Source organism: Mycobacterium sp. 360MFTsu5.1 (assembly GCF_000383495.1).
Lineage (GTDB): Bacteria > Actinomycetota > Actinomycetes > Mycobacteriales > Mycobacteriaceae > Mycobacterium > Mycobacterium mucogenicum_B.
Map to the genome: position 1 here is coordinate 453,660 of NZ_KB911464.1, position 115,343 is coordinate 569,002.

The 115,343-nt window shown below is 67.7% G+C and carries 91 protein-coding genes and 1 riboswitch (2 of these 92 cut by a window edge); of the genes, 34 read left to right on the forward strand and 57 right to left on the reverse strand.

What is annotated here, in order from left to right; all coding sequences use genetic code 11:
- The 8 genes from lipA to H289_RS0109085 form a co-directional block, all read right to left on the reverse strand.
- On the reverse strand, nucleotides 1-40 hold the beginning of the coding sequence (lipA, locus tag H289_RS0109050) for a lipoyl synthase (protein ID WP_020100458.1). Its footprint begins 902 nt before the window's first position; 40 of the gene's 942 nt are visible here — the first part of the coding sequence; it begins with the start codon at nucleotides 38-40; the stop codon falls past the left edge of the window.
- Between the two features lie 6 nt (nucleotides 41-46).
- Nucleotides 47-1,423 carry an L-serine ammonia-lyase gene (locus H289_RS0109055; RefSeq protein WP_020100459.1) on the reverse strand — a complete coding sequence of 459 codons (1,377 nt, stop codon included), beginning with the start codon at nucleotides 1,421-1,423 and terminating at the stop codon, nucleotides 47-49.
- On the reverse strand, nucleotides 1,423-2,691 hold the full coding sequence (glyA, locus tag H289_RS0109060) for a serine hydroxymethyltransferase (RefSeq protein WP_020100460.1): 1,269 nt from the start codon (nucleotides 2,689-2,691) through the stop codon (nucleotides 1,423-1,425). Before glyA ends, H289_RS0109055 begins: the two co-directional genes overlap by 1 nt.
- A gap of 2 nt (nucleotides 2,692-2,693) precedes the next feature.
- Entirely contained in the window at nucleotides 2,694-3,092 is a 399-nt protein-coding gene (gcvH, locus tag H289_RS0109065) for a glycine cleavage system protein GcvH (RefSeq protein ID WP_020100461.1), read from the reverse strand.
- Nucleotides 3,093-3,138: 46 nt separating this feature from the next.
- Nucleotides 3,139-4,239: a glycine cleavage system aminomethyltransferase GcvT gene (gene gcvT, locus H289_RS0109070; RefSeq protein ID WP_020100462.1), complete on the reverse strand. Its 1,101-nt coding sequence runs from the start codon at nucleotides 4,237-4,239 to the stop codon at nucleotides 3,139-3,141.
- Entirely contained in the window at nucleotides 4,236-7,112 is a 2,877-nt protein-coding gene (gene gcvP / locus H289_RS0109075; RefSeq protein WP_029104994.1) for an aminomethyl-transferring glycine dehydrogenase, read from the reverse strand. The genes gcvT and gcvP overlap by 4 nt, the downstream gene beginning before the upstream one ends.
- Before the next feature lie 156 nt (nucleotides 7,113-7,268).
- Nucleotides 7,269-7,361: riboswitch (glycine riboswitch) on the reverse strand.
- Between the two features lie 36 nt (nucleotides 7,362-7,397).
- On the reverse strand, nucleotides 7,398-8,399 hold the full coding sequence (speB, locus tag H289_RS0109080; protein ID WP_020100464.1) for an agmatinase: 1,002 nt from the start codon (nucleotides 8,397-8,399) through the stop codon (nucleotides 7,398-7,400).
- A gap of 128 nt (nucleotides 8,400-8,527) precedes the next feature.
- The gene (locus H289_RS0109085; protein WP_231387983.1) at nucleotides 8,528-9,982 is read right to left on the reverse strand and encodes an amino acid permease; all 1,455 of its coding nucleotides are present in this window, start codon (nucleotides 9,980-9,982) and stop codon (nucleotides 8,528-8,530) included.
- Between the two features lie 135 nt (nucleotides 9,983-10,117).
- Between H289_RS0109085 and H289_RS0109090 the strand changes: the two genes are divergently transcribed.
- Both H289_RS0109090 and H289_RS0109095 read left to right on the forward strand, forming a co-directional pair.
- Nucleotides 10,118-10,897 carry a DKNYY domain-containing protein gene (locus H289_RS0109090; protein WP_020100466.1) on the forward strand — a complete coding sequence of 260 codons (780 nt, stop codon included), beginning with the start codon at nucleotides 10,118-10,120 and terminating at the stop codon, nucleotides 10,895-10,897.
- Nucleotides 10,898-10,989: 92 nt separating this feature from the next.
- Complete coding sequence (locus tag H289_RS0109095) at nucleotides 10,990-11,349, forward strand: hypothetical protein (RefSeq protein WP_081633362.1); 360 nt, start codon at nucleotides 10,990-10,992, stop codon at nucleotides 11,347-11,349.
- Here H289_RS0109095 and H289_RS33855 read toward each other — a convergent pair.
- Nucleotides 11,346-13,220, reverse strand: coding sequence for a DUF222 domain-containing protein (locus tag H289_RS33855; RefSeq protein ID WP_020100468.1), 1,875 nt, complete (start codon nucleotides 13,218-13,220; stop codon nucleotides 11,346-11,348). The two genes, H289_RS0109095 and H289_RS33855, sit on opposite strands and share 4 nt — an antisense overlap.
- A gap of 70 nt (nucleotides 13,221-13,290) precedes the next feature.
- Here H289_RS33855 and H289_RS30175 point away from each other — a divergent pair, with 70 nt between their 5' ends.
- Both H289_RS30175 and H289_RS0109110 read left to right on the forward strand, forming a co-directional pair.
- Nucleotides 13,291-14,496 (forward strand): MFS transporter, encoded by a 1,206-nt coding sequence (locus H289_RS30175; protein WP_020100469.1) that lies wholly within the window; start codon nucleotides 13,291-13,293, stop codon nucleotides 14,494-14,496.
- 157 nt (nucleotides 14,497-14,653) lie between these two features.
- A complete protein-coding gene (locus tag H289_RS0109110; protein ID WP_029104996.1) occupies nucleotides 14,654-16,087 on the forward strand; it encodes a glyceraldehyde-3-phosphate dehydrogenase in 1,434 nt (477 codons plus the stop codon).
- Nucleotides 16,088-16,181: 94 nt separating this feature from the next.
- Here the strand turns inward: H289_RS0109110 and H289_RS0109115 are convergent, their stop codons facing one another.
- Nucleotides 16,182-16,859, reverse strand: a complete 678-nt coding sequence (locus H289_RS0109115) for a TetR/AcrR family transcriptional regulator C-terminal domain-containing protein (RefSeq protein ID WP_020100471.1) — start codon at nucleotides 16,857-16,859, stop codon at nucleotides 16,182-16,184.
- 102 nt (nucleotides 16,860-16,961) lie between these two features.
- On the opposite strand from H289_RS0109115, the gene H289_RS0109120 reads away from it, so the two are divergent.
- The 3 genes from H289_RS0109120 (at nucleotide 16,962) to H289_RS0109130 (ending at nucleotide 21,544) form a co-directional block, all read left to right on the forward strand.
- Nucleotides 16,962-17,975, forward strand: a complete 1,014-nt coding sequence (locus H289_RS0109120) for an NADP-dependent oxidoreductase (protein WP_020100472.1) — start codon at nucleotides 16,962-16,964, stop codon at nucleotides 17,973-17,975.
- Between the two features lie 7 nt (nucleotides 17,976-17,982).
- Nucleotides 17,983-19,101, forward strand: coding sequence for an Rv3169 family protein (locus tag H289_RS0109125; protein ID WP_020100473.1), 1,119 nt, complete (start codon nucleotides 17,983-17,985; stop codon nucleotides 19,099-19,101).
- A gap of 112 nt (nucleotides 19,102-19,213) precedes the next feature.
- Nucleotides 19,214-21,544 carry an arylsulfatase gene (locus H289_RS0109130; RefSeq protein ID WP_036420322.1) on the forward strand — a complete coding sequence of 777 codons (2,331 nt, stop codon included), beginning with the start codon at nucleotides 19,214-19,216 and terminating at the stop codon, nucleotides 21,542-21,544.
- Nucleotides 21,545-21,570: 26 nt separating this feature from the next.
- Here H289_RS0109130 and H289_RS0109135 read toward each other — a convergent pair whose 3' ends face one another.
- From H289_RS0109135 to H289_RS0109170, 8 genes are all read right to left on the reverse strand, one after another.
- Nucleotides 21,571-22,623, reverse strand: coding sequence for an LLM class flavin-dependent oxidoreductase (locus H289_RS0109135; RefSeq protein ID WP_020100475.1), 1,053 nt, complete (start codon nucleotides 22,621-22,623; stop codon nucleotides 21,571-21,573).
- The gene (locus H289_RS0109140) at nucleotides 22,623-23,129 is read right to left on the reverse strand and encodes an SRPBCC family protein (RefSeq protein ID WP_020100476.1); all 507 of its coding nucleotides are present in this window, start codon (nucleotides 23,127-23,129) and stop codon (nucleotides 22,623-22,625) included. The genes H289_RS0109135 and H289_RS0109140 overlap by 1 nt, the downstream gene beginning before the upstream one ends.
- A gap of 4 nt (nucleotides 23,130-23,133) precedes the next feature.
- Entirely contained in the window at nucleotides 23,134-23,730 is a 597-nt protein-coding gene (locus H289_RS0109145; RefSeq protein ID WP_020100477.1) for a TetR/AcrR family transcriptional regulator, read from the reverse strand.
- Between the two features lie 160 nt (nucleotides 23,731-23,890).
- A complete protein-coding gene (locus H289_RS0109150; RefSeq protein WP_020100478.1) occupies nucleotides 23,891-25,693 on the reverse strand; it encodes a fatty acyl-AMP ligase in 1,803 nt (600 codons plus the stop codon).
- Between the two features lie 61 nt (nucleotides 25,694-25,754).
- Complete coding sequence (locus H289_RS0109155; protein WP_029104997.1) at nucleotides 25,755-26,879, reverse strand: LLM class flavin-dependent oxidoreductase; 1,125 nt, start codon at nucleotides 26,877-26,879, stop codon at nucleotides 25,755-25,757.
- Nucleotides 26,880-26,882: 3 nt separating this feature from the next.
- The gene (locus tag H289_RS0109160; RefSeq protein WP_020100480.1) at nucleotides 26,883-28,271 is read right to left on the reverse strand and encodes an NtaA/DmoA family FMN-dependent monooxygenase; all 1,389 of its coding nucleotides are present in this window, start codon (nucleotides 28,269-28,271) and stop codon (nucleotides 26,883-26,885) included.
- Nucleotides 28,268-29,446: an LLM class flavin-dependent oxidoreductase gene (locus H289_RS0109165; RefSeq protein WP_029104998.1), complete on the reverse strand. Its 1,179-nt coding sequence runs from the start codon at nucleotides 29,444-29,446 to the stop codon at nucleotides 28,268-28,270. Before H289_RS0109165 ends, H289_RS0109160 begins: the two co-directional genes overlap by 4 nt.
- A gap of 438 nt (nucleotides 29,447-29,884) precedes the next feature.
- Nucleotides 29,885-31,645, reverse strand: coding sequence for an N-acyl-D-amino-acid deacylase family protein (locus tag H289_RS0109170; RefSeq protein ID WP_029104999.1), 1,761 nt, complete (start codon nucleotides 31,643-31,645; stop codon nucleotides 29,885-29,887).
- Nucleotides 31,646-31,784: 139 nt separating this feature from the next.
- On the opposite strand from H289_RS0109170, the gene H289_RS0109175 reads away from it, so the two are divergent.
- Nucleotides 31,785-32,420, forward strand: coding sequence for a TetR/AcrR family transcriptional regulator (locus H289_RS0109175; protein WP_051128443.1), 636 nt, complete (start codon nucleotides 31,785-31,787; stop codon nucleotides 32,418-32,420).
- 1 nt (nucleotide 32,421) lies between these two features.
- Here the strand turns inward: H289_RS0109175 and H289_RS0109180 are convergent, their stop codons facing one another.
- The 4 genes from H289_RS0109180 to H289_RS0109195 all read right to left on the reverse strand — a co-directional run bounded on the left by H289_RS0109180 (nucleotide 32,422) and on the right by H289_RS0109195 (nucleotide 35,442).
- A complete protein-coding gene (locus H289_RS0109180; protein WP_020100484.1) occupies nucleotides 32,422-33,279 on the reverse strand; it encodes an SDR family NAD(P)-dependent oxidoreductase in 858 nt (285 codons plus the stop codon).
- Between the two features lie 63 nt (nucleotides 33,280-33,342).
- The gene (locus H289_RS0109185) at nucleotides 33,343-33,768 is read right to left on the reverse strand and encodes a hypothetical protein (RefSeq protein WP_020100485.1); all 426 of its coding nucleotides are present in this window, start codon (nucleotides 33,766-33,768) and stop codon (nucleotides 33,343-33,345) included.
- Between the two features lie 57 nt (nucleotides 33,769-33,825).
- Complete coding sequence (locus tag H289_RS30180; protein ID WP_036420323.1) at nucleotides 33,826-34,176, reverse strand: hypothetical protein; 351 nt, start codon at nucleotides 34,174-34,176, stop codon at nucleotides 33,826-33,828.
- A 108-nt stretch (nucleotides 34,177-34,284) separates the two neighbouring features.
- Nucleotides 34,285-35,442 (reverse strand): acyl-CoA dehydrogenase family protein, encoded by a 1,158-nt coding sequence (locus tag H289_RS0109195; protein ID WP_020100487.1) that lies wholly within the window; start codon nucleotides 35,440-35,442, stop codon nucleotides 34,285-34,287.
- An 86-nt stretch (nucleotides 35,443-35,528) separates the two neighbouring features.
- On the opposite strand from H289_RS0109195, the gene H289_RS0109200 reads away from it, so the two are divergent.
- Nucleotides 35,529-36,158 carry a TetR/AcrR family transcriptional regulator gene (locus H289_RS0109200; RefSeq protein ID WP_020100488.1) on the forward strand — a complete coding sequence of 210 codons (630 nt, stop codon included), beginning with the start codon at nucleotides 35,529-35,531 and terminating at the stop codon, nucleotides 36,156-36,158.
- Between the two features lie 45 nt (nucleotides 36,159-36,203).
- Here H289_RS0109200 and H289_RS0109205 read toward each other — a convergent pair whose 3' ends face one another.
- The 5 genes from H289_RS0109205 to H289_RS0109225 form a co-directional block, all read right to left on the reverse strand.
- Nucleotides 36,204-36,593, reverse strand: coding sequence for a hypothetical protein (locus H289_RS0109205; RefSeq protein WP_020100489.1), 390 nt, complete (start codon nucleotides 36,591-36,593; stop codon nucleotides 36,204-36,206).
- 75 nt (nucleotides 36,594-36,668) lie between these two features.
- A complete protein-coding gene (locus H289_RS0109210; RefSeq protein WP_020100490.1) occupies nucleotides 36,669-37,715 on the reverse strand; it encodes an alcohol dehydrogenase catalytic domain-containing protein in 1,047 nt (348 codons plus the stop codon).
- On the reverse strand, nucleotides 37,712-38,956 hold the full coding sequence (locus tag H289_RS0109215) for an LLM class flavin-dependent oxidoreductase (protein WP_231387984.1): 1,245 nt from the start codon (nucleotides 38,954-38,956) through the stop codon (nucleotides 37,712-37,714). The genes H289_RS0109210 and H289_RS0109215 overlap by 4 nt, the downstream gene beginning before the upstream one ends.
- Nucleotides 38,957-39,148: 192 nt before the next feature.
- Nucleotides 39,149-39,778, reverse strand: coding sequence for a TetR/AcrR family transcriptional regulator (locus H289_RS0109220; protein ID WP_029105000.1), 630 nt, complete (start codon nucleotides 39,776-39,778; stop codon nucleotides 39,149-39,151).
- Nucleotides 39,779-39,791: 13 nt separating this feature from the next.
- On the reverse strand, nucleotides 39,792-41,417 hold the full coding sequence (locus H289_RS0109225; protein WP_020100493.1) for a PucR family transcriptional regulator: 1,626 nt from the start codon (nucleotides 41,415-41,417) through the stop codon (nucleotides 39,792-39,794).
- Nucleotides 41,418-41,531: 114 nt separating this feature from the next.
- Between H289_RS0109225 and H289_RS0109230 the strand changes: the two genes are divergently transcribed.
- From H289_RS0109230 to H289_RS0109255, 6 genes are read left to right on the forward strand one after another with little or no spacing between them, the layout of a single operon-like run.
- The gene (locus H289_RS0109230) at nucleotides 41,532-43,031 is read left to right on the forward strand and encodes a CoA-acylating methylmalonate-semialdehyde dehydrogenase (protein ID WP_020100494.1); all 1,500 of its coding nucleotides are present in this window, start codon (nucleotides 41,532-41,534) and stop codon (nucleotides 43,029-43,031) included.
- Between the two features lie 26 nt (nucleotides 43,032-43,057).
- Nucleotides 43,058-44,440 carry an aspartate aminotransferase family protein gene (locus H289_RS0109235; RefSeq protein WP_020100495.1) on the forward strand — a complete coding sequence of 461 codons (1,383 nt, stop codon included), beginning with the start codon at nucleotides 43,058-43,060 and terminating at the stop codon, nucleotides 44,438-44,440.
- Between the two features lie 15 nt (nucleotides 44,441-44,455).
- Nucleotides 44,456-45,184, forward strand: a complete 729-nt coding sequence (locus tag H289_RS0109240; RefSeq protein ID WP_029105001.1) for a (Fe-S)-binding protein — start codon at nucleotides 44,456-44,458, stop codon at nucleotides 45,182-45,184.
- Nucleotides 45,181-46,620 (forward strand): LutB/LldF family L-lactate oxidation iron-sulfur protein, encoded by a 1,440-nt coding sequence (locus H289_RS0109245; RefSeq protein ID WP_020100497.1) that lies wholly within the window; start codon nucleotides 45,181-45,183, stop codon nucleotides 46,618-46,620. Before H289_RS0109240 ends, H289_RS0109245 begins: the two co-directional genes overlap by 4 nt.
- On the forward strand, nucleotides 46,617-47,234 hold the full coding sequence (locus H289_RS0109250; protein ID WP_020100498.1) for a LutC/YkgG family protein: 618 nt from the start codon (nucleotides 46,617-46,619) through the stop codon (nucleotides 47,232-47,234). The genes H289_RS0109245 and H289_RS0109250 overlap by 4 nt, the downstream gene beginning before the upstream one ends.
- A gap of 21 nt (nucleotides 47,235-47,255) precedes the next feature.
- Complete coding sequence (locus tag H289_RS0109255; RefSeq protein ID WP_029105003.1) at nucleotides 47,256-48,380, forward strand: epoxide hydrolase family protein; 1,125 nt, start codon at nucleotides 47,256-47,258, stop codon at nucleotides 48,378-48,380.
- 1 nt (nucleotide 48,381) lies between these two features.
- On the opposite strand, the gene H289_RS0109260 is transcribed toward H289_RS0109255, so the two are convergent.
- From H289_RS0109260 to H289_RS0109270, 3 genes are all read right to left on the reverse strand, one after another.
- Nucleotides 48,382-49,758 carry a purine-cytosine permease family protein gene (locus H289_RS0109260; RefSeq protein ID WP_020100500.1) on the reverse strand — a complete coding sequence of 459 codons (1,377 nt, stop codon included), beginning with the start codon at nucleotides 49,756-49,758 and terminating at the stop codon, nucleotides 48,382-48,384.
- A 4-nt stretch (nucleotides 49,759-49,762) separates the two neighbouring features.
- Complete coding sequence (locus tag H289_RS0109265) at nucleotides 49,763-50,647, reverse strand: EamA family transporter (RefSeq protein ID WP_020100501.1); 885 nt, start codon at nucleotides 50,645-50,647, stop codon at nucleotides 49,763-49,765.
- Nucleotides 50,648-50,749: 102 nt separating this feature from the next.
- Entirely contained in the window at nucleotides 50,750-51,571 is an 822-nt protein-coding gene (locus tag H289_RS0109270; RefSeq protein WP_029105004.1) for an acyl-CoA thioesterase domain-containing protein, read from the reverse strand.
- Between the two features lie 85 nt (nucleotides 51,572-51,656).
- On the opposite strand from H289_RS0109270, the gene H289_RS0109275 reads away from it, so the two are divergent.
- From H289_RS0109275 to H289_RS0109285, 3 genes are read left to right on the forward strand one after another with little or no spacing between them, the layout of a single operon-like run.
- The gene (locus tag H289_RS0109275) at nucleotides 51,657-52,586 is read left to right on the forward strand and encodes a LysR family transcriptional regulator (protein WP_020100503.1); all 930 of its coding nucleotides are present in this window, start codon (nucleotides 51,657-51,659) and stop codon (nucleotides 52,584-52,586) included.
- A gap of 23 nt (nucleotides 52,587-52,609) precedes the next feature.
- Nucleotides 52,610-53,419, forward strand: a complete 810-nt coding sequence (locus H289_RS0109280) for a hypothetical protein (protein WP_020100504.1) — start codon at nucleotides 52,610-52,612, stop codon at nucleotides 53,417-53,419.
- A gap of 9 nt (nucleotides 53,420-53,428) precedes the next feature.
- On the forward strand, nucleotides 53,429-53,902 hold the full coding sequence (locus tag H289_RS0109285; protein ID WP_020100505.1) for an RDD family protein: 474 nt from the start codon (nucleotides 53,429-53,431) through the stop codon (nucleotides 53,900-53,902).
- Between the two features lie 4 nt (nucleotides 53,903-53,906).
- On the opposite strand, the gene H289_RS0109290 is transcribed toward H289_RS0109285, so the two are convergent.
- Nucleotides 53,907-55,418, reverse strand: a complete 1,512-nt coding sequence (locus tag H289_RS0109290; protein WP_020100506.1) for a carboxylesterase/lipase family protein — start codon at nucleotides 55,416-55,418, stop codon at nucleotides 53,907-53,909.
- 79 nt (nucleotides 55,419-55,497) lie between these two features.
- On the opposite strand from H289_RS0109290, the gene H289_RS0109295 reads away from it, so the two are divergent.
- Nucleotides 55,498-56,196: a hypothetical protein gene (locus H289_RS0109295; protein WP_020100507.1), complete on the forward strand. Its 699-nt coding sequence runs from the start codon at nucleotides 55,498-55,500 to the stop codon at nucleotides 56,194-56,196.
- A 3-nt stretch (nucleotides 56,197-56,199) separates the two neighbouring features.
- Here H289_RS0109295 and fadD11 read toward each other — a convergent pair whose 3' ends face one another.
- From fadD11 to H289_RS30185, 3 genes are all read right to left on the reverse strand, one after another.
- A complete protein-coding gene (fadD11, locus tag H289_RS0109300; RefSeq protein ID WP_029105005.1) occupies nucleotides 56,200-58,023 on the reverse strand; it encodes a fatty acid--CoA ligase FadD11 in 1,824 nt (607 codons plus the stop codon).
- Between the two features lie 63 nt (nucleotides 58,024-58,086).
- Nucleotides 58,087-61,620 (reverse strand): DNA polymerase III subunit alpha, encoded by a 3,534-nt coding sequence (dnaE, locus tag H289_RS0109305; protein WP_020100509.1) that lies wholly within the window; start codon nucleotides 61,618-61,620, stop codon nucleotides 58,087-58,089.
- A gap of 67 nt (nucleotides 61,621-61,687) precedes the next feature.
- Complete coding sequence (locus H289_RS30185; RefSeq protein WP_196810009.1) at nucleotides 61,688-62,362, reverse strand: TetR/AcrR family transcriptional regulator; 675 nt, start codon at nucleotides 62,360-62,362, stop codon at nucleotides 61,688-61,690.
- A gap of 391 nt (nucleotides 62,363-62,753) precedes the next feature.
- Between H289_RS30185 and H289_RS0109315 the strand changes: the two genes are divergently transcribed.
- From H289_RS0109315 to H289_RS0109325, 3 genes are read left to right on the forward strand one after another with little or no spacing between them, the layout of a single operon-like run.
- Nucleotides 62,754-63,686 carry a daunorubicin resistance protein DrrA family ABC transporter ATP-binding protein gene (locus H289_RS0109315; RefSeq protein ID WP_020100511.1) on the forward strand — a complete coding sequence of 311 codons (933 nt, stop codon included), beginning with the start codon at nucleotides 62,754-62,756 and terminating at the stop codon, nucleotides 63,684-63,686.
- Nucleotides 63,683-64,420 (forward strand): ABC transporter permease, encoded by a 738-nt coding sequence (locus tag H289_RS0109320; protein WP_029105006.1) that lies wholly within the window; start codon nucleotides 63,683-63,685, stop codon nucleotides 64,418-64,420. The genes H289_RS0109315 and H289_RS0109320 overlap by 4 nt, the downstream gene beginning before the upstream one ends.
- Nucleotides 64,417-65,211: an ABC transporter permease gene (locus H289_RS0109325; protein WP_029105007.1), complete on the forward strand. Its 795-nt coding sequence runs from the start codon at nucleotides 64,417-64,419 to the stop codon at nucleotides 65,209-65,211. Before H289_RS0109320 ends, H289_RS0109325 begins: the two co-directional genes overlap by 4 nt.
- A gap of 22 nt (nucleotides 65,212-65,233) precedes the next feature.
- Here H289_RS0109325 and H289_RS0109330 read toward each other — a convergent pair whose 3' ends face one another.
- A complete protein-coding gene (locus tag H289_RS0109330) occupies nucleotides 65,234-66,160 on the reverse strand; it encodes a glycosyltransferase family 2 protein (RefSeq protein WP_029105008.1) in 927 nt (308 codons plus the stop codon).
- A gap of 16 nt (nucleotides 66,161-66,176) precedes the next feature.
- Nucleotides 66,177-67,493 (reverse strand): UDP-glucose dehydrogenase family protein, encoded by a 1,317-nt coding sequence (locus tag H289_RS0109335; RefSeq protein WP_029105009.1) that lies wholly within the window; start codon nucleotides 67,491-67,493, stop codon nucleotides 66,177-66,179.
- 882 nt (nucleotides 67,494-68,375) lie between these two features.
- Between H289_RS0109335 and H289_RS0109340 the strand changes: the two genes are divergently transcribed.
- The 3 genes from H289_RS0109340 to H289_RS0109350 all read left to right on the forward strand — a co-directional run bounded on the left by H289_RS0109340 (nucleotide 68,376) and on the right by H289_RS0109350 (nucleotide 71,427).
- Nucleotides 68,376-69,230, forward strand: a complete 855-nt coding sequence (locus H289_RS0109340; protein WP_167542128.1) for a glycosyltransferase — start codon at nucleotides 68,376-68,378, stop codon at nucleotides 69,228-69,230.
- A 43-nt stretch (nucleotides 69,231-69,273) separates the two neighbouring features.
- Nucleotides 69,274-70,044 (forward strand): FkbM family methyltransferase, encoded by a 771-nt coding sequence (locus H289_RS0109345; RefSeq protein WP_020100514.1) that lies wholly within the window; start codon nucleotides 69,274-69,276, stop codon nucleotides 70,042-70,044.
- 225 nt (nucleotides 70,045-70,269) lie between these two features.
- The gene (locus tag H289_RS0109350; RefSeq protein WP_020100515.1) at nucleotides 70,270-71,427 is read left to right on the forward strand and encodes a polysaccharide pyruvyl transferase family protein; all 1,158 of its coding nucleotides are present in this window, start codon (nucleotides 70,270-70,272) and stop codon (nucleotides 71,425-71,427) included.
- A 6-nt stretch (nucleotides 71,428-71,433) separates the two neighbouring features.
- On the opposite strand, the gene rarD is transcribed toward H289_RS0109350, so the two are convergent.
- Genes rarD through lspA form a run of 3 tightly spaced genes read right to left on the reverse strand, consistent with a single transcriptional unit; the run spans nucleotide 71,434 to nucleotide 73,894 of the window.
- Complete coding sequence (rarD, locus tag H289_RS0109355; RefSeq protein WP_020100516.1) at nucleotides 71,434-72,366, reverse strand: EamA family transporter RarD; 933 nt, start codon at nucleotides 72,364-72,366, stop codon at nucleotides 71,434-71,436.
- Nucleotides 72,363-73,286 (reverse strand): RluA family pseudouridine synthase, encoded by a 924-nt coding sequence (locus H289_RS0109360; protein ID WP_029105011.1) that lies wholly within the window; start codon nucleotides 73,284-73,286, stop codon nucleotides 72,363-72,365. The genes rarD and H289_RS0109360 overlap by 4 nt, the downstream gene beginning before the upstream one ends.
- Entirely contained in the window at nucleotides 73,283-73,894 is a 612-nt protein-coding gene (gene lspA / locus H289_RS0109365; protein WP_231387989.1) for a signal peptidase II, read from the reverse strand. The genes H289_RS0109360 and lspA overlap by 4 nt, the downstream gene beginning before the upstream one ends.
- Nucleotides 73,895-74,011: 117 nt before the next feature.
- On the opposite strand from lspA, the gene H289_RS0109370 reads away from it, so the two are divergent.
- Nucleotides 74,012-74,935 (forward strand): asparaginase, encoded by a 924-nt coding sequence (locus H289_RS0109370; RefSeq protein WP_020100519.1) that lies wholly within the window; start codon nucleotides 74,012-74,014, stop codon nucleotides 74,933-74,935.
- Nucleotides 74,936-75,028: 93 nt separating this feature from the next.
- A complete protein-coding gene (locus tag H289_RS30190; protein ID WP_081633353.1) occupies nucleotides 75,029-77,092 on the forward strand; it encodes an acyltransferase family protein in 2,064 nt (687 codons plus the stop codon).
- A 2-nt stretch (nucleotides 77,093-77,094) separates the two neighbouring features.
- Here H289_RS30190 and H289_RS0109380 read toward each other — a convergent pair whose 3' ends face one another.
- A complete protein-coding gene (locus tag H289_RS0109380; RefSeq protein WP_051128446.1) occupies nucleotides 77,095-78,432 on the reverse strand; it encodes a DNA polymerase IV in 1,338 nt (445 codons plus the stop codon).
- A 60-nt stretch (nucleotides 78,433-78,492) separates the two neighbouring features.
- Between H289_RS0109380 and H289_RS0109385 the strand changes: the two genes are divergently transcribed.
- Nucleotides 78,493-78,702, forward strand: a complete 210-nt coding sequence (locus tag H289_RS0109385; protein ID WP_020100522.1) for an RNA-binding S4 domain-containing protein — start codon at nucleotides 78,493-78,495, stop codon at nucleotides 78,700-78,702.
- Between the two features lie 15 nt (nucleotides 78,703-78,717).
- On the opposite strand, the gene ileS is transcribed toward H289_RS0109385, so the two are convergent.
- Nucleotides 78,718-81,864: an isoleucine--tRNA ligase gene (gene ileS, locus H289_RS0109390; RefSeq protein WP_020100523.1), complete on the reverse strand. Its 3,147-nt coding sequence runs from the start codon at nucleotides 81,862-81,864 to the stop codon at nucleotides 78,718-78,720.
- A 266-nt stretch (nucleotides 81,865-82,130) separates the two neighbouring features.
- A complete protein-coding gene (locus H289_RS30195; protein WP_155944082.1) occupies nucleotides 82,131-82,775 on the reverse strand; it encodes a hypothetical protein in 645 nt (214 codons plus the stop codon).
- Nucleotides 82,776-82,909: 134 nt separating this feature from the next.
- Between H289_RS30195 and H289_RS0109400 the strand changes: the two genes are divergently transcribed.
- The 3 genes from H289_RS0109400 (at nucleotide 82,910) to H289_RS0109410 (ending at nucleotide 85,961) form a co-directional block, all read left to right on the forward strand.
- Complete coding sequence (locus H289_RS0109400; protein ID WP_020100525.1) at nucleotides 82,910-83,263, forward strand: hypothetical protein; 354 nt, start codon at nucleotides 82,910-82,912, stop codon at nucleotides 83,261-83,263.
- Between the two features lie 57 nt (nucleotides 83,264-83,320).
- Complete coding sequence (locus H289_RS0109405) at nucleotides 83,321-84,055, forward strand: hypothetical protein (protein WP_020100526.1); 735 nt, start codon at nucleotides 83,321-83,323, stop codon at nucleotides 84,053-84,055.
- A gap of 166 nt (nucleotides 84,056-84,221) precedes the next feature.
- Nucleotides 84,222-85,961 carry an AMP-binding protein gene (locus H289_RS0109410; RefSeq protein ID WP_020100527.1) on the forward strand — a complete coding sequence of 580 codons (1,740 nt, stop codon included), beginning with the start codon at nucleotides 84,222-84,224 and terminating at the stop codon, nucleotides 85,959-85,961.
- A gap of 28 nt (nucleotides 85,962-85,989) precedes the next feature.
- On the opposite strand, the gene H289_RS31770 is transcribed toward H289_RS0109410, so the two are convergent.
- The gene (locus tag H289_RS31770; protein ID WP_155944083.1) at nucleotides 85,990-86,931 is read right to left on the reverse strand and encodes an FkbM family methyltransferase; all 942 of its coding nucleotides are present in this window, start codon (nucleotides 86,929-86,931) and stop codon (nucleotides 85,990-85,992) included.
- Between the two features lie 49 nt (nucleotides 86,932-86,980).
- Nucleotides 86,981-90,178: an MMPL/RND family transporter gene (locus tag H289_RS0109420; RefSeq protein WP_177127398.1), complete on the reverse strand. Its 3,198-nt coding sequence runs from the start codon at nucleotides 90,176-90,178 to the stop codon at nucleotides 86,981-86,983.
- Between the two features lie 219 nt (nucleotides 90,179-90,397).
- On the opposite strand from H289_RS0109420, the gene H289_RS0109425 reads away from it, so the two are divergent.
- The gene (locus H289_RS0109425; protein WP_020100530.1) at nucleotides 90,398-91,636 is read left to right on the forward strand and encodes a glycosyltransferase; all 1,239 of its coding nucleotides are present in this window, start codon (nucleotides 90,398-90,400) and stop codon (nucleotides 91,634-91,636) included.
- A 21-nt stretch (nucleotides 91,637-91,657) separates the two neighbouring features.
- Here the strand turns inward: H289_RS0109425 and H289_RS0109430 are convergent, their stop codons facing one another.
- The 8 genes from H289_RS0109430 to mutA all read right to left on the reverse strand — a co-directional run bounded on the left by H289_RS0109430 (nucleotide 91,658) and on the right by mutA (nucleotide 109,734).
- The gene (locus H289_RS0109430) at nucleotides 91,658-93,070 is read right to left on the reverse strand and encodes a hypothetical protein (protein WP_020100531.1); all 1,413 of its coding nucleotides are present in this window, start codon (nucleotides 93,068-93,070) and stop codon (nucleotides 91,658-91,660) included.
- Between the two features lie 56 nt (nucleotides 93,071-93,126).
- On the reverse strand, nucleotides 93,127-94,539 hold the full coding sequence (locus H289_RS0109435; RefSeq protein ID WP_020100532.1) for a hypothetical protein: 1,413 nt from the start codon (nucleotides 94,537-94,539) through the stop codon (nucleotides 93,127-93,129).
- Nucleotides 94,540-94,542: 3 nt separating this feature from the next.
- The gene (locus H289_RS30205) at nucleotides 94,543-96,012 is read right to left on the reverse strand and encodes a condensation domain-containing protein (RefSeq protein WP_051128447.1); all 1,470 of its coding nucleotides are present in this window, start codon (nucleotides 96,010-96,012) and stop codon (nucleotides 94,543-94,545) included.
- 63 nt (nucleotides 96,013-96,075) lie between these two features.
- On the reverse strand, nucleotides 96,076-102,321 hold the full coding sequence (gene pks2, locus H289_RS0109445) for a sulfolipid-1 biosynthesis phthioceranic/hydroxyphthioceranic acid synthase (protein WP_051128448.1): 6,246 nt from the start codon (nucleotides 102,319-102,321) through the stop codon (nucleotides 96,076-96,078).
- Between the two features lie 662 nt (nucleotides 102,322-102,983).
- Complete coding sequence (gene lipL / locus H289_RS0109450) at nucleotides 102,984-104,276, reverse strand: esterase/beta-lactamase LipL (protein ID WP_029105012.1); 1,293 nt, start codon at nucleotides 104,274-104,276, stop codon at nucleotides 102,984-102,986.
- Between the two features lie 346 nt (nucleotides 104,277-104,622).
- Complete coding sequence (meaB, locus tag H289_RS0109455) at nucleotides 104,623-105,597, reverse strand: methylmalonyl Co-A mutase-associated GTPase MeaB (protein ID WP_029105013.1); 975 nt, start codon at nucleotides 105,595-105,597, stop codon at nucleotides 104,623-104,625.
- A 10-nt stretch (nucleotides 105,598-105,607) separates the two neighbouring features.
- Nucleotides 105,608-107,857 carry a methylmalonyl-CoA mutase gene (gene scpA / locus H289_RS0109460; RefSeq protein WP_020100537.1) on the reverse strand — a complete coding sequence of 750 codons (2,250 nt, stop codon included), beginning with the start codon at nucleotides 107,855-107,857 and terminating at the stop codon, nucleotides 105,608-105,610.
- A 2-nt stretch (nucleotides 107,858-107,859) separates the two neighbouring features.
- Nucleotides 107,860-109,734: a methylmalonyl-CoA mutase small subunit gene (mutA, locus tag H289_RS0109465; RefSeq protein WP_020100538.1), complete on the reverse strand. Its 1,875-nt coding sequence runs from the start codon at nucleotides 109,732-109,734 to the stop codon at nucleotides 107,860-107,862.
- A gap of 224 nt (nucleotides 109,735-109,958) precedes the next feature.
- On the opposite strand from mutA, the gene H289_RS0109470 reads away from it, so the two are divergent.
- The gene (locus H289_RS0109470) at nucleotides 109,959-110,681 is read left to right on the forward strand and encodes a TVP38/TMEM64 family protein (RefSeq protein WP_029105015.1); all 723 of its coding nucleotides are present in this window, start codon (nucleotides 109,959-109,961) and stop codon (nucleotides 110,679-110,681) included.
- On the opposite strand, the gene H289_RS0109475 is transcribed toward H289_RS0109470, so the two are convergent.
- The 3 genes from H289_RS0109475 to H289_RS0109485 are packed head-to-tail and all read right to left on the reverse strand — an operon-like array spanning nucleotide 110,682 to nucleotide 112,702.
- Nucleotides 110,682-111,044 (reverse strand): DoxX family protein, encoded by a 363-nt coding sequence (locus H289_RS0109475; RefSeq protein ID WP_029105016.1) that lies wholly within the window; start codon nucleotides 111,042-111,044, stop codon nucleotides 110,682-110,684.
- Between the two features lie 2 nt (nucleotides 111,045-111,046).
- Nucleotides 111,047-112,252, reverse strand: a complete 1,206-nt coding sequence (locus H289_RS0109480) for an SPFH domain-containing protein (RefSeq protein ID WP_036420325.1) — start codon at nucleotides 112,250-112,252, stop codon at nucleotides 111,047-111,049.
- 18 nt (nucleotides 112,253-112,270) lie between these two features.
- The gene (locus H289_RS0109485) at nucleotides 112,271-112,702 is read right to left on the reverse strand and encodes an NfeD family protein (protein ID WP_020100542.1); all 432 of its coding nucleotides are present in this window, start codon (nucleotides 112,700-112,702) and stop codon (nucleotides 112,271-112,273) included.
- Nucleotides 112,703-112,761: 59 nt separating this feature from the next.
- Between H289_RS0109485 and H289_RS0109490 the strand changes: the two genes are divergently transcribed.
- Nucleotides 112,762-113,598 carry an Rv1486c family protein gene (locus H289_RS0109490; RefSeq protein WP_029105017.1) on the forward strand — a complete coding sequence of 279 codons (837 nt, stop codon included), beginning with the start codon at nucleotides 112,762-112,764 and terminating at the stop codon, nucleotides 113,596-113,598.
- A gap of 6 nt (nucleotides 113,599-113,604) precedes the next feature.
- Here H289_RS0109490 and H289_RS0109495 read toward each other — a convergent pair whose 3' ends face one another.
- Both H289_RS0109495 and inhA read right to left on the reverse strand, forming a co-directional pair.
- The gene (locus H289_RS0109495) at nucleotides 113,605-114,618 is read right to left on the reverse strand and encodes a ferrochelatase (RefSeq protein WP_020100544.1); all 1,014 of its coding nucleotides are present in this window, start codon (nucleotides 114,616-114,618) and stop codon (nucleotides 113,605-113,607) included.
- 31 nt (nucleotides 114,619-114,649) lie between these two features.
- Nucleotides 114,650-115,343: the 3' portion of an NADH-dependent enoyl-ACP reductase InhA gene (gene inhA, locus H289_RS0109500; protein WP_020100545.1), read on the reverse strand. It continues 116 nt past the right edge of the window; 694 of the gene's 810 nt are visible here — the last part of the coding sequence; its start codon lies off the right edge, out of view; the stop codon is at nucleotides 114,650-114,652.

Consider the following 115,343-nt stretch of genomic DNA (forward strand, 5'->3'; position numbering starts at 1 on the left):
CGAGCCGCAGCAAGCGGCGCCCTTCTGGGGCGATGGTCATGTCAACTCAGCATTCGACGACGTTGACGGTGACGGCGAGGCCACCGGTCGAGGTTTCCTTGTACTTGGAGCTCATGTCCATGCCGGTGGCCCGCATGGTTTCGATGACCTGGTCGAGGCTCACCCGGTGGGTGCCGTCACCTCGCAGGGCCATGCGCGCGGCGTTGATGGCCTTGCCGGCGGAGATGGCGTTGCGCTCGATGCACGGAATCTGGACCAGGCCGCCGATCGGATCGCACGTCAGCCCCAGGCTGTGCTCCATCGCGATCTCGGCGGCATTCTCCACCTGTTGCGGTGTGCCGCCGAGGATTTCGGCGAGGCCGCCGGCCGCCATGGATGCCGCGGATCCGACCTCGCCCTGGCAGCCGACCTCAGCACCGGAGATCGATGCGCGTTCCTTGTAGAGCGATCCGATGGCGCCGGCGGTCAGCAGGAAGCGGACGGTGGCGTCGTCGGGATCGGCCTTGCCTGCCGCGGTGTAATGCAGCGCGTAGTACAGGACGGCCGGGATGATCCCGGCGGCACCATTGGTCGGTGCGGTGACGATGCGTCCGCCCGAGGCGTTCTCCTCGTTGACGGCGAGCGCGACCAGGTTCACCCAGTCCTCGGCGAACGCCGGATCGCGCTGGGGGTCTTCGGCATTGAGCCGCAGGAACCAGTCCTTGGCCCGGCGACGAACCATCAGGTTGCCGGGAAGGTAGCCGTCGCGGGACATCCCGTTGGTGGCACAGGCGAGCATCACGTCGCGGATGTGCAGCAAGCGCTCACGCACCTCGGTGTCGGTGCGAGTCGCGGACTCCTGGCCCATCATGGCCTGGCTGATGGAGATGCCGTTCCGCGCGGTGAGGTCCAGGAGCTCCGCCGCCGAGGTGAATGAGCCCACACCACTGGCACGTTGGGGCGGATGTGCCAGGTCTTCTTCGGTCACCACGAAACCGCCACCGACCGAGAAGTACGTCTCGCTGTAGAGCACGCCGCCGTGTACCGACATGGCCGTCACCGTCATTGCGTTCGGATGACGGTCGAGCTGCTGCGTGGGGTGCAGGGCGATGTCGGATTCGGTGAGGGCGAGCACGATTCGCCCGCCCAGCCGGATCTTGCCCTCGGCCCGGATGACCGACAGCCGCCGTTCCATCTCGTCGGTCTCGATGGTCTCGGGCCGGTAGCCCTCCAGGCCGAGCAGGATGGCCGGCATGGTGCCGTGGCCGCCGCCGGTGGCGGCCAGCGACCCGTACAGATCGACGCGGACATCGGTGACGTGGTCGAGCACGTTGCGCGCGGTGAGTTGGTCGACGAACATGCCGGCCGCCCGCATCGGGCCGACGGTGTGTGAACTCGACGGCCCGATCCCGATGGAAAACAGGTCGAACACGCTGATCGCCATTACAACTCCGGGTAGAGCGGGAACTGTTCGGCCAGCGTACGCACCTGCGCGGCAAGATGTTCGGTATCGGCGCCACTGTCGGCGATGAGTGCGGCGGCGATGACGTCGGCGACGCGGGCGAACTCTGCGTCCCCGAACCCGCGGGCGGCGAGCGCCGGCGTCCCGATCCGCAGTCCCGACGTCACCATGGGCGGCCGGGGATCGAACGGCACCGCATTCCGGTTGACGGTGATACCGACGGCGTCGAGCCGGTCCTCGGCCTGCTGGCCGTCGATGGCCGCGTTGCGCAGGTCCACGAGCACCAGGTGCACATCGGTGCCGCCGGTGAGAACGGTGATCCCCGCGGCCTTCACGTCCGGTTGGCTCAACCGGTCGGCCAGGATCTGTGCACCCCGCAGGACGCGCTGTTGACGCTCTGCGAACTCGGGCTGGGCAGCCATTTTGAAACCGACTGCCTTGGCCGCGATCACGTGCTCCAGCGGACCGCCCTGCTGGCCGGGGAACACCGCCGAGTTGATCTTCTTTGCGATGTCGGCCTCGTTGGTCAGGATGACACCGCCGCGGGGCCCGCCGAGAGTCTTGTGCGTCGTCGAGGTCACCACGTGTGCGTGCGGCACCGGGGACGGGTGCAAGCCCGCGGCGACGAGCCCGGCGAAGTGGGCCATGTCCACCATCAGGTAGGCCCCGACCTCGTCGGCGATCTCGCGGAAACGGGCGAAGTCCAACTGACGCGGATATGCCGACCAGCCGGCAATGATCAACTGCGGCTGATGTTCCCGGGCCGCGTCGGCGACCGCATCCATGTCGACCAGGTAGTCCTCTTTCGAGACCCCGTACGCGGCGACGTTGTAGAGCTTGCCAGAGAAGTTCAGCCGCATGCCGTGCGTGAGGTGGCCGCCGCAGTCCAGCGACAGGCCGAGAATGGTGTCGCCCGGTTTGATCAGCGCGTGCATCACCGCGGCGTTGGCCTGCGCACCCGAATGCGGTTGCACGTTGGCGAATTCGGCGCCGAACAGGTCCTTCACGCGGGCGATGGCGAGCCGTTCGATGACGTCGATGTGTTCGCAGCCGCCGTAGTAGCGGCGGCCCGGGTAGCCCTCGGCGTACTTGTTGGTCAGTACCGACCCCTGCGCCTGCATCACGGCCAGCGGCGCATGGTTCTCCGAGGCGATCATCTCGAGGCCCAGGCGCTGACGGTGCAGCTCGTCGCCGATCGCCGCGGCGATCTCGGGGTCGAAATCTGCGAGCCGTTCATCCAGGATGCTCATGGCTAGCCCTCGTTCCGTGCGGCGTATTCGGCTGCGGTCAGCAGGCTTCCGGCCTCGGTGGCCTGCACTTCGAACAGCCAGCCCGCGTCGTAGGGATCGGCGGTGATGATGCTGGGATCGTCCACGGCATCGGAGTTGACCGCCGTGACGGTGCCACTCACCGGTGGGTACAGCTCCGAGACGGTCTTGGTCGATTCCACCTCACCGCACGTTTCGCCGGCGGTGATGGTGGCCCCGACCTCGGGCAGGTCGACGTACACCAGGTCGCCCAGTGCCGCCGCGGCGACCGAGGTGATGCCGACGCGAACTGGAGTCCCGGGAAGTGCCGCACCGGGAGCGATGAGCACCCACTCATGTTCCTCGGTGTAGCTGCGGTCGTCGGGAATGGTGTTGGTGGCCATGGTGATCCTTGTCTGAAGTAGTGGGCTGAGCTCGGTTGGGCGCAGCTCAGGAGCGGCGATAGAACGGCGCGGGCGTGACTTCGAAGGGCTCCCGCCGCCCGCGGACATCGACCTGCACCTTGGTGCCCGGTTCCGCGAGCGCCGCGTCGAGGTAAGCCAGCGCGACGGGGTATCCCAGGGTCGGCGACAGCGTGCCCGACGTCACGGTGCCCACGACGGCGTCGTCGCCCTGGTGCACGGTGTACCCGGCACGTGCCGCCCGTCGGGTGTCACCCCTGAGTCCGACGAGGACCTGCGGGACGGCCTGCTGAGAAAGCTCTTGCAGCGCCTCACGTCCCACGAAATCCTTGCCGAGCCGTACGACCTTGCCGAGGCCCGCCTGGTAGGGGTTGGTGGTCAAGTTCAGCTCGTGCCCGTAGAGCGCCATCCCGGCCTCCAACCGGAGCGTGTCGCGGCACGCGAGGCCCGCGGGCACGCCACCCGCTTCCGTGGTTGCCGTGAGCAAGGCCTGCCACAGCGCGACGGCGTGGGCGTTGGGTACGTAGAGCTCGAAGCCGTCTTCACCGGTATAGCCGGTGCGCGCCAACAACACGTCGATGCCGCCGACCCGGGCTTCGGTCACCGCGTAGTACTTGAGATCCGCGACCGTGGCGCGCTGGTCTGCCGGCACGAGCGAGCTGACGATGGCCTCGGACGCCGGACCCTGTACGGCGATCAACGCGGTGGCGAGTGACTGGTCGTCGACCCGCGCGTCGAATTGCGCTGTGCGGCTGATCAGTTCACGTGCCACGGTCGGCGCGTTGGCGGCGTTGGCGACGACCAGGAAGTGCTCGTCGCCCAGCCGGTACACGACGAGATCGTCGATGACCCCGCCATCGGCATCGCACATCAGCGAGTACTTGGCCCTGCCGACGCCGATCTTGGAGGCTTCACCCGCCAGCGCGAAATCCAGGGCGGCGGCCGACTGCGGTCCGGTGACCGCGATCTCACCCATGTGCGACAAGTCGAACAGGCCCGCGACCGCGCGTACCGCGCGGTGCTCGGCGAGCTCGCTGCCGTACTTCAGCGGCATTTCCCAGCCGGCGAAGTCGGTGAAACTGGCTGCCAGGGCGCGATGTTCGTCCAGCAAGGGCGATGTGGGCTTCATACGAGGGCCTCCTCGAGGATGTCGGCGGATTCGATCTGGAACGCTTCAGGAGCGGGGCAGGAACAGGCCAGATTGCGGTCACCGTGGGCGCCGTCGATGCGGCGGACCGGTGGCCAGTACTTGTTGCGCCGCAGTGTGGCAACGGGATACGCGGCGTACTGCCGGCTGTACGGCAGCGTCCACTCGGCGTCGGTGACCTGCTCGGCGGTGTGTGGGGCCTGCCGCAGCGGGCTCTGCTCCAGCGTCCACTCCCCTGAGCCGACGCGGCTGATCTCGTCGTGGATGCCGACCATCGCGGTGATGAACCGGTCCAGTTCGGTCAGGTCTTCGGACTCGGTCGGTTCGACCATCAGGGTGCCGTTGACCGGGAAGGACAGCGTCGGGGCGTGGAAACCGTAGTCGATCAACCGTTTTGCGACGTCCTCCGCCGTCACGCCGGTGCGCTTGGTGATCTCGCGCAGATCCAGGATGCACTCGTGCGCGACGAGTCCGGTTTCGCCCTTGTAGAGCACCGGGTAGCGGTCGGTGAGGGATGCGGCCAGGTAGTTGGCGGCCAGCACCGCGTTCTTGGTGGCCGCCGTCAGCCCCTCGGGACCCATCAACGCGAGGTAGGCCCACGTGATCGGGAGGATGCCCGCCGATCCGTAATTGGCTGCCGACACCGGTCCGGGACCCTCGACCGCCAGCGGATCGCCCGGCAGGAACGGCGCGAGGTGTGCCCGCACCGCGACGGGCCCGACGCCCGGACCGCCACCGCCATGCGGGATGCAGAACGTCTTGTGCAGGTTCAGATGCGAGACGTCGCCACCGAACTCACCCGGTTTCGCCAGGCCGACAAGGGCATTCAAGTTGGCGCCGTCGACGTAGACCTGACCGCCGGCGTTGTGGACGAGCTCGCACACCGTGCGTACATCGGCTTCGTACACACCATGCGTGGATGGGTAGGTCAGCATGATCGCCGCGACCCGGCCGGCATGTTCGGCGAGCTTGGCCTGCAGATCGTCATGGTCGATGTTGCCGTTGGCGGCCGTGCCGACGACCACCACGCGCATGCCGGCGAGCACCGCGGAGGCCGCGTTGGTGCCGTGCGCCGACTGCGGGATCAGGCAGATGTCGCGGTCGGCGTCGCCGCGGGACCGGTGGTATGCGTTGATGGCCAGCAGACCCGCGAGCTCGCCCTGCGATCCGGCGTTGGGCTGCAAGGAAACCCGGTCGTAGCCGGTGATCTCGGCCAGCCAGTCCTCCAGGTTCCCGATCAGTTCCAGGTACCCGGCGGTCTGCCTGGCCGGGGCATACGGATGGATGCCGGCGAAGCCGGGCCAGCTGATCGGTTCCATCTCGGCGGCGGCGTTGAGCTTCATGGTGCACGAGCCCAGCGGAATCATGGTGCGGTCCAGCGCGAGGTCCTTGTCGGACAGTTCACGCAGGAAACGCAACATCGCTGTCTCGGACTGGTGGTCGTGGAACACGGGGTGCTGCAAATACTCCGAGGTGCGCAGCACGTCGAGCGGCAGTGCGCCGGCGCCGGCGGGTGCGACGGGCGTCGCACCGAACACGTCGAGCACCTGGCGGATGACGTCGTCGGTGGTGCACTCGTCGCACGCGATCGCAACGTGATCGGCGTCGACGTGGCGCAGGTTGATGCCCGCGTCGTCGGCCGCCGCCACGATCTGTGCCGCCGCACCGGGCACCCGCACCAGCACCGTGTCGAAGAAGTGCTCGTGGACGATCTCCCGGCCGGCGGCCCGCAAGCCGTCGGCCAACGCGGCGGCATGGCCGTGCACCGCAGATGCGATGGCACGCAACCCTTCCGGGCCGCGATAGGCAGCGTACATCGCGGCGACGTTGGCCAACAGCGCCTGTGCGGTGCAGATGTTGCTGGTGGCCTTGTCCCGGCGGATGTGCTGTTCGCGGGTCTGCAGTGCCAGGCGATAGGCGGGCTTGCCGTCCACGTCGACCGAGACACCCACGAGACGTCCGGGCAGCATGCGCTCCAGGCCAGAGCGCACCGCCATGTAGCCGGCGTGCGGGCCACCGAAGAACAACGGCACCCCGAACCGCTGGGCCGAACCGACGGCGATGTCGGCGCCCTGTTCACCGGGGGCGGTGAGCAACGTCAGGGACAGCAGGTCGGCCGCGACCGCGGTGAACATGCCGCGGTCCCGCGCGGCCGCGATCAGTGGGGCGAGGTTTCGGACGACACCGCTGGCACCCGGCGACTGGAAGACGACGCCGAAGGCGTCACCGTCGGGCAGGGCGTCGGTCAGGTCGGCCAGGACCACCTCGATGCCGACCGCCTCGGCCCGCCCGCGCACCACAGCCACGGTCTGGGGCAGGCAATCCGCATCGAGCACAACACGATTGGACTTCGAGGTCTTGTTGGCCCGGCGCATCAGCAGCACCGCTTCCATGACCGCGGTGGCTTCGTCGAGCAGTGACGCGCCCGCGACCGGCAGCGCGGTGAGGTCTTCGATGACGGTCTGGAACGTCAGCAGCGCTTCGAGCCGGCCCTGCGAGATCTCGGGCTGGTACGGCGTGTAGGCGGTGTACCAGGCCGGAGATTCCAGCATGTTGCGGCGCAGCACCGGCGGGGTGATGGTGTCGTGATAACCCAGGCCGATCATCTGGATTCTGGTCTGATTCCGGTCCGCCAGGGCGCGCAGCGCGCCGAGCACCTGCTGTTCGGATCGCGCGGCCGGGAGCTGCAGACCGCCGGGGCACCGGATCTGCTCCGGCACCGCCGCATCGATCAGATCGTCGAGCGACGAGTAGCCGAGAACATCGAGCATATGCCGGCGGCCGGCGTCGTCAGGACCGATATGACGGTCACGAAAGCTGCTGTGGGCCTTGCCAATTGCAGTGCGGTCAAACATGAGGTGACTCCGGTTCGCGGGGCGTCGCTGACTGCTCGACGCATCGTTGGGTAGCACCTCCCCGCTCTGTCCTGAAACCTGAGAGTTTTGACGCGTGCGCGCCGTTCACCTTCGGTAAGCGTGGATCGATGGATCCGCACTGTTCTCCAGAGTTGCCTCATCGCTGCGGTATTTGGGCCTGAGAGTTTCCCGGGGAGGACTTGCTCCTACGGCGCCTCCGTTTTCCGGAGGTTCTCCCACAGCGCGTTGTCGGCGTATTGAGTTGTCTGCGGCAATCGTAGCCTGTCAGGTCAGTGCGTTCGCAACCTCACCGTTGACCGGCAGACCGGTGCGTACGCCGGCGGCCATCAGGGAGATGATGTCGAAGACGACCGTTGCCGCTGCCACACAGGTGATTTCGGCGTGATCGTAGGCCGGGGCCACCTCGACGACGTCGGCGCCGACGATGTTCAGGCCGGTCATCTTGCGCAGCATCTTCAGCAGTTCACGCGACGTGAGGCCGCCCGCCTCGGGCGTGCCGGTGCCCGGCGCGAAGGCCGGATCGAGCACGTCGATATCGATGGACAGATACACCGGCACGTCGGCGACGCGGCGCCGGACGACGTCGATGGCCGCGTCGATACCGATCACGTCGAGGTCGCCGGCGCGGATGATCTTGAAGCCCATACGCGCGTCGTCGTCCAGGTCGATCTGGTCGTAGATCGGGCCGCGGATGCCGACGTGGATCGAGTGGTCCTCGATCAGCAGACCTTCCTCGAAGGCGCGCCGGAAGATGGTGCCGTGCGTGACGGGCGCGTTGAAGTAGGTGTCCCAGGTATCCAGGTGGGCGTCGAAGTGCACGAGTGCCACTGGTCCGTGTTTGGCATGCAGCGCACGGAGATTCGGCAAAGCGATGGTGTGGTCGCCGCCGATGGACACGATGCGCCGATCGCCGCCGCGGAGGATCTCGGCAGCATGATCTTGAATCTGTTGGCAGGCCTCGTCGATGTTGTACGGCGTGACGGCGACGTCGCCGGCGTCGACCACCTGCAGCTCCTGCACCGGCGCGACGCCGAGCTCGACGTGGTAGCCGGGACGCAGGGTGCGGGCGGCCTGCCGGACCGCCATGGGGCCGAACCGGGCGCCGGGCCGGTACGACGTGCCGCCGTCGAACGGCACCCCGAGGATGGCGATGTCGTAGTCGGACACCTCGTGGATGTCGGCGATGCGGGCGAATGTGCCCTTACCCGCGTACCGGGGCACCTTGGTGGCAGGCACCGCACCGATGATGTTGTCTCGCGTGCTCATCTGTCGTGTTCAGCCTCTCGACTCGCGGGGTGTTCGATTGCCAGCATCGCTGCCCGTGACGGCGGGTTGCGAGTGGTTTCTGCCATAAGCGGCGCGGGCTCGTTTGAGCATTCGCACAAGCGGAGTGTTCACAGGCGTTCGCCGACGGGTTCGGTGATGCGACTGCGGCACCGCGCGTACACGAACGCACCGACGATTCCCAGGCTCACCAGGCTGATCACCATGCTCCAGTTCACGAACCACGGCTGTCCGGGCTGCGTGCGCGGCCAGAGGACGTTGATCACCTCGAAGGCCAGCCACACGGCGGCCGCATACGTCACCGGCGCGCCCCAGCGCCCCAGCGAGAAGACGCCGGGTACCCAGCGCCCCGCGAGGCGGGTGAGTGCGGCGGCGAAAACCGGTACGGCGAAGGCGATGTAGGGGCCCATCACCGAGAAGTTGACCAGTACGTTGTACAGATCGGAGCCGGCGAACAGCAGGAAGAACGCGGCGACGACGGCGGTGAGGCCAATGGCGCGGATCGGCATGCGTTCGGGGCCACCGAGTTTCGACAGGAACGCGGCGCCCGGGAGGGCACGGTCGCGCGCCATGCCGTACACGGCGCGCGAGACCGCCGACTGCACGGCCAGGCACGCGGACATGAAGCCGATGACGAACATCACCAACAGCGGCTTGGCGATGGACGAACCGAGCTGCGCCGTCAGCGTCGCCGAGACGGGGTCACCGCTCTGCGCGGTCAGTACCGCCGACAGGTCCGGGATCGCGAGAATGACGGCGGCCGCCGAGTACATGACGATGACGCCCACCAGCAGCAGCGCGAAGACGATGGCCTTGGGCACATTGCGCTCGGGGTTCTCCACCTCTTCGGCGATCGAGCCGGCGGACTCGAAGCCCAAGAAGGCCCAGCCGACGAAGGCGACCGCCACCAGCATCGTGCTCATGGTGCTGCCGGAGCTGTCGGGCAGGCCGTCGAACAGCGTCGAGATCGGGTTCACGCGGTGGAACAGCAGCAGCACGGTGCCCAGCACCACCGAGCCGACGATCTCGCAGATGATGCTGGCGACGATCATGACCTTGAGGACCTGACGGCCGATCATGTTGGCCGCGGTGGTGAAGCAGATGACGCCGATCGAGACGGCGGCGAGCAGCCACCGGCTGGGCGCCTCGACCCCGATGACCTCGAGCATGAATCCCGCGGCGGCATAGGCCATGGTGGACAGCGTCAGCGTCAGGCCCCAGACGTACGCCCACGCCGCCGTCCAGCCCCACGTCGTGCCCTTCACGTGCCGCGCCCACTGGTAGACACTGCCGGCGTACGGGAAACGCGATGCCAACTCACCGAAGACCAGCGCCACCAGCAGCTGACCGCACAGCACGATCGGGAACGCCCAGAAGAATCGCGGCCCCGCCGCGAACAGGCCCAGTGCGAAGATGGCGTAGAGGGCCACGATCGGTGAGATGTCGGCGAAGGCCAGCGACAGCGCGGCACGAAATCCGAAGCCGCGGTTGAGAATGTCGTGACCGCGTTCGCGGGGTCGGGCCGCCACGTCGTCGGCAGCGCCCTCCAGGCTTCGAATTCCCACCAGTGTCCTTCCGGTTCGTGCACAAGTAGCCCCAGCGTGCTGAACACGGCGTGCCCGGAATACCCGTCGATCGATAGATGCGCGACCGGCCTCTTTGTGCGAACGTCTAATCCGGGGCACACAGGAGGTCGGCACATGCGCAGATGGGCCACCGCGCTGGCTGTCTCGGCAGTGCTCCTGGCGCCCGCGTGTAGTCCCAAGGTCGTCGGCGGCTACTACGTCGAGGACGGCAAGGTCTACTGGACGGGCGGCATCGACTCGTCACCTCGCGAAGTGGCCGGCGCGGACGCCGGCTCCTTCAACAAACTCTCCAGCGGCTACGCACGCGACAAGTCACACGCCTATTACCGCGGGGCTCAGATCGCCGGTGCCGACGTCGCCACCTTCGACTGGCTGAATTACGGCTGGGCCAAGGACCGGAACCACATTTGGGCGGGCACCCTGCCCCTCAGCAGCGACCCAGACCACTTCGAGACGATCAACGGCGATCTGGCGAAAGACGGTCGGGCCGTCTACTGCAAGGACCGCGCGATTTCAGACGATCCGGCGCACTTCGAGATCCTGCGCGTCTCCCGCGACGACCGAAACCTGGACTACACCAAGGATATTCACGCCGTGTACTACCGATGTGACGTGATCCCCGGGGCGGACGCGGCAACCTTCCGTCGGCTCAACGACAGTGTGTTCAGCTACGCCGTCGACGATCAGCGGGCGTACTACCAGGACCGGCCGATCCCCGGCGCTGACCCGCATACGTTCCGGGTGCTGTACGACACCGCCAACCAAGGCTGCGCCGCCGACGCGAACCATGCGTACCGCTGGGACACCGTCATCCCCGACGTCGATCCGCACGGCTTCCCACCCGGCAAGCCGGTGACCGGATGCGACGCGACGCAGGTTACGTTCGGGCCATGACAGCTGACCATGGAGAACCGCGCCGACCGAGCCGGTTCCTCGTCATCGGAGCGGTGTGCGTTCTTGTGGGGGCGGTACTGGCGGTGATCGCCATGAAGACACACGGGTTCGGCCTCGTCCGCCCGGAGCCGCGTCGCGCGCAGGACGTCGCTCGCGACAGGTGCCAAACCGACGTGCGTAAGCAATTGGCGTCGCCCGAGTCGGCCCAGCTTTCCGACGTGCGCGCGGTTACCGGCACACTGGAGACCGATGGACAGGACATGTTTCCGCTGATGACGGACGAACCGCTGAAAGGCGTTGACCACAGCCGCATCACCGTGTGGAACGTGTCGGGGATTGTCGACGCCAAGGCGGAAGCAGGCGGCACGATTCATGATCCCTTCACCTGCCGCGCCTACTTCGTCGACGGCAATCTGGCCGACACCCTGGTTCTGTTCGACCACGCTCACTAGAACTCCGACTCACGCGGCGGTGGGATGTCTTGTTGCTCTGCGGGTTCGGCGGCCTGTGCGGCTCCTGCTGCTTCGCGTTCTTGGCGTTCTTTGCGTTGGCGGGCGAAGGCTTCTCGAGCAGCTTCGCGCTCGTCGATATCGGCCTGGTTGAGGGCGCGTTCGTAAGCGATCTGCTGGGCTTGGTTTTGGGCGCGGGTGCGGCGCCGGATCGGCATCATGATGCCCCGGCCGGGCGCCGGTGGAGTGTCCAGATCGGGCGCGTCCGGTAACGGACCGACCGGTAGCGGGGTGTCGGTGACCTTGCGGGGAAACAGGATTCGGCATTCGGGCACGCTGATGTAGGTGTGGCCGGTGGGCGCGGTCCACACGATGGTGCCGTCGGGTTGTTGACGGTCCTGCCAGCCGTCGGGGCCGCCGTAGAACGTTTTGAGCAGGTGGTGTTTGCGGCATTTCGGGCTCAGGTTGCCCGGATGCGTCGGCCCGGCCGGCCACGGGATCGTGTGGTCCACATCGCAGTTGGTGGCGGGCTGGTCGCAGCCGGGGAACATGCATGTCATGGCCCGCACCCGCACGAACTCATCCATCGCCGCCGACGGCCGGTAGCGGGGCACTCCGACGAGGTCGGTGGCTGAGGCGACGGTGCGGACTTTGGCGCCGCGGGCCACCAGATCAGCCAATACCGCCGGCGGCACTACGCCGCCGCCGAGGACATAACCGACCGGGGTGCGCACCGGTGCTGGGGGTTTAGTGACACCGGCTACCGGAGCGGGACTGGGCGTCGACTCAGCCGCGGGCGCGGGGTCGCCGGCCGGCTCGACTACCGCAGGGGCCGGCGTTTCGGCGGGCCGTGAATCGGCTGCCGGTGCGGGGTCGGGCGTCGGAGTCTGCGCTGTGTTGTTCAGGGGCGCAGGTGCGGGCGTGAGGACCGCCTCGGGTGTGGGCTCACGTTCGGCTGTGGGCTCGGGCGCGAAGTCCGACTCAGGCGCAGGCGGGGCAGGCGTCGGCACCAGCGGCGCGGCCGGGTCTCCGCTGAGTAGTGGGTCCGCCACCGGGACCGGCAGGGAATCGGTCAACACGTGGATCACCACCGCGGTGGCACGGGCATCGGGTCCGGCGGCCGGGCAGTCGGGATTGCCGCACTGGCACGCCAGCCGATCGCCCCGGGCGGCCAGCACACCGAGCGCGTCGGCGCGGCGCTGCCCGAACGTGCGGGGATCGTTCTCGCACACCTGCCGAGCCATCTCGGTCAACACCCGATCGAGTAGTTCGGCGTCGGTGGCCAGGAGTGCACCCCAGATCGACGCCACCCCGGTCTCATCGTCAGGTTTGCCGATCCCGACCCCGCGGCGGCGGGCAGCCGAGCGCACCTTGATCACCGCTGCCGGATCGAACTTCTGCACCCAGCCGTCGATCTTGCGTTCAATCTTCTTGCGCGACAACCCCGCCCACTCACACAACGCCCCCGCCAGGGCGGCATCGATCACGGCGAGAGTGTTGGGGTCCTCCACCAGGCGGGTGCGCCAGCAGATCGTGCCGACCGTTCTTGCCGAGACGCCGCCGTCGGCGAACACCGCCGCCACCTTCGGTAGCCGGAAGCGCAACGCGACCGCGATCGACAACTGCCCCGACGCCTCGCGCTTCCCCAGGCCCAGCGCGGCTCCGACTTCGGCGACAGCAGCATCCCAGCCATCGCACGCCCACCACTGCCGGCCATCCTGATCATCGACACGCAACATCGCCAGGTCGGCAATGGCCGTGAACTTCCCCGACTCGGCGATATTCGACACCCGGGCGAAATGGATCATCGCGTCGACCACGGAGACGTCGTGCACGAGAACTCCCGTGCCATCGACGCCCACATGTTCGAACATACATTCGATCATGCCAGACGGGTCCGACACGTGCCAGGTATCGCCGCCGGGTCCCGTGCACAATCGGTGCGTGACCGGCCGACCACTCAAGCCCTGGCACTTCGTCCTCGTCTTCGGCGTGGTCAGCCTGCTCGCCGACATGGTGTACGAAGGCGCCCGCAGCATCATCGGCCCCTATCTGGCGACGCTTGGCGCGTCCGCCGCTGTCGTCGGATTGGTCGCCGGCGCAGGCGAATTCATCGGATACGGACTGCGCGTCGTCGCCGGCTATGCCGTGTCGCGCACCCAGCACTACTGGACGTGGACGATCACCGGCTACGCGCTGACCGTGCTGAGCGTGCCGTTGATCGGCGTCACCGGCTCTCTCGTTCCGGCGCTGCTGTTGTACGGCACCGAGCGTCTCGGCAAGGCGGTGCGCTCTCCGGCGAAGGACACGCTGCTGTCGCATGCGTCGACGAGCACTGGTCGCGGCAGCGCGTTCGGCGTGCACCAGGCCCTCGACCAGACCGGCGCGATTGCCGGGCCGCTGCTGCTAGCAGCAGTGTTGAGCGCCCACGCCGGCGACTACCGACTGGCGTTCGGCGTGCTGATCGTCCCTGGCGTGCTGGTGCTGGCCCTCCTCGGCTGGCTCCGGTTCCGTGTTCCGGACCCACGTGACTACGAGCAGGTGCATGCCGCGCCCGCGACCCCGACAGACGGAGCCCTGCCCGCCGCCCCCAAGCCACGCCTGCCAGTGCAGTTCTGGCAGTACGTCGTCGCCACCGGTCTGCTGTCGTGCGGCGTCGCCTCTTTCCCGCTGCTCGCGTTCCACGCCCAACGCACCGGACTGCTCACCGATGCCCAGGTGCCGGTCCTGTTCGCGATCGCGATGGCCGTCGACGGCGCGGCGGGTCTGGTGATGGGCCGCGTGTACGACAAGCGCGGACCGATGGTGCTGCTCGCGGTGCCGCTCGCCGCCGCGTGCTCGTCCATCGCGTTCACCGGCGACCGCACCCTCGTCTGGATCGGCGTCGCGGTCTGGGGCGTCGTCAACGGCGTGCTCGACTCCACAGTGAAATCGGTGGTGACCGAGCTCGTGCCGGCAAACATCAGGGCCATCGCGTTCGGCTGGCTGGCGCTGCTTCGGGGCGTCGCATTGCTGATCGCCGGCGGCCTGCTCGGTGCCGTCTACGACATCTCCCCCGGTTACACGATGGCGCTGATCGTGGTGGCGAACATCGCGGCGCTCGCCGGTTTGGTGCCGGTGTTGCGGCGGATCCAGCCCGCCGCGCGCTGAAACACCTGGGTGAGCGGCTGTTCGGCGCACGTGCCGACGGGCCTGTCAACCCCTACGTGCCCTGCCAGCGGGACGACCTGCAGAACCGGAAATGCCGATCGCTAACATGAATGCGCTGCTCAGCGCGATCGGCCAAGCGACCCGTAGGACAGATGAGTTGAATACACCAGAACTTGCCAATTGGAACACCCAGGAAGCCCTGGCGGAGGCGATGATTCCGATCGTCGGCACCTTGCACCGCACGCGCGGCGTCACCGTCTTGCTGCACAGCCGGTCGCTGGTGAACAAGTCGGTGATCAGCATCCTGCGCACCCACCGTTTCGCTCGGCAGATCGCCGGCGAAGAGCTGTCGGTGGTCGAGACCTTCCCGTTCCTGGAGGCGCTGGCGAACCTGGATCTGGGTCCGGCCAAGATCGACCTCGGCCTGCTGGTGCACGCCTACCGCGCAGACGAGCGCGGCCTCTCTGTCGCCGACTTCGTCGCCGACGCGCTGTCCGACGTCACCGGTGACAACAAGGCCGAGCCGCAAGGCCCGCGTGACGTGGTGCTCTACGGCTTCGGCCGGATCGGTCGGCTCGTGGCCCGACTGCTGGTCGAGAAGGCCGGCGGCGGCAACGGCCTGAATCTGCGGGCCGTCGTGGTCCGCAGCGGTGGCGCCGACGACCTGAAGAAGCGCGCTTCGCTGCTGCGTCGCGACTCGGTGCACGGCCACTTCAACGGCACCATCAAGGTCGACAAGGAGAACAACCTCCTCATCGCCAACGGCAACGTCGTCAAGTTCATCTACGCCAACGACCCCTCTGAGGTCGACTACACCGAGTACGGCATCAACGACGCCATCCTCATCGACAACACCGGCAAGTGGCGCGATCGCGCGGGCCTCGAGCAGCACCTGCGTCCGGGCATCTCCAAGGTTGTGCTGACCGCACCGGGCAAGGGCGATGTGCCGAACATCGTGCACGGCGTCAACCACCTCGGCCAGGACGTCAGCCAGCAGATCTTCTCGTGTGCGTCGTGCACCACCAACGCGATCGTGCCGCCGCTCAAGGCGATGGACGAGAAGTTCGGCATCATCCGGGGCCATGTCGAGACGGTGCACTCGTTCACCAACGACCAGAACCTGCTGGACAACTACCACAAGGCCGACCGTCGTGGCCGTTCCGCGCCGCTGAACCTGACCATCACCGAGACCGGTGCCGCGTCGGCCGTCGCCAAGGCCCTGCCGGAGCTCAAGGCCAAGATCACGGGAAACTCGATCCGCGTTCCCACGCCCGACGTCTCGATCGCCATCCTGAGCCTGCAGCTCAAGAAGGAGACGACGAAGGACGAGGTGCTCACGCACCTGCGCGAGACGTCGCTGTCGGGCCCGCTGAGCCGCAACCTCGACTACACCGCGGCGACCGACGCCGTTTCGAGCGACTTCATCGGTTCGCGTGCGGCGTCGATCATCGACGCGAACGCCGCCATCGTCGATGGCGACCAGGCGATCCTGTACTGCTGGTACGACAACGAGTTCGGATACTCGTGCCAGGTCGTCCGCGTCGTGCAGTTCCTGTCGGGCATCGAATACCCGACGTACCCGCGCAGCTGATCCGCCTTCCGCCGAAACGGCACTCCCGCAGGCAAGTTCACGAAACTTGCTCTGCCGGAGTGCCGTTTCGGCGTTGTGGCCTGTTCGACGGGCGCTAGGCCGGTTCCGGCGGCAGCCCGTAATGCGTCGCAATACCGGTCATTAGCAACGTGATTCGATGCTGGAAGGCCTCGTCACCGAACGGGTCGTCACCCGATTTCGCGATGGCTCGCAACGTCGGGAACTCCGACGGTGAACGCTTCGCGGTGAGCGCGAGGATCCGCGCCAGCCAGGGCTGCCCACTCTCGGAGTACAGGTATTCGCGATGGGCTTCGGTCACGCTGCCGACCGCCATGGTGCTCACCGACGCCCACACCGCAAGGGCGTCGCTCGGCGACAAGCCTTGCGCGGCAAGCGCTTCGACCGCCTCCGCGGTGTACTCCATCTCGACGTCGTGGCCGACCGCGCCACTGACGAACTTCTCCACCAACGCGGGTTCGGCGGCCAGCACCGTCCGGATGTAGGACGCGTAGTCACGGAGCCAGGTGGCCCAGTGCTCGCCGGCGTACCGCGGCGGCGGTGAGTTCGTCAGGGCACTGACGGTGGCCAGGCGCAGCAGGTCGTGCTGGTTTTTCACGTGGTGGTAGAGCCCCGGCAGGCTGATGCCGAGATGCTCGGCGACCCGGCGCATGGTGGCGTTCTCGGTGCCGATCTCCAAAACCGCTGCGGCGATGGCACTCTGGTCGATGCGCGGCGGCCTTCCCCGCCGGGGCGCTGCGTTGTTGACGCTCATCGGACTCTCCTGGCGACCACTTCCACATTCGGGGTTGACGATAACCGAGAGGACTTTTAATAATCAATATGAAAACTCACCGGTACCCACAGAAACGACACGATGAACCGAGATAACCGTCAGATCCTGCTGCGGCGCCGCCCCAACGGCCTGGTCTCCCCCGACGACACCGAGATGGTGACGGTGCCTGCACCGGTCCCCGCCGAGGGCGAAGCACTGCTGCGGACGACCTATGTCGGCGTCGACGCCGCCGCCCGCACCTGGCTGGACGGCGAACCCGGCTATCTCCCGGCGCTGGAGCTCGGTGAGGTGGTGCGCGTGGCCGGCATCGGCGAGGTCGTCGAATCGCGTTGCGACGCCTACAAAGTCGGCGATCTGGTCACCACACTGACCGGCCTGCAGGACTACGCGATCATCCGCGACGACCTGTTCAGCACGCCGGTGGTCGGCTACACCGACCCACTCGCGGTGATGTCGATCTACGGCCCCACCGGAGCGACCGCCTACTTCGGCATGACGGGTGTCGGAAAGCCACAACCCGGCGAGACGGTCGTGGTCTCGGCCGCGGCGGGTGCCACCGGATCGGTGGCCGGGCAGATCGCCAAGATCGCGGGCGCGCGCGTCGTCGGGATCGCGGGCGGTCCGGAGAAGTGCCGCGTGGTGGTCGAGGAGTTCGGCTTCGACGCCTGCGTCGACTACAAGGCCGACGACTTCCCGGCGGCGTTGAAGGCGGCATGTCCGGGCGGCATCAACGTCTACTTCGACAACGTCGGTGGCGACATCCTCAATGCCGCGCTCGGCAACCTCGCCCACCGGGCCCGCGTGGTCATGTGCGGCATCATCACCACGTACCTCAACGGCGACCACCCCAGTCCGTCCAACTATGTGAACCTGCTCTCCACGGCCTCGACGATGCAGGGCTTCATCGCGCTCGAGGAATGGGCGCGGTTCGACGAGGCATTCGCCGCGCTGAGCGGCTGGGAACAGCAGGGCCTGCTGGTGCATCGCGAAACCGTTTACGAGGGACTGGAATCCAGCATCGACGCGCTGAACGGCCTGTTCACCGGGGCGAACATCGGAAAGATGCTGGTGAAGATCAACGAACCGGAGCGGTGACGCCGCCGTGCTGACTCCCTTTGACGACTATCCGATCCACGCCTCGGCCGACCCGGTAGGCGTACCGGCCAGTGGCGACCCCAATCACTATGACCGCTACTGGTTCAACGGCCACCAGCGTGACGGCGATTTCTACTTCGGCGCGGCGATGGGGCACTACCCCGTTCGCGGCATCATCGACGCGGCCTTCAGCGTGGTGAAAGACGGTGTCGAGCATTCGATTTTCGTATCGGGCGCGATGCCCCTGGACCGGTCGGCGACCATTGGCCCCTTCCGCATCGAGGTCATCGAACCGCTACGAACCATCCGCTATGTCGTCGAAGCCAACGAGCAGCACATCTCCTGCGACCTGACGTTCCGAGCCACCACCGTGGCCGTCGAGGAACCGCGTCAGCAGCGCCGCACCGCGGAAGGCATCGTGCTGACCGACCACACGAGGCTCACGCAATGGGGGTCGTGGGAGGGGACGATCACCGTCGACGGCGAAGAACTCGCGGTCAAGTCGGGCGACGTGCCGGGGACCCGGGACCGGTCCTGGGGTATCCGGCCGGTCGGCGAACAACTCGCCGTGTTGCGCCAACCCATGCCGTTCCAGGTCTTCTGGCTCTGGGCGCCACTGCATTTCGGAGACCGATTCACCCACTACGCGTTCCACGAGCACGAGGACGGGCGCCGCTGGCTGGAGACCGCCGCGATCCTGGACCCGTTGCCGGAAGGTGCGTCACCGTGCAGCCGGGTCGGGGTACGCGAGTGCTACGACATCGGCTACGAACTCGACTGGGAGCCGGGACGGCGCGAAATCCGGCGGGCCCATCTGTGGTTCACCGATCCCATCGAGGGCAAGACCCACATCGAACTGGAGAAGCTCTACACGTTCCGGATGCGTGGCATCGGATACTGGCACCCGCACTGGGGACACGGCTCGAATCACGGCCAGTACGAAATCGGCCGGGAATCAATCCGTTTGGACGATTTCGATCCGACGGACTTCACGTCGCTGCACCTGCAGAACATCGTGAAGGCGACCATGGGCGAACGCACCGGGATCGGCGTCGTCGAACAGATCGCCATCGGTCCGCACACCCCGTCAGGGCTCACCGGATTCCTGGACGGCTACCAGGGCTGACCCGTCACGGCACAGACCTCCCCCGCTTACGCGACCGTCAGTGGAGTACGGCACAGTAGACGCCAGCTATCCGAACATCCTTTGCGGTCATCTGGGGAAATGAGGGGTCGAGTTGTCTGACGCGAGTGTCGTGGCGCCGGTACTGCCGAACGGTGGCGTGTTGCCATTCCCGCCGGTTCCATCTGCCAGCATCGCCGGCCGGACGCTGCAGGAATCGACGTACCAGCCGCGCACGGTCCCCAAGCGACTGCACGACGACACCCCCAACATCGTCATCGTCCTGATCGACGACGCCGGTCCTGGGCTGCCGTCCACCCTGGGCGGTGAGGTGACCACCGCGACGCTCGACCGGGTGTGCGCGGAGGGTGTCGCGTACAACAGGTTCCACACCACCGCGATGTGTTCGCCGACGCGCGCCTCGCTGCTGACCGGTCGCAACCATCACGAGATCGGTAACGGGCAGATCGCCGAACTCGCCAACGACTGGGACGGGTATGCGGGGAAGATTCCGCGGTCCAGTGCCACGGTCGCCGAAGTCCTCAAACAGTACGGCTATGCCACGTCGGCCTTCGGCAAGTGGCACAACACCCCGGCAGAGGAAACCACGGCGGCCGGCCCCTTCGAAAACTGGCCCACCGGTTTGGGTTTCGAGTACTTCTACGGTTTTCTTGCCGGTGAGGCGTCTCAGTACGAGCCGAATCTGGTCCGCAACACCACGGTGGTGGCCCCGACGAAGACTCCCGAAGAGGGCTATCACCTGTCCGAAGATCTGGCGGACGACGCCATCTCGTGGCTGCGCCGGCACAAGGCCTTCAACGCCGACAAGCCGTTCTTCATGTACTGGGCGAGCGGCTGCCTGCACGGCCCGCACCACATCATGAAGGAATGGGCGGACAAGTACGCCGGCAAGTTCGACGACGGCTGGGATGCCTACCGCCAGCGGGTGTTCGAGCGTGCCAAGGAAAAGGGCTGGATCCCGCAGGACTGCGAACTCACCGAACGCGATGAGACCCTGCCGGCATGGGACGACATCCCCGAGGACGAGAAGCCATTCCAGCGTCGTCTGATGGAGGTCGCCGCCGGCTACGCCGAGCATGTCGACGTGCAGGTCGGCCGGATCGCCGACGAACTCGATGCCCTCGGCTACGCCGACAACACACTGTTCTTGTACATCTGGGGCGACAACGGCTCCTCGGGTGAAGGCCAGAACGGCACCATCTCGGAGCTGTTGGCGCAGAATGGCATTCCGACGACCGTCCGTCAGCACATCGACGCACTCGATGAGCTCGGCGGACTCGACGTCCTCGGCTCTCCCCTGGTCGACAACCAGTACCACGCAGGATGGGCCTGGGCCGGCAGCACGCCGTACAAGGGTATGAAGCTGTTGGCGTCGCATCTGGGCGGGACGCGCAATCCGCTGGCGGTGCGCTGGCCCGCGAAGATCGCCGCCGACGCCGTGCCGCGCGACAACTTCCTGCACTGCAACGACATCGTGCCGACGATCTATGAGGTGGTCGGCATCGAACCGCCGCGCACCGTCTATGGCGAACCGCAGATGCCGCTGGCCGGCGCCAGCTTCGCCCGCACCCTGGTAGACCGGAACGGCCCGGGCGGCAAGAAGACTCAGTATTTCGAGATCATGGGCAGCCGGGCGATCTATCACGACGGCTGGATCGCGTCAGCACGTGGGCCGCGATTGCCGTGGGTCCCGGGACAACCCCCGGGCATCGCGACGTGGACGCCCGATCTGGATGTCTGGGAACTGTACAACCTGGACGAAGACTGGTCGCAGGCCAAGGATCTCGCCGAACAGCTGCCGGACAAGCTTGCGCAGATGCGGGAGATGTTCGCCATCGAAGCGGCCCGGAACGCCGTGCTGCCGATCGGTGGCGGGCTGTGGGTTCCCGTGTACCACCCGGAATTGCGCATTGCGCCGCCGTTCCGGGAGTGGCAGTTCTCCGGCGACATGATCCGTATGCCCGAGTTCTGCGCCCCGGCACTGGGCAACAAGAACAACGTGGTGACCATCGACGCCGACGTCCCCGAGAACGCGTCCGGCGTGCTGTACGCCCTGGGCAGTGGCGCCGGCGGCCTGACCTGCTACCTCGAGAACGGCCACGTCCGCTACGAGTACAACCTGTTCATCCTGCAGCGCACCAAGATTCAGTCCGAGGCTGCGATCGCGCCCGGCCGGCACACCATCACGGTGACGACCCAGTACGCGGAACTACGTCCCGGCGGCCCGCTGGACATCACCGTCGCCGTTGACGGCTCAGAGGTGGCATCCGGCACGGTTCCGATCAGTGCGCCACTGCTGTTCACCGCGAACGACTGCCTCGATATCGGCACCTGCCTCGGGTCGCCGGTGTCGATGGATTACCGGGAACGCGCACCCTTCCCGTTCGAAGGGCACATCCACCAGGTCCACGTCGCCTACACGTAGTGCGCGGGGCGAGTTGCCGCGGCGGGCTACCGGTTGATGGAATGCACCAGGTCGATGGCGGCACCGAGTGTGGTGAACCGTTCCTCGAGCGTCTCGCCCGCCGGGTAGATCCGGACGGTGTCGACGCCGGCATCGCACCACACCTGCAGGCGATCGCGCACCATGTCCGCGGTGCCGATCAACGTGGTGGCCAAGATCATCTCGTCGGTGATCAGCGCCGCCGCGCCGTCGCGGTCGCCGGACTGCCAGCGTTCACGGACCGCCGCCGCGACCTCGCCCCAACCCTGCCGGCTGTACGCCTGGTTGTAGAAATTTGTTGAGGCCGAGCCCATTCCACCGAGGCTGAACGCCAACTCGGACTTCCGGGCGTCGATCAGCGTCTTGAGATGGGCCTCGTCACGCGCGAACGACACCTCGGCGCCCTGGCAGATGTCGAGGTCGGCCCGCGTCCGGCCGGAGCGGGCGAGGCCGTCGTCGAGGTGTGCGAAGTAGGCGTCGTCCGCGCCTTCGGGCACGAAGCTGGTGCCGAGCCAGCCGTCGGCGACCTCGCCGGTCAGCCGCAGCATCGCGGGCGTGAGACTGGCGATGTACAGCGGGATTTCGTGTTCCGCCCGCATCGACAACCGCATCGGCTTCACATCGCCGCCCGGCAGCGGGATGTGGAATTGCTTGCCTGCGTACGAAACCCGGTCGCCCGCGATGGCCTGGCGGATGATGTCGATGGTCTCGCGCATCCGGCCCAGCGGCTTGGCGAACGGTACGCCGTGCAGTCCCTCGATGACCTGTGGTCCCGACGCGCCGAGGCCCAGCAGGAAGCGGCCGCCCGACAGATTCGACAGCGTGATCGCGGCCTGCGCGATCGCCACCGGCGTGCGGGTGCCGAGCTGAATGATGCCCGAACCCAACAACATCCGTTCGGTGCATGCCGCGTAGTAACCGAGTGCCGACGGAGCGTCGGATCCCCATGCCTCGGCGACCCAACAGATATCCAGGCCCATCTTCTCGGCCTCGGAGACGAAAAGTCTTTGATGGTTCCAGTTTCCGAGGCTGGCGGCCTCGACCGTCGTCGCCGCGCGCATCAGCTCTCCGCCCGCTGCTTGATGTGCTCCAGGACCCGCTGCATGCCGGACTCGAATTCGCGGAGCCGGTTGAAGACGATCTTCTGCTCCTTGTCGGGCATCCGGGCAATCGCCAATGACAACCCCGACGGCGCAGGCCCCATCTGAGCCCATTCCACGAGCCGGGTTCCGGTGCCCTCGGGGCGCAGGCTCAGGCGCCAGGTTGCGGTCGGATTGCCGGCGTCGCCGATGGCCCAGGCCATCACCTGCTGGGGTTCGTACTCAATGATCTCGGACTCCGTCGACCAGTCCCCGAGTGCGGGATGACTGTTATGGCCGACGAAACGGGCTCCGAGACAAGGTGCGTCGCAGTCCCCCAGCCACTCGACTCGCTGCAACTCGGGGCTGCACTCGGGCATCACCGTGATGTCCGACGCCAGCTCCCACACCCGGGCCACGGGCGCGTCGATCCACGTCGAAACCTCGACGGTCGGGGCGTCGGCATACACCGCACCGGTCCACTCCATGATGTCAACTTCCCTTCGGGGTACGTGCGTCGGCGGCAAAGAGTGTCCGGGCTGCCAACAGCAGCTTCAGTTCGGCGTTGACATCATCGAGCGGCTGCAGGCTCGACGTGGCGCGGCACATGGTGATCGCACCTTCGATGGCCCCGAGCGACATGGTGGCCAGCCTGCGGGCGACTGCGGTATCGAGACCATCGGCCACCAGGCAATCGGTGACCAGCTGATGCCAGGTGCGGAAAATCTGATTGGCATGCTGGGCCAGCGCGGAGCCCGGCACAGCACTGACGGCAATGGACACCACCGGACATCCGGCGGCGAAATCGCTCTGCTGCAGCAGCTTTCGCCAGAACGCGGTGAACGCATCGACAATGGCGGCCGGCCCACCAGGCGCGGCATTGGAGATGAGCCGCGAGATGGCATCACCGCTGAGCTGCGCGGCCTCGTCGATGATCTGCGCACGCCCGGCGGGGAAATGATGGTAGATCGAGCCCCGAGGTGCGCCGCTGCGGCTCAGCACGTCGTCGAGCGTGACGCCGTCTACGCCGCGTTCACGCAACAGCTCGACGGCAGCGAGCACCATCGACTGGCGGGTGTCGGGCGGCATTGGACGACTCCTGGCGGGCGGATCAATCGAGTCGAATTATGATCATGTTCATATTGGAGAGTCAAGAGTGGACTGAATACTGCCGAAACCCGCACGACAAGTTGCCTGACGGCCGCCCGAATATGAACCGTTTCATAGCGGCTCGTGGGAACCACCTGGACTACAGGCTGCCGTCCAGATAGGCGGCCCTGCAGGCACGGCGCGCCAGCTTCCCGCTGGTGGTCCGCGGGATGCCGCCGGCGGGCAGCAGTCGGACGTCGGAGACGGTCACGCCATGACGCTCCGAAACGAGCGCATGGACCGACTCGATCGCCGGCTGAGGATCATGGCGGGCCGTGCCCGACGCACGTTCGGCGATGATCACGAGCTGTTCGCCGCTGTCCCCCGGCACGCTGAAAGCCGTCACGTAGCCGCGCCGCACCAGTGGTGACGCATCGGCGGCCGTCGTCTCGATGTGCTGCGGATAGTGGTTCTGCCCGCCGATCGTGATCACGTCGGCCAGACGACCCGTGACATACAATTCGCCGTCGAGGTAGAAGCCCAGATCGCCTGTCCGCAACCAGGATCCGTCGATATCAGAGCCGTCGGCGTGACTGTTCAGCGGCAAGGTGCGGCGCAGTCGAGCATGGAAAACCTCTCGGGTCTCCTCGGGCAACCCCCAGTAACCACGGCCGATGTTGTTGCCCTGCAACCAGATCTCGCCGACTCGACCGTCGGGCTGTTCGGTTCCGGTGGCCGGATCCGCCATCACCACCCAGAGACTGCTCGCCGGCTGCCCGCACGCCACCTGCGCCACCGCAGCCGGTGCGTCCTCGGCCACCGGCACCGCCGCGCCGGACGCAAGCTGCTCGCGGTCGAAGTACCGCACCGTCGCCTCCGCATCGGGCGCGATGTTGGATACGAAAAGTGTTGCCTCGGCGATGCCGTAGGACGGCTTGATCGCCGTCTTCGGGAGTCCAAACGATTCGAAGACCGAGTTGAAGCTCTTGATGGCGTCCATGCTGACCGGCTCCGAGCCCACGATCATCACCACATTCGCCAGGTCGATGTCGTCCCCCGGGCTCGGCGCACCACGATGCGCGGCCCATTCGTAGGCGAAATTCGGTGCAGCAGTGACCACTCGGCCGACCTTCGAGCCCTCGGACAACGCCTGGATCCACCGCAGCGGCCGGCGGATGAACGCGGTCGGCGACATCAACGTCGAGTGCCCGCCGTACACCGTGGGAAAGCCGATCATCGACAGCCCCATGTCGTGATACAGCGGCAGCCAGCTGACGCCGTGTGTGTTGCGATCCAGCATGTCGATGGACAGGATCATCTGAATCAGGTTGGTGCCCACCGCTTTATGGGTGATCTCTACGCCGACGGGCGGGCGGGTCGCGCCCGAGGTGTACTGCAGGTGCGAGACGTCGTCGATCTCGAGGTGGACGGGTTCGAACGAAACGCCCGCGTCGTCCGGCACCTCATCGATGGCGATGACCGTCGGAGCACCCAGGTCCGGATGCGCGGACAGGAATTCGGTGACGGCCGGCCGCGCCGCCGCAGTCGTCAGGATCGCCGCCGGTCGCGCGTCGTGGAGCGCGATGTCCAAACGCTCGGCATGCCCTGGCAATTCGGGCGCGAACAACGGCACCGCGATGGCGCCCGCCTTGATCGCCGCGAAGAACCCGGCGACATAGTCGAGGCCCTGCGGCGCCATGATGGCAACGCGGTCACCGCGCTCGATGACCGCCTGCACCCGGGCCGCGATGGCCGCCAGCCGCACCCCGAGCTCGGACCACGTCACTTCGAAAGTTCGCACATCGGCACCGGAGTAGTCCAGGTAGCGGTACGCCACCATGTCGGGCAGATGCGCGACGTTCCCGTCGATCAGGGCGATCAGCGTCGCGCCGGGTGGCAGCGTCACCGCCCCGGCGTCGTCGACGCAGTCCTCGATCTGGAAAAGGCCGCTACCCGGTGTCATGGGTCCAGCCTAAGCGCACCCTTGAAAAAGGCTGCGCCGCTACACATCTATTTGTAGCTGTTCACCGCCGGGACCACTCGTCGGCCAACAGCTCGTAGGAACGCACCCGGTCCCGGTGGTCGTGGGTGATGGTGGTGACGATCAACTCGTCGGCCCCGGTGGCGTCGCGCAGCCGTTCCAGCTTGTCGGCGACCTGTGCGGCGGACCCGACGAACTGGGTGTCCACCCGGTCCGCGACGAGTTCACGTTCGGCGGCCGTCCAGTTGTGCGCCCGCGCCTCGGCCGGGGTCGGAAACGGGATGGCGCCTTCGGCGGTGCGGATGCTGCGCACCCACAGGCCGTATCCGGTGGCGAGTTCGAGGGCCGTGGCCTCATCGTCGGCGACGACGACGTCAGCCGACACGGCGACGTAGGGCGCGTCGAGTTCGGCCGATGGGCGGAACGCGGCCCGGTAGGCGTCGGTCGCCTCGAGTACCGACGACGGTGCGACGTGGTAGTTGCTCGCGAACCGCAGCCCTCTGGTGCCGGCTACTTCGGCGCTCTCTCCGCCGCTGCTGCCCAGGATCCAGATCTGAAGGTCGGCGCCTTCCCCGGGGACGACCCGCGCCGCCAGGCCGTCCGCGTCGCGGTAGACCCCGGCGATGAACGCCAGGATGTCGTTGATCTGGTCGGTGTAGTCCTGCGACTGCGCGCCCGGCAGCTGCAGCAGCGCCCGTTGGAGGGCGAACCGCGGAGAATTCAACAGCGGCCGCGGGTCGAACTTCGGTGGGATCAGCAGCCCGTGCGCCCCGTTGCGGGTGCTCGGGGTGCCCACCGCGGCACCCACCGGGACCTTGGGTTCCCGCGGCTTCCCGCCCGAGCGTCCCAGGCCGAGATCGAACCGGCCCGGGTGCAGGGCGTCGAGCAGACCGAACTCTTCGACCGTCGCAACCGCGGTTCGGTGACCCATCTGCACCGCGCCCGAGCCCAGGCGGATCGTGGAGGTCTCCGCGGCGGTCAGCGCGAGAAGCACAGCCGGTGAGGTGCCGGCGATACCGGGATTGAGGTGATGTTCGGCGAACCAGAAGCGCGTGTAACCCAGGGCCTCCGCGCGCTTGGCGAGGTCGATACTGTTGCGTAGCGCTTGCGGTGCAGTCGAACCCGACGAGATCGGCACCAGATCGAGCACGGTCAGTGGAGTAGCCATGAGCTACGACGCCACTTCTGCGGAGACATTCGTGCGCACTGCCGGCCGCGGCAGCGGCGCCAGTCCCAGGTGGTCGCGCAACGTGGTGCCCGTGTAATCGGTGCGGTACGTCCCGCGCTCCTGGAGCAGTGGCACCACCCGGTCGACGAACGGGTCGAGCCCGCCGGGTGTGATGTGCGGGACGAGGATGAATCCGTCGCTGGCATCGGCCTGAACGAATCGGTCGATCGTCTCCGCGATGGTCTGGGGCGATCCGATGAACGACTGGCGCCCGGTGACTTCGACGATCAGCTCGCGCGTCGTGAGGTTCTGCGCCTCGGCTTTGGCCCGCCACTCGGCGGCAATCGCGAGCGGGTCCCGGAACATGCGCACACTGGCCCGCCCTCGCGCGATGGTGTTCTCCCCCACGACCGGGTCCACCGCCGGCAGCGGCCCGTCCGGGTCATGATCGGAGAGGTCGCGGTTCCAGAGCTGTTCGAGGAACTTGATCGCCGTCTGCCCGGACACCTGGGCGAGCCGGACCTCGTGTGCGAGGTCGGCCGCCTCGTCATCGGTGTCGCCGATCACGAACGTCGCGGCGGGGAGGATCAGCAACTCGTCATGGCGCCGCCCGTAGCGCGCCAACCTGCCCTTGACGTCGGTATAGAACGCCTGCCCGGCTTCCAGCGTGCTGTGCCGCGAGAAGATGGCGTCCGCAGCGGACGCCGCGAACTCGCGACCTTCGTCCGAGTCGCCCGCCTGAAAGATCACCGGACGCCCATGCGGGCTGCGCGGCACATTGAACCGGCCGTGGATGTCGAAGTGGCTGTCCGTGTGCTCGAACGCACCGGCATCGGGATCGGACAGGAACACGCCGCTCGTCTTGTCCGCCACGATCTCGTCGCCGTGCCACGAGTCGAACAACTCCAGCGCCGTCTGCAGGAATGTCTTGGCCCGCTCGTAGCGCTCATCCTCCGCCAGGAACCCGCCACGGCGAAAGTTCTCGCCCGTGAACGCATCCCACGATGTGACGACATTCCAGGCCGCGCGGCCGTCGGAGAGATGGTCCAGCGAGGCGAACTGCCGAGCCACCTCGTAGGGCTCGTTGAAGGTCGAATTGATGGTGCCGGTCAACCCGATTCGCTCGGTCACCGCGGCCAGCGCGGCCAGCACGGTGAAGGTGTCCGGACGCCCGACGACGTCGAGGTCGTAGATCTCGCCGTTCTGTTCGCGCAGGCGCAGGCCCTCGGCCAGGAACAGGAAATCGAATTTCCCGCGCTCGGCCGTGCGCGCGAAGTGCTCGAAGGAGCTGAACTCGATGTGGCTGCCGGCCGCGGGGTCACTCCACACCGTGGTGTTGTTGACGCCCGGAAAGTGCGCTGCGAGATGAATCTGCTTGACTGGCTTGCTCATTGGCTGCTCCTTGCGTAACGGTTGGCCGGATGTGACAGCCCGAGCAGGCCACGTAACGTGTCCGCTTCGTACTCGTCGCGGAAGAGTCCGCGGCGCCGCAGTTCGGGCACCAGTTGCTCGGTGATCTGGAGCAGGTCGTGCGGTAGGGCCGCCGGCCGCAGCCGAAATCCCGTCAACCCGGCGCCGTGCCACTCCGTCAGCAGGTCGGCCAATTGTGCGGCGGTTCCGGCGAAAACTGCTGCATCGCTCCGGTACTCGGCACCGGCGAGGTCGTCGAGCCGGCGCCTGCGGGCCTGTGCCGCCGACGCGCTGTCGTCGAGAAACACCACCACGTCGCCGAAGATGTGCAACGGCTCGGACCCGCGGCCCGCGTCGTGCTGCAGCCCACGGATTTCCTCGACGACAGCTACGGCCTGTGCGGCATCGCCAGGGGTGACGAACCCGACGTCCGCACTGCCGGCGATCAACTCGTGGGCGGCGCGGCCGTGGCCCAGCGCCGCGACGATCGGCTGCCCCTGCGGTGGGCGCGGCGTGATGGACGGACCTTTGACCGAGAACCAGCGGCCGCTGAAGTCGATGTAGTGCAGCTTGTCCCGGTCGATGAAGCGCCCGGTGGCCGCATCGCGGATCTCCGCGTCGTCCTCCCAGCTGTCCCACAACCGACGTAGCACCTCGACGTAATCGGCGGTCTCGGCGAAGTACTCGTCGGCCCGCGACCGGGCCGCAGCCTCACGTCGCCCGAAGTGCGCAGCGACATCCGGGCGGCCGGCGATCTGGACGCGCACGCCGGCCCGGCCGGCGCTCACGTAGTCGAGCGTCGCGATGGACTTCGACACGTGGAATGGCTCGGTGTGGGTGACGACGGCCGTCGGCACCAGCCCGATCCGCCGGGTACGTGGCGCGATCCGCGCCGCGATCAGCACCGCGTCCAACCGGCCGCGGACCCGATCGACGCGATGGTCCGGCACGAAGGGATCGTCGGACTGGATCGCCAACGAGTCCTCGATGGTCACGAAGTCCAACGCTCCACGCTCTGCCTCGAGGACCAGGTCGGTCCAGTAGCCGGCGCCGAAGAGGTCGGCGGGTCGTGCATCGGGTTCGCGCCAGGCGGCCGGGTGCCAGCCGGCGCCGTCCAGCGCCACGGCCAGATGGATTCGGCTCGACGAATCAGGCATCACGCAACCTGCCTTCCTGACGGGATAGGACCACTCTGCCGAGCCGCGCGCAGATCGCGGCGGTGGCGGCAGCGGCAGCGCCAGGGTGGGGAATAGTCGGCCGAGTGGTCGGCACGTCCGGTAGGCGGACGCTCGGCCGGCGCGATGGCCGAGCCAAGGGCAGGCCAGCAGGATCGCCGGTGGCCGCCGGAGACACCCGAGCAGCGTGCACCGGGACATCAAACCGGCTCAGTACCAACGCGTTTCACAGCCGGTGGAAGTCGACGGCGTCCGCCCGTGGCACACCTCGCGGCGAATGACGTGGCCCCAGGGGCAGGTTGCTTCGACACGATCTTCAGAGCGCGCTTGCCGCCTCCGCACCGCCCTACAGGCACCGCGATGCTCCTGAAATCATCAGGATTCCAATCCCGCAGCGGGACTGGTGTCGGGCCCTTCCGCCTAGCGGATGCCGCGGACCAGGCGGCCCGGCCGCGCGCCGGTGTCGATGCCGTGCCGGCGGGTGACGGTGCCGCTGACGATCGTCGCGTCGTAGCCACTTGCGCCCTGCACCAAGCGTTTTCCGCCAGCGGGCAGGTCGTGCACCATCTTCGGTGCGTGCAGCGTCAGCGCGTCCAGATCGATGACGTTGAGGTCGGCCTTCTTGCCCACACTGATGACGCCGCGGTCGGACATGCCGTAGAGCTGGGCGGTGTCGTGCGACTGCTTGCGGATCACGTACTCCAGCGGCAGCTTCTCACCGCGGTGGCGGTCGCGCGCCCAGTGCGTGAGCAGGAACGTCGGGTAGGAGGCGTCGCAGATCATGCTGCAGTGGGCGCCGCCGTCGGAGAGACCGAGCACGCCGGCAGGGTGCGTGAGCATCTCGCGGATGGCGTCGTGGTTACCGTCCGAGTAGTTGAACATCGGGTACATGAGCATGGCCCCGGCGTTAGCTTCGAGCATCAGGTCGTACATCGCAGCCAGCGGGTCCACACCGCGCCTTTCGGCGATCGCAGCGACGGTGCGCTCGACAGTCGGCTCGTAGTCTGGCGGTTCGCCGATGTGGTACAAGCGATTTGCCGCATTCTGCGCCAGCATGAACATGCCGTCGAACAGCTTCGTGGGATCGATCGGCAGGTCGTTTTCTGCCAGGATCGCGGCCCGCACCGCGGGTTCGGCGAGCTTCTCGGCCAGTTCTTCGCGCGTGCATTCGGCGACCAGCCGACGGTAGGTCGGCCGGTGGGTGAAGGCGTGATGGCCGGGGAAGCCCAACAGCATGCCGAACGGCCGCGCCGCCACCTGCGGGAACAACCGGCTGCCCGCCTGGTGTGCGGCGGCAGAAAGGTCCAGCTGCTCGCGCCACAGATTGGGGTCGGCGTCGACCTGGATGAGCGCGAAGCTCAGCGCACAGTCGATCTCCTCGCCGAGCCGTCGCATCCAGTCGAGTTCCTTGCGGGGCGCGATGATGTCCTCGCCCGCCGCACCCTGCGGGGCCAGCTCGAAGACGGCCGCACCGCCGGCCGCGGTGGCCCGGCCCAGCGCGAACAACTCGTCCTCGGCGGCGAAGGTGCCGGGCACGGGTTCGCCGTCCATGGCACGGTGCGCCAACGTGCGTGACGACGAAAAGCCCAGCGCGCCGGCCTCGATCGCTTCCTGCACCAGTTTCGCCATGGCCTTGATGTCGTCGGCGGTGGCGGGTTCGTTGCGGGCGCCGCGCTCCCCCATGGCGTACGCGCGGACCGCGCCATGCGCGATCTGGGTGCCCATGTCGACGGCCAGCTCGCGCTGCCCGATGACGTCGAGGTACTCGCCGAAACTCTCCCAGCCCCAAGTGATGCCCTCGGTCAGGGCCGTGCCGGGGATGTCCTCGACACCCTCCATGAGCGCTATCAGCCATTCCTCCTGACCGGGGCGCACCGGCGCGAAGCCGACGCCGCAGTTGCCCGCGACCACCGTCGTCACCCCGTGGTTGCTCGACGGCTCCAGGACGCTGTCCCAGCTCACCTGGCCGTCGTAGTGGGTATGAATGTCCACGAAACCGGGCGCGACGATCTTGCCGCCGGCATCGATCGTCTCGGCCGAATCACCGGACAGCACAGGGTCGTTCGGACCGCGGCGGTGCACCTCGACGATCTTGCCGTCCTTGATCGCGACATCGGCGGTGAACCGGGCGGCCCCGGTGCCGTCGACGACTGTGCCACCGGTGATCTTCAGATCGAACACATCTGCTCCCTCGTTGCTGCCCGCGAACATCCGTCAGCGGCAGTACTGTAACAGTGTTACACCGTGATGGGCGGCAGATCCAGAGACTGGACGCAGCCCTGGTGTGATTAGGTGGTCGGCAAGCCCGAAGGAGGTGGTCATGGCTCAGGCAACCCAGCGCGGGTCGGATGGCCCGTCGAAACCTGTTGACGCGCAACTCATTCTGGATACCGCCGCGGCGCTGCTGGAACGCGACGGGGTCGAGGGCTTCTCCATGCGCAGCCTGTCCGAGCACCTCGGCGTCGCCGTCACATCCATCTACTGGCACGTCGGCGGCCGGGACAAGCTGTTCGACCACCTGATCGATCGGCTGATCGAGGTGATGGCGAGCCTGCCCGCCACCGGCGATACGCCGGCCGATCGCATCGCGTCCCTGGCCCGCGCACAGCGCACCGCGCTCATCGAACGCCAGCACCTGATGGCGATCGCGCACGAACGCGACCGGACGCCGTCGCTGTTCCAGTCCGTGCAGCAGACCCTCGCCGCCGAACTGGCCGCGCTGGGCATCACCGGCAACCGCGCGGCCCTGGCCTTGCGGTCCATCGAGGTGCACGTGATTTCGTCTGCGCTGATGCAGTTTTCGGCGATCCGCAGCGGCGAGCACGAGGAAGAGGACCCGTCACTGTGGGGCGACGACTGGCCGGATCAGAAACTGGTCGACGCCCTGCGCTCGCCGACCGACTACGACGCGGTGTTCGAGTACGGACTGGCCGCCCTCCTCGCCTCTCTGGGGTGACCTATTTGGTGGCGAACCGGCGGGTGCGCAGCTTCGGGATCGCCTGCTCGCTGAGGACCCGGGCGCGTTCGGCCATGGCGCCGGCGATGGCGTCGGGATGCGTGGTGAGGTAGAAGCCGCCGGCTGCCGACTGGTCGAAGATGGCCTCGGCCGCGGCGAGCGGATCCATGGCGGAGAGCTGGTGCATCGCCGCGCGCTCGGACTCTGAGGCGTCGGCGGCGTCCCCGCTTCCACTGTCGACACCGCCGGCCGCCGTGAAGATGTTGGACTGCACCGGTCCGGGTAGCACCGCCTGCACGCTGACGTGGTCGTCGTGCCCGGCGAGCTCGACCTCGACGCGCAGACACTCCGTCAGTGCGAGCACGGCGTGCTTGCTGACGATGTAGGGCGCCTGCAGCTGCACCGTCGACACGCCGCCGACCGACGACATGTTCCACACCCACGCCGGTTCGTCCGACGCCAGCATGGCAGGCAGGAAGGCCCGCACACCGTGGAAGACACCGTTGACGTTGACGTCCATGACGCGGTCCCAGTTGGCGACAGGCGTGTCCCACAGGTACCCGAACTGCTCGATGCCGGCGTTGTTCACCAGCAGGCGCACCGGCCCGATCTCGCGGTTGACCCGGTCCGCCAGGGCCTGCACGGCCTCGGCATCGCGTACGTCGCACACCGCGTCGACGGCGGTTGCGCCCGTCGCGGACAACTCGTCACGCAGGCCGGCGATCGCGGCGGCGTCGACGTCGGCCAGCACCGTCGTCATCCCGAGCTTGGCCGCATACCGGGCCAGACCGGCCCCGATGCCCGAGCCGGCACCCGTGATGACCGCAACCCCACCACCGAACAGTTCCTGTGCACCCATGGCCGAAGTAAATCGCAGGGCACGGGCTCGGACAGGGCGAACGTCCGATCAGTGGAATGCCGGTCAGACCGGCTGGACCTCGACTTCGGCTCTCGGCGCCGCGCGCAGCACGCACCGCGCATAGCCGATCCAGGTCACCACGCAGGCCACGATGCCGATGGCGATCATCGGCGTGACCGCCTGACCGAGAACCACTGCGACAGAATCACTTCCGGCCAGCCGCCGGTCGACCGCGCCACCCGTCATCAACGGCAGCAGACTGACCACGAAGCACGCGATGGCCGCGGCCAGCGCGGTGCCGAACATGGCGCGTATCGCAGCGACGATCATCGTGCCGGCAGCGAGCACGATCAGCACGGCGAACGGCAGCGGCCGCAGCGCGGCGCCCAGGTTCCCGGTGATGTCCCAGATCCCCCAGCCGCTCATGGAACCGTGGCCATGGTCGTTGTGCGCGGTGTACCACGGCAACACGGCAGCGACGACGATCATCGCGAAGGCGATGACCCCGATCGCCCACCGCGTCAGTACGTTCTCGATCTCGACTCCTCATACCCCCGTGAACGTGGGCTGCATCAGCGTCAGCATGGCCATCGCCAGGCTGATGAGCAGACACAGACTCAACACGATCATCGCACCCACCAGCAGCCAGCGGCCCATCCGGCGGCGAATGCGCGTCAATTTTGCGATGCGGCGGTCCTCGACGTAGCTGATGGCGACCATGGCGAACGCGACGTCGATGTGCTCGTCGCCGACGGTGGCGGCGCCCGCCGCGATCTCCTGCAGGCGTCCGGGCTCGATCTGCACTCCCGCGACGGCGAAGCGCCGACTGAGTCGGCGCGCCTGACCCCGCGTGAGCGGGTGGTCGCACACGTGCACGTGGTGTCGTGGGGCTGCCACTTACGTCGTTCCCTCGATTCGGGCACCTCACCCGAGCCGGAAAATGCAGAAAGGCGCCCGAGAGTGAAGTTACTCCGACGGGCGCCTTCGCACACTGCGACAGTCGATTTAGAGGCCCATGTCCTTGGCGATGATCATCTTCATGACCTCACTGGTACCGCCGTAGATGCGGCCGACGCGGTTGTCGGCATACAGCCGGGCGATCGGGTACTCGTTGATGTAGCCGTAGCCGCCGTGCAATTGCAGGCAGCGGTCGATCACGCGCGCTGCCGCATCGGTGCAGAACAGCTTGGCCTTGGCGGCGTCGGCGGCGGACAGCTCGTCGAGATCGTGGGCTTCCATGGCACGGTCGACGACGGCTTCCATCGCGTCGACGTCGGCCTGGCAGGCGGCGAGCTCGAACTTGGTGTTCTGGAACGAGGCGACCGGCTTGCCGAACACGGTGCGGTCCTTGGTGTACTGCACGGCGAATCGGACGGCGGCCTTGGCCTGCGCGTATGCGCTGACGGCGATGCCGAGCCGCTCGCGCGGCAGGTTCTGGCCGAGGTAGTTGAAGCCCTGGTCGGCCTCGCCGAGGATGTCCTCGACCGGGACCTTGACGTCGGTGAAGTTGAGCTCGGCGGTGTCCGAGCAGCGCAGGCCCAGCTTGTCGAGCTTGCGGCCGACCGAGTAGCCCTCCAGCTTGGTGTCGACCACCAGCAGCGAGATGCCGAAGCGGCGGTCGTCTTCCTTGGGGGCCGATGTACGCGCGCAGACGATCACGCGGTCGGCGTGTACACCGCCGGTGATGAAGGTCTTGGAACCGTTGAGGACGTAGTGCGTGCCGTCCTCGGAAAGCTTTGCGGTGGTGCGCATTCCGGCCAGGTCGGAACCGGTGCCCGGCTCGGTCATCGCGATGGCGAACATGATCTCGCCGCTGAGCATGCCGGGGAACCAGCGCTTCTTCTGCTCTTCGTTGCCGATGTCGCGGATGTAGGGCAGACACAGGCCGACGTGCACGCTGGAGCCACCGAACGACACCGCGGCGCGGGCGAGTTCCTCGGTGAGGATCGCCTGGAACTTGTACGAGGTCAGGCCCTCGCCGCCGTACTCCTCCGGGATTTCCGCGCCGAAGATGCCGAGTTCGCCGAGCTTGTAGTAGAACTCACGCGGCACCAGGCCCTTCTCGAACCACTCGTCGTAGACCGGACTGACCTCGGCCTCGACGAAGGCCCGGATCATGGCCCGGTAATCCTCATGCTCTTCGCTGTAGACCTCGCGTTTCACAGACAACTCCTCAAAAGTGGTGAACAGTGTTAGCTTGTTGCTGTCACCATAAGCTAACAACGTTCGCTAATTCAAGGGAGAAGCAGATGGGCAGGCCCCGCGTACCGCTGCTCAACCGCGAACTCATCCGTGACACGGCATTGGAATTGATCGATCGCGACGGCCTCGCCGAAATGTCGATGCGCAAGCTGGCCGCCGAACTCGGCGTGCAGGCGTCGTCGCTGTACAAGCACTACCCCACCAAGGACGACGTGCTCGACGCCGTCGCGAGCCGGGTCGCCGGGGAGATCGACACGTCAGGGTTCGACCGCGGCGACGACTGGCAGGACGCGCTGGCGGCGTGGGCCCGCTCGCACCGCGCCGCGCTGGCGGCCCACCCGAATCTCGTGCCCTACCTGGCGACCGGGCCGGGCCGTCGCGACGTCAGTCTCCGCATCGCCGACGCCGTACACGGCGGCCTGGTCGGCGCCGGCTGGCCACCGCGCGAAGCGACTCTGATCGGCGCTGCCACCCGGTCGCTGGTGCTCGGATCGACCGTCGGCTCCTTCTCGCGCGGGTTCACCGACGACGTGCAGGTCTATCGCGACCGCTACCCGCACATGGGCCAGGCGCATCTGCTGCGCGGCAAGGCCGACCAGATCGACACGGCCGGTTTCGAGCTGGCCCTCACCGCATTCATCGACGGATTGACGCTGCGCTTCAACGCCCTCCAGTGATTTGTGCACGATTTTCCGCGGCCGGCGCGGAAAATCGTGCACAAATCACCTGTCTTGCGGCGGTTTGGGTCCCCCGCTGAAGGGGTTCAGCCTCGACACCCCGGGGATGTTGGACAGCAGCCGGAACACCTCGTTGCCGGTGTTCACCAGGGCTTCGAGTTGCGGCAGTAGGGCGTCGAGCGTGCGGAACATGGGATCTGCCATGGCCATGAACCGCTCGGTGCGGTCGATCGTCGCGTTGAGCCGCTCGGTGGCCACCGCCAGGTTCTCGATGAGATCGGGTACCTGGGCGGCGAGTTGGACGGAGGCCGGCGGGATGCGCATGGCACCGCTGGCCACCGCCTGCGTCATCTCGACGGCGGACTGGGCGGCATCGACCGCGGACTGCGCCGCGGCCTTCAGGTCGCTGGGCTTCGGAATCATTTGACCGGCCATACAGTTAACTGTGCCGCACCCGGGCCCGCCTGTCCCGTGATCGACACGGCTACACGTCGGTAACGCTGCTCACGATCACGACGGGAGTACCAGGATCTTGACGTGTTCGTCCGGATTCCGCAGGGCGGTGAACGCGTCGGCGATGCCGTCGAGCCCGGTACGTCCGGTGATCAGCGCCTCGGCGTCGATCTCGCCCGCGGCCAGCCGGGCCAGTACCTTTTCGTAGGCCTGCTCGTACGGGCCGTGCCCGAAGTTGATCGCGATCTGCCGCATCTGCGCCACGACCGGGATGATGGTCTCCTCGGCGAACGGGGATGCCACCACCTGAATCCGCGAACCCCACGGCAGCGTGTGGGTCAGGGTGTTGAGCGTGCCGACCCGGCCGCTGCACTCGTAGGCGATCAAGAGCCCACCGCCGGTCTTGCCGCTTGCCAGCAACTCGTTGTAGACCTCGATCGGGTCCTGCTCATTGGGGTCGACGACGATGTCGGCGCCCATCTTCGCGGCGAGCTCGCGTCGCTTCGGCGACGGCTCCGAGGCAATGACGAGGCGCGCGCCGGCGGCCTTCGCGGCGAGGATGGTGCCCAGGCCGATCGAGCCGCAACCGATCACCAGCGCGGTGTCCGCGGGCGCCAGCCCCGACTGCTGCATGTGCATCTCGCCGACGTGCAGTGGTTCGGCGAGGGACGCGTGCTCCAGCGAGAGGCCGTCGGGCACGTGCCGCACCCAGAACGCGTCGACGACGATGTACTCGCCGAACGCCCCGTGGTAGTCGTTCGAGTAGCCGATGATGGTCGGCATCCCGTTCTGCTCGGTGGTGATGCCCAGCCCGGTGACGCGGTCGTCGACCTTGAAACCCTCGACGCCCGCGCCAGTTTCGACGACGACGCCCGCCCATTCATGCCCCAGCACCACCGGACGGGTGGCATCGAACACCGCGAACGGGAAGCCCGCCCCGGCGGCGACGGAAACGAACCGGCACGGGTCCTTGGACATACTCAGGTCACTGCCACAGATGCCGCACGCGGCCACCTTGATGCGCAGCTGTCCCGGACCGGTGGCCGGGGGCTCCGGCACGTCCGTCACGGTGAACTGGCCGTCGATGAACTGTGCTGCCTTCATGCGTGTGCTCCCGCGGTGTTGAGTTCGGTCGAGGGCGCCGGAGTGGCGGGGAGATCGGTCGGCCGGCCGTAGTAATCGGTGTACGCCTTGGTGATTGCGCCGACGAGGTTGCCGATCAGCACCTCGGAGTTGTCCTGCGCGAACTGCAGACTGGCCTGCCGCGCGACGTTGCGGCGACGGAAGTGCGGGATGACCTCCGAGGCGAACAGCTCGTAGCTGCGCTTGGTGTTCTCCCAGTCGGCGAGATCCACGTGCATGATCAGCAGGGTGCCGAAGCCGCCGGTCTTCTCGATCAGGCGATCGATCTGGGCGATGGCGTCCTCCGGGGTTCCGATGATCGCCTGGCCGAACTCGCCGAGCGACTCGTTGCGCCAGTAGTCGATGATTCCGGCTGGGGTCTGCGCCCAATCCGGGTTGATGTTCTGCTGCCGGTTGACGTACTCGGCGATGTGATTGATGCGACGGCTGACGGCGCGCTCGGCCTCCTCGCGCGTCTCGGCGATGAACATCGGGTTGACCAGACGCCACGTCGACCGGTCGGCGACGTAGCCGTTCTCGGCCGAAACCTGTTCGTACACACCCCAGTTGCGGTCCAGTGATTCATAGCCCGCCTGCGAGCTCGCCGCGAGCGACAACAGCGACAGGCCGTGCTTGCCGGCCAGCACCGAACCGTTGGGCGAGATGGTCGAGGCGGTGACGACCTCGATGCCGGCCGGGTTGTAGGTGGGCAGCTGGGCGCGGGCGTCGCGCAGGGTGAACCAGTCGGTCTCCATGTTGACGACCTCACCGCGCAGCAGGGCGAGCACGGCCTCCAGGGCCTCACCCTGCATGCGGCGCTGGTTGGTGGTGGTGATGCCCATCATGTGCGCGTCGAGCGGAATCTTGCCGGGGCCGGTGCCGACGATCAGGCGGCCCCGGGTCTGCAGGTCCAGCTGGGTGATGCGGTCAGCGGTGATCAGCGGATGGTGGTACGGCAGCGACATCACGCCGGTGCCGAAGCGGATGCGCTCGGTGCGCTCGGCGGCGGCGGCGATGAAAACATCGGGGGCCGGGACGATCTCGGAGCCGGTCGAATGATGCTCCCCCATCCACGCCTCTTCGAAACCGAGGTGGTCCAGGTGCGTCATCAGGTCGATGTCGCGGCGCAACTGCAGCGCCGGGTCGGCAGTGAGCGGGTGGTACGGGGCGAGGAACGCCCCGAATTTCATGGACGTCGGGCTCCACTGGGCAACGCTGCTCACGGTGGTCTCCTGATTCTGGGTGAGGGATGTCTCGGCTTGCCCGGCCGACTGTAATCCGATCACTCGATTGGATCAAGTGATCCAAAAATATCGGCCGCCGAATGCGCTGTTTGAGCACGCTCATCAGCCGCGAACGCGACGAGAATGCACGCTATTTGCGGCGTGTTGCCGTGCAGACACGGCCGCTCGCGGTTAAGAGTTCAAGAGGCGCTCGGTGCCGCCGACGACGAACGTCACGAGGTCTTCGTAGAACGCTTCGAGGGCCGGGGCCGACAGCTTGGCGCGGTCCCATTCGTCGGCGCGGCTCAGGCCCTGCACGAAGCCCATGATCGACACCGCCCAGCGCGCCTCGAGGCGGCTCTCGTCGGCGTTCGGGAAGGCCCGCCGCACCTGCGCCAGCAGGGCGACGCGCAGCTTGGGTTCGATGTTCTCATCGGCCGGGCCGGCCTGGGTGATCTGGGCCATGATCTTGATCCAGCGCATGCCGCGGGTGCGCTGGCGCCGTAGCAGATCGAGATAGGGCGCGGTGACGGCCCGCACCAACGCGTCGGGCGACGGCGCGGCCGAATCTGCCGCCAGCACATCGACATTGGCCTGGATGGCCGATCCCACCGCGGCCCCGAGGTCCAGCACCACCGCGCGCAGCAACTCGTCCTTGGAACCGAAGTGGTAGTGCACCGAGGCGGCGCCGAGGCCGGCCGCGGCGTTGACCGAGCGCACGGAGACGGCATCCACGCCCTGTTCGGCGAAGAGCTTCTCGGCCGTCTTCACCAACTTGGCGCGGGTGGCATTGCCCTGGCGGTTCTGCGATGTGCCCGACACGGTCAGAAGCATGTCACAGCGGTGCGCCGCCGCCACCGAAAGCGTTGCGTGTCTCCAGGATCAGCAACGCCACATGCAGCGAGGTCGCCGACTCGCCGTCGGCAAGATCGACGCCCAGAATCTGCTCGATGCGGCCCAGTTTCGCGTACAGCGACGGGCGACTCAGGTGCAGCCGCGACGCGAGCGCCGACTTGTTGCCGCCGAGTTCGAGGTATCCGCGCAGCACGTCGAGCAGACCGTCACCGGTCTCCATGTCGTGCAGGATCAGCGCGCGCAGCTCCCCTTCGGCGAACCGCTGCACCCGCGGGTCGGTCCGCAGCATCGACAGTAGCCCGCGCAGCCTGATGTCGGCGACCCGGAAGCAGACCCGCTGCGAGGCGGGCAGCGACAGCGCCGCCTCGGCGACATGGGCGGCATCGGTGATGCGATGGATCGCGTCGATAAGCCCCGGCGCCGGCGTACCGACGCCGAGCACCAGGCCCTGGGCGTCGACGGCACGTTGGGCGTCGCGCCGCAGTGCCCGGCCGAGAGGTTCGAGCGCGCTGCCCGCGCGCGCGTTCAGCGACAACACCATGGCGATCTCGCCGGGCCCGCGCAGTGAGAACAATCCGGTGTGCCCCAACGCCTTCACCGCCCGGGTGACGACGTCGAGCAGGCGCGCACTGCGGCGTTGTTCGGACACCGGGTCGGCGTCGGAACCATCCGGCGCGGCCCAGCCCGCGATCCGCAGCGTCACGGGCAGGTACTGCGCCGCCGGCCGCAAGCCCAGCGCGAAGGCGCGCGCGGTCGCCTCATCTTCGAATCGGATGCGTTCGCGCGCAACATCTTCCAGCAGGCCGGCCTGCGCCTGATGTTCGATGTCGGTACGGCCGCGCTCGGCCATGCGGTGCAGCACCAGCGCCTGGGACGCCCGCTCCAGCACCATCGTGAACCGGCCCGCCACGTCGTCCGACGGACTCAGCGCGATCAGGCGGCCCCACGCATCCTCGCCGCGGCCCACCTCGCTGATCACCCAGTCGTCGGTCCGCACGGCCCCGGTCTCGTGCTGACGGGACCGACGTTGCCAGTCCCGCAACACATCTGGGGTCGGACGCCCGGCCGTCGCCACCGCGATCGCCTGGTGCGTGAGGTCCTCGAGGACGACGGGCGCGCCGAGCAGATTCGCCGCCGCCTCGGCGATCCCGGCGGGCGTCGCCCGGCGCATGCTCAGGTCGGTGAACACCTCGTGCGTCTGCCGCGCGAAATCGACCTCCTGGTACTGGTCGGCGACGATCACCCGGTGCACCTGTTCGGTCACCTCGACGAACTTGATCACCCGGCGCACCGCAACCAGGGCCAGACCCAACTCTTCGGCGATCGACCCGACGTTGACCGGCAGCGGCACAGCCCCGGCGCCCAGTTCGACGATGACGCCGACGGCGTGCGCAGCCGCCACCGACCGCAGGTACTCCAGCGGCGCGGCCCGCAGCGCGGCACCCGTCGTCAGCACCAGCTCGCCACCCTGCAGGACTTCCGAGAGGTCCGGGACATCACTGACGTGGACCCAGCGGATCGGGCGGTCGAAACCGGTCGCACAGAGAATCTCGGGCTCGCCCTGCTGGATGACCGGCAGGGCGACGATCTCGGCGACGGTCGGCATTTACAAAGTGTAAATCGAAAGGTCGAACGTGATACAGATTGTCGGCCGATTCGGGGGTTCCGCCGGGGCAAGCTGAGTGCACACCCGCCCCGACCAGGAAGGCCAACCTCGACGATGACCACCTCGCAGACCATCTCGCACTGGATCAACAACGACGTCTTCACCGGATCCTCGGGACAGTCGGCACCGGTCACCAACCCGGCCACCGGCCAGGTCACCGGCCAGGTCGCACTCGCCAGCGTCGAGGACGCCCAGACCGTCATCAACGCCGCCGTCGCCGCCTTCCCGGCCTGGCGCGACACCTCGATCACCAAGCGGGTGCAGACGCTGTTCGCGTTCCGCGAGCTGCTCAACGCCCGCCGCGAGGAGCTCGCCGCGATCATCACCGCCGAGCACGGCAAGGTGCTCTCGGACGCCATGGGCGAGGTCGCCCGCGGCATCGAGGTCGTCGAATTCGCCTGCGGCATCCCGCATCTGCTCAAGGGCGGCTACGCCGAGAACGCTTCCACCAGCGTCGACGTCTACAACATCCGCCAGGCCCTCGGCCCGGTCGCCATCATCGCGCCGTTCAACTTCCCGGCCATGGTGCCGATGTGGTTCTTCCCCATCGCCATCGCCGCCGGCAACACCGTCGTCGTCAAGCCGTCCGAGAAGGACCCGTCGTCCTCGCTGTGGATGGCCGAACTGTGGAAGGAAGCCGGTCTGCCCGACGGCGTCTTCAACGTCCTGCAGGGTGACAAGACCGCCGTCGACGAGCTGCTGACCAACCCCGCCATCAAGGCCGTCTCGTTCGTCGGCTCCACCCCGATCGCGCAGTACGTCTACCGGACCGCCACCGCCTCCGGCAAGCGCGTGCAGGCCCTCGGCGGCGCCAAGAACCACGCGGTGATCCTGCCCGACGCCGACCTGGATCTGGCCGCCGACAGCATGGTCAACGCCGGCTTCGGTTCGGCCGGTGAGCGCTGCATGGCCATCTCGGCCTGCGTCGCCGTCGGTCCGATCGCCGACGACCTGGTCGCCAAGATCGCCGAGCGCGCCGCCGCCATCAAGACCGGTGACGGCGCCAAGGGCTCGGACATGGGCCCGCTCATCACCAAGGTGCACCGCGACAAGGTGGCCGCCTACATCGACGCCGGCGAGGCCGAGGGCGCCAAGGTCGTGCTCGACGGCCGCAATGTCACCGTCGAGGGGGCCGAAGACGGCTTCTGGCTGGGCCCGACCCTGCTCGACAACGTCACCCCCGAGATGAGCGTCTACACCGACGAGATCTTCGGCCCGGTGCTGTCGGTCGTCCGCGTCGAAACCTACGACGAGGCATTGGAACTGATCAACAACAACCCCTACGGCAACGGCACCGCGATCTTCACCAACGACGGTGGCGCGGCCCGCCGGTTCCAGAACGAGGTCGAGGTCGGCATGGTCGGCATCAACGTCCCGATCCCGGTTCCCATGGCGTTCTTCAGCTTCGGCGGCTGGAAGGCCTCGCTGTTCGGCGACACCCACGCCTACGGCCCCGAAGGCGTGCAGTTCTTCACCCGCGCCAAGGCCGTCACCCAGCGCTGGGCCGACCCCAGCCACGGTGGCATCAACCTGGGCTTCCCGGAGAACAACTGATAGCGCAACCAGATAGAGGACCTGACATGACCCTCGCCGCAGACCACGTTCTGCCCGCCGGACACACGATCGACTCGATGCGCGCCGAAGCCGAGCGCGCCTACGCGCTGGACCGAGCCCACGTCTTCCATTCCTGGTCGGCCCAGGCCGCGCTCAACCCCATGACCATCACGGCGGCCGAGGGCAGCTACTTCTGGGACGGCGACGGCAACCGGCTGCTCGACTTCTCCTCGCAGCTCGTCAACACCAACATCGGCCACCAGCACCCGAAAGTCGTTGCGGCGATTCAGGAACAAGCCGCGAAGCTGTGCACCGTCGCGCCGCAGCACGCCAACGCCGCCCGGTCCGAGGCGGCCCGGCTGATCGCCGATCTGACGCCCGGCGACCTCAACCACATCTTCTTCACCAACGGCGGCGCCGACGCCAACGAGCACGCCGTGCGCATGGCCCGGCTGCACACCGGCAAGCACAAGGTGCTCGCCCGCTACCGCGCGTACCACGGCGGCACCGACCTGGCGATCAACCTGACCGGTGATCCCCGACGGTTCGCCAACGACCGCGGCGCCGCCGGCGTCGTCCACTTCAACGGACCGTTCCTCTACCGCTCGGTGTTCCACGCCGAGACCGAGGAGCAGGAGTCCGCGCGGGCCCTCGACGAACTGCGGCGCGTCATCGAGCTCGAGGGCGCGTCGACCATCGCGGCCATCATCCTGGAGTCCATTCCGGGCACCGCGGGCATCATGATGCCGCCGCCGGGCTACCTGGCGGGCGTGCGCGCACTGTGCGACGAGTACGGCATCGTGATGATCGCCGACGAGGTCATGTCCGGCTTCGGCCGATCCGGAAAGTGGTTCGCCATCAACCACTTCGATGTCGTTCCGGACCTTCTGACGTTCGCCAAGGGCGTCAACTCCGGCTATGTGCCGCTGGGTGGTGTCGCGATCAGCGACGCCATCTTCCAGACCTTCGCCGAGCGCGCCTACCCCGGTGGCCTGACCTACTCCGGGCACCCTCTGGCGACAGCGGCCGCCGTCGCGACCATCAACGCGATGCGCGACGAAGGCATCGTCGAGAACGCGGCCCACCTCGGTGCCGACATCATCGGGCCGGCCCTGCGGGACATGGCGCAGCGGCACCGCAGCGTCGGTGAAGTCCGCGGCGCGGGCGTGTTCTGGGCCGTCGAACTGGTCAAGGACCAGGAAACGCGCGAACCGCTGGCGCCCTACGGTGGCAGCAGTGCCGCGATGAACACCGTCATCGCGTTCTGCAAGGACAACGGCCTCATGCCGTTCACCAACTTCAACCGTATCCATGTGGTGCCGCCGTGCAATGCCACTGACGACGAGGTCCGTGCCGGGCTGGAAATCCTGGACCGCGCCCTCGACGTGGCGGACCAGTACGCCCGATAGGGGTACTGTCGGCCGGTGCGGATAGCGCTGTTCGCGACTTGCCTGGCCGATGCCATGTTTCCGGCTGCCGCCATCGCCACGGTGCGGCTGCTGGAACGGCTGGGTCACCGGGTGGAGTTCCCGGCCGGGCAGACCTGCTGCGGACAGATGCACGTCAACACCGGGTACCTGCGTGAAGCCGTGCCGTTGGTGCGCAACCACGTCGACGCCTTCACCGGGTTCGACGCCGTCGTGGCGCCGTCGGGATCGTGCGTCGGCTCGGTGCGTCACCAGCACGCGATGGTGGCCCGGCGCGCCGGCGACACCGGACTGGCGGCGCGCGCCGAATCGGTTGCGGCGCACACCTTCGAGCTCTCCGAGTTCCTGGTCGACGTGCTCGGCGTCGACGACGTCGGCGCCTACTACCCGCACCGCGTCACCTACCACCCGACATGCCACTCGCTGCGGATGCTGGGTGTCGGCGACAAGCCACTGCGGCTGCTGCGCAACGTACGCGGCCTGACGCTCGTCGAACTGCCGCAGGCCGAATCCTGTTGCGGCTTCGGTGGCACCTTCGCGTTGAAGAACGCCGACGTGTCCACGGCGATGCTCGAAGACAAGATGACGAACATCGCGACGACGGGCGCCGCGGTGTGCACGGCAGGTGACGCATCGTGCCTCATGCACATCGGCGGTGGGCTGAGCCGGATCGGCAGCGGCGTCCGCACCGTGCATCTGGCCGAAATCCTGGCGGCCACATCGTGACCGGGAATCTTCGTGGCGACCAGAGCTTTCCGGCTGCCGCGCAGACCGCGCTCGGCGACGCCCAACTACGCCGCAACATCGGCCATGCCACCGGCACCATCCGCGCCAAACGTCTTGCCGCCATTGCCGAATGCGACGACTGGGAACAGCTGCGCGCCGCCGGCAGCGCACTGAAACAGGACGTGCTGGCGCGGCTACCGGAACTGCTGGAGGAACTCGAAGCCAACGTCACAGCGCGTGGCGGCACCGTGCACTGGGCGCGCGACGGCGACGAGGCCAATCGCATTGTCGCCGAGCTGATCCGGGGCACCGGCAGCACCGAGGTCGTCAAGGTGAAGTCGATGGCCACGCAGGAGATCGGGCTCAACGAGTATCTGGAGGCCGAGGGCATCACGCCCATCGAGACCGACCTGGCCGAGCTGATCGTTCAACTCGGGCACGACAAGCCGAGCCACATCCTGGTGCCGGCGATCCACCGCAACCGCACTGAGATCCGGGACATCTTCGAACGCGAAATGCCCGGCGCCGGCGAACTCACCGATGAACCCCGGGTGCTGGCGATGGCCGCCCGCGCGCATCTGCGACGAAAGTTCCTGTCCGCCAAGATCGCCGTCAGCGGCACCAACTTCGGCGTGGCCGAAACCGGGACCCTGGCGGTCGTCGAATCCGAGGGCAACGGGCGCATGTGCCTGACGCTGCCCGAAACCCTGATCACCGTGATGGGCATCGAGAAGGTGATCCCGCGCTTCACCGATCTCGATGTGTTCATGCAACTGCTGCCGCGGTCGTCGACCGCCGAGCGGATGAACCCGTACACCTCGATGTGGACGGGCGTCCACCCCGGCGACGGCCCGCAGCAGTTCCATCTGGTGCTGCTCGACAACGGCCGGACGCGCGTCCTCGCCGACGAGGTGGGACGTGCTGCGCTGCACTGCATCCGGTGCAGCGCCTGCCTGAACGTCTGCCCGGTCTACGAACGCACGGGCGGGCACGCCTACGGCTCGGTGTACCCGGGACCCATCGGCGCGATCCTCAGTCCCCAGCTGACCGGGACCACCGGTCACGACGACCCGAACGCGAGCCTGCCGTATGCGTCGTCGCTGTGTGGAGCCTGCTTCGAGGCCTGTCCCGTCCGCATCGACATCCCGTCGATCCTGGTGCATCTGCGGGCGGCTCAAGTCGATACTGAACGCGGCGGACTTCCCTCCGGACAGGATCTGGCGATGAAGGCCGCGGGCTGGGCCATGGGGTCCGCGTCGCGGTTCGGGCTGGCGGAGAAGGCACTCGGCGCGGGCCGACTGCTCGCCGGCAAGGACCACCGCATCACCAACCTGCCGTGGCCGGCATCGAAATGGACTGCGAGCCGCGATGTTCCGGCACCACCGGCGGAGACGTTCCGGCAGTGGTGGGCCCGCAACCGGAGCGGCGACCAATGACCGACGCTCGGGAAGCCGTACTGGGGCGCATCCGCGCCGCGCTCGGATCGGCCCCGCCGGCCGCGGTGCGCGTGCCACGCGACTATGACCGGCAGCCCTTGACCGGCTCCGGCGACGTCGACCGATTCGCCGAGACGGTGGCCGACTACCGGGCACAGGTACACCGCGTCGCCGAGATGGAAGTGGCCACGGTGATCGCTGCCCTCGTCGGCACCGGGTCCGCGGTGATCCCCGCGGACCTGCCGCCCGATTGGGTGACGGGCATCCACACCGTCGTCGACGACCCGCCCGTCACCATCGATGTGCTGGACAGCGTCGATGCGGTGGTGACCGGCTGCGCCCTCGGGATCGCGGCGACCGGAACCATCGTGCTGGATGCCGGTGCGGCACAAGGCCGGCGCGCGCTGACGCTGGTGCCCGACCATCACGTCTGTGTCATCCGGGCCGACCAGATCGTCGACACCGTGCCACAGGCGTTCGCGGCGCTCGAGCCGTCCCGCCCACTGACCTTCATCTCCGGGCCGAGCGCGACGAGCGACATCGAACTGCAGCGTGTCGAGGGCGTGCATGGTCCACGCACCCTCGACGTGGTGATCGTCGAAGCCGCCCGGTAAGAATGGATCTTCGTGACCGAGATTGCACCTTTCCAGATCGCCGTACCCGACGCAGTGCTGGACGATCTGCGCCACCGGCTGGCCAACACCCGATGGCCCGAAGCCGAGTGTGTCGACGACTGGAGCCAGGGCATTCCGCTCAGCTACACCCGCGCGCTGGCCGACTACTGGGCGAACGGCTACGACTGGCGGGCCCGCGAGGCGGCACTGAACCGGTTCGATCAGTACGTCACCGAAATCGACGGTCTGGACATCCATTTCATCCATCAGCGGTCACCGCACCCGGACGCACTGCCGCTGATCATCACGCACGGGTGGCCCGGGTCGATCGCCGAGTTCCAGAAGGTCATCGGCCCACTGACCGATCCGACCGCGCACGGCGGCCGCGCGGAAGACGCGTTCCACGTGGTGTGCCCGTCGCTGCCCGGTTATGGCTTCTCGGGTAAACCCGCCGCCACCGGGTGGGGCATCGAGCGGACCGCACAGGCGTGGGATGACCTGATGGTCCGGCTCGGCTACACCCGCTACGGCGCGCAGGGCGGCGACTGGGGTGCGGCGGTAACCACCCAGATCGGGCGAAACGTGGGTCATTGCATCGCCATTCACACCAACATGCCCATGGGCCGTCCCGCCGCCGGCACAACGGAGTTCACCGCCGAGGAACAGAACGCGCTGGCGGCGTTGAAGCACTACCAGGACGTGGACTCCGGCTATGCCAAGGAGCAGTCCACCCGTCCGCAGACGATCGGCTACGGCCTGGTCGATTCACCGGTGGCGCAACTGGCGTGGATCGTCGAGAAGTTCTGGTCGTGGACCGACCACGACGGTGACGTGGAGAGCGCGCTGAGCCGTGACGAGATGCTCGACGACGTGATGATCTACTGGGCCACCGCCACCGGGGCGTCGTCGGCGCGGCTGTACTGGGAGAGCTTCCGGGTGTTCGGCGGCGGGCAGCGCAAGGTCGAGCTGCCCACCGGCGTCGCGTCGTTCCCCAAGGAGATCCTGCGGGCACCGCGGTCCTGGTGCGAGACCGGGTACAACATCACCCACTGGACGACGATGCCGCGCGGTGGTCACTTCGCGGCATTCGAGCAGCCCGAGTTGTTCGTCGACGATGTGCGCGCGTTCTTTGCGACGGTGCGCTGACTCAGGAACTCCTGAGCCGCCGGTAGCCGCCGTAGACCACCAGTGCGACAACGAAATTCACGAAGTACGCGATGTCGGCGCCATGCCACGCGACGGCGACGGGCCCTTGCAGCAGCGTGGTGTTCATGAACGGGATCGCGGCGCCGTAGGCCACCACGAACGCGACCAGGGCGGCCACGGCGTCGGCCCGCGGCGTCGTCTCCGCGGCGGGATCCACGGTCGGCCGGCCGTGGCTGCGGCGGCGCCAGTCGACGATCACGATGGCCGCGAACGCCGGAATCCAGTAGCTGATCAGAAGCAGCACATTGGTGAATCGCGTTGCGGTGTCGCCGGTGTGGAGCCAGAGGATGAGGCCGAACGCCAGCGCCGTCACCACCAATGAGGACACCGGCCGCCGCACGCGGACACCCAGCGTCTGCAGGGCGAGCGAACCGCTGTAGTCGTTCATCACACCCGAGCCGACCGACGCCAGCGCGATGATGAGCAGTGCCATGGCACCCAGTGCTCCCCCGCCCATCACCGACCGCACGCCCTCGGCGGTCTGGTCGGTGATGAGACTCCCGGCGGCGATGCCGATGGTCTCGACGAACACGTACGCGGCGGCCAGTCCGGCGAAACTGAACCCGAAAACCTTGCGCGGCGCCGAATCCGCCGGGAGGTAGCGGCTGAAGTCGGCGGCATAGCTGGCCCAGGACACGGCCAGGCTCAGGGCGATGGTGACCGCCAGCACGAAGGCGCCGGCCAGGTCGGCACCGTGCGCGGTCGCCGGTGCCACGACCTGATGTCCGGCAACGAGTTTCACCGCGAACACGACGAACGTCGCGAACAACACCACGGTGAGGACGGCCTGTAGCCGGTGGATCAGCTCGTAGCCGATGAACCCGACCGCACCCTGCACGCCCAGCACGATCAGCACCGCCGCCCAGAACGGGATACCGAGCAGCACGGCGAGCGCTTCGCCGCCGAACAGACCGACCAGTGCGTCCCACGCCACCGACGAGAGCCATTGCAGCACAGCGGGTACCGCGATCAAACCGCCGAACGCCATCCGCGCCCCGGGCAGCTGCGCGGTACCGGTGCGCGGGCCCAACGTGGAGAGGTAGCCGACGACCAGCGACCCGAGCACCGTGCCGACGATCATCGCCAGCATCGCCAGCCAGAACCCCAGACCGAGTGCGCCGATCATCGCGCCGGTGAAGACACATGTCATATTGATCTGCGGCGCGAACCACACCGTGAACAGCCGGCCCGGCGTGCCGTACCGCCGGTCGGCCGGAACCGGGGCGATGCCATGGGTTTCCACCGACAGGTCCCCGGCCCGGCTGGGGGTGCGGCCGGTGAACGGCGAGGCGGTGAGCGCGGTGGCCGGTGGCGTCATGCCCCTATTCGACCACGAGGGCCGGTTCCCGGTGGCCCGTCCCGGCCACGGGTCGAGCGCCGCTGCGGGCGGCGCCGACACCGGCCAGAACGACGAGTGCGATGCCGGCGACGGCGGGCAGCCCCGGCACCTGATGCAGCACGATCAGCCCGAGCATCATGGCGAATGCCGGTTCGAGGCTCATCAGCGTGCCGAACGCTGCCGCGGTGAGGCGCTTGAGGGCCAGCATCTCCAGCGTGAACGGGATGGCCGGCAACAGGATGGCCAGACCCAGGCCGGCCAGCAGCAGGTGCGGCGTCAGATGGCCGACGACAGACGGACCGGCCACCATGGTGACGACCAGACCGGCCACCGGCATGGACACCGCCAGACCCGTGATGCCGGAGACCTCGTCGCCGACGCGCTGCGTCAGCAGGATGTAGGCACCGAGGCAGACCGCTGAAGCCAGCGCTGCGAGCACACCCACGGGGTCGACGGCAGCCGCCCACGGTTGGGTCAGCAGAACGACGCCGGTGCCCGCCATCGCGGGGAACAGCAGCCGTCCGCGTCCGCGCCCCTTGGCCACTGCGACGGCAAGCGCGCCCAGGTATTCCAGGGCGCTCGCGGTGCCGAGCGGAATGCGGGAGACCGCCACCATGAACAGCAGCGTGAAGCCGGCGGTGGCGATACCGAGCAGGACACACGACAGCAACGCCGAGCGGGTGAACGACTTCGGCCGCGGCCGGACGAACAGCAGCATCAACGTGCCGGCCCAGGCCAGGCGGAGCCAGGCCACGCCGGCCGGCCCGATGCCGTCCATGAGCTTCACCGCAAGGGCGGCACCCAGCTGCACCGACATCATGGACGCGACGGTCATGAGTGCGCCGTTTCGCGCCGCTGCGGTGGTCATGCGTTGTATTGAACGGGAACCGGAATGTTCATGTCCACGTGATAATCGTGGATATACCGTTCGCAATATGCGAACGAAACCGTTGCTGCACGGCCGCCGCGGCTACAGCTCCCGCCTGATCCGATCGGGGAAACGGCTGTGGCCGAAGTCGATCTGAGCGGCGGGATTGCTGACCGCGGTGGTCAGACCGGTGCCGATGGGCCCGGCGCTGTCGTACAACGTGGTGGCACCGACCGCGATGCCGCGGTCCGCCCAGTGCGTCTCGGCCTCCACGCCGACCCAGTCGTCCTGCGGCAGCCGCGTCAACGCCACGGTCAGGTCGCCGTTGATGTAGCCGATGCCCGCGGTCCCCAGATTCGTGACCATGCTGGTGCCCTCGGCCGCCACGGCAGCCCGGACGAACGGTGTGTTGGTCTCGCCTTCGATGACGTCGAGGGGCTGGTTGACGTAACGCTTGCGACCCGCGTTCTGGTGCTCGGCGATGGTCCGCGTCCAGCCGACACCGTCACTGCTGATGTACGGCGCCAGGCCGCCATCGATCTCCGCGGGTGGCTCGAAATCGGTTGCGCCGAACCACTCCTCACCAGGGGGCGCCTCAGCGAGCCGATACTGCACCAGCGTGGCCCGGGCGACGATCACGCCGTCCTGCACCACGTCACACTCGGAATTGCGGACGCGTCGCCCGTCCCGGACCAGCTTCACCTCGGTCGTCGTCGGCACCCCGCGCGCGGCACGGAACAGGTCGACGGTGAGCCGGGCCGGCAGAAAGTCGGGCAGTCCGAACGCGGCCTCGAGCGCGTGGGCGGCCAACCCCACCACCGCCGGACCGTTGAGGTGGTCTTCGCCCCACAGACTCTGGGCGAATCGGGTCGGCTGGACCCGATCGGCGTCGATCGGGATGAAGTGGGCTGGGCGTGCGGTCATTTTCGGATCGTCGCACATTGGCTAAATATTCATAACTTCGGGCCAGATGACGCAGAATCGTGCAGATTCCCTGGACAATGGTCGAATGGACACCCGCCGGCTGCGCCTCCTGCTGGCGCTGTCGCGCCTGGGGTCGATGCGGGCCGTCGCCGAGAACCTCAATCTGACGACGTCGACGGTGTCGCAACAGATCGCGGCACTCGCCAAGGAGACCGGCACGCAACTGATCGAGCCGGAGGGCCGCCGAGTCAGGCTGACACCCGCCGGGCAGCGCCTGGCCGATCATGCCGTGACCATTCTCGCCGCCGTCGACGCGGCGCGCCTGGACCTCGATTCCGACGCCGAACCCGTCGGCACACTGCGGATCGGTGGCTTCGCCACCGGGATCCGCGTCTCGCTGCTGCCGATCCTGGCGGAACTGACCCGGGAACACCCCGGAATCGACGTCGCCATCAGCGAATACGAGCCCATCGAAGCATTCGCGCTGCTCACCGACGACGACCTGGACCTGGCCCTGACCTACGACTACAACCTGGCCCCGGCCTCCCCCAGCCCACTGCTGGAAGGCTTTGCGCTGTGGTCGATTCCGTGGGGTCTGGGCCTGCCGGCCGACGAAGCGCACGGACCCGCCGAGCTGTCCGACTACGCGGACCGGACCTGGATCGTCAACTCCCGCAACACCGCTGACGAGGACGCCGTCCGCACGCTGGGTGCACTGAGCGGGTTCACCCCGCGCATCGCCCATCAGATCGACAGCCTGGAACTCGTCGAGGACCTGATCGTCGCCGGATATGGCGTCGGACTACTCCCGCTGGAACGGCCCACCAGCGCGGGCATCAAGGTCGTCCCATTGGCCGGGCCGACGGTGATCCACACCGCCTACGCCGTCACCCGCAAGGGCCGCACCAATTGGCCACCGCTGCGGGCCGTGCTCGACCGGCTGCGACCGGGCGACGGCCCGGTGCCCCTGCCGACGTGGCCGCGCCCAGAAGCCGTCGGCACCGAACGACATTGACCGAGATCTGGGAGGCTACCGGCGTGAAACTGCTGAGGGCGGCACTGATCGCAACGCTTTTGACCGGGCCCGCACTGCCCGCCGCGCGCGCCGAATGTACCGGCGCCTGCGACGCGCAGCAACGCGCCGCGGCAGCCGACGCCTACCTGGCGACCCGGCCGGGCACCGTCGGCTACGTGCTGCGCGACCGCAAAACCGGTGCGGTATACCGCAATTCGCATGCCGGAGACATGGTCTGGACGGCCTCGACCATCAAACTCGGCATGGTGGTGGACCTGTTCGCGCGGCAGAGCGCCGGGCTCCTGCGACTCACCGACAACGACATCGCGCTGATGGGCAAGATGCTGCACACCTCGGACAACGACGCCGCCGACACGCTGTGGACACGGTACGGCGGACCCGACCACACCATCTTCAACAACGACTTCCCGCATTTCGGCATGACACGGGTCCAACCGCAACGCGGATTCGGAGACATGTTCCCCTACTGGGGTTTTCAGAAGTCGACCACCGATGATCTGGACCAGATGGTCAACTACATGCTGACCCGGCTGCGGCCCAACGAGACCGCCTGGATCGTGAGCGCCATGCAGAACGTCGACCCGATCCAGCAGTGGGGTGTCTGGGGCGCCGGCCCGAACATGGCGCCCGGCAACAAGGACGGCTGGTCCGACGAGCAGGGCGGCTGGGTGACCAACACCGTCGGATTCGCCGGGCCCGGACAACGTTTCACCCTGGCCGTCATGAACGCGTTGAACGGCGCCGGCGGCAATGCGGACGGCCAGGCCACGACTACGCGGCTAAGCCAGATATTGCTGGCCGATCGGCAGTAAATTGACGCCATGACCTATGGCGAGAACTACCCAACCTCAGGCGCTTACGGCGCACCCACCCCGGTGCATCCCGGTGACCTGCTGCCCCGTTTCTTCGCACGGTTCATCGACGGACTGATCGTCGGAGTGCTGGCCTTCTTCGGTGCCTTCTCGATCGGCTCGATGTCCGATGTCATGGTGACCGGCCTGTTCTCCGGGCTGGGCACCTTCCTGTACTTCGTGCTGTTCGAGGTACTGGCCGGCGCAACACCCGGCAAGATGGTGCTGGGCCTGAGCGTCCGTGGGCCCCACGGCATGGCCAAGCCCGACTTCAAGCAGTCGGCCATCCGCAACTCGTTCACGCTGCTTCCGATCATCCCGTGGGTCGGCGGGCTGCTGGCGTTCATCGCGTACATCTTCATCGCCGTCACCATCAGCTCCAGCCCCTGCAAGCAGGGCCGGCACGACGAGCTTGCCGGCGGCACCCAGGTGGTCAAGAAGTAGCGGCCTAGCCGTGGACCAGTGAAAAGCCTTCCCAGGCTTGACGCTGCTCGGCGCGGGGGTCGAACTCGACACGCGTCTTGCGGTCGAAGACGAGGACGGCGCGGTCGTCGGCGTCGTACCGTGGCCAGTCCTCGCCCGGGACGCCCGTGCGGGCGAATGCGCGCCACCGGTTCTGCACGTCATTGCTGATCCGCAGCGCCGACTTGCGGTCCATGGCGGCGGTCAGCAGCGAACCCAGCGGAGTGCGGTACACGTCGAAGACCGCCAGTAGTTCGGTGGCGTGCGTGGCACCGAGGCCCGTCCAATGCAGCGCCGGCGGCGCGTAGTCGTACCGGTACGCGTAGGTGGGCGCGTGGTGCATGTGCGCGCCGGCGATCTCCCACGACGCCGTGCCGAAGGCGAAGTCGCCGCCGAGCTTGATACAGGCGTCCGCCGATTGCGGGTAACCCGGATAGGCCCCGATGATCCGGGCGCGCTGCTCGGCCGGCACATGGGCCAGGATGCGTTCGATCATGGCCTCGTTGGTGGGCAGCAGCTGCATGAACTTGGTGAACAGGCGGCCCTCGTCGGCGTTGCTCCCCACGATCAGCGGAACCGGGTGGGCCCGCTCCTCGCGCATCGCAACAATCGGATCTTCGGGCAGGAACTCGGTTCCGCACGCCGGCCCGGCCGGGAAGGCGCCCGGCATGTCGGCCACCGCCCCGTGGATGACGCGGTCCAGCGCCGCCATCAGCTCAACCGGTCTCGCCGACATCAGCGCGGCGGCGCCGTCCCGCTCGCCGGCTCCCAGCTGCTCGGCGAACTGCTTCGCGAACTGGGCCGCAGCGTCGGGTGAACGCACCATGCCGCTGGCGGGACTCTCGGCAATCGCTTGGTGGAAAAGGCCTTTCGCCTGCGGCACGGCGAGCAGCGTCGCCACGGCATGGGCGCCGGCGCTCTCCCCGAAAATGGTGACGTTGTCCGGATCGCCGCCGAACACCGCGATGTTGGTCCGCACCCACTGCAGGGCCGCCACCAGGTCGCGCAGGAACAGGTTGTCGTCCAGCGGATGCTCCGCGGTGGCCAGGGTCGACACATCGAAGCAGCCGAGTGCGCCCAGCCGGTAGTTGGCCGAGACGAAGATGCAGCCGCGCCGCGCGAGTGCGGCCCCGTCGTATATCGGGGTGGCAGAACTGCCGAGGATGTAGCCGCCGCCGTGGATGAAGAACATCACGGGCAGCGGCTCGCCGGTGGGCTGCTCGGGCGTCACCACGTTGAGGGTCAGGCAGTCCTCGCCCATCGGCTGGTACTTGCCCACACTGAGCATCGTGTATTTGCGGTCCTGCGGCGCGCAGTAGGTGAAGCCATGGCAGTACCGCACGCCGCGCCAGGGCTGCACGGGTTGCGGGGCCCGGTAGCGCCACGGGCCGACCGGCGGCCGCGCGTAGGGCACGGAACGCCAGCGGTGCACGCCGTCGCGGGTGAAGCCCTCGATGGTTCCGCTGTCGATCGTCACGCGGACGGTACGTTCGTGCATAAATGGACACTATCGAAAATCTGTAATCACCGGGGTGCCTGAGCCGCGTGTTGCACCCCTGCCGGTTACCCTGGCGGGCATGCGACTTCCGGTGGTCCTCGCGGCATGTGCCCTGGTTGCGGGTTGTGCCGCCACGTCGGACCAGCACGGACGGCCCGGCGTGGCGATCTCGGAGCCGTCACTGTCGGCCACCGCACCATCGAGTCGTCCCCCGGCTCCGACGCCGAAAGCCGCACCCACCACGCCGCCGCCGGCGGGCGCACCCGTCGCCGATGTGATCGCCTGGGTGGAGTCCGGTACCCCGGCCGACCCGGCGGGCTTCCACGCCGCGAGACGTGACGGCACGCCCACAGATCTGGGTACCGACATCGCGTTCACCACGGCGTCGGGCGCCAACTGCATGACCGACAAGAGTTTCAACGGCACGCTGGCATGCCTGACGCACCTGAAGTCCCCGCCGCCGCAACCGGCCGACACCTATGGCCACTGGGTGGGCGGCTGGGTCGATTTCGAGGGGCCGACAGCGGAAGTCGGCTCGGTGCACGGAGATCCGGGACGATTCAACAAGGGCAGCGGCCCCAAGCTCAAAGACGGGCAGAGCCTGCGGTTCGGCGACTACCAGTGCCGCGCCGACGCCACCGGGCCGGTCTGCGTGAACTACGCGCGCCGCACCGCGGTCCGGTTCAGCGACGCCGGCATTCAGACCTTCGGCTGCCTGACGCCGGTGCTCCCGGCACCCGAAGGTGTCGGACTGAAGTTCGCCTGCACGACGACCTGATGGTCAATTCGCCGCGGCGGCAGTCACTTTCGGTTCGTGGACGGTCGGACCCGGGTCCGCCGCGTAGAGGGCCTCGATCTCGGCGGCGTACTTCTCGACGACGGGACGCCGCTTGAGCTTCATGGTCAACGTGATCTCGTCTCCCCCGGGCTCCCAGAACGTCGGCAACACCGAGAACCGCTTGATCTGCTCGACGCGCGACAACTCGGTATTGCCCTGGGCCACACCGGCGGCGATCTGCGCGATCAGTTCGGGGTCGGCGGCCAGCGCCTCGGGTGACGCGTCGGCGAGTCCACGCTGCGCGGCATAGGGGCCGGCGGACTCGGCGTCGAGCACGATGAGCGCGGTGTTGTACGGCCGCGCGTCGCCGATGGCCATCACCACGCCGATCAGCGGGCACGCGGCCTTGATGGATTTCTCGATGTTGGCGGGCGACATGTTCTTGCCGGCCGCGTTGATGATCAGTTCCTTCTTGCGGTCGACGATGGTCAGGTAACCCTCGTCGTCGATCTGGGCGACGTCGCCGGTGTGCAACCAGCCGTCCGCGTCGAGCGCCTCGGCCGTCTTGGCCGGTTCTTTCCGGTAACCCTTCATGACCAGCGGCGCCCGCACCAGCAGCTCGCCGTCATCGGCCAGCCGGCATTCGACTCCGGGCAGGGGCCTGCCGACGGTACCGAGTTTGGTGTCGCGCGGATGACTCACCGTGGCAACACAACTCAGCTCCGACATACCCCACAGCTCGGTCATCGGGAGCCCGAGTCCGACGAAGAAACCGAGGGTCTGCACCGGGATCGGCGCCGCGCCGGAAACCGCCCACCGCACCTGGTCCAGGCCCAGTCGTTCGCGCAGTTTGGACAGCACCAGGTCGTCGGCGGTGGCCCACTCGGCGGCGATCTCGTCGGGCACCGGCTGGTGCGCGAGCAGCGCCGCGGCCTTCTTGGCGCCGACCGACAGGGCCCACTGCAGCGCCGCCCGCTTCATCTCATCGCGCTCATTGGCGACCGCGAATTCGACTGCGGCCTTGAGCTTTTCCCACACGCGCGGCACCCCGCCCCACACCGTCGGCCGGACCTCGGGCAATGCCGCGGCGATCGCGCGGACGTCCGCGACACAGGTGAGCTGCGTGCCGAACACCTCCTGGAAATACAGCCCGGTCAGGCGATCGGCGATGTGGGCCGTCGGCAGGTAGGACGTGCCACGGTCGCCGAATCGGATGCCCAGCACGTCGTCCACCGCGAACGCCTCGAACAGGATGTTGGCGTGCGTCATCTCCACGCCCTTCGGCTTGCCGGTGGTACCCGAGGTGTAGATGAGCGTGACGACGTCGTCGGCGCGGACCGCGCGCCAGGTGGCCTCGAAGTCAAAGTCGGCGGGCGCGGCGGCCAGCAGCTCGTCGACGCTCAACGCACCGTCGGCCGCCCCGTCGATGACGACGATGTGTTCGATCGGTGCGCCGCTGGCGCGGATGCGGTCGACGAATTGTGCCTCGCACATCACGACTTTCGTGCCGGCGTTGCCGAAGACATGCGCCAGGTCCGCCGGCGGCAACGTGTTGTACACCGAGAACGACGTGGCGCCCACGTGCTGCGCGCCGACCTCGAGCGGATAGAACTCAACCCGGTTGGCCATCATCAGCGACACCGTGTCGCCGCGGGCCACCCCGAGCCCGCTGAGCCCGGCGGCAACGGCGCGCACCTGTGCGGAGTACTGCGCCCAGGTGAGCGTCGGTCCGCCGCCGGCGGTGCGCAATGCGACGACGTCCGGATCGAGCGCCGCCGTCAGCTGGAAGGCTTCACACAAGGTGGTCGGACGCTGCGCTGCGGACATGGGAGCCTCCTCGTTCGGCCCCATGATCGAAGCACAGCCGGGCCCACCTCGGGATGGTTCCAGCTAACCTCCGAGACAGCCCGGACCCAGCAGAGCCTTCAAGTCACCCATCAACGCCGACGACGGTGTCACGCGCAGCGTCTGGTCCAGTTCCAGGGTGGTGATCCGGTCCCCGCTGATGAGCCGCAGATGCACCTGAGAGGTGCCCGGGTGGTGGGCCAGCACCTGCTTGAGCGCGCTGACCTTCTCCGGGGTGCACTGCCGGGTCGGCAGGCTCACCGCGAGCGGACGGTCGGCCTGCGCATTCGAAAAGTCCGGCACCACAAGGTCACTGGCGAAGATCGAGACCCGCTCGTCCTCGACCCGGGCCTTGCCGCTCACCAGCACGATGGCGTCGTCCATGATGTCGGCACCGAACACGGCGTAGGTCTTCGGGAAGAAGTTCACCGTCACCGAACCGTTGAGGTCTTCCAATTGGGCTGAGGCCCAGGGCAATCCCTGCTTGTTGACCCGTCGTACCACGCCCGCCAGAATGCCGCCGATGCGGACCTGCGAGTCGTTGGCGACAGCACCCTCGAGGATGGCCGGAATCTGGGTGTCCACCTGAGCAGTGAGCAGGTGCGCGACGCCGTTGAGCGGATGGCCGGAAACGTACAGGCCCAGCATCTCTCGCTCCAGGGCGAGCTTGTGCTTGTCGTCCCACTCGTCGTCGGGGACCTTGATGGTGAAGGCCGCATCGCCGGCATCCCCGGCGTCACCGCCGCCGAACAGGTCGAACTGGCCCATCGCCTCGGCCTTCTTGGTGCCGAGCACCGAGTCGACCGCGTCGGCGTGCACCAGGAACAGGCCCTTGCGGGCGTGGCCCAGCGAGTCGAAAGCGCCTGCCTTGACCAGAGATTCGGTGACCCGCTTGTTGCAGGCCGTGATGTCGATCTTGCTGAGGTAGTCGGAGAAATCGGTGTATTTCCCCTTGTCGGTGCGGGCCGCGATGATGGACTGCACCACGTTGGCGCCGACGTTGCGCACACCGCCCAGCCCGTAGCGGATGTCCTTGCCGACCGAGGCGAAGTTGTGCACCGACTCGTTGACGTCCGGCGGCAGCACGGTGATGCCCAGGCGGCGGCAATCCGCCAGGTAGATCGCGGCCTTGTCCTTGTCGTCACCGACCGAGGTCAGCAGACCCGCCATGTACTCGGCCGGATAGTTGGCCTTGAGGTAGGCGGTCCAGAACGACACCAGGCCGTACCCGGCAGCGTGCGACTTGTTGAACGCGTAGCCGGCGAACGGCAGCACCGTGTCCCAGAGCGCGGTGATCGCCGCCTGCGAGAAGCCGTTCTGCTTCATGCCGTCGGCGAACCCGCCGTAGGCCTCGTCGAGGATTTCCTTCTTCTTCTTACCCATCGCGCGACGCAGCAGGTCTGCTTGGCCGAGCGAGTAGCCCGCCACCTTCTGCGCGATGTGCATGATCTGCTCTTGGTAGACGATCAAACCGTAAGTCTCGGAAAGGATGTCGCGCAGCGGCTCTTCGAGCTCCGGGTGGATCGGCTTGATCTCCTGCAGCCCGTTCTTACGCTTGGCGTAGTCGGTGTGCGCATCCACACCCATCGGACCCGGCCGGTACAGCGCCAGGACGGCCACGATGTCCTCGAAGCCCGTCGGCCGCATCAGTTTCAGCAGATCACGCATCGCGGAACCGTCGAGCTGGAACACCCCGAGCGTGTCGCCGCGCGCCAGCAGCTCGTAGGTTTTCGAGTCGTCCAGGCTCAGGTGATCGAGGTCCAGATCGATGCCGCGGTTGGCCTTGATGTTCTCCAGGGCGTCACCGATGACGGTGAGGTTGCGCAGCCCCAGGAAGTCCATCTTCAGCAGACCGATGGCCTCACACGACGGGTAGTCCCAGCCGGTGATGATGGCGCCGTCCTGGGCGCGCTTCCACATCGGGATGGCATCGATGAGCGGCTCGGAGCTCATGATCACCGCACAGGCGTGCACGCCGGCGTTACGGACCAGGCCCTCCAGGCCGCGGGCGGTCTCGTAGATGGTGCGCACGTCCGGGTCGGTGTCGATCAGCGCACGGACCTCGGCGGCTTCCTTGTACCGCTCGTGGTTGGGGTCGGTGATGCCCGCCACCGAGATGTCCTTGGCCATGATCGGCGGCGGCAGCGCCTTGGTGATCCGGTCGGCGATGGCGAAGCCCGGCTGCCCGTAGTGGACGCGGGCCGAATCTTTCAGCGCCGCTTTGGTTTTGATGGTACCGAAGGTGATGACCTGGGCGACGCGGTCACTGCCCCACTTCTCGCTGGCGTAGCGCACCATCTCACCGCGGCGGCGGTCGTCGAAGTCGATATCGATATCGGGCATCGACACGCGCTCGGGGTTGAGGAAGCGCTCGAACAGCAGACCGTGCGGGATGGGGTCGATGTTGGTGATGCCCATCGCCCAGGCGACGAGCGAACCGGCCGCCGAACCTCGGCCCGGGCCCACCCAGATACCGACTTCGCGCGCGTGGCTGATGAGGTCACCGACGACGAGGAAGTACGCCGGGAAGCCCATCTGCACGATGACGCTGATCTCGTACTCGGCGCGGTCGAGGTACTCCTGCGGCGGGCCGGCCGGGAAACGCCGGTCCAGGCCACGCAGCACCTCTTTACGCAGCCACGTGGCCTGCGTCTCGCCCTCGGGCACCGGGAAGATCGGCATCCGGTCGTGGAACTTCCAGACGTCGGCGTAGGACTCGACGCGCTCGGCGATCAGCAACGTCGAATCGCAGGCACCGGGTACCTGGTGGTCCCACATGGCCCGCATGTCCGCGGCCGACTTGAGGTAGTAGCCGTCACCGTCGAACTTGAACCGCGTCGGGTCGGACAGCGTCTTGCCGGTCTGGATACACAGCAGCGCCTCGTGGTTGTGCGAGGCCTCACGGGTGACGTAGTGGCAGTCGTTGGTGGCCAGCGGCGGGATGCCGAGCTTCTTGCCGATGTCCAGCAGGCCCTCGCGGACCCGGCGCTCGATCTCGATGCCGTGGTCCATCAGCTCGAGGAAGAAGTTCTCCTTGCCGAAGATGTCCTGCCACTTGGCCGCGGCCTCGATGGCTTCCTGCTCGTGTCCGAGGCGCAGTCGAGTCTGCACCTCGCCCGACGGGCAGCCGGTGGTGGCGATGATGCCCGCGGAGTGCTCGGCGATGATCTCCGCGTCCATGCGGGACCACTTGCCGAGCTGACCTTCGAACGACGCCAGCGACGACAGCTTGAACAGGTTGCGCAGACCGGTCGCGTTCTCCGCGACCATCGTCATGTGGGTGTACGAACCACTACCCGAGACGTCGTCGCTCTTCTGGCTCGGGTCACCCCAGGTGATGCGCTTGGTGTTGAAGCGCGACGCGGGCGCGATGTACGCCTCGATGCCGATGATCGGCTTGATGCCCTCTTTGGTGGCGGTGTTGTAGAACTCGCTGGCGCCGAACATGTTTCCGTGGTCGGTCATGCCGATCGCCGGCATGCCCAACCGGATGGCTTCCTGCACCATAGGCTTGACCTTCGCAGCACCGTCCAGCATCGAGTACTCGGTGTGATTGTGGAGGTGCACGAACTGGCTCATAGGGCTGCCAGTCTAAAACGGGCCACCGACACGTCTCGGCGTGTCGGGCTCTGTGTCGTCGGCGGGACTACGACGACGCCGTGGCGGCCGCGGGCGCGGGCTCTCCGGCGGGCCCGGCTGCCGTTGCCACGGAACCCACCAGCAACCCCTTGTGCAACACCTGTTGCAGTTGCTTAGTTACCGCCTCGACACGATCCCGGTCGGCCACCAGCCCGGCATAGAACCCGAGCCCCCACACCATGGTGTACAGCAGATCGGCAACAGGGGCCACAGCCGTCCCGGCAGGCAACTCGCCGCGCGCGACGGCGTCCCGCACAGCCTGGTCCATGAATTTGCGGACGGCGGCCTTCGCGTCCCGGCGCGGCGCCGGTAGCCGGTCGGCCTCCAGATACGAACTGACCAGCAGCGCCACACTGCCCGGCTCATGGACACCGGCGTTGCGGAATTCGGTGATGAGCACCGAAATCTGTGCTGGAAGAGTGGATTCCGCGCCGGCACGGGCGATGCAGAGGTCGATCGTCGTGGCGATCTCGTTCAGCAGGCAGTGGTAGATGTCCTCGCGCGTCTGGAAGTGGTAATGCAGCGTAGGACGGCTCAACTCGGCGATCTCGGCGATGGCCTGGATGGTGGTGGCGTGGTAGCCACGGACCGCGATCACCTCGCGCGCGGCGCCCAGGATGCGCGCCCGGGTCTGTGCCGAATCGGTGCCCGCCGGGCGACCCCGACGGCGTGTTGCCTTCACTGGGAGAACATCGAGATGCACCATGCCACGTCCTCGCACAGAAAGGGATATTTACGAATTCAGCAAACTCTAAGACATAGCTGATACATGGTCAACCGCAACCCCGCCAACCGTCGACCGGCTTGCCCCGTGCGACCCGCCCGCGTGGTCGATTCAGTCCGGTGACCGGCACAGACGGCGGCGTGTCCGGCGGTCGAGCGGCGACACATGCCGCGGCGGCAACGAGTACCGCTATTCATTTGCCCGAAAATTTGTCGCCGACGTAGAGATTCGGCAACCGAATCGCGGCCCGGACGCGGCCCTCGCCCGGCGACACATAGTGATGATGTCCACATCGCGGCGGGCGCTGTGCGAATTGAATGCACGGTCGCTCTCTGTATCGTATGAGTCCGTGATCGAGCTCATTAGCGTCGCCAAGACTTTTGGCGGGTCCGTTCCCGCACTCCGCGACGTGAGCTTTTCCGTCCCCACGGGCTCTGTGTGTGCGTTGCTGGGACACAACGGCGCCGGCAAGACGACGACGGTCAAGATCCTGTCAACCTTGCTCAAGCCGAGCTCGGGCCAGGCCATCGTCGCCGGCTACGACGTGGCAAAGGAACCCGCGAAGGTCCGGCAGTCCATCGGCGTCACCGGACAGGACGCCGCCCTCGACCTCCGGCTGACCGGACGGGAGAACCTCGTCCTGTTCGGACGCCTGCGCGGCCTGCGGCGCGGCGAAGCCCGCAGCCGGGCCGACGAACTGATCACCCAATTCGACATGGGACACGCCGCGGACCGTCAGGTGAGCGGGTACTCCGGCGGTATGCGCCGCCGGATCGACATCGCGGTCTCGCTCGTCGTCCCGCCGAAGGTGCTGTTCCTCGATGAGCCGACCACCGGCCTCGACCCGCGCAGCCGCCGCGACGTCTGGAATCTGGTGTCCTCGATGAAGGCCCAGGGCATCACGGTCCTGCTGACGACGCAGTACCTGGAGGAAGCCGACATCCTCAGCGATTCCATCGTCATCCTCAACGGCGGGCAGATCGTCGCCCGCGGGACGGCCGACGAGCTCAAGCGCCAGACGGGCTCGAGCTACTGCGAGATGACGCCCCTCAACCCGGATGACCTGCCGCGCATCGCGACGGCCCTGGCGGACTTCGACGAGATCGAGGTCGACACCGACGCGACGACGGTGTCGGTACCGGCGCCGGGCGGCGTCGCGACCCTGACCGAGGTCTTCCGCCGGATGGACGAGATCGGCGTCGAACTCATCGACATCTCTCTGCGCCGCCCCTCACTCGACGAGGTGTTCCTCCACCTCACCACCCCGGTCAAGTCGAAGTGACGGCGTTCGGACTCCTGACGGCCCGCATCCTCCGCAAGGGCTGGCTGGACCTCGTCTTCGCCGTACTGGTGCCGGTATCCACGCTGATCGGCCTCACCTTCATGCTCGGTGACGTCATCGCCACCGGCGACATGAGCTACGTGCAGTACATCCTGCCCGCGGTCGTCGTCCAGGCGATGTTGTTCGGCGCCCTGACCACGACCGACCGGGCCGCCGGGGAGAAGGCCAGCGGACTCGGCGCCCGCATGCGCACGCTCCCCATCTCTCCCTATGCGCCATTCCTGGCCCGCATGGCCTACTGCCTGATCCGCGGACTACTGGCATTGGTCGCCTCGGTGCTGGCCGCGTACCTGTTCGGATTCCGCCTGACGACAGGTTTCGGCTATGCGGCCGCCTTCATCGTGCTGGCGCTGACGTTGACCCTGGCCGTGTCCTTCGGCGCCGACGCCACCGGCTCAAAGGCCGGACGTGCCGAGGTGGCCAGCCAGCTGCTGCTGATCCCCCAGCTGTTCCTGGTGATGCTGTCGACCGGCCTGGCGCCCGTCGAGGCGTTTCCCACGTGGCTGCATTCTTTCGTGCGCTACCAACCGGTTTCGCTGATCACCGACGCGCTGCGCGGATTCACCAGCGGTCACATCGACACGGGCATCCTCGGCGCCAGCATCGCGTGGACCGTCGGGCTGTTGGTCGTCTTCGGCGCTGTCGCGGTTCGACTTCAGGAGCGCTCATCGTGAATCCGACCAAACAGCACCAACATTCGCGCCTCACCGAGAGCTGGATATTCGCGAGCCGGCTGTTCATCCAGTGGCGCCGGTACCCGATGGTGCCCGTGCAGGCCCTGGTGTTCCCGACCCTGCTGCTGCTCATCTACGGCATCCTGGTCGGCAAGTCGATGGTCCGCCTCACCGGCAACAGCGGACTGGATGTCCTGATCCCCGTGTGCACGCTGGCCGGTGCCATGTCGGGCGCCATCGGCGCCGGTCTGGCCGTCCCCCACGACCGCGACAGCGGTCTGCTGACGCGGCTGTGGATCATGCCGGTCCGGCGGACGTCTCCCCTGACCGGCGCGCTGCTCGCCGAGGCGCTGCGCACCTTTGCGGCATCGGCGTTCGTGGTGGCGGCCGGTTACCTGATGGGCTTCCGGTTCTCGGGCAGCTGGATCGCGCTGGTGGTCTATCTGTTGATCCCCGTCGCCATCGTGGTGGTGTTCGCCACCATCGTGATCACGCTGGCCCTGCGACCCCAGGGCCGGATGATCCTCACCTGGACCAACACCGCGTGCATGGGCCTGGCGTTCGCGACGCTGATCCCGCCGGCGAAGATTCCGGCCGCGCTGCGCCCGATCGCCGACTACCAGCCGATCGCACCGGCGGCCGCCGCCATGCGGGCTCTGTCGAACGGCGGTGCGTTCTGGCAGCCCCTCGCCGTGGCGACGCTCTGGCTCGTGGTGATCGCGGCAGTCGTCGTGCCGCTGGCGGTGCGTTCGTACCGCGCGGCAGTCGAGGGCGGCAAGGTCGACGGCTGAGCCCGCCGGACTCGGCCCAGGCCTAGTCCGTGTCCCGGGACACGTCGAAATGGACCGGCATCTCGAACTCCTTGCGCTTCAGCTGCGCCGCGAAATAGCCGTACTGGAAAGCGATTCCGAGGATCGCGGTCGCCGCCAGCTCCGACACCGGGCGGCGCAGCTCGGCACGCATCGTCGTCCACGCTTCCGCGGGTGAGACACGTGCGGGCGCATGGGTGCCCTTGCTGACCGAGTCATTGCGGTGCGCCCAGCGGATGTACGCGTTGCTGTTGCCGTAGCGCTTCCACTGGCTGGCCAGATCGCGGATCGCCGTCCGCGGCTCCCACTCCATCAGCACCCGCGTGTCGGTGGCGATGGTGCCGAGCGACTGGTCCTGGATCCGCCAGCAGATATCGAGATCGCCGCCACCGCGCATCGCCCGGAACCCGTCCACCTTCTCGAATGCGATCCGGTCGATACCGAGATTGCAGGTCGGGTAGTAGTCGGGCCGTGGCGGCACCATGCCGACGACGGCCTTCATCGCGCCGCCGCCGCGGGGCAGCATGAACGGCTGCATCTTTGCCGCCATCCGGGCAGCCACCGTCGGCCCCGACAACGTGCGAACGTTGGTGCAGGACAACGCAACTCCCGGCTGTGCCTGCAGCGCCCGGTGCGCGTCGAGCAGACCGGGCAGCGGCCGGCAGCGGCCGTCGATGAAGAGCAGGATGTCGGCGTCCGACCGGCTCGCGGCGACCTGGCGCGCGTAGTACGGACCCCGGCTGTTCGTCAGCGTCACGACGCGCGCGCCCAACGAGCGCGCGACCGCCGCGGTCTCGTCGACCGATGCGTCGTCGACGACGGTGACCCGGTCACCGTCGGACAGCTGATCGAGCAACGGCCGCAACAGGCCCGGAAGGTGATCGGCCATGTCGCGGACCGGAATGATCACGTCGATCGTCTGACCCGCCATGGATCAATCTCCTCTACTAGACGTGCAATCCGCCACGACCGAGGGAGTACACCTGCCACCCGGCCCGCGACCAGCTCTCGCGGTCGATGACGTTCCGGGTGTCCAGCAGGCGTGGCTCCTTCACCACCGAGCGGAACGCCTCCGGGTCGATGTTGGTGTACTCGTCCCACTCCGTCGCCAGCACGATGAGATCCGCGTTCCGGCAGGCCTCCTCGGCGCTGTCGAAGTAGCCGAGCGTCGGGAACCGGGCCTTGGCGTTGTCGATCGCCTTCGGATCGTGGACGCGGACGTCGGCGCCCTTCAAGTGCATCGCGGCAGCCACGTTCAGCGCCGGCGAGTCACGGACGTCGTCGCTGTTGGGCTTGAACGCGGCACCCAGGACGGCGATGCTCTGGCCGAGGAACTCCCCACCGACGACCGCACGCGCGACCGACACGGCCTTCTCCCGGCGGCGCAGGTTGATCTTGTCGACCTCGTGCAGGAACCGCAGCGCGTCCGAGGCGCCCAGCTCGCCGGCCCGGGCGCTGAACGCCCGGATGTCCTTGGGCAGGCAGCCGCCGCCGAAGCCCAGGCCCGCGTTCAGGAAGCGCTTGCCGATGCGGTCGTCGTACCCGAGCGCGCGGCTGAGCACCGTGACGTCGGCGTCGACGATCTCGCACACCTCGGCCATGGCGTTGATGAACGAAATCTTGGTCGCCAGAAAAGCATTCGCGGCGACCTTCACCAGTTCGGACGTCGGGAGGTCCGCCGTCAGATAGGGCGTGCCGCCGTCGAGCAAAGAGCCGTACACCTCTTGCAGCGTCTTCTCGGCGTACTCGGAGGTGACCCCGAACACCAGGCGGTCGGGCTGCAACGTGTCCTCGATGGCCTTGCCCTCGCGGAGGAACTCCGGATTCCACGCCACTTCGAGATCCGTCGAGGTCTTCGCCACCTCGTCGGCAAGGCGCTGGGCCGTGCCGACCGGAACGGTCGACTTACCGACGACCAGCCCCGCACAGTCGGCGTTGGCGGCCACTGCGCGGAAGGCGCTGTTGACGTACTCGATGTTCGCGGCGTCGGAGCCGGCCATCTGCGGGGTACCGACACAGACGAAATGCACCGAAGCGCCGGACACCGCTTCCTGCACCGACTGGGTGAAACGCAGCCGGCCGGTGGCGAGCACCGTGGCGAGCAGTTCGTCGAACCCGGGCTCGTAGAACGGCGAGGTACCGGCCGACAAGGCGGCGATCTTCGACGCGTCGGTGTCGTACGCGACGACCTCGTGCCCGATATGTGCCATGCAAGCGGCGTGAACGGCACCCAGATAGCCCGTTCCAATCACGCTCAATCTCATATAGCCGAACTCCACGTCGTCGCAGTTACTTTCCGGCCACCCGAGGGGTCGCCGGTCGATCATTTCAGCGCGCTCCACGCACGGTCGGGACGCACGGACCCGGGATTATTCGAGAGCAGCAGCCGTCGCAGCTAAGTACACCACACTGTGCCGCCGGGGCTTCGGTGAGACGCCGCGAACTGAGGTCCGGCCGTCCCGACGGTGGCGCGCGCAGCTGGCGGCGTTGCGGCCGCCGCCAGGTCCTGGAATCCGGGCATGCCGCACCACCCTTTGCTCGATCGACGCCGCCGGACGTCAATCCGGTTCCTATGACGTTGCTGTGACGGTGCCGCAAATGCGATTGTGCCGATTACGGGCCCGAAATGCACACTATTTGGCGGCACTTGATTGCCGGTCGGCGGTGTCCACGACAATTGACCATGCGAACCGTTATTTGCCAGAGATATGCGAGGCAACGCAATTGTTGTCGACGTCAGAATTGCGGCCCGAAACCCCCTCCGACCACGCAATCTCTTGAAGTCCGGCCGGAGTTGGGACGGCCGTTTGCATTGGTAAACAAACGAAATTCCCGGGCGTCCCGGTAATTCCCACATATATGGCAGATTTGCGGCGGGTAACTGTAGAGTCCGCTGCATGGCGCGTTCGCTCACCCGGCCTGCACAGCCAACTCTTGATGCCCCTGCCGCCAAGGAAACAAACCCGATTCGGGTCGCGGTATGGCCACACTGGTTGGACAACCCCTATTTGCCCAACATGATCGATGGGTTACGCGCGGAAGGCCTGGAAGTTTCCGCGCCACATATTCTGAGTATCGAATCCGCGCGACTGCACAGTGGCGATTGGCTGCACCTGCATTGGTCCACCGAAGCGCACACCAGCCACGTGCGGTGGATATACGAAGCGCGGGCCGCGGCATTCAACCGGCAATTGCAAATACTGAAACGGCGCGGCGTGCGCATCGCCTGGACGGCGCACAACCTCGTGCCACACGATGATCCGCACCCCGACCTGGGCCGCAGCATCCGCAAGGACCTGCTCGCGCTCGTCGACCACGTGTTCATCCACTTTCCCAGCGCCCAGGAGACGCTCGCGCGGGAATTCGGCTACACGGGACCGTGCACCGTGGTTCGACACCCGCACTACATCGACTCACATCCGGCACCGCCGTCACAGCTGGAGGCGCGCGCCAAACTCGGCCTGCCCGCCGACGGCTTCGTCGCACTGTCCTTCGGATTGCTGCGCCCCTACAAGGGCATCAGCGACATCATCCACGCCTTCCAGAAGGTCGCCAGAGACCAGGACCGGCTGATCCTGGCCGGCAATCCACAGGGTGACGTCTCGGCGGATCTCGCCCTCGCGCGGGAAGACCCGCGAATCCTCGTGTGCGCCAAACGCATTCCGAAGTCAGAGGTTCCGCTGTACTTCGCCGCGGCCGACGGCGCCGTCATCGCCCACCGGGGCTTCTTCACCTCGGGCAGCGCGCTGCTGGCACTGAGCATGGGCTGCCCCGTGATCGGCCCCGAGGTCAACCACCTCGTCGACCTGGCCGGTGGGCAACGCCTGTACCCGATCGAGCTCGGAGTCGACGGACTGGCCGCGGGCCTCGCCGAAGCACGCGAGAAGGCCGGCAGCGTCGACCGCGAGTCGATGCGCAACTGGGCGGGCAACTACAGCAACTGGCGCGAGGCCGCCGCCCGCACCGCAGCGGTCTTCCGCGACCGCATCTACGGCCACTGAAACACGTTCTCGATCCCGTCAAGGAATGCAACGAATAGCAAATATGTTCTCCGCATCAGCACTCCGCGCCCGCCAACTCGTCAACTGGGAGTTGCGCAAAGGTGAGCCCGAGCTCAGACTCCTTGCGGTACTCAAGGATTCAAGCCACGACTTTCTCGATGTCGGCGCGAATGCGGGCGTCTATTCGTACTACGCACTGAACCGCTTCCGCAAAGTAGTTGCCGTAGAAGCGCATCCGGTCATGGCGTCCAGCTTGCGCCGGATCATCAAGCCGGATAATCGGGTTCTGCCGGTGGCATTGTCCGACCGAATTGGTGAGACGACATTTCATATCCCCACCCGCCGCGGCCGTGATGTCCTCACCAGGAGTTCATTACAGGAAGACGCCAATCCGGGTTTCGATCTGCGCACCATCACCGTGCCGACCACGACCATCGACGAGCTCGGTCTGAATCAGCTCGGCGTGCTCAAGATCGATGTGGAAGGCCACGAATCGGCCGTTCTCCGCGGCGGCGTGCGAACTCTGCAAACAGCGAAGCCGACGTGCATCGTCGAATGCGAGGAACGGCATAACGCCGGGGGCGTCGCACAGACCTTCGCGTTTTTCGACACCATGGGATACCAGGGCTATTTCCTGCACCGCGGCGCGCTCCGGCACGTGGCCGAATTCGACACCACGGCATTGCAGCGGCCCGAGGCCGCGAAGTCGGTCGGCGGAAAGCGCTCGCCCGACTATGTGAACAACTTCATCTTCATCCACCCGAACAACGCGGCGCAGCTGGCGGGCATTCGTCAGGTGTTCAGCGGCCGCTGACGCCGGCTCGCGGTCGAGTCCCCCCGGCATCACCCCCGCTCACGACACGAATCGACGGATTCGTCAATAGCGGCGGTGCCGCCGGCGCCGATCCGCCTGCGGCCAGCTAACACCAAATAGGCGTCCCGTCTGGTCTCCGAAGCTGGTAGCTACCTGTTAGTGTCCTGGACATCCTCACAGGGACGAGAAATTTCCGGTACCGGGGATGTCGAAGGGGGCAGTGGATTGGCACGCGTTTTTCTATCCACCTGGGGACAGAGCGACAACATCGGCGACTCGATCCTCAGACGCGGCCTGCTCCGGACTTTTCACGGAATCGACGACGCCCGGGTGCACGTCCACGTCGGCCGCAAGCTGATGCCGGATAGGAATGACGAGCGCTACCTCACGGCGCTGCAGCTGCGCGGTGACGAAGTGGTGCACGACACCGCGATCGGCTGGTTCAGCCGCTACGCCACGAGCGCACTGACCGGCCGGACCCTCATGGTGATGCCGGCGGGCGAACTGGTCCTGCCCGAACGCGCCGGACGCTTCTGGGGTTGGTGGACGGCGATCTGTGCGCTGCTGTCACGACCCCGCGGCGGCACCACCGTCCAGGTCGGCGCCGGGGTCCGGATGTCGTCGGACACCGCCGTCACCGCGCCGCCGATGGAGCGCTACGCCCGGCGCAAGATGTCGCTCGTCGCCTGGCGAGATCCCCGAACGGCCGCCGCGTTCGGCATCGGCGACGTCGCGCCCGACTGGGCGTTCGGGGAAGGCCCCGACCCCCTGCGCGAAGGCCTGGGCACCCCGGCCGGCGAACGCACGATCCTCGCCGTCACCACGCGCGGGAACCGGGACCCGCTCGACGAGAACAAGATTCGCCTCCTGCGGGACATCGCCAAGTCCCGTGGCCTGCGCATCCAGGTGTACAGCCAGGTCCGGCGTGATCGCGTGGCGATGGAGAAACTCGCCTGGGTGCTGCATCCGGGCACCGAACCGCTGCTGTTCGGCGAGGAGTCGCACGCCGAGTGGGAGAAGAAGGTGCGCGCGCTGCACCGGGAATCGGCCATCGTCGCCAGCGACCGGATTCATGCGTTGATCGTGGGCGCGACAGAAGGCGCCGTCCCGCTGGCCGTTTCGAGCGGGTCGACCGAGAAGGCACTCCGCACCCTCAAACCGGGAGGCTTCGACCTGCCGGCGGACCAGCCTGCCGCCATCAACGACTATCTCGACACCATGCTCGGCGACGCGACATCCGTCAGTCGCCGCATCGTCACGGCGCGCACCCACCTGGACCAGCTCCGCAATACGCTGCGCAGTTTCGTCGGTGGCCGCCCGGTCAGCGACCCGGGTACCGCCGAACCCCTGCCCTACGAATTCCGCCACGCCGCGGCGTCCTAGCGCCGCCTACGTCGCGACCGGATCCTTCTCCGGGGCATCCGGTGCCGGCGCCCGACGACTGCGCGCCACCGCGTCACCGGTGAACACCGCGAGCGCCAGCCAGATCAGGACGAAGCCGGCCCACCGGCCGACCGGCATGGGCTCATGCCCGACGACGACACCCCACGCCATCTGCAGCGCCGGCGTCAGATACTGCAGCAGACCCATCGTGACCAACGGAAGCCGTTGCGCCGCACCGGCAAACATCAACAGCGGCAGCGCCGTCACCGGGCCGCACAACATCATCAGAAGCGTGTGGCCCGCACCCAGTGCGGGAACCGTCGCCTGCCCCGCAACCGCGAGTACGACGAGATAGGCCACCGCGAACGGGGCCGCCACCCCGGCCTCGACACCGACACTGACCCGCGGGTCGGCGCGCACCACCTTCTTGACCGCGCCGTACACACCGAACGACACCGCCACGCCGAGGCCGATCACCGGGATTTCACCGGCCTGCACCGCCAGCACTACCACCGCGGTCGCGGCGATGGCCAGCGCCGCCGCCTGCGCGCGATTGAGCCGCTCGCCGAACAGCGCGACGCCCAGCGCCACACTCACCAGCGGATTGATGAAGTAGCCCAGTGCCGCGTCGACGACGTGGCCGTTGTTGACCGCGTAGATGTAGATGCCCCAGTTCAGCGAGATCAACGCCGACGCGCACACCAACAGACCCCAGGTGCGGCCCGACAGCCGGCGCAGGTCACCGAGGCGGCGGCCGACGGCCAGCACCACGAACATCAGCAGCACCGTCCACACGATGCGGTGGGCCAGCACCTCGAAGGCACTCGCCGGCTTCAACAGCGGGAAGAACGCGGGAAACAGACCCCACGAGCCGTAGGCGCCGAGCCCGAGCAGCAATCCCCGGTTCTGTTTCGAAGTGGCCGTCGCGGTAGTGGTCACTGCCGATGCAACACATCCAGAGCGTGCTGCAATTCCGCCGGGTACTCACTGGTGATCTCGATCCACCGGCCGTCGGCCGGATGGGCGAACCCCAGCGAGCGCGCATGCAGCCACTGCCGCTCGAGCCCCAGCTTCTTCGCCAGCGTCGGATCGGCACCGTAGGTCAGGTCGCCGCAACACGGGTGGTGCAGCGCGGAGAAATGCACCCGAATCTGGTGGGTCCGGCCGGTCTCCAGATGCACATCGAGCAGGCTTGCCGCCACGAACGCCTCGATGGTGTCGTAGTGCGTGATGCTGTGCCGGCCGCCCTCGGTTACGGCGAACTTCCAGTCGTTGCCCCGGGCCCGGCCGATCGGTGCGTCGATGGTGCCGCTCGACGGATCCGGGTGGCCCTGCACCAGAGCGTGGTACCGCTTGTCGACGGTGCGGTGCTTGAACGCCCGCTTGAGCACCGTGTACGCCCGCTCGGACAACGCCACCACCATGACGCCGGACGTGCCGGCATCGAGACGGTGCACGATGCCCTGCCGCTCATGGATGCCCGACGTGCTGATCCGGAAGCCGGCCGCGGCCAGCCCGCCCAGGACCGTCGGGCCGGTCCAGCCCAACGAGGCGTGTGCCGCCACGCCGGCCGGTTTGTCCACCGCCACGATGTCGTCGTCGGAGTAGAGGATCGCCATGCCCTCGATCTCCTGCGGGGTGTTCTCCACCGGAGCCGGCGCCTCCGGCAACCGAACCTCCAGCCAGGAACCCGCCACCAGCTTGTCCGATTTCGCCGCCGGCGCGCCGTCGATATCGACCCCGCCGTCTTCGGCGATCGTGGCGACTGCGGTGCGCGACAACCCCAGCAGGCGAGCCAGGCCCGCGTCCACCCGCATTCCGGCCAGTCCTTCGGGGACCGGCATCGAACGGCTACTCATCGGCCGGTGTCAGCGTCGTCGGCGGCCGCGGCGGCCGGTTCCGGCTCTGCCGACGAATCCTGTTGCGTATCAGTGGCTTCCGCGGAATCCGCGGCCGGCGGCTGCTTGCCCTCGGTGTCGAAATCGATGCCGAACATCGACAGCCCGACCAGCAACACCGCGCCACACACCACCGCGGAATCGGCGACGTTGAACACCGGCCACCAGCCGACCGAGAGGAAATCGACCACGTGCCCGCGCAACGGCCCCGGCGAACGGAAGAACCGGTCCATCAGATTGCCCACCGCACCGCCGAGGATCATCCCCAGGCCCAGCGCCCACCACAGCGAGACCAGCCGTCGCCCCATCCAGATGATGCCCAGCACCACGCCGGTGGCGATCAACGTCAGCACCCAGGTGTAACCGGTCGCCATCGAGAAGGCCGCCCCGGAATTGCGGACCAGCGTCCAGGTGATGGTGTCGCCGATGATCTCGACCGGCTGACCGGGCACCAGCAGCTTCACCGCCAGCACCTTGGTCAACACATCCAGCCCCAGCACCAGCGCCGCGACCATCAGCAACAGCCGCAGCCGCCGCGCGACGGGCTGGGCCTGCGGCGGGGCCGTCACCGGCGATTCGGCCTTCTCCGCCGTCTCCGGCCCGGTGCCCGAGGTCGCGTCAGGCTCCGTGGATTCATCAGTCACTCCCCCATCATCCCAAAGACGCCGTGAGGAACAATTTCGCCCATGACTCGCGTCGTCGTGATCGCCACCGGAGGCACCATCGCCACCAGCACCGACCAACACGGAATAGCCCGGCCGACACGCAGCGCCACCGACCTGGTCCACGACCTGGGCGCCGGCGTCCAGGTCGACACCGTCGACCTCATGTCGGTCGACAGCTCCGAGCTGACCCCGGCCGACTGGGACCGGATCGGCGCCGCGGTACGGGCTGCCGGTGATGCCGACGGCATAGTCGTCACGCACGGCACCGACACCATGGAAGAAACCTCGTTGTGGCTCGACATGACGTACGACGGTGCCGTGCCGGTGGTCCTGACCGGCGCCATGCGCAGCAGCGACGCACCCGATGCCGACGGCCCGGCCAACCTGCGGGACGCCATCACGGTGGCCGCCAGTGCATCCGCTCGCGATCTCGGGGTGCTGGTCAGCATGGCCGGCCAGGTGTGGCAGCCCCTGGGCCTGACCAAGTCCGGGCACGGTTTGCTCGGCACCGCCGTCGGGTCGGTCGACGACGGCTCGTTCGTCCCCGGCGCGGTCAAACAGCGGCCCCGGCTCGGCGCGTTGTCGGCGGCGTCCACACCACGGGTGGACATCGTCGCGGCGTATGCCGGCAGCGACGCGGTGGCCATGGACGCCTTTGCCGCGGCCGGTGCCGGCGGACTCGTGCTCGAGTCACTCGGTTCGGGCAATGCCGGGTCCCGGGTGCTCGCCGGTGTGCAGCGGCTGTGCGCTGCCGGCGTCGCGGTGGCGATTGCGACACGGGTGCCCGGTGCCTGCGTCACATCGGGCTACGGTCCCGGACGGGCATTGCTGGACGCCGGGGCGGTGTCGGCGGGCGGGTTGCGCGCCGCCCAGGCCCGGGTATTGCTGATGGCGGCGCTCGCCGCCGACATACCGGTCGCCGATCTGTTCGCTGAGTGGGTTTAGCGAAACCGTCCCACTGGGTGGACGAGTTGTCGTTCGACGCGCACCGAATTGACGATCCAATGATAATTTCCCCCACGCCCAACTTCCGGGGAGATGAGAGTGGAATCGACGGCGCTCGATAGCCGACACAAACAGCAGAAGCGTCTCGACATTCAGGGCATGCGCGCGATCGCGGTGGCCCTCGTCGTGCTGTTCCACGCGGAGATCCCCGGATTCGGCGGCGGCTACGTCGGCGTCGACGTCTTCTTCGTGATCTCCGGATTCCTGATCAGCACGCACCTGCTGAGCGAGCTCGACCAGCGCGGGCACATCCGGTACGGCGCGTTCTACGCCCGGCGGGTTCGACGGCTGCTGCCGGCCGCCCTGACCGTCGTCGTGGCCACGGTGGCCGCGGCCGCCTACTGGGTATCGCCCCTGCAGTTCGGGTACGTCGTCAAGGACGCCATCGCGGCGACGTTCTACGTGCCGAACGTCCTGTTCGCCTACCGCGCGACCGACTACCTCGCCGACAAGACGCCGTCGCTGTTCATGCACTACTGGTCTCTCGGCGTGGAGGAACAGTTCTACCTGCTGTGGCCCGCATTGCTCGTCGGGCTGTTCGGGCTGTTCAAGCTGCGCACCCGCCGGGTGGCGGCCATCGGCGCCGTCGTCGCGGCATCGTTCGCGCTGTGCGTGTGGTTGACCGGTTTCTCGCAACCGAACGCGTTCTTCATCCTGTTCGCGCGGATCTGGGAGTTCGGCGTGGGCGGCCTCGTCGCACTCGTCCTGCTGACCCGCGGCCGTGTCTTCGGCGACCGGATCGGCGCCGTCGCCGGCTGGGCCGGGCTGGCGGCGATCGTGGGCAGCGGCGTGCTGTTCTCCACCGCCACCGAGTACCCCGGCGACGCGGTGGCGGTGCCGGTGCTCGGCACGGCGCTGCTGATCGCGGCCGGCCCCGTGCGCTGGGGTCCCGCGGCACTCCTGAGCCTGCGGCCGCTCACCTGGATCGGCGACATCTCGTACTCGCTGTATCTCGTGCACTGGCCCCTGCTCGTGTTGCCCGTCGCCGCCACCGGCTACATGCACACCTCGCCGATGTGGCTGCGCGTCGCGATCGTCGCGGTCTGTGTCCCGCTGGCGTGGCTGCTCTACCGGTACGTCGAGCAACCGGGCCAGCACCTCACGTGGCTCAACGCGGCCCGCCCGCGCCGCACACTCACCGCGACCGCGGGCGTCATGGCCGCCGTCTGCGCCGTGGTGCTCACCGTCGCCGTCGTGCAGTCCCCCCGGCGGGATGCCGGCCGCCCCGCGGTTCACACGGCACTGAGCGTGAAACCCGCCGGCACTCCGTATGTGCCGAGCAACCTCACGCCGGAGCTCTCCGACGGTGCCGGCGGTGAGCCGGTCATCTACGCGAACGGCTGCCACCGCGGCCAGTGGGCCACCGACCCGGCCGGCTGCACGGTGGGGTCCAACCCGCAGGCGCCGCTCGTCGTCCTGTTCGGGGATTCCCATGCGGCGCACTGGTATCCGGCCCTGTCCGCCCTCGCCGACCAGGGCCTGATCCGGCTCGACAACCGCACCAAGAGCCACTGCCCGTCGGCCCATATTCATATCGCCACCTACCCGCGGTGTGCCGAATGGCGCGAAAACGTGCTCGACAGCCTTGCCACGGCCAAACCGGCGCTGATCCTTCTCGGCGCCTGGGGCTCCAGCTACCTGCTGAACGATGCCGACCCGACAGCGCACTGGCGGAAGGCACTGACAGACACCATCAGTGAGCTCCCGGCGCAATCGCGCGTCGCGGTGCTCGCCGACACTCCGTCGATCGGGGTGGCGCCCACCTTCTGTCTGGGCCTGTACCCCGACGACACCCAGCGCTGCGCACTGCCTCGCGACCGGGCACTGAACCAGGCCGTCCGCCGCGCCGAGACCGACCTGGCCTCCCGGCGCACATTCGACTACCTCGATTACAGCGACTACCTGTGCAACGACACCGTCTGCCCAAGCATCATCGGGGACACCCTGGTCTACCGCGACGGCCATCACCTCACGGTGAACATGAGCACCGCGCTCGCCCCGATCATCGGCGCAGACGTGCTGTCGCTCCTCACACCGGAAGGCAAGCCCGCCACCGCGGGCCCTCCGGCCCGCGGCCTTCATCCCCACCGGGACTAGCGTCAGGCCGCGCCGTCGTCGGTCGGCAACTGCGCCAGGTAGTCCTGCCAGTCCAGGCTGTCGACGGGGTCGGCGCGGGTGATCCGCGGATCGTCGGCCGCGACGGTGCGGGCCACCCCGGGACCGCTGGCCCGGGTCTCGAACCGCACCGTCATGACACCGTGCCCGGCGCCCTGCACCCACCCGTGGCCGTGGTCCGGATGCTGGACGTCGTCGCCGACGCGCCACGGGGATTCGATCGGCGCGGCGCTCAGCGGCCCGGCCTGATCAGCCGACGTCGCGACCTCGCCATCGTCCGCCAGCTCGAGCTCCGGGAACAAGGACTCCTGACGGGCATCCGTCAGGCCCGAAAACCCAACGCCCACAAGACGAATCGGGCCGATCTCGACAGGATCGAGCAGCAGCCGGCGGGCCGTCGCCGCCAGGGTCGACGGATCAGTGGTCGCGTACGGCAACGTCGCCGAACGGGTCAAGGTACTCATGTCGGACTTCTTCAGTTTGACCGTGACGGTGCGGGCACCGCGCCCGTCGCGCTGCAGCCGGCGGTGCGCGTGCTCGGCGATGGGCCCGATCTTCTCGCGCAACTGCTCCAGGGTGGTCAGGTCGACCTGGAACGTAGACTCCGCGCTGATCTGTTTGGCCTCGGCACGCTCGACCACCGGCCGGTCATCGATGCCGCGCGCCAGCCGGTGCAACGCCGGGCCGACAGTCCCGCCGAGGACGTCGGCGGCTTCGGCATCGCTGAGCGCCGCCAGCGCGCCGACCGTCTCGATGCCCAGCCGGTGCAGCTTCTCCTCGGCAACCGGCCCGATCCCCCACAACTTCCGGACCGGCAACGCCGCCAAGAGCGAGCCCTGTTCGTCGCCGCTGATGATCCGGACCCCGTCGGGCTTGGCCAGGCCCGACGCGATCTTGGCGACCTGCTTGCCCGAGCCGGCGCCGACCGAGGCCACCAACCCCGTCTCGGACCGCACGGCAGCCCGCAGGTCTTCGCAGAACCGCCGGACCTCGTCGGGCTCGGCACCGACCAGTTCGGCCGGCTCACCGAAGGCCTCGTCGAACGACAACTGCTCCAGCACCGGCACCACGGCACGCACCGCGTCGAGCGCCCGTCGACTGGCCACCGAATACACCGCACCGCGCGGCGGCAGCACCACGGCGGACGCGCCGACCAGCCGCCGGGCCTGATGCATGGGCATCGCCGAGCGGGCACCGAACCTGCGGGCCTGGTAACTGGCCCCGGCCACCACGCCACGACCACCGAGCCCGCCGACCAGCACCGGGCGGTCCCGCAAGGTAGGCCGGGTCAGCTGCTCGACGGACGCGAAGAAGGCATCCATGTCCAGGTGCAGGACCCAGCGATCCACAGTGGCCAATGCTATGTCGCTACCCTTCTCGGCATGAACGACGTGCCGATCCGTGACGAATCGATCCGGCTGGGTCAGTTCCTCAAACTCGCCAATCTCATCGACAGCGGAGCCGACGCCAAGGCGGTCATCGCCGACGGCATGGTGCGCGTCAACGGCGAGGTCGAGACACGGCGCGGACGGCAGCTGCGCCCCGGCGACACCGTGACGTTCGAGGGGCAGTCGGCGCGGGTCAGCGGCTGACCCGCGCCGGGACCGTCAGGCCTTGGCGATCGCGGCCCGGACGCCGTCACCGACGTCGGCGCCGTCGGCCAGCTCGCCCGCATCCACGACGGTGAACCCGGTCGCCAGGATCTCGCCGGCGATCAGATCGGCATGCGTGGTGGCCCACGCCCGCTTGTCGGCCGGCACCGCGAACGTCACGGTGATCCGGTCGGACACGTCCAGCCCCGTGGACTTGCGCAGGTCCTGCAGTTCGCGGATACGGTCCTTGGCCCAGCCCTCGGCTTCCAGCTCGGGGGTGACGGAGGCGTCGAGCACCACCAGACCCGCACCCTCGGGCAGCGCCGCGGTGAAATCCGGTTCCGCGGCAACGAGTTTCGAGCTGTACTCCGCAGGCAGCAGCACGGCGGGCCCGGCGGTCAGCGTGCCGTCGGGGTTGACGACGCCCTCCCCGGCCTTGACCGCCTTGATCGCGGCCTGCACGTCCTTACCGATGCGCGGCCCCGCTACGCGCGCATTGACGGCCAGCTCGAACTTGCCGTAGGCGTCGATGTCGTCGGTGAGCTCGACGGCCTTGACGTTGAGCTCGTCGGCGATGAGATCGGTGAACGGTCGCAACGCCTCCGGGTTGTCCACGGCCACCGTCAGTTTCGGCAACGGCAGCCGCACGCGCAGCTTCTTGGCCTTGCGCAGCGACGAGCCCGCCGAGCACACCTCGCGCACGCGGTCCATGGCAGCGACCAGCTCCGGGTCGGCCGGGACCACGCCGGACTCGGGCCAGTCGGTCAGGTGGACCGAGCGCTCGTCGGTCAGTCCCTGCCACATCTTCTCGGTGGCCAGCGGCAGCAGCGGCGCGGCCAGGCGGCACGTCACCTCCAGCACGGTGTGCAGCGTGTCGATGGCGTCGGCGTCCTCTTCCCAGAACCGCGAACGCGACCGTCGCACATACCAATTGGTGAGCGCCTCGGCGAACTGGCGCAGCTGCTCGCAGGCGCCCGAGATGTCGCAGGCATCCAGCGATTCGGTCAGGGTGTCCCGCAGGTCGGCAAGCTTGGCCAGGATGTAGCGGTCCAGCACATGCGTCGAATCCGTGCGCCAGGTGCCCTTTTTCGGCGCGTACAACGCCAGGAAGGAGTACGCATTCCAGACCGGGAGCAGCACCTGGCGGACACCGTCGCGGATGCCCTGCTCGGTGACGATCAGGTTGCCGCCGCGCAGGATCGGCGAGGCCATCAGGAACCAGCGCATGGCGTCCGAGCCGTCGCGGTCGAACACCTCGGACACGTCCGGGTAGTTGCGCAGCGACTTGCTCATCTTCTGGCCGTCGTTGCCGAGCACGATGCCGTGTGCCACACAGGTTTTGAACGCCGGACGGTCGAACAGCGCCGTCGCCAGCACGTGCATGGTGTAGAACCAGCCGCGCGTCTGTCCGATGTACTCGACGATGAAATCGCCCGGGAAATGGGCTTCTTCGCTCGCCGAACCGTCGAACCAGTCCTGGTTCTCGAACGGGTAATGCACCTGCGCGTAGGGCATCGAGCCCGAGTCGAACCAGACGTCGAAGACGTCCTCGATGCGGCGCATGGTCGACTTGCCGGTCGGGTCGTCGGGGTTGGGCCGGGTCAGCTCGTCGATGTACGGGCGGTGCAGATTGTCCGGACGGACGCCGAAGTCACGCTCGAGCTCGTCGAGGCTGCCGTAGACGTCGATGCGCGGGTACGCCGGATCATCCGACTTCCACACCGGAATCGGGCTGCCCCAGTAGCGGTTTCGCGAGATCGACCAGTCGCGGGCATTGGACAGCCACTTGCCGAACTGGCCGTCCTTCACATGCTCGGGGTACCAGGTGATCTGCTGGTTGAGCTCGACCATCCGGTCCCGGAACTCGGTGACCTTGACGAACCACGACGACACCGCGCGGTAGATCAGCGGATTGCGGCACCGCCAGCAGTGCGGGTACGAGTGCTCGTAGGTCTCGTGGCGCAGCAGCACCGGCGCATTGACCGCGGCCGGGCCGGTGCCGTTCTTCAGGTCCTTGATGATCTGCGGGTTGGCCTCGAAGACCTGCTGCCCCTGGTAGTCGGGCACGGTCGAGTCGAAGCGCCCGGTCGAGTCCACCGGCGTGACCGCCACGATCCCGGCGGCGTCACACGTGGCCTTGTCGTCCTCGCCGTAGGCCGGCGCCATGTGCACGATGCCGGTGCCGTCCTCGGTGGTGACGAAATCACCCTGCAGCACCTGAAAGGCGTTCTGCGCCTTGTCGCTGTCGACGAAGAACGCGAACGGCGGCAGGTAGTGCGTGCCCAGCAGTTCGGCGCCGAGGTAGCTGCCGACGATCACCGGCTCCTCGCCGAACTCACGGGCGTAGGCGGCCAGCCGGGGCTCGGCCAGCACGTAGTTCTGCTCGTCGGGACCCACCACCTGCACGTAGGTGACCTCGGGGTGGACGGCGACCGCCTGGTTGGACGGCAGGGTCCACGGCGTCGTGGTCCAGACCAGCAGGCGGGCACCGGCCACCGGGCCGTCCGTCGCGACGAAGCCGACGGTCAGCGCCGGGTCCTGCCGGCTCTGGTAGACGTCGTCGTCCATGCGCAGCTCGTGGTTGGACAGCGGCGTCTCGTCATTCCAGCAGTACGGCAGCACGCGGTTGCCCTCATAGGCCAGGCCCTTGTCCCACAGCTGCTTGAACGCCCAGATCACCGACTCCATGAAGGTCAGATCCAGGGTCTTGTAGTCGTTGTCGAAGTCGACCCAGCGGGCCTGGCGCGTGACGTAGGACTGCCACTCGTTCGAGTACTTCATGACCGAGGCCCGGCAGGCGTCGTTGAACGCGCCGATACCCATGGCCTCGATCTGGGCCTTGTCGGAGATGCCGAGCTGGCGCTGCACCTCGAGCTCGGCGGGCAGGCCGTGCGTGTCCCAGCCGAAGCGGCGCTCGACCTTGTAGCCGCGCATGGTGCGGTAACGGGGAACGATGTCCTTGACGTAGCCGGTCAGCAGATGGCCGTAGTGCGGCAGGCCGTTGGCGAACGGCGGACCGTCGTAGAAGACGTACTCGGGGGCGCCGTCGCGGCGCGCGATGCTGGCGCGGAAGGTGTCGTCGCGGGCCCAGAACTCCAGGACCTCGGTTTCGAGGTCGGGGAAGTTCGGTGTGCCGCTTGCGGTCTTGGGGTACGCGCTCACGTCGGGTCTCCAGTGCCGTCAGCACCAACAGGTGCTCAGTCCAGGCACGGGGACGACGATCTCGCGTCTGGACGCGAGCGCCGCGGTACCACCCCGCTTGCGCACAGCCGACCCCGGAAGGTCGCGCGTGTACGCCGCTCAACTACAGGCGATGACGGGCCTACCCGTTCGGTTCTACTGAGCCGCAGCCGTTCTTCCGAATGCTCCCCGGTGATGGCCGGATCGATGCGAATGCAGCAATTCTAACGGGCGGGGGAGGCTCCGTATCACTCGGCGACCGGCATGGCCTCCGAGGCGAGCTCGATGACGGCGTAGGAGAACTGCTCGGCGAGTTCCTCTACGGTGTAGGGCTCGAACTGATGCCGGGCGTACCACCAGTCGACGTGCAAGGCGTCGTCGGCGTGGAACGCGCGGACCTCGAGCGTGTGCGCCGGGCCCGGGTGCTCGCCGTCGATCGCGGCCATGCCGTAACTGAGCAACACGTCGGCAACGTCGTTCGGGTCGGCTGTGGCGGCCGCCAGGGCGCCGCGCACCGTCTGCACCATCGCGGTGGCGTCGACGTCCGATGCCGAGACCGCGTCGACCTCGACCCGGCGGATCACGGCGAGTCCGCCACCGGAGCGTTCCTTCGCTGCGGCGACGTCGACAGCAGCTCGGCCGGGTCCGATCACGCGCTCGATCGCGCGGCCGAGCGCCGCGATCAGCAGCACCTCGGCATCGACTCCCAGGTATTCGACCGCGCCCTCGAGCTCGGCCGTGATCACTGGCGACAGCGGGGCCTCGAGGCGCCGCATGTCGACCGCAGTACCGGCGGTGTCGTAACCGCCGAACTCGTAGTCGGCGACGTGCATCGTCGCCGCAGCAGCAGAAGGGAGAACGGCACCGATCTCACCGGCGTACGCAACAGTCATGTGATGCACACTACAACACGATTCCCAAATTTGGGACATAGCTCCCGAAACTGTGACGCCCATGTCAATTACGGCTTATGTGTCGCAAAAACAGTTGCTAGCAACCAAAGGGGGGAAGGGTCTATCGTGGCAGAGTGCCCCGAACAGACCAGAACGGCAGACAGCTCAAGGCGCTGCTCGACTACATCTTCGACGGCGATGTCGAAGCGAGGGAGATATACGGTGCGCTCGGAACGTCGAGCAGTACGTACTACCGGCGGATCAAAGAGGCCGACTATCCCAACGCGGAAGAGCTCCGCCTGGTGGCCGATCACTTCCGGTTGAGCTACCCCGACCTGCAAGTTCGGTTCGGTCTGATGAGCCACGACGAGGTCATCAACTACATCCAGTCGGCACCCCTCGCGGTTGCCACGGCGGCGCCGGCGGTCCCCAAACGCGCCACGAAATTGTCGGAAATGACGCGACGTGCTGATGCACCGCCGCTCTGACAAGTAAAATCTGAGCAGTCACAAAGCGCTGACACGGGCTTCCAAAAGGCTTCAACCATGGCTCTCACATTTCTCATCACGATCACTCTCGCCTGCATGGCGTGGAGTCTCTGGATCCGTCGCGTCACGTGGTCCTGCCGCTGGGAAGTCGCGGCGACCCTCAACATCGCGCTGCAGGCCGCGGCCGTCGCCCTGATGTCCCCGATGGCCGCCGACACGCTGGGCCGTGCCATCCACTCGATGACCGGCGTCTGGAACCTGCCCGCCTACCTGGGCCACGACTGCTACATCGTTGCCGCGTCGGCCATCGTCTACAACGCCATCGGCCGCCTCGCCGACGACTCGGCGATGCAGAAGATGTTCACGCAGTACATCGAGCGGCCCGCCACCCTGTGCATCCCGATCCTGCTGGCGCTGTTCTCGATGAGCGTCGCCGGACGCGAGTACTCCCCCGACCTGTTCACCATGCCCACCGACGGCTGGCTGGCCGCCTACTGGCTCGTGCTGTGCGGCACGCTGACCTACCTGCTGGTGTTCGGTGCGCGCGCCCTGCTGGTGCTGCGCAAGAACGAAGACTCGCGGCGCATCGCCAACATCTACCTGTTCGCCACCGGCAGCGGCATCCTGGCTTGCGCCACCCGCATCCTGACATCGCTCGTACCGGAGCTGCAGCCACTCGAGGACGGCAAGTTCGTGTGGGTCTTCGCCTGCATGTGCGGCGGGGTCTTCGCACTGGCGTCCGCGCACTCGTGGCTGATCAAGACCAAGTGGTTCTCGAAGGCCGCCCGCTGACCCTCCGTCACCCACCGCCGGAGACTCGTCAGCAAAAAGCCTGATACGTCAAAATCTGCGCGTATGCCTTACTCTGCTATCCGGCACCCGGTGTCAGTTTGACTGTGTTTCACCGCCTTCGACGACACCCGGCCTTCACCCCTGCCCGTATACCCCCGAGGAGGAAGTGTCCGTGATCGAGTCGTCTCTGCCGGCCGTCCTGCGCGAGCGCGCCAGCCTGCAACCCAACGACCTGGCTTTCACGTTCATGGACTACGACACCGACCCCGACGGTGTGGCGAAGACGCTCACCTGGGCTCAGCTGTACCAGCAGAGCGTCGCGGTGGCCCACGAACTGCGCCAGCACGGTGAGATCGGTGACCGTGTGGTGATCGTCGCTCCGCAGTGCCTCGAATACGTCGTCGGCTTCCTCGGCGCCCTCGAGGCCGGCATGATCGCCGTCCCGCTGACCCAGCCGATCATGGGTCACCACGACGAGCGCGTCATCTCCGTCATGAAGGATGCGCAGCCGGTAGTCGCCCTGACGACCGCGGCCAGCAAGGACGCCGTCGCGCAGTACGCGACGCCGAACGACGACGGCCGCAGCCCCGTCGTCCTCGCGGTCGACGAACTGGACCTCGAGACCCGTCGTAAGCCGTTCTCGCGCCGCGAAGTTCGCCCCGAGACCGCGTACCTGCAGTACACCTCCGGCTCGACCCGCACGGCCGCCGGCGTCATGGTGTCGCACCGCAACGTCTCGGCCAACTACGAGCAGATGATCGCGGTCTTCTTCTCCGAGTGGGGCAAGGTCGCGCCTCCGGGAAGCACCGTCGTGACGTGGCTGCCGCTGTACCACGACATGGGCCTGCTGCTCGGCGTGTGCACGCCGATCCTCGGCGGCTGGCACACCGTGATGACCAGCCCCATCTCGTTCCTGGTCAAGCCCGCCCGCTGGATGCAGCTGATGGGCAGCCACAAGAACGTCATCACCGCCGCGCCGAACTTCGCCTTCGACCTGGCCGCCGCGCGGACCACCGACGAGGACATGGCCGGCAAGGATCTGAGCACCGTCCTGACGGTCTTCAGCGGTGCCGAGCGCGTGCAGCCGACCACCGTCAAGCGCTACATCCAGCGCTTCGCCAAGTTCGGCCTGCCGGGCAAGTCCGTCCGGCCCAGCTACGGCCTGGCCGAGGCCACCCTCTACGTGGCGTCCCGCGAATCCGGCGAGCCGCCGACGGTCGTGGAATTCGACACCGAGAAGCTGGCCGACGGCATCGTCGAGCGCGTCGAATCCGGCAGCCCGCTGGTGAGCTACGGCTTCTCGCCGTCGCCCCTGGTCCGCATCGTCGACCCGGAGACCCGCCGCGAGGCCCCCGAGGGCACCGTCGGCGAAATCTGGACGCACGGCGAGAACGTGTGTGCCGGGTACTGGAACAAGCCCGAGGAAACCGAGAAGACCTTCCGCGGCGTGCTCGAGGACGCCCCCGAGGGCACCCCGTCGGACACCTGGCTGCGTACCGGCGACCTCGGCTTCATCTCCGAAGGCTCGCTGTTCATCATCGGCCGCATCAAGGACCTGCTGATCATCCGCGGCCGCAACCTGTACCCCGACGACATCGAGGCCACCGTCAGCGCGGTCTCGGGCGGCCGCACCGCCGCCGTCGGCTTCGAGGAGGACGGTGTCGAGCAGTTCGCCGTCGTCATCGAGATGAAGAAGCGCGGCGAGACCGAGGACGAGGTCCGCGAGAACCTGGCCCAGGTCAAGCACGACATCACCTCCGCCATCTCGCAGGTGCACGGCGTGAACGCCGCCGACCTCGTGCTGGTCGGCCGCGGCTCGATCCCGATCACCACGAGCGGCAAGATTCGCCGCCAGGCCTGCACCGAGCTGTACCGCAAGGGTGCCCTGGCGCGTCTCGACGCCTGATCCGCCTGGTCCGGGGCGGCTGACGGCGCTAGGCGCGCGTCAGGAGAATATCGGTTCGCCGCTTCGGCGCGGTCTGCAGTTCATTGAGCGGACCGCCTTTCCATTTGAGATACCACGCATTGCTGTAGCCGTTCTCCACTTCGTAGGCGGCGAAGTTTTGCTGAATTCGTTTGAACATGACATCGAACGCGGCTTGGTCGTCTTCCGGATTGGCCTCGAAGATGATGCTCATATTCTCGGGAAACGCATCGATGTGGTCGAAAATGTCGTTGAGAATTGTCGTTTCAGCACCTTCGACATCCATCTTGATCAGGCGCACACGTGCCAGTTCCTCCGGCGAGAGAATATCCAGCAACGGCGCCGCTGCGACCGTCGCGCATTTCTTTCCCTTCCGGGACGGCAACGTCGTGGTGGCACCGATGTTGCGGGGGCCGAAGTCATACAGGTCGAGTTCGCCCGCATGGTCGGACACCGCAACATTCACCGGGCGGATGTGGTCGGCGAGATCGCGGTTGATCTCCAGATTGCGCAACATCTTTCGGTAGATGTGGGGTGCCGCCTCGATGGCGACGACGTCGGCCCGGGTGGCCGCGAGCATGGCGTCGTAGCCGATGTTCGCGCCGATGTCGACGAACAGATCTCCCGGCGCGAGACTGTTTTCGATGATGCGCGAAATGCCGGGTTCCCACACGCCGTAATAGATGATGCTCCGCTGAATCGAGTCGACGGGGTCGCAATGAATGGTCGCCCCGTAATAGGTGGTCGCGTCGCGCGGCTTTCTGAGCCCGAGTTGATACCAGTCGAGAATGCCACCCCCGATCCATCCTGGGAGTGGCCGCAATGCGTCAGCGAATTTCCGGAGATCCATCGGTGATCGAATGTCCTGTTCTTCAGAGTCGCGGTGCGGGCGCATCTGGTCGCCGCACAAAACATCGACCCCTGAATCCCCCGCCGGACGCCAGGAATTCAACCAGGTTTATTGACGAGAAAGTTCAATTTCTCGGAAATTCGATATCCGCTCAGCCGAAGAAGCCGCGGTGCTGGACCGCTCCGGCGGCCTCGAAGGCCGTCGTCATCTGGCAGGCGTCACACGTGGCCGCGTAACCGCACTCCGGGCACGGCTCGACCTCGTCGGACTCCCGGCGGGCCTTGCGCTCGGCCAGCAGCCGTTCGGTGGCGGCCGCGGCTTCGGCCTCCTCGGCCTCTTCCCGCTTGCGCCGCGGCGACTTCGACGGCCACCAGTTGGCGTCACCGAGCAGTGCCGCGGTCGCCGGCACGGTGACCGTACGGACGATGAACGTGTCCAGCAGCAGGCCGACGCCGATGATGAAGCCGAGCTGCACGGCACCCAGGATGCTACTGACGGTCATCGCGAGCATCGACGCCGCGAAGATCAGGCCGGCAGAGGTGATGACGCCGCCCGTCGCGGCGACCGTTTTCACGATCGCCGAGCGCACGCCCCATTTCGCCTCGTCACGTATTCGGGATATCAGCAGCAGGTTGTAGTCGGCGCCGACCGCCACCAACACCAGGAAGGCGATACCCGGCACACTCCAGGAGATGTCGTAGCCCAATATGAACTGGAAGAACACCACGCCGATGCCCAGCGCCGAACCGTACGACAGCACCACCGACAGCACCAGGTAGAGCGGCGCCACGACCGACCGCAGCAGCTGCACCAGGATCAGGAACACCACGATCAGCGTCACGATGACGATGTACTGGATGTCGCTGTTGTAGTAGTCGCGAATGTCGCGGTTCACCGCGGACAGACCGACCATCGACACCTTCGCATCGGACAGCGTCGTGTTGGGCAGTGCCGTCTGGGCCGCCTTGACGATCGCGTTGGTCTGGTCCATGGCCTCGGTGCCGAACGGGTTCAGCGCCGTCTGCACCAGGTAGCGCACCGTGTGGCCGTCCGGCGACACGAACAGCGTCGCGGCCTTCTCGAACTCGTTGCGGCTCAGGATCTCCGGTGGCACGTAGAAACCGGCCATCTGCGGCGTGTTGGCGTCGCGGCGCATACCGAGCAGGAACGACGAGGCCTGGTTCAGACCGCCGCCCATGCCCCGGACCTGGTCGACCAGCAGCTTCACACCGTCGGCGAGCTGCTTGCTCGAATCGGCCAGCAGGTTGACGCCGTCGACCGCCTGTTGCAGCCGCCGCTCCAGGTCCGCGGTGTCATACAGGCGCAGCTGCTTCAGCAGGCTGGTGATGCTCTCGATGTTGGTGCCCATCCCGCGGACCTTGTCGTCCATCCCGGGGTCGCTCTTGTACTGCTGCAGCATGTGGCCGAGGTTGATGACCTTCTGCACCGTCTCGGGGTCGTTGCCGTCGTTGACGTTCTGCAGACCGATCTTCAGGTCGTTGCACGCCGGGTAGTAGTTGCAGAACGGCGTCGCGTTCAGCGTCTCGAGGGCCTTCCCGGACCACTTGTAGACGTCGCCGACGCGGACCAGCTGCCCACCGACGGCGTCGCCCAATGACGTCATCTGGGACACCATCTTGGCCGACTTGTCGAGATCGTCCAGCGTCTTCGACCCGCCGTACTGCTTCTGCAGCGCCGACATCTGGGTCAGCATCTGCCGCACCGGGCCGATCCCACCGAGCACCTGCGTGCGGATCTGGTTCAGCGCGTCCGCGAGCTGGTACTCGCCGTCGACCAGCTTCTGCAGCAGCGCGTCGTTGCCGTTGATGAGGTTCGAGGCGTCCTTGAGCTTGCTGCCGACCTCACCGGCCTGGTAGGTCGCCTTGGCCTGCTCCAGCACGTCACCGGTGGGACGGGTGATGCCGCGGACGGCGTCGATGTGCGGCAGCTGGGCGACGCGCTGTGCCATCTGCTCCATGTCGGCGAGCGACTTCGGGGCGCGCAGGTCGCGTGGCGACTGGATCAGGATGAACTGCTGCATCGTCGTACTGATCGGGAAGTGCTTGTTCAGCGCCGTGTAGGCGACGTTGCTCGCCGCGTCCGGGTCGAGGTCTTTGCGGTTGTCGTAGTTGTAGCGGACCATCGTCGCGCAACCGGCGAGTGCCAGCAGCACCGCGAGGCTGCCGGCCAGGTGGGTCACCGGGCGGCGCACGATGTTGACGCCCGAGCGACGCCAGAACTTGCCCGTCATGTCCTTGCGCGGTTTGATCCAGCCGCGGCGCCCGACCAGGACGATCAGCGCCGGCAGCATGGTCACCGACGCGAGGAAGCCGACCAGCACGGTCACGGCCAGCGCCGGCCCGATGGTGGCGAAGACCCCGAGGGTGGCGAACGACAGCGCCAGGAACGTGATCGCGACGGTGCCGGCCGAGCCGGCGATGACTTCACCGATCGACGTGAGCGCGGATACCAGCGCCCGGTCGGTGGCGACGCCTTGTCTGATGAACTCCTGATATCGACTGAACAGGAATATGGCGTAGTCGGTCCCGGCGCCCATCATCATGCCGGTCATCAGCACCAGGGTCTGCGGTCCCACCGCGAGACCCAATAGTCCCAGTCCCGCCACCAACTGTTGCGCGACGATCAGCGAGACACCGATGGTGACGAGCGGCAGCAACATCGCGACAACGCTGCGGTACACGATGATGAGGATCGAGAAGACCAGGATGCCGGTGGCCGTCTCGATCATGTGCTGGTCGCGGGCACCGATGTCATTGATGTCCTGGAATGTGGCCGACGCGCCCACGATGTTCAGCGTCAGGTCGCTGCCCTTGACCACCTCTTCGATGGTCTTCTTGGCATTGCGGTACGCCAGCTGTCCGGGGCCGGTGCCCATACTCCCGACGAGGCTGACGGGCAGCTGCACCGCTTTCCCGTCCTTGCTGGCCATCACCTGGCGCAGCTCGGGGATGTGGATGAAGTCCTGTGTGGACCGGACGTTGGTCTTGTCGGCGTTGAGCTTGTCGACCAGGCGCCGGTAGACCTCTTCGTCTTCCTTGCTGAAGCCCTTTTCGTTGGTCAGCAGGACGACCGCGATGTTGCCGGCGTCGGCCTCGCGGAACGCGTTCTTCATCGCGTTGGAGGCGATCAGCGTCGACGAATCGGGCGGCAGGAACGGCGGCGGACGCCGGCTGGCAACGTCGACCAACGTCGGAAGCGCGAGAAAAAGGACGATCGCAATGCCGACCCACCCGGCCAAAACCACGACGGGACGCCGCACCACGAACTTGCCGAGTGCGGCGAAACCCGCATGTGCCAAAGCACCGCTTGGCCTGGCACGTTTCAGCATCCCCGACAGGCTACACGCCGCAAACGGATCTGATGCACCGACCGGCAGCGCAATATCGACGCCGTCAAAGAGCCGCATTGCTGTCGCCATGCTGTAATCGGGTGTGCCACTGATGAAGTCACCCATCCCCCGCCATGCCTCCGGGCATCCGGCGTTCCCGTTGCCATTCATGCCCCAGCAATGCGGAGATCAGCGGCAGACCGATATGTGTGGAATTCTGTGAAGTTTGCTATCGCCATTCATGGCACGCGCGGAGACATCGAGCCCAGCGGCGCCGTGGCCCGAGAATTGCTGCGCCGCGGCCACGAAGTACGCATGGCCGTGCCGCCGAATCTGGTTTCGTTCGTCGCCTCGGCGGGCCTTCCCGAGCCTGCCAGCTACGGCGTGGATTCTCAGCAGCAACTGGATGCGGACATCTTTCGTGACCACTTGAGCATCAAGAACCCCGTGAGTGTGGTCCGCGAACTCCGGGACTACATGACGCAGGGCTGGCAGGACATGAGTGCCACCCTCACGGAGGTCGCCGCGGACGCGGATCTGCTGCTCGCGGGGACCACCTATCAGGAGGTGGCCGCCAACGTCGCCGAGCATTTCGACATCCCGCTGGCCGCGCTGCACTACTTCCCGTTCCGCCCCAACAGCCAGGTGCTGCCGGTCCCGCTGCCACTGCCGCTGATCCGCCGCGGCTTCGCGGTCGGCGAGTGGTTCCACTGGCGCATGCTCAAGGAGGCCGAAGACATCCAGCGGCGCACCCTGGGCCTGCCGCCGGCCACCGTGCGGGCGGTCCGGCGCATCGAGGACCGCGGGGCCCTGGAAATCCAGGCCTACGACGAAGTGCTGTTCCCCGGCCTGGCGGCCGAATACGGTGACGCCAAGCCGCTCGTCGGGTCCATGTCGATGGAGCTGCAGACCGACACCGACTCCGACGTGATGGCGTGGATCGCAAATGGCAAGCCGCCCATCTATTTCGGCTTCGGCAGCATGCCGGTCGAATCCCCCGCCGAGGCCGTCGCGATGATCGACACGGTGTGTGCCGAACTCGGCGAGCGGGCGCTGATCAGCTCGGGCGTCTGGGATCTGCCGGACACCACGCTGGGCGACCACGTGAAGCTGGTCGGTGCGGTCAACCACGCTGCGGTGTTCCCGCTGTGCCGGGCCCTGGTCCACCACGGCGGCGCCGGCACCACCGCGGCCGGGCTGCGCGCCGGGGTGCCGACGGTGGTGCTGTGGGTCAGTGCCGATCAGCCGGTGTGGGCCGGGCAGGTCAAGAAGCTGCAGCTGGGCGCGTCGCGCCGGTTCTCGAAGACCACACCGGCGTCGCTGAAGGCCGCCCTGCGCACCGCGCTGCAGCCGGAGTGCGCGGACCGGGTCCGGGCCGCTGCCGCCCGCATGACGAAGCCCGCGGACAGCGTCGCACGCACCGCGGACCTGTTGGAAAAGGCCGCCCAGGCCCGTTAGGGGCCTGGGCGGGACCGCCCGTCAGTAGATGGTCAGCGGCGTGAGGTCGAATTCCTCGAGCGTCTCGCGGACGAGTTCGCGCAACATGGCCCGGTTGTTCTCGGCGCCCACCTGGTAGCCGACGATGCCGAGGTTCACCCGGCCGTTGTAGCGGCCGGACGCGACCACCAGCAGGCCGCCGGGCCGCTCGATGTCGGCCCGCTTGACCTTCTGCTCGACACCCCAGCAGTTCAGGAACGTCGCCTGGTTGACGCCGTCGGGGCGGCACATCAGGTCCGGCAGCTCGGCGAAGTTGGAGCACGTCACCGGCATGTCGCCGAGCACCAGGTCGGCCGTCTTGTTCACCGCGCGCAGCGGGATGAACGGCGTCAGCGGCAGCAGGATGAACGACTCGTCCGGCTGTTCCTTGGCCGTGGACAGCGACGTGCGCAGCGCGCCCCGCAGATCCGTCAGGTCCTTGGCGACGTGCGTCGGGTCGACGGTGAGGTTGGCGAACGCCATGGCGTTGGCGCGGGTGTCCTCCATCGACGTCCGGTCGTTGACCGCGACCATGAGCGCAATGTTGTTGTCGTGCTTGCGATGCCGTTCCATCCGCACCCCCAGCCGGGCGGCGAACGCCGCGGCCAGCGAGTAGGTGTTGCCGCCGAGGGTGGCGCACTTGGCGTCCCACTGCTCGACGTCGATGTGGGTACCGGCGAACGGCAGCAGCACGTACTCGTCGGGGTTGGCCGCCGTCGGCGCGGGCCGGGTGTCACCGGACTTGGAGATTTCATGCCGCCTGCGGTGCAGCATCTTGGCCGCGGCCACCACGGTCCGCCGGACCTCGGGCCAATCGCGCCGGGCCTGGCGCAGGTCGGCGCGCAGACCCTGCCAGCGGGTCCGGGAGCCCGGCTGGGCGTAGCCCAGATCGCGGCCCTGTCCGAGCACCGACTCCATGATCGCGGCCACCGCACCGGTGCCGTCGATCAGGCAGTGCGACAGCGCCAGCGCCACGCCCGTCGAACCGTCGCTGAACTTCTGGACACCCAGGTGCCAGCCGGGGCCGTGCTCGGGATCGATCGGGATCTGCGAGCGCTCCTCCAGCCAGTCGGTCAGTTCCGAACGCGGACGGGCGGTTTCGACGATGTCCAGCGGGCGCTCGACAGCCGGCGCGGCCACCCAGCGGGCGCGGCCGAACGGCAGCGGCGAGCGCTCGATGCGCCGGGCCGCCAGGCTCCGGCCGAAGTTCGCGTGGAAGCGGCGCAGGCCGTCGAGGTCGACGGGCCCTTCGTAGAACCACAGCGCCAGCATTACCTGGACCCGGCCACTGGCCCGGTACGACAGGAAGGTCGCCTCGTCCATGTAGTCCAGACGGTCCTGCGGACGGTCCAGTTCGTCAGGCAGCTTGGCGAACCGGCCACGGCCGGTTCCGTTCGACCGGGTATCGGTGGACAAAATAGACCTGGCCCTTCGCTTCGGTTATTCGGTTGTCGAACTTGGGATTACGCGGATTATTCGTAGACCGCCGACAGGCCGAACTCGGCCAGCGTCGCTTCCACGTGCGCCCGCAGCGTCGCCTTGGTGTTCTCGGCGCCCGGCTGGTAGCCGATGACGGCCATCGACACGCGCCCGATCATCTGCATCGAGATGACGGTGAGAATGCCTTTGCGGTGCTCCAGCACGCCGCGCGGAACCTGCCCGTCGACGCCGCGTGCCATGACGTATTCGGCCTGAGTTCCGTCGACGCGAGCCAGATCGTCCGGCAGCACACCGAGGTTCGAGCAGAAGACCGGCAACTCGCCGAACCCGACCGCGATGTCAGCGGCCTGCGTGACGGCCCGCTTGGGGATGAACGGCGTCAGCGGCAGCAGCTCCAACTTCTCGTCGGGCTCCTCACGCATCTTGCGCAGGGCTTCCTTGATGACCGCCCGCGTCTCCGTCAGATCCTCGGCGACACCCTTCGGATTGACGCGGGCATCACCGATCAGCACCGCGTTGGCACGGGTGTCCTCCAGCGTGCGGTCGTTGATCGGCACGACCAGCGGCACCACGCCCTCGGCCTCGCTGAACCGGCCCATCCGCTCGGACAACCGGGCGGCGAATCCGGCGATCAGCGCATAGCTGTTTCCACCGAGCGCCTTGGCCCGCGCTTCGAACTCGGCGGCGTCGATGAACGCAAAGATCGCCGGTACCACGAGATTTTGCTTGGCACTGTCCGAATCCAGATGGGCCGCAGGCGACTTCCCGGAGCGTCGCAGCTCGCTGCGCTTCTGATAGGCCTGCTTCGCCGCCGACTTGATCGAACGGCCGAGTTCGGGCAGATCGCGGAAGGTCTGGCGCAGATCGGCGCGCACCGCGCCCCAACGGGACCGGGAGTGTGGCTGCGGCAGACCGAGGTCGCGCCGCTGGCCCGTCACCGATTCGAACACCGTCAGCATCGCGCCGCCACCGTCGGCGATGCAGTGCGAACCGACCAGGCTGACCACCGTGGCGCCGTCGTCGAGCGGCTGCACACCCATGTGCCACGTCGGTCCGAATTCGGGGTCGACCGGGATCTGGGCGTGCTCGTCGAGGAAGTCGCCGAGTTCCGACCGGGGACGCACGGTCTCGTACATCCGGATCGGCGCGGGCGGCCCGAGCGCCGACACCCAGCGATGCCGGCCGAACGGCAGGATCGACGGCTCGATCTGCCGCCCGCCGAGGCCGTGACCGAAGTTGTAGTGGAACCGGCGCAGACCATCCATGTCGACCGGGTGCTCGTAAACCCAGCCGAACTGCATGACCGCGGCCTGTCCGGTGGCCCGCAGACCCAGGAACATCGCCTGGTCGACGTAGTCGAGCACGCGGCTCTCGTCACCGTCGTTGTCGTCGGCGAACCAGCGGCGCAACAAAGGCACACGCGGCGGCCGCGTGGAGGTCGTCACAGGTCAGCCCTTCACAGCTCGAATCAGTTCGCTGCGGCAGCCGTTGTGGCGCAAGGCATCCGAGCGGCCTGCACCAGTACCACCGTCGGCGACGCGCAGGTACACCGCACGCATCGCGTGCAGGTACTTGTCCACCGATTCACGCGCGATGGGGTTGTCCGGGTAGGCGATGGTGACCGAGGTTTCCTTCTCGGAACGGTTCACCCAGATGCCGATCTGGTACGCCGAGCGGGCATCGCTGTACACGCGGCCGTTGAGCCGTTCCCACTCGTTCATGATCGCCGGCGACAGCGGCGGCAGGTTGGTGTCGAGGTAGGACACCATCGGCACGCCCGGGTCCGCCTTGCGGATCGAGGCGACCTTGCCCTCGGCCAGTTCCAGCACGCGCTCGAACGGGACGTGCGCGAGTTCCATGCCGGCGTCGAACGCCTTCTGCATGGCGCGGGCGGTGTCGCCGAAGGACTCCGGCACCACCGGGACGCTGATCGGCACGACGCCGGTGAACCAGCCCGTCGTCATGAACTCGGCCGGGGTGCGGCGCGTCGTGGTCGGGGTGATGACGTTGTAGATCGGCCGGCCCGTCAGCTCGTGCTCGGCGAGCGCCGCGCACGCGATGACGCCACCGATCACGCGGGCACCCGCGGACAGGCAGGCCGACTCGAACCGCTCCGACTGATGCTTGTCCATCAACCGGACGGTCAGCATCTCGCCACCGCAGGGCACCGACGGGTCGCCGAGCGGCAGCGGGAAGCACGGCAGCGTGCCATCGTTGGCCTCGGCGAACTTGATCCAGTCCTTGACCTCCGGGGACTCCAGCGTCAGCGCCGACGTGAACTCCGCCTGCTTGACGCAGTAGTCGTCGTAGCTGCCGGCGTCGGCCAGCGGGATCGGCGGGGCGCCACTCACGAGAGCCGCGTACATCAGGTGGATCTCGACGAGCACCAGTCCCATCAGCAGTGCATCGGTGTGCACGTGGTCGATGCTGAAGTAGAAGGTGAAGTGGTCGTCGCGCTGGATGATGCCGAAGTGGAAGCAGTCCCACTGCAGGGGATCGGGCGTCGCGAGCACGTGGTCACGCCACTGCTGCGCGTTCATCTCGCCGTGCTCGGTGGCCACCAGCTTGATGTCGCGCGGGCTCTTCGCCGTCCGGCGCACCACCGAATCGTCGTCGAGCAACTCGAACCAGCTGTGGAAGGTGTCGTGCCGGCGGACGTAGGCGTTGATGACGTGCGTCATCGCCCGGACGTCGCACTTACCCGGCATGTCCCATGCGGCGATGTTCAGCCGGGCCATGTCCGTGCCGTTGCGCTCGTGCGAACGGAACGCGCGGATGTGCTGGCTCTGCTGGTAGCTGACCGGTACCGAGCTGACCGGTGCGTTGCGCAGCTTGGCAAGCGACGCAGACGAAGGGTTCCAGGAAGTCAGAACACCCGAGGAACCCATCCAGTCATGGATGGTCCTAATCGCAACCATGTTCACTCTCCTGTGCTTCGGTGAATTCAGCGCGCGGCTTCTGTGACGCCCTACTCTGACCCGTCATGTCGAAATCGCCGTCGAAATCGCCTCCCCCAGGCGTTCTGCCAGTGCTCGGACATTCGTGATGTCCGACGAACCGATCCGGACACCCGTCTCAGCTTCGATACGGGTCCGCAGTTCCAGCGCCCCGAGCGAATCGAGGCCGTACTCGGCCAACGGACGGTCGGGGTCGACAGATCGCCTAAGTATCATAGACATAGCGTCGGTGATCAGGCGCCTCAGACGAGCCGGCCGCTCCTCCTCCGACAGTGCGTGGAACTCCGCGAGGAATTCGCTGGTGCCCGCACCGCCCCGCCCGATGTTGGCAAACGACTCCGCAAACTTGCTGGTCTGCGCGAAAGCCACCAGCCAGTCGGCGCCGGCCACCGGCGCGTAGCCGGCGTAGGCGCGGTCGTGGCGGATGATCGCGTCGAACGCGTACGCGCCGTCCTCCGGATCGATCGCCATGGCCTCGTCGGCCGCCATGCCCTGCCCGGCGCCGATCTTGGCCCACGCACCCCAGGCGATGACCGTCGCCGGCAAACCCTGCGAACGGCGCCACTGGGTGAACGCGTCCAGCCAGCTGTTTGCCGCGGCGTACGCACCCTGTCCAGGTGAGCCCACCATGGCGGCGGCCGACGAGAACGAGCTGAACCAGTCCAGCTCGGACCCGGCCGTCGCCTCGTGCAGGTGCCATGCGCCGTACACCTTGGGAGCCCAGTCGCGTTCGATCAGCTCGTCGGTGATGTTCGGCAACGTCGCGTCCTCGACCACGGCGGCGCCGTGCAGCACGCCGCGCAGCGGCTTGCCGGTCGACTCGGCCGCGGCGACCAGGCGCGCGGCGGTGTCGGCGGCAGCGATGTCACCCAGCACCACCTCGACCTCGGCACCCTTGCTCCGGACGGCCTCGATGGCCTTCGCGGTCGCGGCACTCGGCTCCGAACGCGCGTTGAGCACGATGCGTCCGCAACCACCGGCGGCCAGCTTCTCCGCCAGGAACAGGCCCAGGCCGCTCAGACCACCGGTGACGATGTAGGAGCCGTCGGCCCGGTACACGGGAGCGTTCTCCGGCGACAGGACCGCCTCGAACTCCCCGGTGTGCGGGATGTCGAGGACGAGCTTGCCGGTATGGCCGGCCGCGCCCATCACGCGGATGGCGGTGGCGGCCTCGGCCAGCGGGTAATGCGTGGTGTCCGGCACCGGCAGCACGCCGTCGGCGATCTGTCCGAAGATCGTCTCGAGCATGCCGCGCGTGACGTCGGGGTTGGTCAGCGTCAGCAGCGCCAGGTCGAGCGCGTAGAACGACAGGTTCCGGCGGAACGGGAACAGGCCCATCCGGGTGTCGCCGTAGATGTCGCGCTTACCGATCTCGACGAACCGGCCGCCGAAGGTCAGCAGCTCGACACCGGCCTTCTGCGCCGCACCGGGCAGCGAGTTCAGCACGACGTCGACGCCGTAGCCGTCGGTGTCGCGGCGAATCTCCTCGGCGAAGGCGGTGCTGCGCGAGTCATAGACATGCTGGATTCCCCAGCTGCGCAACAGGTTTCGACGGTCGTCACTACCGGCGGTGGCGTAGATGTCGGCGCCCGCGGCCCGCGCGATGGCGATGGCGGCCTGGCCAACACCACCGGTGGCGGAGTGGATCAGCACCTTGTCGCCGGCCTGGATACGGGCCAGGTTGTGCAGGCCGTACCAGGCGGTGGCGTGCGCACTGGGCACCGCCGCCGCGCTGCCCTCGGGCAGGTCGTCCGGAATCTTCACGGCCAGGTTGGCGTCGCAGGTGACGAACGTCTTCCAGGCACCGGTCAGCGAGATGCCCGCGACCCGGTCGCCGATCTGATGATCGGTGACGCCCGGGCCGACCGCGGTGACCACACCGGCGAAGTCCGCGCCCGGCTGCGGCAGCCGGCCCTCGAAGCTCGGGTACCGGCCGTAGGCGACCAGCACGTCGGCGAAGTTGAGGTTCGACGCCGCGACCGAGACCTCGATCTGGCCCGGTCCCGGAGCGACGCGCTCGTACGCGGCCAGCTCGGCCGACGACAGGTCTCCGGGGGTCCGGATCTGCAGCTGCACACCGTCGGTTTCCGGCCGCACGACGGTGGTGCGACGCTCCTCGGGCTGCAGCTGGCTGAGGTTCAGGCGCGCGGTGAACCACTCGCCCGACCGCCAGGCCGTCTCGTCCTCTTCGGAGCCGGACAGCAGTTCGGCGGCGACGTGCGCCACGTCGGCCTGCACGTCCAGGTCGATCTGCGTCGGCCGCATCGCCGGGTACTCCATGCCGATCGCCCGGATGAGGCCGCGGATGCCGCCCTGCTCCAGGTTGGCCACATCGGCAGACAGCACGGTGCGGGCACCCCGGGTGAGCACGTACAGCCGCGCCGGCTGGCCCGGGACGTCGGGCAGGCCCCGCACGATGTGGACGAGCTGCTCGACCTGCGTCACGCCGCGCTGTGCGGTGGCAAGGGACGCCGAGCCCGCGGTGCCTTCCGATGCACCCGTGACGATGACGACGCCCTTGAACGGCTTGGCCGTCAGCGTCGCCTGCAGCGACTCGAGGTTCGACGCATGGTCGGCGTCGGCCGGCCACGCCATGGTGGACACGTCGGCCTCGTCGGACTGCAGCACCTCGGACAGCTTCTCGGTCAGGCTGTCCGCGTCGGCGGCGGCCGAGATCAGCAGCCAGCGACCCGGATCGACCACGTTGGCGACGGGCGCGTCCTGGCTGCGCCACTCGATGTTCAGCAGCCGCTCGTTGAGCAGCCGCTCACGCTGGCCCTCCTCGGACACGCCGGTGCCGAGCCGCAGGCCGCTCACCGCGAGCAGCACCGCGCCGTGCTCGTCGAGCACATCGATGTCGGCTTCGACCGCGGTCGGCGAGAGGCTGACGAGCTTGACGTAGCAGTAGTGCGCGTTGCGGGTCGACTCGTAGGCCCGCAGCTTGCCGACGCCCAGCGGCAGCATCAGCGCGCCGGTGGTGTCGCCGTGCAGCTCGGGATGCGCAGCCACCGCCTGGAAGCAGGCGTCGAGCAGCGCCGGGTGCACGGTGTAGGCACTCTGCTGCGACCGGATGGCACCCGGCAGCGCAACCGCGGCGAGCACCGTGGTGCCCGCGGTCGTGTGGGCCGCCGTCAGGCCCGAGAACGCCGGGCCGTACTGGATGCCGCGCTCGCCGAACCAGGTACGCAGGTCGCCACCGTCGACGTCCTCGGTGTGGGCGGCGACCAGCTTGGCCAGGTTGTAGCTCGGCCGGGAGGCGTCGTCCTCGATGGCATGCAGCGTCGCGGCCGCACGGCGCACCTGCTCGCCGTCCTGATAGGTCTCGACGAGGAAGTCGATGTCGCCCGACGGCACCGCGGTGGCCACCGCCGACACGGCGGTCTCCTCCTCGAGCAGCAGCATGGCCTCGAACGTCACGTTGCGGACCTCGGAGGCCTCGCCCAGCACCTCGCGGGCCGCGCCGAGCGCCATCTCGCAGTACGCCGCACCCGGCAGCGCCGCGACGTTGTGCACCTGGTGGTCACCCAGCCAGGGCTGGACGCCGGTACCCACATCGGACTGCCAGACGTGCCGCTCGGGCTCCTCCGGGAGCCGTACGTGCGCGCCGAGCAGCGGGTGCACCGCGAGCGATGCCCCGCCGGGGGCCTGCTCGTGCGGATCACGCGTCAGGATCAGGTGGTTACGGGTCCACGTCGGCAGCGGCACGTCGACCAGCACGCCGTCCGGGTAGATCACCGAGAAGTCGATGGCCGCGCCGGCGGTGTGCAGATCGGCGACGACGTCGCGCAGACCGTTCGGCACGTCCTGTTCGCGACGCATCGCGGCCAGCGCGGCGATGCCGATGTCCTGGTGCGCGGCGTTCTGGTTGACCGCGTGCACCAGCAGCGGGTGCGGGGCCAGCTCGATGAACACCCGGAAGCCGTCGTCGAGCGCGGCCTGCACGGCAGCACCGAAGCGCACGGTGTGGCGCAGGTTGTCCACCCAGTAGTCGGCGTCGTAGTCCGCGGGATCACGCGGGTCGTACTGCGTGGCCGAGTAGTACGGCACCGCCGGCTCGTCGGGCTCGAGGTCCTCGAGGGCGTCGGCGAGCTCGTCCAGGATCGGGTCGACCTGCGGGGTGTGCGACGCGACGTCGACGGCGACCTCGCGGGCCATGACGCCCCGCTCGTCCCATTCCTTGACCAGCGCGCGGATGGCGTCCTTGTCACCACCGACGACGGTCGACTGCGGCGAGGCGACCACCGCGAGCACGACGTCGCTGACGCCGCGCGCGCCGAGCTCGGAGAGCACCTGCTGGGCGGGCAGCTCCACCGACGCCATGGCGCCCGAGCCGGACACCTTGAGCATCAGGTTCGACCGGCGGCAGATCACCTTCACGCCATCTTCGAGCGACAGCGCGCCGGAGACGACGGCGGCGGCGGACTCACCCATCGAGTGGCCGATGACCGCGCCGGGCTGCACACCGTAGGACCGCAGGGTGGCGGCCAGCGCCACCTGGATCGCGAACACGGCGGGCTGGATGCGGTCGATGCCGGTCACGGTCTCACCGGCGGTGATGGCCTCGGTGATCGAGAAGCCCGACTCCGCCTCGATGAGCGGTTCGATCTCGGCGATGGCGGCCGCGAATGCGGGCTCGGCGGCCAGCAGGCCGGCGCCCATGGCCGCCCACTGCGAACCCTGACCCGAGAACACCCACACCGGGCCGCGGTCTCCCTTACCGGCCGCGGCCTGGTACGGGGTCTCGCTGTCGGCGACCTCACGCAGCGCGTGGATCAGGCCGGCGGCGTCCTCGGCGAGGACGGCGGCGCGCACCGGTCGGTGGGCGCGGCGGCGCGCCAGCGTGTAGGCGGTGTCGGCCAGGTCGAGGGCCTCGCCCTGGGTCGCGGCCCAGTCGGCCAGTTTGCCGGCGGTGCGGCGCAGTTCCTCGGCCGAGGTGGACGACACCGGGAACAGCAGTTTGCCATCGGCGCTGAGGCTGCCCTGTCTATCCGCTTCCACGACGCGCGGCGACGACTCGGCCGGGGCCTGCTCGACGACGGCGTGCACGTTGGTGCCGGACAGGCCGTAGGCGGACACGGCGGCACGGCGCGGGTGGTCGGCGGTCGCGGGCCACGGTACGAGGTCCGTCGGCACGAACAACCCGGTGCTGATGGCCGCCATCTCGGCGGGCATCTCGTTGAAGTAGAGGTTCTTCGGAACCTCGCCGTGCTGCAGGGCCAGGACGGTCTTCATCAGGCCGACCGCACCCGACGCCGACTGCGCATGTCCGACGTTGGTCTTGACCGAGCCCAGCACGACGGGCCCTTGCTTGCCGTAAACCGTTGCCAGACTTGAGTATTCGATCGGATCGCCGACGGGCGTTCCGGTGCCGTGCGCCTCGATGTAGCCGACGGTGGCGGGGTCGATGGCGGCGAGGTCCAGTGCGCGCCGGTAGACGGCGACCTGGGCGTCCGCGCCCGGGGTCGCGATGTTGACGGTGTGGCCGTCCTGGTTGCTCGCCGTGCCGCGGATGACCGCGAGGACGCGGTCGCCGTCACGCTGCGCGTCGTCCAGGCGCTTCAGCATGAACATGACCGACGCCTCGGCGGAGACGAAGCCGTCGGCGGCGACATCGAAGGCGTGGCAGTGGCCGGTCGGCGACAGCATGCCCTGGGCCGAACCCGAGGACATCTTGCGCGGCTCCAGCATGATCGAGACACCGCCGGCGAGGGCGGCGTCGCTCTCACCGTCGTGCAGGCTGCGGCAGGCGTTGTGGATGGCGAGGAGGCTGGACGAACAGGCCGAGTCGACCGTGTACGACGGGCCGTGGGCACCGAGGTGGTACGACACACGACCCGAGGCCAGGCTGAAGTTGTTACCGGTGAAGCCGTACGGGCCCTCGATGGCGTGGGCGTCGGCGGCCAGCAGCTGGTAGTCGCCGTGGGTCATGCCCACGAAGACACCGGTGAGCGAGCCGGCCAGGGTGGCGGGATCGATGCCCGCGTGTTCCACGGCCTCCCAAGAGGTTTCGAGGATCAGGCGGTGCTGTGGGTCGATCGCGGTGGCTTCGCGGTCGCTGATGTTGAAGAAGTCGGCGTCGAAACCGGCAACGTCATCCAGGAAACCGCCCCACTTGGAGACCGACCGGCCGGGCACGCCGGGCTCCGGGTCGTAGTACTCCTCGGCGTCCCACCGTTCCAACGGAACTTTGGTAACCAGGTCGTCACCGCGCAGCAGGGCTTCCCACAGCTCGTCCGGCGAGCTGATGCCGCCAGGAAGCCGGCATGCCATGCCGATGATCGCGACGGGTGTCGTCGGTGACCCACCCACTTAGCTACCGCCTCTCCGTGCAGTCCGGCCGGATTCCGACACACCGTGTCGGGTGGCTTTGCAGACCGCGCTCAAAATCTCTGCGAAATCGTCTTTGCCGCGTTAAACAAACTGGCTCGAAATCCTACCGGGTCAAATTAACTGATCCGCCGATTCGGGGCTACCCGTTTCGGTCGAATCGCTACCAGGCGACCGTCAGCAGCGGATATCCGCAGCACACTCGCTGCGGAAGGCCCAACCCGCCCGGCGCGCCGTTGCGCAGGGGTTTGGTTCGGAGCCATTTCGAACCAGCCACGGGGCGGAAGCATAGCGGTCCGTAGCGAACATCGTTCACCCCAGCACCGCACCCACGCGAGGGCTGCGACACGACAAATGTTTGCGTGGATATCGTTATTGAAATTCGAGCAACGCAGCGAAAATCGTAGAACTACAGGCTGCGGCCATAAAATCGTATTGTCGGCAATGGTCAATACGCATGGTACGAAATATCTACTGTGACGAACTCCGCTCGATACGGGCAAAAAATCAACATGCCGGACATCTGCGTGTATTCGAAAGTCCGGTGTTGAGGGCGGTCCGCATCGCTTCCGATGCGGCCACATATCTCGCGCGCGCAAACTCCGTCAGCCCGCAACCGGAGCCGGATCGGCGTATGACGCACCGAACTCCGTGACCCGGCAGAAGCCGTTGCTGCGCGCCTGCGCCGCGCCGTGTCGCACCATTGCCGCGAGCGCCACGAAACCGGCCTGATCGGCCAGCATCAGCGGCGTCAGCAGGCGGTTGTGCACGAAGCCGAAAGCCAGGCCCCGGTCAGGATCCGCCCATCCCAGCGACCCGCCGAGACCGACGTGACCGAACCCGGGCATGACACCGGGGAACGGCACACCGTGGTATCCGAGGTTGAAATCCATGGGCAGGCCGAGGCCCAGATCAGGAAAGACGCTGCCGGTCCCCCGCAGCTGTGCCACCGTGCCCGCGGACAGGAAGCGCAGGCCGTCGATCTGGCCGCCGTTGGCCATCGCGCCGTACACGCGCCCCAGCGATCGAGCCGTGGCCACGCCGTTGGCGCCCGGCATCTCGGAATCCAGCAGCGGCGTGTCGCCCTGCGCCATCGACCGCATGCCGGTGAAGTACATCGAGCCGAAGCCGCCGGAGAACGGCAACTTCGCCACGTGCGGCGCCACCGCGTCGAACAGCGGATTGCGAATGCGGAACTGCGGGCCGATGATCTGCGCGGGCTGCGTGGGCGCATGCGCGGCCGGGCGGCCGAGATGCAGGCCGTCGGTGCCGAGCGGCTCCGCCAGCTCGGTGCGGAACAGTTCCCGCATGCTCTGACCCGTCACCGCGCGGGCCAGGCCCGACAACAGCCAGCCGTAGGTGATGGCGTGGTACGCCGGGCGGCCCTTCATCCAGCTCATCGGAGCCGCCGCCAGCCGCCGTTCCATGAGGCGGTGGTCCATCAGCTCGTCGCGCGTGGCGCCGTTCAGCTGCGACAGCCCGGCGCGGTGCCGCATCAGCTCCCGCACGGTCACGCCGGCCTTACCGTTGGCCCCGAAGGCCGGCCAGTACTCGGCCACGGGCGCGTCGTAGGCGATCAGGCCCCGGTCGGCCAGGCGGTGGATGACGGTCGAGGCCAACCCCTTGGTCGCCGAGAACACCATGGCGCCGGTGTCGGCGTCCCACGGCCGGGTGCCCCACCGGTCGGCCCACCCCGTCCACACGTCGACGACGGGAACGCCGTCGAGGTACACCGAGAGGGCGCCGCCGCCCAGATAGCGACTGGGGAACATGGCGGAAAAGGCCCGCACCACCGTTGCGAAACTCGGGTCAGCGGCACCGTGGACGCCCTGCGGAAGAGGCCCGCCGGCGGACCGGAGAGGCGCGACATTGCGCTCCCGGCGAATAGCGTTGGTCATTACCAAATGATGACGTGCGCCTGCCGCCGATCATCTCCGACGTTATCAATCTGTTAGCTAAAAAGTCTGGATACACAGGCTCGGCGCCACCGGCATTTCCACTTCAAGATCGCACTTACGCCGGCGTAACCGCTTGCGAAGGCATCGTCATGCCGGCGAGTTCAGAGGTCAGCGTGCATGCCCGAGGAAACAGTCAGATAGCCAGGAACGCGCGACCGCATTTTCTTCCGCAGTCCGGGCACGCCGCGGCACCATCCCGAAATTGGTTTCGCCAGCGCCTCGCCGGAATACCCGCCGGGCCGGTTCGCCTATTGCGCCGGCCAACCTGCCGGCAATCTCGGCCCGGTCAGTTCGCGAGGTCGATGATGCGCTGCGCGGCCAACGCCGGCGTCAGCTCACCCTCGCGCACCTGACGTTCCACCTCGTCGCGATTGGCCTTGACGGCGGGATTCGACAGCACCCGGTCCAGGACCGTGTCCCGCACCATCGTCCAGGTCCAGTCGACCTGCTGGGCGCGCCGCCGGGCCTCGAATTCGCCTGCCGCGCTGAGGGTTTCACGATGTTTGAGCACGGTGTCCCACATCGCGGCCAGACCGTCGCCGGTCAGCGCGCTCATGGTCAGCACCGGGGGCCGCCACAGGGTGTCGCGCGGATAGATCAACCGGATCGCCCCGGACAGTTCCCGCGCCGCGGCCTTGGCTTCGATGGCGTGCTCGCCGTCGGCCTTGTTGACGACGATGACGTCGGCGAGCTCCAGCACGCCCTTCTTGATGCCCTGCAACTGGTCACCGGTGCGGGCCAGCGTCAGGAAGACGAAGGTGTCGACCATGTTGGCCACCGTCACCTCCGACTGGCCGACGCCGACGGTCTCGACCAGGACCACGTCGTAGCCGGCCGCCTCCAGCAGCACGATGGTCTCGCGGGTGGCCTTGGCGACCCCGCCGAGCGTGCCCGACGTCGGTGACGGCCGGATGTAGGCCTCCGGCTGCACGGCCAGCTGCGCCATCCGGGTCTTGTCGCCGAGGATCGAACCACCGGTACGGGTCGACGACGGGTCGACGGCCAGCACCGCGACGCGGTGGCCCCGCCCGATGAGGTGCATGCCGAGCGCTTCGATCGTCGTCGACTTGCCGACGCCGGGGACGCCGGTGATGCCGACGTGCAGCGCGCTGCCGGCTTCTGGGGTCAGCTCTAGCAGCAACTGCTGCGCGGCATCACGATGGTCGGCCCGGGTGGACTCGACCAGCGTGATGGCACGTGACAGCGCCGCTCGATCGCCGGCCCGGATCCTGGCTGCGAGTTCAGGAACCGGGGTCGTCATGCCCGCCACCTCAGAGCTTGTAGCCCAGCCGCTCGGCGAGCTTGCCCAACAGGCCGATCGCGGCGTCGGCGATCACCGTCCCGGGCGGGAAGATCGCCGCGGCGCCCGCCTCGTACAGCTCGTCGAAGTCGCCCGGCGGGATCACGCCGCCGACCACGACCATGATGTCCGGACGCCCCACCTCGGCCAGTGCGTCGCGCAGCGCGGGCACCAGCGTGAGGTGACCCGCCGCCAGCGACGACACCCCGACCACGTGCACGTCGTTGTCCGCCGCCTGCCGCGCCACCTCGTCGGGCGTGGAGAACAGCGAGCCGACGTCCACGTCGAAGCCGATGTCGGCGAACGCGGTGGCGATGACCTTCTGGCCGCGGTCGTGGCCGTCCTGGCCCATCTTGGCCACCAGGATGCGGGGGCGACGGCCGTCGGCCTCGGCGAACTTCTCGACCAATTCGGTTGCGGTGCTCACGTTTCCGGTCTTCCCCACCTCGTCGCGGTAGACGCCGGCGATGGTGCGGATCTCGGCCTGGTGCCGGCCGTACACCTTCTCCAGCGCGTCGGAGATCTCGCCGACGGTGGCCTTGGCGCGGGCCGCGTTGATGGCCAGCGCCATCAGGTTGTTGCCCAGTCCGTCTTCCCCGGCGTGCCCGGATTCGCCTGCGGCGCGGGTCAATTCGGCCAGTGCCGCCTGGGTGGCGGCCTCGTCGCGGTCGGCGCGCAGCTGCTCGAGCTTGGCGAGCTGCTCGGCCCGCACCCGGCTGTTCTCGACCTTGAGGACCTCGATCTCCTGGTCCTCGTCCACCTGGTACTTGTTGACGCCGATCACCGTCTGGGCACCGGAGTCGATGCGGGCCTGGGTACGTGCGGCGGCCTCTTCGATGCGCAGCTTCGGGATGCCTTCGCCGATGGCCTGCGCCATGCCGCCGTGCTCGGCGACCTCCTTGATGTGCGCGCGGGCCTTCTCGGCGAGCTGGTGGGTCAGCCACTCGACGTAGTACGAGCCGCCCCAGGGGTCGATGGGCCGCGTGGTGCCCGACTCCTGCTGCAGCAACAGCTGGGTGTTGCGGGCGATGCGGGCCGAGAAGTCGGTGGGCAGCGCCAGCGCCTCGTCGAGGGCGTTGGTGTGCAGCGACTGCGTGTGGCCCTGCGTGGCGGCCATGGCCTCGATACACGTGCGCGCGACGTTGTTGAACGGGTCCTGCGCCGTCAGCGACCAGCCCGAGGTCTGCGAGTGGGTACGCAGCGACAGCGACTTCTCGCTCTTGGGACTGAACTCGGCGACCAGCTCGCTCCACAGCAGACGGCCGGCGCGCAGCTTGGCCACCTCCATGAAGAAGTTCATGCCGATGCCCCAGAAGAACGACAGGCGCGGCGCGAACTTGTCGATGTCCAGGCCCGCGTCGAGGCCGGCCTTGATGTACTCGACGCCGTCGGCCAGCGTGTACGCCAGCTCCAAATCCGCTGTGGCCCCGGCCTCTTGGATGTGGTAGCCCGAGATGGAGATCGAGTTGAACTTCGGCATCTTGGTGCTGGTGTAGCCGAAGATGTCCGAGATGATCCGCATCGACGACTTCGGCGGATAGATGTAGGTGTTCCGGACCATGAACTCTTTGAGGATGTCGTTCTGGATGGTCCCGGCCAGTTTCTCCGGCGGCACGCCCTGTTCCTCGGCGGCCACGACGTAGAGCGCGAGGATCGGCAGCACGGCGCCGTTCATCGTCATCGAGACGCTGACGCTGCCCAGGTCGATACCGTCGAACAGCTGACGCATGTCGAGGATGGAATCGATTGCCACACCGGCCATTCCGACATCGCCCTGGACGCGCGGGTGGTCCGAGTCGTAGCCGCGGTGGGTGGCGAGGTCGAACGCGACCGACAGGCCCTTCTGGCCGGCGGCCAGGTTGCGGCGGTAGAACGCGTTGGACTCGGCGGCGGTGGAGAACCCAGCGTACTGACGGATGGTCCACGGCTGGTTCACGTACATGGTCGGGTACGGCCCGCGGATGAACGGCGGGGTGCCCGGGAAACTGTCCAGCGGGTAGCCGGCCGCGGCGACGGCGTCACGGTCTTCGGCGATGTACACCGGCTTGACGTCGATGCCCTCGGGCGTCGACCAGGTGAGCTGCTCCGCGGTGTAGCCGTGCGCCTGCGCCGCGTCGGCGACGTGGGTGTCAACGGCGCTGGAGGACGGCGCTACCGGGCTCTCTCCGTGTAGCGGGACGTCGGCGAAACTACCGATTGTGGTCACGTCAGAAGCGGTCATTGTCATGCCCCCAATCGGGTGAGCAGGGTCGAAAGCGCTTCGACGGCATCGATTTTCATGGTCAGGTATTCGTCCGGTCGAGCGGACGCATCCACTGTGTTTTCAACGGCCTTCTCCGGCCCGGCGAGGTAGACGTGCGCGACGCCGGCCGCGCGGGCGGCCTTGACGACATCGCTGGCCTCCTCGGCGTACCGGGCGTCGGTGCCACAGACCACCGCGGCCACCTGGCCCGCGGCAGCGGCCGCGACACCCGCTGCGTCGACGGTGCCGGGGTTGACGGCCTCGATGCCACCGGAAGCCAGCAGGTTCGCGGCGAACGTGGTGCGGATGTTGTGCTCGGCGAGCGGGCCGACGGGCAGCAGCACGGCCTGCGGGCGCTTGCCGGTCTTGGCCAGGTACGCGTCGGAGCGGTTGCGCAGCGCCTCGAAAGCCGCGGCGTAGCGCACCACGCCGGGGAACGAATCCGTCTGCGCGAGCGGGGTTTCCGCGAGGTTCGGGAACTCGTTCACACCGGTGAGCGCCGTACGGCGGTGCGCGATGTCGTCGGCACGACGGGCCGCGACCTCGGCGATCTGAGCACTCAGGTGATCACGGGCGGCGACGAAACCGCCCAGCGACTCCAGCTCCTGGAACTTCGCCCAGGCCTGCTGCGCCAGCTGATCAGTGAGGTCCTCGACGAACCACGAGCCGCCCGACGGGTCGACGACGCGGCCCAGGTGCGACTCCTCGAGCAGCAGCAGCTGCGTGTTGCGTGCCATGCGGCGGCTGAAAGTGACTGCGGTACCGGGTAATCCGCCGTCGATGGCGGCGTCGAACGTCTCGACCAGAACGGTGTCGGCGCCGCCCACGCCGGCGGCGAACGCCGCGAGGGTGGTGCGCAACATGTTCACCCACGGGTCGCGCTGCGACATCATGGCCTTCGAGGTGACGGCGTGAATTACTGCCGCACCGGCTTCTTTTGTATTGCCGGCTCCGCCGGCGGCGGGGTCACCGACGACCTCGGCCACGCGGGCCCAAAGCTGGCGCGCCGCACGGAGTTTGGCGATGGTGGCGAACTGGTCGTCGTCGGCGGCGAAGCGGAAGCTGAGCTGCCGCAGCGCGGCGGCGGCCGACAGTCCGCTCTCTGTGAGCAGACGCAGGTAGGCGACACCGGCGGCGATGGCACCCGCCAGCTCCAGCGAGGCACTCGCGCCGAGGTTGTGCAGCGCGGCGGCGTCGACCGTGACGGCCCGCACTCCCCCGTCGTAGTCGGTCAGTTTCGCGGCGGTGGCGACGACGTCGGCCTCGGCCGCGGCGGCACGGCCGGACAGCGGCGCGGTCAGCGGGTCGGCGCCCAAGTCGATCGACAGCCGGGCACGCTGGTCGGCGTCGAAGGGTTTGACCAGCGTCAGCAGCTGATCGGCGGCACCCGCCAGATCGGCACCGGCATCCAGGAGCACCGGAACCAGATCCAGAAAGACGCCCTCGAATACGCGGTCGAGCTGGTCGACGGGCACGCCGCCCGAACCGACCCGGACCTCGAGCGCGCTCGTGCCGTCGGTCAGGGCGAGCAGGATGGCACCGTTGACCGTGGCGACGTCAGCATCGCTCGCGATCGGGAAGGACTCGGCCACCTTCCAGCCGGCGAGCACGTCGCGGTGGGCGTCACCGCCGCGGGTGAACGGCCAGTGTCCGGGCAGCGCGGGCTCGGCCAGGCCGTCCAGGCTGGTGTACAGGGGACGGACCGGGAAGCCGTCGTACGTGGGCGAATCGAGCAACCGCTCGGGGTCGGCCGGCAGATCCTCGACAGCCTTGCGCGTGCTCTTGGCGAGCACACCGGCGACGTTCGTCTGCCACCGCGCGTAGCGGTCCCGAACAGTGGACACGTCGACAGTCACCGGCGACTCCCAATCTTTCGGCCATCGGACATATGGCACTGCATGCAGAAATGCCTATCACACCTGACTTTCAGGCTAAATCACGCAGGTCGCTACTACCCAGTAGCTCTACGGCGCACCGGCTGGCCGCCTCGTCGGTGCCGGTGGTGGCCAGTGCCGCGGCCCATCGGTCGGACACCCGCCGGACGTCGGCGATGGGCGGTGGCCCCGTACCCTTGGAACACGTGAACTCCGTTGTCAGCGCGCTGCGCACGGTCCTGTCTGCAGTGCAAGCCACTGCGGCTCAGATGCCGCTGCGCCGGGCCGTCGGCATCGGGGCAGCAATTGTGATTCTTGTCGCAATCGCCATCTGGGTGCCGTTGCCCAGCGCGGTGCAGATGCGCGACTGGGCCGCCGCGGCCGGCCCCTGGTTCCCGTTGGCGTTCCTGGTCGCGCACACGCTGGTCACGGTGCTGCCGTTCCCGCGTACCGCGTTCACCCTCGCCGCAGGACTCCTGTTCGGTTCCGCCCTCGGCGTCACACTGGCCGTCATCGCCAGCACACTGAGCGCATTGATCGCGCTCTGGCTCGTCCGGGTGCTGGGCTGGCAGTTGAGCAAGCTGTCGCACAAGCACATCGACAGCCTCGACGCCCGGCTCAAGGAACGTGGCTGGGCGGCGATCCTGTCGATGCGCATGATCCCGGCGGTGCCGTTCTCCGTGCTCAACTACGCCGCCGGGGCGTCATCGGTCCGGGTGGTGCCGTACGCGTTCGCGACGTTCTTCGGACTGCTGCCCGGCACCGCGGCCGTCGTCATCCTCGGCGACGCCCTCACCGGTCAGATCCGCCCGTCGCTGCTGGTCGTGTCGGCCTGCACCGCGACCATCGGCATCTGCGGGCTGATCTACGAGATCCGGCTGCACCGCCGGGCCCACGCCGCGCAGCACCCGGTCGACGCGCACAGCTGACTAGGACTCCCGCTCGGGCAGCCCCTTCGCCGTCATCGCGGTGAACAGCGCCAGGAACAGCACCGCCGGCGCGGCGTTCACCGGCTTGTCGTGGGCCCTGACGTGCGCGCCGACGGCCAGCGTGAAGTACAGCGCCAGCATGGCGGTGGTCAGCCGGGCCAGGGCCGAATTGCGTTGTCCGGCAAGCAGACCCACGGCGGCCGCGGCTTTGGAGCCGACGAGGATCCACCGGTACTCCAGCGGGAAGTTCACGCCGTTCAGCGCCTTCTCGATGGGGGCAACGGGGACGGCACACGCCGCCGCGTCACCGGCCATCAGGAGCCCCAACGCGGTGTAGGTGCTGCGGGACGTCAACCAGCTCATGGTCACCTCGAGTGTTGTCCGGCGGGCGGGTCGATCTCCGGGAACGGACGCGCCTCGAGCGGCTGCGTCGGGGGTGCCGGCGGCACGGGCAACGACGGTGCGCCGTAGCCGGGCTGCTGCACCGGCGTGCGGGCCTCGGCCTCGGCCTTCGCCACGGCCTGCGCGATGGCCGGATCGGTCTGGGTGTTGAACCAGTCGGCGACCTCGTCGTCGTCATCCTTGGCGGGGGCCTCGTCGACCGGCGACGGCGTGTAGCGGAACACCCCGTCCTCCCCCGGTGCCCCGAGCAGCTTGGTGAAACCCTGTAGAGCGGAACCGAAGTCGCTGGGCACGACCCATACCTTGTTGGCCTCGCCCTTGGCCATCTGCGGCAGCGTCTGCAGGTACTGGTAGGCCAGCAGCTCGGGCGTCGGCCGGCCGGCCTTGATGGCCGCGAACGTCTTCTCGATGGCCTTGGCCTGGCCCTGGGCGTTCAGGTACTGGGCGGCCCGCTCACCCTGCGCGCGCAGGATGCGCGACTGCCGGTCTGCCTCGGCGGCCAGGATCGCCGCCTGCTTGGCGCCCTCGGCCGCCAGAATCTGCGACTGCTTCTGCCCTTCCGCCTGCTTGATGGACGCCTCCCGGGCGCCCTCGGCGGTCAGGATCATGGCGCGCTTCTCGCGGTCGGCGCGCATCTGCTTCTCCATCGAGTCCTGGATCGACGGCGGCGGATCGATGCTGCGCAGCTCGACACGCGCGACGCGCAGGCCCCACCGGCCGGTGGCCTCGTCGAGCACGCCGCGCAGCTGGGCGTTGATCTGGTCACGTGAGGTCAGCGTCTGCTCCAGCGTCATGCCGCCGACGACGTTGCGCAGCGTCGTCGTGGTCAGCTGCTCGACGCCGACGATGTAGTTGCTGATCTGGTACACCGCGGCCTGCGGGCTGGTCACCTGGAAGTAGACGACGGTGTCGATGTTGACCGTCAGGTTGTCCTCGGTGATGACGGGCTGCGGCGGGAACGACACCACCCGCTCACGCAGATCCACCCGGGCCCGGATCTTGTCGATGAACGGCAGCAGCAGCGTCAGCTGGCCCGAGACGGTCTTGCTGTAGCGGCCCAGCCGCTCGATGACCGCTGCCTCGGCCTGCGGGATGAGCGCCACCGATTTGACCACCACCACGATGGCAAACGCCACCAGGATCAGCAGAAGGACAAGTGCACCAGTCAATTTCAGCTCCCCTTGCGTTCAGATGGCCCGGAAGACCACCGCGGTCGCACCGTCGATCCGCATCACGGTGACGTGATCGCCGGGCTCGAAGACATCGTCGTCGGCCATCGGGCGCGCCGTCCAGATTTCGCCGTCGAGTTTTACCTGCCCTTCATGGCGGGTCACCCGTTCCAGCACCAGCGCCGACTTGCCTTCCAAGGCCTTCACCGGTTCGGGCAGGCCCGCGGCACCCAGCCGCTTGCGCAGCGCCGGCCGCACCAGGACCAGCAACAGCACCGACACGATGAGGAAGGAGAGGCCGTCGGCCCAGATGGGCCAGTCGGTGGCCCAGCTCAGACCTGCGGTCGCCAGGGCACCGCCGGACAGCATGAGCAGGAACATGTCACCGGTCAGCGCTTCGGCACCGGCAAGCCCGATCGCCACGATGAGCCACAGCAACGGCACCGGCATGCGACCAGAGTAGCGCCTTGCAGGCCTAATCGGCCGGAGCGTTTTACACTGCGTGCATCATGTGGTGTCCAAGTGTTTCGCTGACGGTGTGGGCCAATGCCTGGCATGCCGGCCTGGCCGCACCCGACGATGTCCTGGATGCGCTATCGCCGTGGGCGCCAAGACATTCCATTGCCGCGTACGACGCCGTGGCGGCCAGCCGCACGGGCCTGCCGTGGCCCGACCTGACCAACTACGGCGGCGTCACGTTGCTGCAGACGCTGCGGCACGCGGCCGGCGCTGCCCGCTCGGAGCCGGCGTTGAACCTGGTACTGCCCGTACCCGGGGATGTCCGGGGCCTGACCCCCGGCACCCAGTTCCAGCAGGACGCCGTCGACATGGGCGAAGCCGTCGTCATCACCTCCAACTACGGCGAGGCCGTCGGGCTGGTCCCCGATTTCGAATACGAGGACGACACCGACGACGCCGAGGTCAAGGCCCTGTCCTGGACGGTGTACTCGCTGCCCAGCGCTCCCGTGGCCGGCCACTTCGACCTCGGCGAAGAGGAGTACCGACTGCGCGACGCGGTCCGGTCCGCGGCCGACGCCCTCGGCCGCCTGCGTGCCGAACCCGGTTCGGACATCGAGGATCCGCGCGAGATGGTCGAACAGCTGCTCGAGGCCGGGCATCTGCACAAACTGCCGGACCACGCCCCCACCCGTGCGGTGCGGGTGCTGGAGACCGCGGCCCACATCGACGCGATCATCACGGTCAGCGCCGGGCTGGCGCCCATCGGCCTCCAGAGCGCATCGGAGATGCAGATCGCGACGGAGGCCATGCGGCCCCTGTCCGACATCGTGCGCTCCGCCCGGCTGGCCGCCGTGACGGCCATCCTGCATTCGGCCTGGGAGCGGTAGGACCGGTCAGTCGCCGCAGCAGCTCGGCAGGCAGGACACCCCGTTGATGCTGCAGCCGTGCCCGGGCACCGGGTCCGGGCCCTCGACCCGCGCCGGCGGCGCACCCGTGCGCAGTTCGTCGACCAACGACGCGGCCAGCCGCGCGAACCGCGGGTCGGCGTTGGGAGTCGTGGTGCGCACCAACGTGATTCCGGCCTCGGCCGCCTGCTCGGCGAGCTCGTTGTCGAGGTCCCACACCACCTCGATGTGATCGGCGACGAACCCGATGGGGCAGACGATGACGGCCTTGGTGCCGGCGGCCGCGAGCGCCGCCAGGTGGTCACCGATATCCGGTTCCAGCCAAGGGATTTGGGGCGGCCCGGACCGCGACTGCCAGACCTGGTCGTACTCGTCGTAGCCGGCGGCCGCGGCGACCAGCCGGCTGGCGTAGCCGACCTGACGGCTGTAGAGCCGTGGTCCGTCGCGCTCGTCGACCCGGACCGGAATCGAGTGCGCGGTGAACACGAGGCGGGCCGCGTCACGCAGGTCGGCGGGCAGCTGGGCGGCGGCTTCGCCGATGGCCTCGGCGAACATCTCGACGAACAGCGGATGGTCGAAGTACTGACGCAGCTTCACCAGCTCGGGCGCCTGCGGGCCCGCCGCGACCCGGCCGCGCGCGATGTCCTCGATGTACTGCCGGCAGCTGGAGTACCCGCCCCAGGCGGACGTCGTGAACACTGCCGCGCGACGAATCCCGTTGTCCCGCATGGCGGTAACCGTGTCTTCGATGTACGGGTCCCAATTCCGGTTCCCGAAGTACACCGGCAGCTGCGGCATCGCCGCCTCGAGCTCCGACATCAGCGCCCGGTTGATGGCGTTGATCGGCGACGCGCCCCCGAAGTGCATGTAGTGCTCGGCGACGGCGTCGAGGCGCTCCGGCGGCACGCCGCGTCCCCGCGTCACGTTCTCCAGGAACGGCCGGACGTCGGCGGGCCCGTCGGGCCCGCCGAACGACAGCAGCAGCAGTGCGTCGAAATCCATCAGCGCTGTTGGTTCTTCGCGCAAGCGCTCATCACAGCAGCTGGGTGCTGGCGCCACCGTCGGCGTAGATGATCGAGCCGGTGGTCGCGGGCAGCCATTCGGACAGCAGCGCACAGACGGTCTTGGCGACCGGAGTCGGGTCCTTCATGTTCCAGCCGATCGGCGCGCGCTGGTCCCAGCCCTCTTCGAGCAGCTGCATCTGCTGGCCGGCCTCGTCGCCGAGGGCACCGCCGACGATGGCGCTCATGGCCAGGGTCCGGATGGGGCCTGCCGCAACCAGATTGGAGCGCACGCCGAACTTGCCGGCCTCGCGTGCGACGAACCGGTTGACCGACTCGAGGGCGCTCTTGGCGACCGTCATCCAGTTGTAGGCGGGCATGGCGCGGGTCGGGTCGAAGTCCATGCCGACGATGCCGCCGCCTTCGTTCATGATCGGCAGCAGCGCCTTGGCCAGCGAGGCGTACGAGTAGGCCGAGATGTGGATGCCCTTGGCGACGTCCTCGTATGGCGCGTCGAAGAACGGGTTGATGCCCATGCCGCTCTGCGGCATGAAGCCGATGGAGTGCACGACGCCGTCGAGCTTGTTGCCCTCGCCGATCACCTCGGTGACGCGCTCACCGAGCGAGGCCAGGTGCTCTTCGTTCTGCACGTCGAGCTCCAGCAGCGGCGCCGGGTTGGGCAGCCGGTCGGCGATGCGCTGGATGAGCTTCATCCGGTCGAAGCCG

Excerpts from the sequence above, each read along its gene's own strand:
- H289_RS0109055 (WP_020100459.1), bottom strand. The coding sequence starts at position 1,423 with ATGGCGATCAGCGTGTTCGACCTGTTTTCCATCGGGATCGGGCCGTCG.
- glyA (WP_020100460.1), bottom strand. The coding sequence starts at position 2,691 with ATGAGCATCCTGGATGAACGGCTCGCAGATTTCGACCCCGAGATCGCC.
- gcvH (WP_020100461.1), bottom strand. The coding sequence starts at position 3,092 with ATGGCCACCAACACCATTCCCGACGACCGCAGCTACACCGAGGAACAT.
- gcvT (WP_020100462.1), bottom strand. The coding sequence starts at position 4,239 with ATGAAGCCCACATCGCCCTTGCTGGACGAACATCGCGCCCTGGCAGCC.
- gcvP (WP_029104994.1), bottom strand. The coding sequence starts at position 7,112 with ATGTTTGACCGCACTGCAATTGGCAAGGCCCACAGCAGCTTTCGTGAC.
- speB (WP_020100464.1), bottom strand. The coding sequence starts at position 8,399 with ATGAGCACGCGAGACAACATCATCGGTGCGGTGCCTGCCACCAAGGTG.
- H289_RS0109090 (WP_020100466.1), top strand. The coding sequence starts at position 10,118 with ATGCGCAGATGGGCCACCGCGCTGGCTGTCTCGGCAGTGCTCCTGGCG.
- H289_RS0109095 (WP_081633362.1), top strand. The coding sequence starts at position 10,990 with ATGAAGACACACGGGTTCGGCCTCGTCCGCCCGGAGCCGCGTCGCGCG.
- H289_RS33855 (WP_020100468.1), bottom strand. The coding sequence starts at position 13,220 with ATGTTCGAACATGTGGGCGTCGATGGCACGGGAGTTCTCGTGCACGAC.
- H289_RS0109115 (WP_020100471.1), bottom strand. The coding sequence starts at position 16,859 with ATGAGCGTCAACAACGCAGCGCCCCGGCGGGGAAGGCCGCCGCGCATC.
- H289_RS0109120 (WP_020100472.1), top strand. The coding sequence starts at position 16,962 with ATGAACCGAGATAACCGTCAGATCCTGCTGCGGCGCCGCCCCAACGGC.
- H289_RS0109135 (WP_020100475.1), bottom strand. The coding sequence starts at position 22,623 with ATGCGCGCGGCGACGACGGTCGAGGCCGCCAGCCTCGGAAACTGGAAC.
- H289_RS0109140 (WP_020100476.1), bottom strand. The coding sequence starts at position 23,129 with ATGGAGTGGACCGGTGCGGTGTATGCCGACGCCCCGACCGTCGAGGTT.
- H289_RS0109145 (WP_020100477.1), bottom strand. The coding sequence starts at position 23,730 with ATGCCGCCCGACACCCGCCAGTCGATGGTGCTCGCTGCCGTCGAGCTG.
- H289_RS0109150 (WP_020100478.1), bottom strand. The coding sequence starts at position 25,693 with ATGACACCGGGTAGCGGCCTTTTCCAGATCGAGGACTGCGTCGACGAC.
- H289_RS0109155 (WP_029104997.1), bottom strand. The coding sequence starts at position 26,879 with ATGGCTACTCCACTGACCGTGCTCGATCTGGTGCCGATCTCGTCGGGT.
- H289_RS0109160 (WP_020100480.1), bottom strand. The coding sequence starts at position 28,271 with ATGAGCAAGCCAGTCAAGCAGATTCATCTCGCAGCGCACTTTCCGGGC.
- H289_RS0109165 (WP_029104998.1), bottom strand. The coding sequence starts at position 29,446 with ATGCCTGATTCGTCGAGCCGAATCCATCTGGCCGTGGCGCTGGACGGC.
- H289_RS0109175 (WP_051128443.1), top strand. The coding sequence starts at position 31,785 with ATGGCTCAGGCAACCCAGCGCGGGTCGGATGGCCCGTCGAAACCTGTT.
- H289_RS0109180 (WP_020100484.1), bottom strand. The coding sequence starts at position 33,279 with ATGGGTGCACAGGAACTGTTCGGTGGTGGGGTTGCGGTCATCACGGGT.
- H289_RS0109185 (WP_020100485.1), bottom strand. The coding sequence starts at position 33,768 with ATGATCGTCGTCGCTGCCGTGTTGCCGTGGTACACCGCGCACAACGAC.
- H289_RS0109200 (WP_020100488.1), top strand. The coding sequence starts at position 35,529 with ATGGGCAGGCCCCGCGTACCGCTGCTCAACCGCGAACTCATCCGTGAC.
- H289_RS0109205 (WP_020100489.1), bottom strand. The coding sequence starts at position 36,593 with ATGGCCGGTCAAATGATTCCGAAGCCCAGCGACCTGAAGGCCGCGGCG.
- H289_RS0109210 (WP_020100490.1), bottom strand. The coding sequence starts at position 37,715 with ATGAAGGCAGCACAGTTCATCGACGGCCAGTTCACCGTGACGGACGTG.
- H289_RS0109225 (WP_020100493.1), bottom strand. The coding sequence starts at position 41,417 with ATGCCGACCGTCGCCGAGATCGTCGCCCTGCCGGTCATCCAGCAGGGC.
- H289_RS0109230 (WP_020100494.1), top strand. The coding sequence starts at position 41,532 with ATGACCACCTCGCAGACCATCTCGCACTGGATCAACAACGACGTCTTC.
- H289_RS0109235 (WP_020100495.1), top strand. The coding sequence starts at position 43,058 with ATGACCCTCGCCGCAGACCACGTTCTGCCCGCCGGACACACGATCGAC.
- H289_RS0109250 (WP_020100498.1), top strand. The coding sequence starts at position 46,617 with ATGACCGACGCTCGGGAAGCCGTACTGGGGCGCATCCGCGCCGCGCTC.
- H289_RS0109260 (WP_020100500.1), bottom strand. The coding sequence starts at position 49,758 with ATGACGCCACCGGCCACCGCGCTCACCGCCTCGCCGTTCACCGGCCGC.
- H289_RS0109265 (WP_020100501.1), bottom strand. The coding sequence starts at position 50,647 with ATGACCACCGCAGCGGCGCGAAACGGCGCACTCATGACCGTCGCGTCC.
- H289_RS0109270 (WP_029105004.1), bottom strand. The coding sequence starts at position 51,571 with ATGACCGCACGCCCAGCCCACTTCATCCCGATCGACGCCGATCGGGTC.
- H289_RS0109275 (WP_020100503.1), top strand. The coding sequence starts at position 51,657 with ATGGACACCCGCCGGCTGCGCCTCCTGCTGGCGCTGTCGCGCCTGGGG.
- H289_RS0109285 (WP_020100505.1), top strand. The coding sequence starts at position 53,429 with ATGACCTATGGCGAGAACTACCCAACCTCAGGCGCTTACGGCGCACCC.
- H289_RS0109290 (WP_020100506.1), bottom strand. The coding sequence starts at position 55,418 with ATGCACGAACGTACCGTCCGCGTGACGATCGACAGCGGAACCATCGAG.
- H289_RS0109295 (WP_020100507.1), top strand. The coding sequence starts at position 55,498 with ATGCGACTTCCGGTGGTCCTCGCGGCATGTGCCCTGGTTGCGGGTTGT.
- fadD11 (WP_029105005.1), bottom strand. The coding sequence starts at position 58,023 with ATGTCCGCAGCGCAGCGTCCGACCACCTTGTGTGAAGCCTTCCAGCTG.
- dnaE (WP_020100509.1), bottom strand. The coding sequence starts at position 61,620 with ATGAGCCAGTTCGTGCACCTCCACAATCACACCGAGTACTCGATGCTG.
- H289_RS0109330 (WP_029105008.1), bottom strand. The coding sequence starts at position 66,160 with ATGGCGGGTCAGACGATCGACGTGATCATTCCGGTCCGCGACATGGCC.
- H289_RS0109335 (WP_029105009.1), bottom strand. The coding sequence starts at position 67,493 with ATGAGATTGAGCGTGATTGGAACGGGCTATCTGGGTGCCGTTCACGCC.
- H289_RS0109345 (WP_020100514.1), top strand. The coding sequence starts at position 69,274 with ATGTTCTCCGCATCAGCACTCCGCGCCCGCCAACTCGTCAACTGGGAG.
- H289_RS0109360 (WP_029105011.1), bottom strand. The coding sequence starts at position 73,286 with ATGAGTAGCCGTTCGATGCCGGTCCCCGAAGGACTGGCCGGAATGCGG.
- H289_RS0109370 (WP_020100519.1), top strand. The coding sequence starts at position 74,012 with ATGACTCGCGTCGTCGTGATCGCCACCGGAGGCACCATCGCCACCAGC.
- H289_RS30190 (WP_081633353.1), top strand. The coding sequence starts at position 75,029 with ATGAGAGTGGAATCGACGGCGCTCGATAGCCGACACAAACAGCAGAAG.
- H289_RS0109380 (WP_051128446.1), bottom strand. The coding sequence starts at position 78,432 with ATGGATGCCTTCTTCGCGTCCGTCGAGCAGCTGACCCGGCCTACCTTG.
- H289_RS0109385 (WP_020100522.1), top strand. The coding sequence starts at position 78,493 with ATGAACGACGTGCCGATCCGTGACGAATCGATCCGGCTGGGTCAGTTC.
- H289_RS30195 (WP_155944082.1), bottom strand. The coding sequence starts at position 82,775 with ATGACTGTTGCGTACGCCGGTGAGATCGGTGCCGTTCTCCCTTCTGCT.
- H289_RS0109405 (WP_020100526.1), top strand. The coding sequence starts at position 83,321 with ATGGCTCTCACATTTCTCATCACGATCACTCTCGCCTGCATGGCGTGG.
- H289_RS0109420 (WP_177127398.1), bottom strand. The coding sequence starts at position 90,178 with ATGCTGAAACGTGCCAGGCCAAGCGGTGCTTTGGCACATGCGGGTTTC.
- H289_RS30205 (WP_051128447.1), bottom strand. The coding sequence starts at position 96,012 with ATGGTTGCGATTAGGACCATCCATGACTGGATGGGTTCCTCGGGTGTT.
- pks2 (WP_051128448.1), bottom strand. The coding sequence starts at position 102,321 with ATGGCATGCCGGCTTCCTGGCGGCATCAGCTCGCCGGACGAGCTGTGG.
- lipL (WP_029105012.1), bottom strand. The coding sequence starts at position 104,276 with ATGACCAACGCTATTCGCCGGGAGCGCAATGTCGCGCCTCTCCGGTCC.
- meaB (WP_029105013.1), bottom strand. The coding sequence starts at position 105,597 with ATGACGACCCCGGTTCCTGAACTCGCAGCCAGGATCCGGGCCGGCGAT.
- scpA (WP_020100537.1), bottom strand. The coding sequence starts at position 107,857 with ATGACCGCTTCTGACGTGACCACAATCGGTAGTTTCGCCGACGTCCCG.
- H289_RS0109475 (WP_029105016.1), bottom strand. The coding sequence starts at position 111,044 with ATGAGCTGGTTGACGTCCCGCAGCACCTACACCGCGTTGGGGCTCCTG.
- H289_RS0109485 (WP_020100542.1), bottom strand. The coding sequence starts at position 112,702 with ATGCCGGTGCCGTTGCTGTGGCTCATCGTGGCGATCGGGCTTGCCGGT.
- H289_RS0109490 (WP_029105017.1), top strand. The coding sequence starts at position 112,762 with ATGTGGTGTCCAAGTGTTTCGCTGACGGTGTGGGCCAATGCCTGGCAT.
- H289_RS0109495 (WP_020100544.1), bottom strand. The coding sequence starts at position 114,618 with ATGGATTTCGACGCACTGCTGCTGCTGTCGTTCGGCGGGCCCGACGGG.